The organism is Advenella sp. EE-W14 (assembly GCF_012923605.1).
Classification (GTDB): Bacteria; Pseudomonadota; Gammaproteobacteria; order Burkholderiales; family Burkholderiaceae_B; genus Advenella; species Advenella alkanexedens.
In genome coordinates this window covers 251,141-366,483 of the sequence record NZ_JAAVNG010000008.1, presented here as the reverse complement: position 1 = coordinate 366,483, position 115,343 = coordinate 251,141, and the positions used below count along the sequence as shown (strand labels likewise).

Sequence of the window (115,343 nt, the reverse complement as noted above, 5' to 3'; positions counted from 1 at the left end):
CATCCAACCTGCTCACCCACACGCGCCCAGTTAATGACCGGGGTTGATAACCACTTGGCGGGAATGGGTGCCATGGGTGAATACCGCACCCCTGAAATGGACAACTATCCCGGAAGCTATATTGGCTCCCTGAACGAAAAAACCAATACGATTGCCGAAGCCCTGAAGGAAAATGGTTACTTCACTTTCATCACCGGCAAATGGCACTTGGGCGCCAAACCGGAACAGCTGCCTGAAGCAAGGGGGTTTGATAAATCCTATATCCTGATTAGTGCTGGTGGAAGCCACTGGGATGACTCCAGTCTGGTTGCCATTCATCCTAAAAACAAATTCTCCGAAAACGGCAAAATCATTCCCAGGGATACCGGCGAGTACTCATCCGATCTTTACACCAATAAATTCATTTCTTACATACAGGAAGCCGAGAAGCTGGATAAGCCATTCTTCGGTTTCCTTTCTTTCCAGGCCGCTCACGACCCCTTGCATGCGCCTGCCGATTTCATCAAAAAGTATGAAGGAAAATTCAGTGCCGGTTATGAAAAGCACCGTGAAGAACTGTTTGAGAACATGAAGCGTCTGGGAATTGTACCCAAAACCAGCGTGATGTCTCCGGCTGCCCCGATGCAAAAACGCTGGGATGAGCTCAGCCCCGATGAAAAGAAATATCAAGAACGTCTGATGGAAGTGTATGCCGCCATGGTTGACAATATTGATATGAATATTGGCAAAGTGGTTGCCGAACTGAAAAAATCAGGAGCCTATGACAGCACAATGATCTTTTATTTCCATGATAATGGCCCCTCTCCTTCCTACATGGATTTCTATCCAGGCAATGCGGACGGAAAATGGATTGCACAGGAGTTTGATACGTCTTACGAAAACCTCGGTGCCCCCAAATCCTATGCCGGCGTAGGGCCTGGATGGGCAGCAGCCAGCTCGGCACCGTTCAAGCTGTTCAAATTCTTCATGACCGAAGGCGGCACATTATCACCCATGATTGTCAAAGGCCCTGCCGTCAGCAAGCCCGGCTCCATTAATGACGCTTTTCTGGGCGTTGAAGATATTTACCCCACCATTCTGGAACTGGCCAACGCCGAGCGTAGCGAAACACGTAATGGCATCCCGCTGGCCCCATTAAAAGGGGTGTCCTTTGCCAATGTCCTGCAAGGAAAAGCCGACTCTGCCCGACCTGACAACTTTGAGCGTGGCGAAGAGCTGTTCAACAATAAGGTTTATCGTATGGGCAAATGGAAGTTAAGCTGGTTGCCCAAACCTTTTGGTGAAGAGCGCTGGCAACTTTTTGATATGGATAATGACCGCACGGAAACCCGTGACCTGGCCAGTCAGCATCCTGAAATTGTTGAGGAAATGGTGAAAAAGTATGAGGTTTGGGCCAAAGAACATAACGTTCTTAACTGGGATTCCGAGTTCCTGGCCCAAGGTCTTTTCAATTATTTTGATTGGAGAAAAGGCCTGCCAACACAAATCATCATTAAAGACTAAACAGTAATCATCAGGGATACCCGTCATGAAACGAAAATATTTACCCGGCACATCCATGCTTGTCCTAACCTTGCTGATCAGTGCAGGCAGTCATTTCTGTCAAACGGCTCAGGCTACGCCCAAACACGTGCAAATCGGAGATGGAGTGAATGGTCCTCGTGGAATGGTTTGGATTGACAGTGGACAGTTTCTGATGGGCAGTGACAGTGACAAGTCACAACCCAATGAACGTCCTGCCCATCTGGTATCCCTGGATGGATTCTGGATAGACCAGCATCATGTCACCAATGATGATTTTGAGAAGTTTGTTGCCGAAACGGGTTACATCACGACGGCAGAAAAAAAACCGGACTGGGAAACCATCAGCGTCCAATTGCCTGAAGGCACCCCTCGTCCGAATGATTCCGTTTTAGTTCCCGGAGGCCTGGTTTTTATTTCAACCGAAAAACCGGTATCACTGGCTGATTACTCTCAATGGTGGCGATATGCCCCTGGTGCAAACTGGCGGCAACCCAACGGACCGGGTTCAAATATCAAAGACAAGGGAAACCATCCTGTTGTACAGGTTTCGTATGAAGATGCCATCAACTATGCCAAATGGGCCAAAAAACGATTACCGACAGAGGCGGAATGGGAATATGCCGCCCGAGGCGGACTGGATCAGGCCACATATGCCTGGGGAGATATCCTCAAGCCTGACAATAAGGCAATGGCCCACACCTGGGATGAAGCCAGTTCAGCCTTTCCTGTGCAGTCAGCCAAGGTTTTACCAGGCACATTGCCCGTTAAAAGTTTTGAGGCCAACGATTACAAGCTGTATGACATGGCCGGCAATGCCTGGCAATGGGTCGCCGACTGGTATCGTCCCGATTCCTTTGTGATACAGGCCAAAAACCCGTCAAATCATAATCCCCAAGGACCAGAGGCTTCCTTGGACCCAAGCAGGGTCAGGCCGGATGCGCCCACCCGGGTTATCCGTGGCGGTTCCTTTTTATGCAGTGAAACATATTGCGAAGGATACCGTGTTAGCGCAAGACAGGGACAAGACCCGTACAGCAGCTCGGCCAACGTGGGGTTCAGGCTGGCCATGAGCATGGAGGAATGGGAAAAACTGACAAAAGATTAAACCTTGTCCATTTTCCGGATGAAATAAAATGGACAATAAAAAATAAACCCCGCTACTCAAAAAACAGGGGGTTTATCAGTAATCTGACCTGTTAATTAAAACAGGTTTATTTTTCATGCCTGGATTTGAGCTGTTAATTCATCCAGGAATTGATCCATCGTTGCGTACGGGCACCAGTTGCAAAACGGTTCCATTGCTCTTCGGGACGATTGAAGGCTTTGGTGAATTCATCACACATGTCCCGGTTCTCACTCATTTGCGCAACCGCCTGCATGGTTTCCTGGCGGGGCGGTTTCAGGAACAAATTGGTCCAATGGGTGGCACACTCAACGCGATCCCTGCGTTTATCATCCACGATCTGGCAGAAACGCTCGTCAATGACCGACTGCTTGACAATTTCCTCACCCAACACGAAGGCACTATAAGAAGCCATATTGGCCCCCTGCCCCATCAAGGGATCCACCGTGGCATGCGCATCGCCCAGCGCAATGGCAAATTTATCATCACCAAGGCCAATATAGCCTTCACGAACCACGGGTATAACTCCCCCTTGCAATAAATCACGGGAACCATTAGCCAGATCGAACTTGGCCGGATCAATGCGTGCGCTAATGGTTGGGTGATACTTCTCCAGCTTTTTCAACATGGCATCAAGGAAACGACGGGGGTTTTCATCATAATTCAAATGCGCCCATTCCTCTGTGTCACCGCCAGGTATGTTCAGGGTTAGCAATGCATGACCCGCGCCCTGGAAGGTCACGGTAGGCAAATCAATAATCTCACCATTTCCAGGAGAGTTGGACAAGGTCACGTTACGGTGTTCCTCATCGGCAATCCCTGTATAAATACCGGCACAAATTATGCGTTGAGGCGCTGAATGCGGACTGAGTTTTTCATTGCGTGCAAACACATCCCTTAATGTTCCCTTACCCACGCACACCACCACCAGATCCACGCTTTTGGCCAATCCGGCCAGGTCTGCCGCCTGAATGTCTTTGTATTGAATCTTGCCTCCTCGTTCAAGGAAATCATTCATTAGCTGGGGCAAATAAATTCTGTAGTCAACCGCCCGGCTGGGAGAACCCAAATCACCACGAAAATGCAAAGGTTTTTCCCCACCAAAATAATAGGTCTGGCCTGGATAGCCATATGTTTCGTCGCACCAATGGTTCACGCCCAGCTCCTTTTCACGTGCAACGGTAATTGCATGATGGGTGACTGTATTAAGCAATCGCAAACCGGCATATTCTTCCGGTTTACGATCGGTATAAATGGTGACGTTCACATCATGTTGACGCAGATATAAACCAAGATGAAGCCCACCGACACCCGCACCCACAATGGCAATTTTTTTATTCATCTGAATAAACTCCTTTAAATATCAATTAAATTCTTATAATGGAAAAAAGCGATTTTTTATATGAAAAATATATTTGAATCAATATCTTACAAATAAAACACACATCACCATTTCATCTTAAATTGATACCATAAAATATTCAAATGAAATAAAATAGCACACCACATTACTTTAAAGTTATATTGTTTTTTTTAAAATCAAGACTGAAAGTTCAAGACAGAAATAAATGTTTCCTGTTTTTCTCAATCGACTCAGGTGTATCAAAATCCATCACGCACCCCTGATCATCAACAGGAACCCGGGTTAGGTCATTGGTATTGTCCTGCAGGATCTTCCTGGCGCCCCTGTCGCCTCCCAAACTGACAAGATCGTTAAAAAACGTCTTGGCAAACCAGACAGGATGTCCCTGTTGCCCCTGATAATAAGGGGCCGCCAATTTTGCATGAGTCGCAGAAGCCACCATACTGTGCAGGGTTGATACCTGGATAAGTGGCAAATCTGCCGGACTGATGAGCCAGCCGGCATATTGTTCAAGATGGGAGACCGCATAGGAAAGCGAGTCACCCATGCCAGAGGACGAAAACGGCATTTCCAGAAAAGAGATGCCTTCCCGCTTTAAGCAGTCGATATGTTGCCGGGAATGGTTGCTAAGCACCACCCAGACATCAGAGCCCAGAATACGCTGGATTTTTTTTGCCGTATGAAGAAACATAGGCACACCATTCACATCAAACAGACGTTTATCTGTGCCAAAACGAATGGATTTACCGCCAGCCAGAATAATGGCCGCTATTTTTTGAGGTTTCTCCATATGTCTGCCCCGGGCTAAAATACTTTTTCAACATCAATGTTTTTGGCATAAGCAACATCAGAAGACGGTGGCAAATTGACCGCATTTTTCACGGCCAGGATTTCGGCCATCACACTGACGGCAATTTCTGATGGTGTCTTGCTGCCAATATAGACGCCAATTGGTCCGCGCAAACGTGCCAGTGATGCCTCGGTCTGGTCAAAATGCCTGATCATTCTTTCTTTTCGGGCACGACTGTTTTTACGTGACCCGATAGCACCCACATAAAAAGCATCTGTTTCCAAAGCCTGCAATAAGGCCAGATCATCCAGTTTCGGATCATGCGTTAGCGCAACAATGCAGGTACGGGCATCTGGCCTGAACGCATCCACGGCGTCATCAGGCATCAGAGTGGTTAACTTGGCCCGTGGTATGGACCATTGTTTATCTGCATTAAGACGTGGGTCACACACCGTGACATCAAAACCGCAAAACAAAGCCATGGTGGCCAAATACTCGGATAATTGCCCTCCACCGATAATCAGCATACGATATTCAGGACCGAAACAGCTTGACAAAAAACCGCCTTCAAGCCGCAAGGGTGTGGGTGCCGGTGCACGCGACAACACAACGTTACCGTCCTCCTGCCGGACAACCCGATTCATCAGGTTTCCGGCATCCAGTTCCGCCACCAACTCGGCCAAAGCTTTCACATCGGTGTTAAACTCCAGAAAAAGCTCGATGGTTCCGCCACAAGGCAATCCGAACTGGTGTGCCTCGTCGGCGGTTACCCCATATTTGATCAGCTCGGGAGGACCATCCTGAATGCCTGAAGATGATCCAAAACGGAGAATAAGGTCATCTTCCAGACAGCCTCCCGAGACAGAACCGACGGTGGCACCACTTTCTGACAGTGCCATGATAGAACCGATTGGGCGAGGTGAAGAACCCCATGTCCTGACAACCGTCACCAAGACCGCTTTCTGGTCCCGTTGACGCCACTCAAGCAAGGTACGCAAAACCATTACATCAAGATTTTCCATGAGTCCTCCTTATGTTTATTTAGTCACGACATGATAAGTCAAACCTGCCCTCTCAATAAGAAAAAGGGTTTTCGCCTATCAAAAAAACGTCTGAATACCAATCCGGGAAATAGACTGGTTTCTGCTGGAGGAAGCATCGTCAGGTCCAAATAAACCATTGATGCTGGCTCTGGCATCCTTGTTGGTTCTTTGGTAAATCTGCTGCACATAAACCAGCGTGCGTTTTGACAAAGAATACGACAACGTCGAGTTAATTTGATGCGCATGATTTTTATTCAGTTGTGCATTGCCTTTCATATAGTTATAGCTGGCACCTAATGCCCATTTGGGATCAATTTGCCATTTTCCGCCAATTTCGGCCGCATAAACGGAAGCATTATTGGAACGGTTACTGGTTTTGGTAAACAAGGCAATCGCCGTCACTTTTTCAAACTCATAGTGCATACCCACACCCCATGTCCGCACGGGGGTTTGTACCGGTGCCATGGTTGCGTCCACTCCATATTTAACATCCGTATAGGCGGCCCCCATTCCAAAAGGCCCCGATTTATAATTCAGGCCAAAACTGAGCGTCCTGTCTTTAGTCGACCTATTGGGCCCGGAGCCAAAGCCATATAGTGCGCCTGCAGTAAAACCGCCAAAATCTGGTGTTCTATACTTGACAGAATTATGCACTTGTTCTCCGGCTGTCCTGTCCCAATCAGACCCTCCTGTTGCATTAAAGGGGATACCCAACTTTGCAAAAGGACCTTGTCTAAACGTATATAAACCGCCGGCACTGGGCCCCGCCGCATTCCTGGAAATGGTCAGGGAATCCCACATGAAATCGAATTGGTTACCTAATGTCAGGCGGCCATATCGATCACTATCCAAACCTACAATTGCGGTACGGCCAAAAAGACCATGTCCGGGAATGGTTTTGCCTTCATGGATATTAAACTGGCTTTGCAAATCAAAAATGACTTTTGTGCCATCACTTAAATGCTCACTGCCTTTAAATCCAATAAATGAAGGTGTGTAAATACCTGAATCCGTCCTAAAACGCCGGTCATCTCCCTGATTTGAAATATACGATACACCTATATCCAGCAAACCATAAATTTGCACACTATCTTTTTTTTCCGGCTCTGCGTGTGCAATGCCACCTGCCAGGCAACAGGCCAAGCCTGCTGCCACCAACTTCTTCTCCATGCCATCTTCCTTTTTTAATAAATAATAATATTTTTAATTTGAATAAAATCAATCACTTGAATGATTTTGTGCAAAACAGAAGGCAATAGAAAGCCCTCCGTTTTACACGGTATTTTTTTACTTCGTTTGCTTAAATGTCTTTAATTAAGACTTGGCAAGAAAATCACCTATCGTTTCATCAGTATGAAAGACAGGTTTTTCATGATAGTGAGGACCATCATAAATTTCGATCAGCACACTACGTTCGTGTGCAATAGTTGGACCATGCGGATGCCCAACTGGATTCATATAGAATGAACCGGGCTTCAATCTCAAGCCAACGTCAACATATTCATAATCACCCTCAAGGCAATACATGAACTGATTCGAGGCATGCGTATGTTTAACGGGAATACGACCGTCTTTCTGGAACTCCAGCAAGGCAATGCTGGCCCCGGTGTCTGGATTTTTCCATAAGAAATACTGCCGGAAACCATACTCGGGATAATCAATCCACTGTTCAGGATCCAGGTCCCGGGTATTCAACAAAACCTCCAAGGTTTCACAAAGTACTTTATTTTGCTCATGCATAGTAAAACTCCAATGCCGGACGCCCTTCTTTTACCCAGCGGTTATATTCTTCCTTACTGGCAACATTGGCAGGGAACAAGCCAATCAATGAACGGCCACGCTCCAGGTGCCAGGCAACAAACTCTTCGTACATTTCAGCCTCGGCTGCTTCATGGGCCACCTCATCAACCAGATAACGGGGAATCACCACAACTCCATCCCCGTCACCAACGATAATGTCACCCGGATAAACACAGACACCGGCACAACCAATTGGCACATTCCACTCAAGCGGATGCATGCTTAACGGTGTTGCAGGCGCTGCGCTTCTTTGCTGGAACGCGGGCAATCCAATTTTAATGAAGGCCGGAACGTCACGAAATCCGCCATCGGTCACCACCCCTTCCACACCCCGTGTCTTCAGGCGCAAAGCCATCATGTCACCCATTGACGAGGCGCGCGTGTTGCCAAACGCATCAATAACCAACACCGAGCCTTTCGGGCAGATTTCCATTACCCCCCGATGTTTATTGTCATCGCGGGAATAAGCATCCATCGTGTCGATGTCTTCACGTGACGGAATAAACCGTAATGTAAAGGCGGGCCCGATCATTTTGGGCTGCCCGGGTGAGAGCGGATTGATACCCAACATCAATGTATTGCGAAAACCGCGCTTCAGTAAGGCATTGGACAAATTGGCCGTACTGCTTTTCATCAAGGCTGCACGGGTTTCCTCAGAGATTTGAGCAAATTCATTTTGGCTTTTTACGGTATTCTCTGCCAGGTTTTTTGACATCATATATGCTCCTAAATTCGTAATAGAACCTGTCATATGCTATTTACGCAGAGTTTCTTTAACAATGGTATTTCTCAAAATACCCACACCTTCAACTTCCACTTCAACCACATCGCCCTCTTTCATCCAGACTTGGGGATTGCGACGCAAACCGACACCTCCGGGCGTACCGGTTACAATCACGTCACCGGGTTCCAAAGCGGTAAAGGTGGAAATAAAACTGATCAGGGTAGGAATGGAAAACGTCAGCATGTCTGTCGTGGTTCTTTGCATTTCCTCGCCATTCAAACGGGTAACCAGGCTTAAGACGCGATCGGTAGACAGCTCATCCGTTGTCACCAGCCAGGGGCCAAAACCTCCGGTTGCATCGAAGTTCTTGCCAGGTGTCCATTGATTGGTAGCCAATTGCCAATCACGTACGCTGCCATCGTTATAGCAAGAGTAACCGGCAACATGTTCAAAGGCCTGATCTTCGGGAATACGACGACCACCCTTGCCAATCACGATCGCAATCTCACCTTCAAAGTCAAACTGATCCGACTCTGCAGGACAAACCAAGGGGCGATTATGACCCACCTGGGATTCATTCAAGCGCAGGAAAATAACGGGCACCTCGGTATCCGGACGATTGCCCTCGACACGATGAGCAAGATAATTCAGGCCGGCACAAAAAATACGCGGTGCATTCGGAATAACCGGTAAAAATACCACGTCGTCAACATGAAAGTCAGGTTGTGAGTTTTCCACCAGCGCTTCCAGACGGTTCAGCCAGCCACCTTTAATGGCAGACAGAAGATCCGGGCAAGCATTACCCAGACGACGCCCCAAATCATAAACATACTCGCCCTCCACCAACCCGAAAGTTGAGCGATTCTGACTTACAAAAGACATTAATTTCATGACTACTCCACTTATCCTTATTTCTTTAATAAAGCCTAAAAAAATTAACTTAATTTATACCGACGGCATTAATTAATGCGATTGGGCAAATTCAATGGCCCGTTTCAAGGCATAAACAACCAGTTGTGCCCGATAGGCAGCCGAAGCATGCATGTCTGCGTTCAGACCCTCTGCGGACTGAACACATGCATTTATTGCGTTCACACTGAAATCAGATTCAAGCAATTTTTCAAATTCACGCTGGCGAAAGACACAGGGACCGGCCCCATTAATCGCAACACGAATTTTTTTATCCATAGTTTGCGAAACAAAACATCCCGCCATCACATAACCCGACGCCGGATTGGGCATTTTGCAGTAACCTGCTTTCAGCACACGTGGAAAATTCACACGCATCACGAACTCGCCTTTCTCAAGCGCCGTGCTGAACAATCCGGTAAAAAAATCATCCGCATCAATCGTGCGTTTATTGGTAATTACCTTGGCGCCCAAACCCAACACGGCCCCCGGGTAATCGGCGGAAGGGTCATTATTGGAAATGGAGCCACCAATCGTGCCCATATTTCTAACCTGAGGATCTGCAATGCCGCTGGCCAAAAATGCCAGGGCCGGAATGGCCTGTGCAATTTCCTTGTGAGCCGCCACGTCAGCATGCCGGGTCATGGCCCCCACCGACACCATCTTTTCATCAACGGTAATGCCACGCATTTCAGGCAGATCCTGTAAGTCAATCAGCAATGCCGGATTGGCCAGTCTTTGTTTCAGGGTTGGCAACAGCGTCATACCCCCGGAAATGAAGCGGGCTTCAGGATTTTTACTGAAAAGCTCATTGACTTCCTGAACACTTTTCGCACGCACATAATCAAAGTTATACATAGTTATACGTTCCCTGCCGATACGCTACCCTGACACTTCCTGGCACAAGAATGAATGGCATCCACAATCCCCTGGTAACCGGTGCAACGGCACAGATTACCCTCCAGCTCATGACGAATGACCGCCTCGTTGTCAGCACAGCCACGATTCAGGATATCCAGCCCCTGCATGACCATTCCCGGTGTACAGTAACCACACTGTAAGGCATGGTGTTCCTGAAAGGCGGCCTGCAGCGGATGCAGGTTTTCCGGAGTTCCCACCCCTTCAATCGTGATCACTTCTTTTCCATCTGCCATAACGGCAAGCGTGGTACAGGACTTGACACTTCGGCCATCCAAATGCACAGTGCAACAACCGCACTGTGTCGTGTCGCAACCCACATGAGACCCTTTCAGGCCACAATTTTCACGCAGAAAATGAACCAAAAGCGTACGGGGTTCAACCTCGTGTTTCTGCTCAATACCATTAACCATAATGGCGACTGTAGTTTTTGACATATTTTGAATACCTCGGTAAAAATCCTGACCTGAAACACCCTTATCTGGAGCCCAGATAAGCAGCCAGTAAAGCAATTACTAAAACGGTGAAAGCCCAGGTCCATGCCGGCATTTGAATGGATACACCCGATTTGGATGGTGTCGCTTGCGCATACACCGGAGCAGGTACAAAAGCCGGTGTCGCAGCAACCGCCGAACCAGCCGCTGCAACAGCAGTTCCCATTGCCGGTGCTGCCACCTTGGCAGGTTCTGCCACCGCAGGCGCTGGACCCAGCAATTGTTGGCTGAAACGCTCAAAAAACTGTTTGGTCAATTTGGCCGAGGTCGCATCAATCAGGCGTGAACCGATCTGTGCAAGACGCCCGCCTATTTCTGCCTTGGCTTCATATTTCAGCAAAGTCCCCTGATTGGCCGCCTCTTCCAGCGTGACAACCGCACTGCCTTTGGCAAATCCGGCGACGCCCCCATCTCCCTCAAATGCCAGGGTATAGGTTTCAGGTGCTTTCATATCAAGTTGTCTAAGTTTTCCATTAAAACGGGCCTTTACCGGACCAATTTCAATAACCACCCTAACCGCATAAACGCCTGTCTCCACCTCAGTCACTGACTCACAACCAGGGATTGACAACCGAAGCACCTCCGGATTCATCAGGGCAGACCACACCTTTTCCCGAGACACGGGAAGCTGCTGTTCACCATTTAAAATCATGTTTTTGTCTCACAAAAAAATTAAAGGGGCGGCAAAGTTGCCGGACGCTTGGTTTGCCATCTGAATTGATAAACTTCTATTTTTGATGACAGCTCCGCCTTCTCAAATGGATCGTTATTGATCATCTCCCATACTTCCGCTTCATCATGGGCATCAATAACCATCATCCCGCCAATAGATACCCCGTCCTTATTCTGCATGGGCCCACCAAAATGAACCCGGTCATGAAATTGCTTCATATATTCCGCATGCAACGGACGCGTCGCCTTTCTTATTTCTTCCGCTTTGCCATCGGTACGGTCAGTCCTGTATACAATAAACTGCTTCAACATCCTCATTTCCCTTCACATTCCTGATTCAATTTGTTCATTTCAAACTTCATGCTTATGATTCAACCGCTTGCGGTGCTTTTCCTGATGCCTTGCTTTGCTGAATGGCTTCCCAGACTTTCAATGCGGTCAAGGGCATATCGATATGCTTGATGCCATAAACACTTAATGCATCCATCACTGCCGACGCTACCGCCGGAGGCAAGCCAATGGTTCCGGTTTCCGCTCCTCCCTTGACGCCAAGCGGATTGGTTTTTGTGGGTACCGGCCTTAAGCCCACACGGATACGTGGGAAATCCTTTGCCTTAGGCATGGCATAATCAGTAAACGATCCGGTCAGCAGCTGGCCATCTTTGTCATGCACGACTTCTTCCAATAACGCCTGACCCACTGCCTGGGCAATACCGCCAATAATCTGACCCTCAAGAATCAGCGGGTTAATGACATTACCCACATCGTCTATACCGGAAATATCAACCAGCGTGATTGTGCCTATTTCAGGATCAACCTCTACTTCACAGATATAACAGCCATTCGGATAGTTTTGCGGTTGCGCTGTAAAGTACCCCCTTCCCTCAAGGCCTGACCACAGTTCAGCCGGCAATGGCTTGGGTGTTCCCCAGGCATAGGTTGTCTTGGCCACCTTGTCCAACGTGATTTCCTTGTCCAGGGCTGCATGGCGATAAACACCATTCGCAAACTCAAGGCCCTCCTCATCACATTCCAGCAGGATGGCGGCAACCCGCCTTCCCCTTTCGATAATCTGGTTACACGCGGCCAGCAAGGCAGAACCGCCGACCGTCATACTGCGTGATCCGAAACTGCCACGGCCGTTGGCCACTTTATCGGTATCACCCTGAATCAGTCTGATTTTTTCAATAGGCACACCCAGCCATTCATGGACCATCTGGGCGTAACTGGTTTCATGTCCCTGGCCATATGAGAAAGTACCGGCAATAACCGTAAGTCCGCCTGTCGCATCGAAACGCACCTCCATCCTGTCGCTAATCGTGGCTGCCACTTCGATGTACATGGACAAGCCACGTCCGCGCAATAAACCACGTGCCGCACTTTCTTTGCGACGTGCATCAAAACCGTCCCAATCGGCCAGTTTCAGCGCATCATCCATAAGGGCTTCAAATTCACCGCAGTCATAGGTTTCATTAATAGCCGTACGATAAGGCATCTGCGCCGGACTGATCAGGTTACGGCGACGGATTTCAACCCTGTCCATACCCAACTCAGCGGCAGCCAGATCCATCATGCGCTCAACAATCAGGGTGGACTCGGGACGTCCTGCTCCCCGATAAGTGGTTAATGTACGGCTGTGCGTAAACACACCGTTTACTTTGACATGCATGGCCGGAAAGGCGTAAACTCCCGACAACATACGTGACCCCACCAAGGGAGGATGCGCGGTTGAGGGACCTAACTGACATCCCAGGTTGTGGTGGATATCCACCCGAAAACCAAGTACCGTACCATCATTCTTTAGTGCGATTTCAGCATCGGCAACCTGGTCTCGTCCGTTAAAATCGGACAGGAATGACTCGCTGCGATCGGCCACCCACTTAACCGGCCGACCCACGCGTTTGGCGGCCCATAAAACCAGCACTTCCTCGGGATAAAGACCGCCTTTGGTACCAAACCCGCCACCGACATCGCCAGCAACAACATGAACCTGATGAGCGGGAACACGGAAAATATGTTCTGCCAGCAACAAACGGATACGACTCGGGTTGGCGGCCGATGAAGTCAGGTGATAACGCTTGTCCGCTTCATGATATGCACCGATACAGGTACGAGGCTCCAAAGGGTTTCCTGCAAGACGCTGGCTGCGGATACGGCTTTTAACAATACGGTCCGCTTTTTCGAAGGCGGCATTGGTCGCCTGCTCGTCACCCATTTCATGACGGAAGCAAATATTACCCGTTGCCTCTGGCCAGACCAGCGGTGCATTTTCCGCAATCGCTGACTCTACGGTAGGCGCTGCGGACATATTGTCATAAACCACCTGTATGCGCTCAGCGGCATCCATCGCCGCAGGAAGCGTTTCCGCCACAATAAAAGCAACCGGACTGCCAATAGCCAGAACACGCTTTGAGGATAGAGGTGGAAATGGGGTGGGATGATATTTCTTTCCGGTAATGGTGGGCGGAATGCTCACGCACGGAATATGACCCAAGCCATCCTGTTCATAATCTTCTGCTGTCAGGACCGCCAATATTCCCGGCACGTCCAGTGCACCTGAGACATCGATACTGACAATATTGGCATGGGCGACTGTGGAGCGTAAAACATAACCTCTGGCCTGTCTTGGTAAATTGACATCATCCGCAAAGGTCCCCTGTCCGGTTAACAGACGTACATCCTCCACCCTGGGAAGCGGTGCCCCTATTCCCTGGGATACCTTGACCATTGACTCTACTTTCATTTACTTTTCTCCACAAATACCCATGCCGCACACATAATCAACGACTACCAGCATGAAGTCGCATCGTATACATTCTCATCCAGTGAGAATGTCAGCGGAGTGCCCTTGCTGATAATCTTTCCATAACGACCCGCATAGAAAAGCAGGCCCCTGTCCGGATGTTTGGGGCGCTCCATTGTATGAACCCGCCCCACAAACAAGGTATGATCCCCACAGGGATAAACATGCTCCAGGTCTGTTGCGATCTGTACATTGGCACCTGACAGGACGGGTACATTACCAATACGTTCAAATTGCGGGCATTTACCTTCAATGGGTTTACCTGCGAAGTGGTTACTGCACCATTCCTGGTGCTCACTCAAAACACTCACCCCGAAATAGCCCGCACGTTGAATGCGATCATGCATTCTTGCCGTACATGCAACAGAGACAATAATCAGCGGCGGTTCCAGTGAGCCGGACATGAACGCATTGGCGGTCATGCCATGAGGCTCCCCATCCACATCAGTGGAAATAACAACGACACCGGTGGCAAATTCACCCATGGCATTGCGAAACTCACGTGGATTAAAATTGGCGACTCGCTCGGCACGCTGTTTTTCAAGGATTAATTCTGTCATTTGAATCTGCCTCATGTTGGTTGGATTAAAGTCTTGCCTTAACCGTTTTTATTCAAAAAAGTCCCGCGTAGGGTCCATGCCCCACTGGGTCGTATCATCAGCAAAAACATCGTAATACAAAGGCTCGTAATCCTCATTAACGACATCACCATCGGTATAGTGCTCAACACGAAAACCGAATGGATCACGCCAATAATCAAAAATCTGGCTCCCGATCAGATGGCGACCAACACCACAATCCAGGCGATGTCCCTTGGCAACCAGATAGTCATGAGAACCCATGACGGAATCAAGGTCCTGGAATTCAAAAGAGCAATGATGGACACCGGTCACTTGTGCCTGCACGATCAGCATGGAATGATGATCAACAAACTCCGCTCCCTTGTCCATGCGCAGGAATGTACCAATTACCTGACTCTTGTCGCCCGGCACGCACATGTAATCGGAAGCCAACAGACCAAAACGCTCATCGAACCATTTGACTGACTCGGGATGATTGCTGACACGCAATACAAAATGACCGATACGCAAGGCCAGCCCAGGCTCACGCTTTGGACGCAAAGAGGCGTTGTAACGGGTTTTCACATGACCGGCATTGAATGGATTGGGCGGACGATGCGTGATTTCCTCGGCAGGCTCCTGACCCCAGATCGCATCAATTTGCACGTTATCCGGTGTCATCATCCGAACACGCCAGCCACCGCCCGGGTAGTCATCCACTTTGGTCACGGCAGAGGAACCTGGCAACTTGGCAAGTTCATGCAGGTCCTCCATGCTTTCCATACGAATAGCTGCACCAATGAATTTATTTTCATCTCCAAGCAGAGTGACATGCAAAAAGGGTGATGTACCTGCCCCGCGCATAAACAGACTTTTGTCGTCTTTATGTGCTGTTAATAACCCGAAGTCCTGCATAAAAGACTCCATCAGATCCAAATCATTAACTTGGTAAACAACATAGGCAATTTCAGTTCCTAATGGCATATCTCTCTCCTTAAAATAAAAATATTGGTTTAATTATCTGCGTTTGATAACGCTTACATCATCAGGATTGATCAGGTCAGGTACAGTCCATCCGTCAAGATCATATTCACTCATACATGTATCAACGAATGATTTCATCTTATCCAGATCACCTGTTCCTTGCGCATCCCACAAGTTGGCCAGGCGGGTCACATCGTTGGAGCCAAGATAATTGATTTCATACAATTCATGACGGGCACCAAATTCAGTACCAATGGTGTCCCACAGCAGCTTCATAGTCTTGACACGTCCCTCGGCATCCACATCACCCGTACCACGGACATATTTGTCCAGGTAGCCACGAATTTCAGGCGCTTTGAAGTCATTTGCGTGTGAATTCAAGTAGATCAGGCCACTTGCCACGCTGGATTCAATAATATTTTTGATGGCAGGGTAGGCAATTTGCGACAATACACGATAAGACGTTGCAAAACGTGCATCAGGCTGAACCATGCCATTCCATGGCACATTGCTCTTTGCCATGGCATCAGACAAGCCCCACATGGCATTACGCCATGCAATGACTTCTCCAAAACGCGACTGAACACCATGAAAACTGGCGCTACCGGTAATTTCCAGTGCTTTTGCCAACAAACCGCAAATAAAATCAAGTTTAACGGCAAGACGAGTACAACCATGCATAGCAGCACGACTATTAAAGCCGGAGCCGGGTGCAAAATCGTTTGCCAGATCGGCATTACCGTACATAAACACGTCTTCCCATGGAATAAATACATTATCCATGACCAGAATCGCATCGTTTTCATCCAGACGGCTTGACAACGGGTAATCAAATGGGCTGCCTGTCACTGCAGCACGATATTCATTTGAAATACGGGAAATCATTTTCATGCCAGGCGCACCGGTAGGCACCATGAAAATAGGTGTATATTTAGGATCTTTAATCGGAAGCTGGCCAGCATGTGCCACAAAGGTGTAGTGAGTCAGGGCTGAACCGGTCGCCACCACTTTGGCACCACTGACATAAATACCCGCATCGGTTTCTTTTTCAACGTGGATGAAAACATCAGAAGTATCTGCCGTCGGCTTGTTACGGTCAACAGGGGGATTCATGATCGCATGGTTGATATACAAAGTGCGCTGCTGTGCTTTCGAATACCAGCGCAAGGCGTTTTCTTCGAAGCCTTTATAAAAGGCCGAGTTGGCGCCCAAGGTACCCAGGAAAGACCCCTTGTAATCTGGAGAACGTCCCATCCAGCCATAGGCAACACGCTGAATTTCAGCAACCGCATCACGCGCGGCAACCTGTTCTTCTACGGTTTTGGGAGCCAAAAAATAACGATGGGTAAAACCACCCGAGTCATTGGGAGCTGTCAGCAGCTCACGACGTGACTCATCATGCATCGCATCATACATGCGCGCAATCATGCGGGCCGAGTTTCTGAAAGCCGGGTGCTCTGCAATATTTTTAACCCGCTCACCATAAATCCAGACCTCACGACCGTCATCAAGACTTTTCAGGTATTCTTCTCCGGTAAACGGTATGTTTTTTGCATTCGATTTTGCATCTTTCTCTTTTAAATTTGTTTCGACTTTCATGTCATATCTCCATATATTTTAAAATTAAATTAAAATCAATTATTTTCTTGACAAAGCCATGGCCAATATCAATATCAACCCGATTGTCATTGTTGATGCATAAGCCCCAACCTGCATCAGATTCAAGCCGTTTTGAACCAGCATAATCAACAGCGTACCAACTACAACAGCAAATACACGCCCTACACCACCGGCCAGACTGACACCGGCAATAACGCAAGCGGCAATTGACTCAAGCGGTAAGGTCACACCGACGTTCGCCTCCCCTGTACCCAGGCGGGCAGTTAGCAACAAACCGGTCAGGGAAGCAAACACACCACAAATCACAAAGGCCTGGATGATAACCCGTTTAGTGCGAATACCTGAAAGATCAGCAGCACGCTGGTTGCCACCTGTCGCATAAACGTGACGTCCAAAGCGTGACCACTCCAGAAGACCATAAGTAATCAGGATCAGCAGCAAGGCAACCAATGAAGGAATGGGAATACCCATAAACTCACCAAATCCAAATACCTCACCCAAAACATCGGGCAAACCGTAGACAGGCACACCACCACTGATAAACAACGTAATGCCGAACAAAACGGAAGACATGCCCAGGGTCATCATAAAAGGGGGAATTCTCATGACCGCCATGCCAACACCATTGATCAAGCCAAAAACGGCACCCACCGCAAAACCGACCGCACTGCCCGCCGCAATCGCCAGCCAGGGACTGTCAGGCATGGCGGCCATCATGGATGCCATCACCAGTGCAGCGGCCACAGATGTCAATGCCGCAATGGCCCCGACTGATAAGTCAAGTCCGCCCACCACCAGCACAATCAATTGCCCCAAAGAAACAATCAAGAGGTAAACCGATTGCCGGGCAACATTCACCAGGTTATCTGCCGTTGCAAACCCGGGAGCCATGACATAAAAAACCAGTGAGGCAACAATAAACAGAACCGGCAATACCAGCATCTGGCGGTATTTATAAATAAAATTCGCACTCAGTCCCGAGGCGGGCTTCTTTTCTGTAACAGGTACAGTAGTAGTCATTGATGTTGTGTTCATTTGAAGTCTTGCTCAAAAAAAGTTTTCCAGAATGCGATGCTCATCAAATTCATCACGCTTGAATTCGGCGGTAATAGCACCGTTGTTCATGACCAGAATTCGATGGCACAGGCCGAACAACTCTGGCAAATCGGAAGAAATCAGTAAAATTGCCGCCCCTTCCTTGCTTAAATCCGCCAAATAACGATAAATTGATGGCCTTGCTCCCATATCGACACCAACCGTAGGCTCATCAAACACAAACACGGAAATATCCTGTGCCAACCCTTTAGCCAGCATCACTTTTTGCTGATTGCCACCAGAGAAATTACTAATGGGTTCACCCAGTCTTTCTTTTGCAAATTCGACTTTGTCTGACAAATCCTTCAACAGATTGATTTCCTGTTGCGGCTTCAAGACTTTGCCGGCTATTTTTCCCCAGATCAGACCTGATAAAGACATGTTTTCCTTGGCAGGACGACACATCACCAGACCTTCCTGCTTGCGATCTGCCGGGCTATACCACAGACCTGCCTCAATGGCATCGGCAGGATGCCTGAAATTGGTTTTATGATCATCAAAAACAATGTCACCCCCAGTGATTTTTTTCAAACCAAAACAGGCTTGTCCCAATTCACTTTTGCCACACCCGACCAGACCGGCAATGCCAACAATTTCCCCGGCTTTTACATCAAGACTCACATTCTCAATATTGGGCACGCCCAATTCATGCGCCAATGACAAATTGCTTATTTTCAACCGGATCTTGCCCACTTCCGTATTCAATGACGGATAAATGGCATCCAGGGTCCTGCCCGTCATCAACCTGATCAGTTCAGGCTCTGGCGTTGTTGCCGGTACCGTGGCGATCTGTTTACCATCTCTTAATACCGTCACCACATCACCCAGAAGCGGAATTTCATGCATTCTGTGTGTAATGTAGATAATGGCCGTTCCCTGTTTTTTCAGCTTCAAAACCAAATCAAACAAGGAACGTGCATCATGCTCGGACAAAGACGCAGTCGGCTCATCCAGAATAAGGATTTTCGGTTTTTTTCTTAAGGCCTTGCAAATCTCAACCATTTGCTGCTTACCACGCGGCAAAGTGGCGACATAGGCATAAGGATCAAGATCAAAACCCAAGGTGTGGATCAGCTCTTTGGCTGACTCAACTGCCGTCCGCCTGGCCAAAAGACCAATTGAGTCAAGCGGCTCCTCACCCAGCACAATATTCTCCGCAACCGTCAGTTGGGGAATCAGGGAAAACTCCTGAAAAACAGCCCGAATACCTTCTGCACGTGATGCTGCAACGCTTTGAAAAACACCTCGATGGCCTCCGATTTCAAGCTCTCCCTTACTGGGCGGATTGGCACCCGCCAGCATGGAGATAAAGGTTGATTTGCCGGCCCCGTTTTCACCAAATAAAACATGAACCTTACCTGACTCAATATCCATATGGATATTATCCAGAGCGACATGATTGCCATATATCTTGGTAAGTCCCCTGATCGCAAGGACGACCCGGGACTGGCCTTCATGCTGCTCAGGCGCTTTATCCTGGATGTTTTCAAGAACTGCGCTTTGCACTATTGCCTCACTTTCCAAAACTGAAAACAGGTCTGAATCCTGCTGGAGCAAAGGTAATGGACGGATCAAATTGACCAACGGTGGCAGGTGTGTAAACCGTACCGATCGTATCCACCCGTGTCAGTGCCTCGGGGTTGTTACCTTGTTCAAGAATCCGTACTGCCGAATCGATGGTCATTTTTGCAGTCGTTACAATAGGTGCCACACCCGCGGCTTCAATTTCACCTTTTTTCAGGCCTTGATACACACCCGGCGTCATATAAACAGAAACCAGTTTGACCTTATCCAACAGCTTGCGTGCTTTTAGCAATGGCAACGCACCTTCCACCATCACGGCCGTGCCAACGATATAGTCCAGGTCTTTATGGGTTTGCAACATATCTTCCACCAGACGCGCCTGGATTTCCTTACCTACATCACCATATTTGGTTTCGGCAATAACCACTGCGCTGTCCTTGATACCATCCAGAAAACCGGCATTAAACCCTTCCACAAAACCGGCTCCTGCAGGGCCAGGCAACCATCCCACACGCACCTCGGGAGTTCCTTTGGGATGTTTTTTGGCCAGGTACTCACCGGCACGGAAACCCTCGTCACGCGGGTTCGTCAGGACACGGGCAGCCACGTCGGTTGAGTTGGAGCCATTAAAGGCATCGATGACAACAATATTTTTGTCCTTGAGCGTTTTCAGCATATTGCCGACACCTTCGGCATCAATGGAAACCATGACAACCGCCTTGGCACCACCGGCAACACAATTCTCAATCTGGGAAATCTGATTGTTCAGCTGGGTATAACCGCCTGCATCCAGCACCTGGACGCTGACACCCAGCCTTTTTGCCTCTTCAACAACCCCGTAATTGGCTGCCAGCCAGAATGGGTCTTTCATGTGCGGAAAGGACACACAGATAGGCCACTTCTGGCTGGCCTTTTGCTGCCCCTGATACTCTACCTTGACTACGTTTCCATCAGCACCCACCTGATTGACCTCAATAGGAAACCAATCGGCTGCATGAACAACCGAACCGCTTAATGCAATTGATGCCGTTGCAACAAATTTTAAAAATAAATTAGATGTCATCCTCTTATTCCTTTAGGTTTAAATTTTTATTTACATTAAAAATTTATTTAATGTTCAGACTTTATTTATTTGGTTATTTCTTTATTTGAAAAAATAATAAGACCATGTCCCTATAAGATCAAATGAAATTAAATTGGCTTGAGTATTCCATTTTGGTTATACTAGTCGAATAAATCTTAAAAAAGAGGAGCATCTCATGTCTCGTACCGACTGGTATTTACGCGCAAACTTACGTTTCAAGCATCTTCAACTGTTAATTTATCTGGATGAAATGAGGAGCGTGAGTAGAGTGGCATCCGCATTGGCATTGACTCAGCCGGCGATTTCAAAAATGTTGTCATCAATGGAAACGGGTCTGGGAATTAAAATTTTCAACCGCACGTCTTCCGGGCTCGAGCCTACCCAACACGGCCTGTGCCTGATACAAAGCGCCAAAGATATTCTTTACAAACTGGAGGCAACCCGGTTACAACTTAGGGAAATCACTGAGGGACCAATGATACAAATATCAATGGGTGTCATGCCCATTGCGGCCCTTGCCTTTGCGCCCACACTGCTAACCGCCCTGGATCAAAGCCCCATTGACTTTTCCGTCACCGTACGTGAAAGCACCTTAGGCACACTGTTACCGCAGTTGAAAACAGAACAATTAAAATATATTGCCGGGGTTATTCCTAATAAACCATTGCCGGCCGACCTCTGCTCGGAGGTTTTTTATGAGGATTCTTTTGTCATAGCCGTCAGGAAAGGCCATCCATTGGCCAACCAACCCGATCTGGATTGGAAACACCTTAGCAACTTCCCCATGATTCTCCCCACCCGTGATGCCATCACGCGGGAAATTATTGTAGACACCCTCTTAAGCTACAATATTCCCATCCCCAACCAAATTGTCGAGTCATTATCAACGCTCACCAATGTAGGCATGCTTAAATCATCCGACGCCTTTGGCACCATCCCCATGGAAATGGCCACTTTTTTTAAAAAATTGGGCGTGCTGGAAATATTGCCGCTGACCATCACCGATATCGTCAGGAAAGTAGGACTCATCTGGCATATCAATCACGAGACGACACCAGAGCATGAAATGGTCATGAAAATCTTTCGGGATGGTTACGCCCAATCCACAAAAGACACCGGCAATACACCCATTACGGAAACACCTTTTTACGTATAGAGATAATGTGCTGGGCCATCATTTCAACAGCCGCCGTCCGGTCTGCTGAAGCGATGGTTTCATACAAAGCCTCCAGCTCATGGATATTCGGGTTTTCAGCCCCCGGTGTATGGGTCCTGAACCACAGCCTCATGGAGCGATCAAGCAATTGACCGGCAAAATTGGCCAGCAGCTCATTATTGGCCGCTTCATAAAGTGTCTGGTGAAAAAGACGGTCTACTTCCATACTGCCCTGGTGATCATTGTTTTGTGCACACTGGCGCCCGATCTGTACGATTTTCTTCAGTTTATCCAGGAGCTCGGGGGTCATTCTTTGCATGGCCTCGCCCGTCAGGTATGGCTCTACCAGCAGACGGGAATCAATCAGGCTCAAGAAACTATCAATGGTTTCCGCCTTGATCAATATGCCTTTACGCGGCAAAATAGCCACCAGTCCTTCCCTGTCCAGACGATGAATAGCCTGGTGAATGGGACTGCGACCAATCGAAAGAAGCGTGCACAATTGCGCAACATTGATCTGATCCCCCGGTTTCAACTCGTTTTCCAGGATCATTTTTTTAATGGCAATATACGCTTTTTCCGCAAGCGGCAACGATAAACTTTCAGGGCCATCGCCCTTCTTAGGTTGAATCATGAGTTTATAGGTGTAGAGGATAAATTAATTATGCATGACAGGATGGTCATGAGTGCCTGAATGTTCAAAGGCAATCGTTTTTTATAATCGCCCAACAAAAAAGCAGGCAGAAAATCTGCCCGCCACATTACCCTATGCACAAAAACAAGGGAAAACACAAGGCACCAGGTACTTATTCGATTCTAACATTCGCGTCATTAATGACCTGCTTGTATTTTAAAGCTTCTTTGGTCATAAAATCAGCAAAACCGGCTGCATCGGTGGGTTTTGCCTGCATGCCCTGCTGTTCAAGTATTGCCTGTACATCAGGGTGAGCTAAAGCAGTAGTAAACAACCGGTTTAACTGCTCAATTCTTTCATCACTGACACTGGATTTGGCCAGTAAACCCAACCATGTTTCCGAGGTAAAGTCCGGATAGCCCTGTTCGGCAAAGGTGGGAACATCAGGCATCCTGGGATGACGCTCCGTACCCGATACCGCCAATGCTTTCAGTTTACCCGCCTCAAGATGGGGCGCAATGGCACCCACATCCCCCAATGTGGAATGGACCTCTGAGCTTAATACCGCCAATGTTGCCGGTGCAGCTCCTTTATAGGGAACATGAAGCAGATCAAGACCAACCTGGTGGTTGAACAGTTCATAGCCCAGGTGACCTGAAGAGCCGGTTCCGAATGATGAATACGTGCCTTTATTATCTTCTTTTTTCGCCCACTCGATGAACTCTGTCAAATTGGATACGGGTACATCATTGGATACCACCAGCACATGCGGATTGGATGCCAGACGGGTAATCTGGCGAAAATCCTTATTGATATCATATGGCAGTTTCTGCATCAAACTGGGCGTAATCACAAAACTGGCCGCTATCAGCAAAACCGAATTATCATCATCGGCTTTATTCAATAGTGCCTGCGCACCAATAACCGTATTTCCGCCTGGTCGATTTTCAATAATCACATTTTGCGAGGTATCTTTTTCTATCACCTTGCCAATCGACCGGATAATTGAATCAGAAGGTCCCCCGGCAGCATAAGGAACCACTATATTCAAAGGCTTGCTTGTATCGGCCTGGGCCAGCCCGGCATATGAACCCAGCAGCAGACCAAGTCCCAATAACATTTTTTTCATAATATCTCCTGTAGAAAAAAAAGGCCGCACCAAGTGACAGCCTTTTCCTTATTGCTTTTAGTTATTGATTATTTTTTAGCCAATCTTGCCTGGCCTTGGATTTCAACCAGAATTTCTGGTTTTGCCAAGCCTTTCACTTCGATCAGAGCACATGCGGGGAAGTCGCCACTGAAAAATTCACGACGGGCTTTCCATACACCTTGATTCTCTTTGATATCGGTAACAAAAATGGTCATTGTCACGACGTCATCAATCGTGCCACCCGCAGCTTCACACAGATCTTTCATTTTTTGAAAAATAACTTTGGCCTGCTCGTAACCATCTTTACCAATAATGGTTTCGCCATCGTTAGCGCGGGAAGTAAAACCAGATAAATACAGAGTGTCTTCTACTTTCAGACAGTTTGACCACAGACCTGGAGCAGCTTCAGCAACATTGGGGCTTGTGATACGAACGCGATGTGATTGTGACATGTTTCTTCCTTTGATGATGATTTTATTTAATAACAGTGATATATCACTGTCATGAATAATAGGTGACCATTGATGCGATGTCAAGCACATATTCTTATTTAGTTATGTTTGTTGTTGTTTATATTCCTGGTTTTCATGCATCATGCCTGTAGGGCCCGATATCATGAAAAGGAATTAATCATGATCAGTACATGGAATACCGGTAGAGGACTTTTTTTTTCAGCTGAAAAATGATATAAATATACTGTATAAATAAACAGTATATTATGAGTACTTTTCAAAATTTCGTGCCAATCAGGCATAACTCATTGTTTATAAAGAAAATCAGCAGCAAAACACCTGCCGGCTTTCCTTCGCCCGCTCAAGACATGGCCGTTAACCGGATTGACCTTAACGATATTCTCATCCAACACCCCGAAGCCACTTATTTCATGCAGGTCAAGGGCAACAGCATGATCGGTGCGGGCATCGATGACGGTGACCGCTTGATTGTGGACCGTTCCATCACGCCCCGTCATAACCATATCGTGATTGCCGACATTGACGGCGAAGTCACGGTTAAACGGCTGTACAAAAAAAACGGCCTGCTAAAGCTTGAAGCAGAAAACGCCGCATACGCGGATATTGTTCCCCTGCCCGGCCAGCAATGGTCGGTGTGGGGCGTGGTTACTTACATCATCAAAGCGGCATCATGACGGCGTTTGCCTTAATCGATGGCAATTGCTTTTACTGTTCCTGCGAGCGGGTTTTTAATCCTTCGCTCAAGGGCAAACCACTTATCGTCCTGTCAAACAACGATGGTTGCGCCATTTCACGCACGGATGAAGCCAAGGCCATGGGCATTGCCATGGGCGCCCCCTGGTTTCAAATCAAACACCTCGAATCGCGCGGGCTGGTAGGGCTGTCGGCCAATTTCCCGCTTTATGGCGACATGAGCGAGCGCATGATGCGCATCATTGGCCGGTTCGCTCCTGTACAGGAAGTGTATTCCATTGATGAGTGTTTTCTGGATTTATCCGGCATGACCCAAGACCTGACCCAATATGGGCAACAAATAAGACACCAGGTATTCCGTGATAGCGGCATACCCACCTGCGTGGGCATTGGCCCCACCAAAACACTGGCAAAACTGGCTAACCATATGGCCAAGAAGCAAAAACAATGGAATGGGGTCTGCGACTTAACCGCCCTGACCCGCCAGGATCTTGCGCAGGCCATGCACAGCATTAAAGTGACTGAGGTTTGGGGAGTAGGCAAAAAAATCAGCCGGCAACTGAATGAGCTGGGTATTGTGACTGCCCTGGATCTGGCCAGGTTAAACCCGGAAACCGCACGCAGAAAATTCAGTATTCTGCTTGGAAAAACCATCCAGGAACTGCGCGGCACACCCAGAATCGCTTTTGAAACCGATATGGAACCCAAAAAGCAAATCATTTCATCACGCTCTTTCGGCTTTCCGGTAACCGGCATGTCACAGCTGGCAGAGGCCATTTCCGCCTTCACGACCATCGCCTGCAGAAAACTACGCCAGCAAGGTTCTATGGCGGGCGGCATCAGCGTGTTCATTCGCACCAGTCTGTTTCGCCCTGGCAGGCAGTACAGCGCCAGTCATTTGGTGTATTTGAACTCACCGTCTTCAGACACCATTGCCCATACAAAAGCGGCCTTATCGGCCTTGCAAAAAATATTCAGACCAGGATTCAATTATGCCAAGGCAGGCGTCATGCTGTTCGATATTGAAGATAGCCTGATCATTCAGCAAGCACTTTTTCCTGTTGAGCCTGAGCATGAAAAAAGGGAAAAGTTAATGAGCATGCTTGACGCCATCAACCGCCAATTTGGCAAAGATACCCTGAAAATCGCCGCCACCGGCCTTCATCCCAACGACAACTGGTTTATGCGACAAGAAAGAAAAACCCAAGGCTATACCACTAACTGGAATGAATTGATGGTGGTGCGGGCTTAGCGGTGGAATGCGCGAATGGCGGTGACGAGGGTGCGTGGGCACAAACAGCCAGCCAGCCAGCCATAAATAAAAAAACAAAACTGCCGGAAACCCAATTAATTTAAGTAATATATATTACCATTAACATATTAATAATTAATTATTACTGCGCCTGTACAACGTGCAGCATCGTTGGGTTAGTTGGATGTTTTTTGAATGACTGGTAAAGGGCATAGGCTTACTGGCCTTGGTGCAGCATTTATTGCTGCGGCTATTGCAAAAATAGCCGGACTGGACGTGTTTTTGCAAACAGTCTGTGCGCTCGTGGCTGCCGTTTCCACTTCCTTGCCCGACTGGATAGAAATCCCCTATTATCGCAAAGGGGTCCGAACCGGTTCGCTCATCAAGCACCGCACCTACACCCATTGGCCCTGGATTTGGGTGGGTTTAATGTATTGGGGATTTTCTATCAAAGAGATTGAAGGAGCCGCCATGATTGGCGCAGCAACCGGTGCATTGAGCCATATTCTGGCCGATGCCCCCAATCCCATGGGCATTCCCTGGATTCATCCATTGCAACGAATTCGATTGGGGAAAAAAGGCTGGTGGCGCTCGGGTAAAAACGAAACAGTGCTGGTAAGTTTATTCACGGTTTTTGGTGTGAGCATTTGGGTACAGGTGAACCCTGATAATGTCTTTGCCCAAGGATTAACACAACTGACCCAGGAAAGCGTCAGACAAATCAGCGTGGTTTTACAACCCCTGGTTCAAAATTTCATCACTTACTTAAGCAGCAACGTTATTTTTTGATACGATGGGGTCAGAGCGAAAAATCAGATTCACGTTCCCACGCTGGAGCATGGGAACGAGTTATAATTGATGAACTGTTATATGTTGTAAGACTTTAGGGTAAAGTTCGACCCTCGTTCCCATGCTCTGCGTGGGAATGCATACCGAACTGCCGTAAGGATTTAGGGTAAGGTTTTTTTTCGTATAGGCCTTTATATAGGCCTCAACCCAACTGGCATAAAAAAAGGACTTCCCGTTTTCACGTAAGTCCTTGATTTAATTGGTCGGAACGGAAGGATTCGAACCTTCGACCCCTTGCACCCCATGCAAGTGCGCTACCAGGCTGCGCTACGCCCCGACGTTTTACTTATTTGCCTGTTCACACAAAGCTGTGTAAGTAAGACTTGAACTATAGCACATACCCAATACAAAATGCAAGCCCCTGACTTTTATTTTTTTAACTATATTTTCCATTTTCAAGCATTATTACTTGACAATTTACTGTCATGAACATTTTCTGCAATGTTCCATGCGCTTAAAACAGCACTGATCATTTCATAAGCAATTGACAAAAATTCCCTGTCAGATCAAGACTTAAGCGAGTTGCTAATTTCTTATACGCAAGGTTATCCACAGTTAAAGTGGATAAAAAAATACCCACAACCCCATTAAAAAAATATTTTTTTCATGCACTAATAAAAAAACACATAATTTTTAGTTTTTTTAAAAATCTTGAAGTCTTCAGAAAAACCTCTTTTTTGTATGAAAAAACACACACCCATGGTTTTTACTTAATCTGCATCAACAATACCATAGTAATTTACTCAAGTAACCATGAAGTGATTATGGTTCCAGCCCTTGCGGAAACCAGGCGTATCTATAATGAAATCCAGGTGCAATACTTTCCCTGTACCGCCCGGTACATTGCACCTGCCATCCTCTTATTCACGCTTACTTATTTACTTTATTTCAACTATCATGACCCAAGACGCTTCTTTACCCATGTTTGACCCACATGTTTACCCATTCGATGCACGTGGTGTCTCCAAACGCTTTCGCCATGCGGCTATTTTTGGTGCCTTGTCTGCCCTGCAACCCGGTGAGACAATGCGTTTTTGCAATGATCACGATCCCTTGCCCTTATTGGCGCAAATCGAGGCGCATTTTGGTAACCAGGTTGCCATTGCCTACGTTGCCCGTGAACCCGGCCAGATCGTGATTGATTTCCAGATACAAGGTTAACTTTTCAATCACTCATGACAACATCCACCCAGGAAAACCGCTACCCCACCGCCTTAACCATTGAAGACTTCAAAAGCAAGCTGGCTGCAGTCAGGCAAAAAATTGCCGCTGCCTGCCATCGCGCTGGTCGGGATGCTAATACTGTGCGCCTGTTACCCGTTAGCAAAACGGTAGACAAGGCACGCATTCAGCTGGCCTATGAGGCAGGATGCCGTTTTCTGGGTGAAAACAAGGTGCAAGAAGCTTTTGACAAATGGCAGTCCCTGCCAGAGCTGGCTGACTTGCAATGGTCGGTGATTGGCCACCTGCAAACCAACAAGGCCAAATTTGTAGCCAAGTTCGCGGCAGAATTCCAGGCACTGGATAGCCTCAGGCTTGCCCAGGCTCTTGAGCGCAGATTACAGGCCGAAGGCCGCTCATTAAATGTGTTTGTACAGGTCAATACCTCGGGTGAAGCCAGCAAATATGGTCTTCCTCCTGAAGAAACCGCTTCTTTCATTCAATCCCTGGCGAATTTTGATTGCCTGAAAGTCAAAGGATTCATGACACTTGCCTGCCTGTCAGACAATGAGCAGCGGGTACGCGGCTGCTTCCGCCTGCTACGCGATCTGCGTGACCGCTTGCAGCAAGACGCGCCGGCCAATGTACAGTTGCACGAACTCTCCATGGGCATGTCAGGCGATTATGAAATGGCGGTGGAAGAAGGTGCCACCGTGGTGCGGGTTGGTCAGGCCATTTTTGGCGCACGTGCCCTACCCGACAGTTATTATTGGCCCTCACAGCCATAAAGTGTCTTCCACTTTCTCCTGGCACGACAAATAGAACGTTTTGTTTGTGGAAAACACCAAATACGGGTATAACGGGAAGAAAGCGCTTTCAGGAGACCGTCATGCCACTGGATATGCCTTACACAGCGTCCGCAGAAGCATCAGATAATGACCTGGTTTTTCAAATTATTGCAGGCAATACGCCTGCCTTTGAGATCCTCGTACGACGGTATAACCCGCGCCTGTTCCGAGTTGCACGCGGTATCCTGAAGTAGGATGCCGATGCCGAAGATGCCCTGCGTTATACATGATATCGGTATGATCTACGGCAATACCGGGCACCTTCAAGTCTGTAAATGATTATTCGGGCACCATATCCTGAATGGGAATCATGTAAATAGTGCTAACCAATTTACCATCACGGTCATAGGCCAGAAATGGCCCTGCAGACAAGGTGGCAGGATCAACAAACAACTGCCCCAGGCCGGGAATAAAATCAGGCAGTTTCACCAGGGAACTGACAGCTTTATAAGGTGCCTCGGGCGGAGATTTTGCAACAGCCTCACTGACATCATGCGCCTGAACCGCAAAAGAAGATCCCGGTGAAAGCGTCCCCACCAGCAAAGGTAAAATTATCTTATTCATGGCTTTTCTCCTGTTCAATAGCCAAATATCCCCATTGTTTGGGAATATCCAGCCATTAGATGCGAAAATAAGCACCTGCGTTTCATCAAATACTGTTTTAAGAGATTGAATAATCCAATTGAAAGCGTGGGATTAATAACTGAAGTATCAAACAATACAATCCACCCCTACACCGTGAGCAATAAACACAAAAATCCAACACACTTAATCTATTGATATCACAGTGTTTTTCTGATTAAATATTTCAGTGGAATTCAGAATGATGCAATCGCATGCCTGGCCTGTACAATGAAACGCACTTAAAAGGTCAAACTGCCTGCATCACATCGGCACCCTTTTAAATAGTTGTAAACTCAAAAAAGGAAGTACCATGCAAAAAACATACCATTTTGATCCCAAAATCATCAAGCAATTCATGCTCACATCAGCTATTGCTTTTGGCCTTTACGCTGGCATGCAAAATGTAGTGCACGCCCAGGTACAACCACAAACCTACAATCAGTCAGTCCAATATATCACGGGTGGGTTTGGCAATAGCGAACAAAACGAGATCAAGGCACACTCCAACCTTTACAATGTGCACTTAACTTTTGCCGACCAACAAGGCGCCTATCTAAGCGCCGTACAGGTTGTTATTACCAACCAGCACAACCAGACCGTCTTTGAGGCCAGTAATACCGGCCCGCTGCTTTATGTCAAGTTACCCGATGGCACATATAACCTGAAAGCAACTTACAACAACCAAACCCAAAGCAGTACTTTCAGGCTTCAAGGAAATGCCCAGATGAACAATGTCATGCGTTGGGCTGCGGGTAACTAAGCCATCAAATGCCAATATCCGGTACGCTGGAAAGTGCCTATAGCAGGCCAGCAACCTGTTCTTTCCTGCAGACATCCTGCCCAACCAGGCAGGATGTTTTATTTTCATGGCTTTTGTATGACGGCCCAGACAGAACAGTATAAAATTGAACCTTTAAAGTTGACTCCACCATAGAGGTATTATTAATGGCAAATCTGGCAAAAATAACCTGCATTGAAGACCTCAGACGCATTGCCAAACTCAAAGTCCCAAAAATGTTTTACGATTACTGCGATTCAGGTTCCTGGACAGAATCCACCTATCGCAGCAATGAAAGCGATTTCCAAAAGATCAAATTCCGCCAGCGCGTTGCCGTGAATATGGAAGGCCGCAGCCTGAAAACCAAAATGATTGGCATTGATACCGCCATGCCCGTAGCCATCGCCCCCACCGGTTTAACCGGCATGCAGCGCGCTGATGGTGAGATCCTGGCAGCCAAGGCGGCAGAACGCTTCGGCATTCCTTTCACGCTGTCCACCATGAGCATTTGCTCTATTGAAGACGTGGCTGCCCATACATCCGCCCCCTTCTGGTTCCAACTGTATGTCATGCGTGACAAAGACTATATCGAACGCCTGATTGATCGCGCCAAAGCCGCCAATTGCTCTGCCTTAATGCTCACACTGGATCTGCAGGTACTGGGCCAACGCCACAAGGATATCAAGAACGGGCTATCCACCCCCCCCAAACCCACCCTGGTAAATTTAATGAATCTGGCCCTTAAACCAGAGTGGTGCTGGCATATGTTGAAAACCAAACGCCGTACGTTTGGCAATATTGTGGGACATGCCAAAGGGGTGGGCGATATGTCTTCATTGGCCTCCTGGACAGCCGAACAGTTTGACCCAAGCCTAAGCTGGGACGATGTGGAATGGATTAAAAAGAAATGGGGTGGCAAACTGATTATCAAAGGCATCATGGACAAGGAAGATGCCTTGCATGCGGCCGATTGTGGTGCCGACTCTATCGTGGTGTCCAATCATGGCGGCCGCCAGCTCGATGGTGCGCCGTCTACTATTACCGTCCTGCCCGATATCGTTGAAGCCCTTAACAACCATAGTGGTCAAACCGAAGTCTGGCTCGATGGTGGCATCCGCTCGGGACAAGATGTCTTGCGTGCCATTGCACTGGGCGCCAAAGGCACATTAATCGGCCGCTCTTTCCTGTACGGACTGGGTGCCTATGGTCTTGATGGCGTGACCCGCTCGCTGGAAATTATTGCCAATGAACTGGATATCAGCATGGCGTTTTGTGGTCATACCAATATCAATCATGTCAACAAAGATATTCTGATTATGAACCGCTAAACAGCAGGTTTTTTTGTCTGTATTCTGTCTTTAATACAAAAAGCCGCCAAAAATATGGCGGCTTTTTTTCAAAACATGCAAAGCTGTTTATGCAAAACGATGTTTTACACACTTAGACACGATCTTTAAGCAAGTGGTTGAACATACCAACAATGTCATTCAATTCAGCGCGCAAAGACTGAAGCTCTGGACCTGAAAGACGAACAGCGGCATCCTGGTCATGCGGGATATCACGTGCATCCCCCAGACGATTGCGCGCCCCATTGATGGTAAAACCCTGTTCATACAGCAAATCGCGGATTTTGCGAATTAACAGCACTTCGTGGTGCTGGTAATAACGACGGTTACCGCGTCTTTTAACAGGATTCAATTGGGTGAACTCTTGTTCCCAATAGCGTAAAACATGTGGTTTTACCAAGCATAATTCGGATACTTCACCAATGGTGAAATAACGTTTTGCCGGAATGGGCGGCAAGATGGTCGAAGTGGTATTGGCTTTTTGATTCATCGCTTGATTGTAAACCCAAATGATTTTTTATGGAATACACCTTAATCCTGAAGTGCATATTCAGCATTGGGATCATAGGCATCCCCCTGCTCGACAATCGCTTTAAGCTTTTGACTGGCATGAAAAGTCACGACACGACGGGCCGCAATCGGAATAACCTCACCGGTTTTCGGGTTGCGACCGGGACGGGCCGGTTTGTCGCGAACCTGAAAATTGCCAAAACCGGACAATTTCACCGGCTCACCTTTTGCCAGGGATTCGCGAATCTCTTCAAAAAAAGTATCCACAATGTCTTTGGCTTCACGCTTGTTCAGACCAACACGATCAAATAACATTTCGGCCAATTCGGCCTTGGTAAGTGTAGTATTTTCTTCTGCCATTTCAATATTGCCTTAGCGTTGACGCACATTGTGTGCATTGACCAAAACATTCAGAACAGATGCCATGCATTGTTCAACACGCACTTCTTCCAATGTTGCCTGCGGATCCTGAAGCACAAAACGGAAAGCCAGACTGCGCTCGCCAGACTCGGATTTTACATCACGCCAGACATCAAATAAAGAAACTTCCTTAATAATATCAAGTTCTTGCAAATCTTTTTGATGTAAGGCAAGTGTATCCAGAATTGCCTGGACAGGTAAATCAACCGGTGCCCAGATCGCCAGATCCCGAATAACCAGGGGTTGACGTGACAGGTTATTGACTTCAGGCAAGCCAACATGCGAAAGTGCATCGACCGCCACTTCAAAAACCACGGGTGCATGTGCAAGCTCGTTATCTTGAACCCACTGAGGATGCAATTCACCCATGAAACCAATCTGCTTGCCATCCAGTAAAATGGCAGCACTACGGCCAGGATGCAAGGCAGGGTGTGGCTGTGCCACAAATCTTAGCAATTCCGCTTTTTTACCAAACAGATTTTCAATATCATTTTTAACGTCGAAGAAATCCACCTGGCGAACCGGCTCTGCCCACTGCTCGGGAACGGCAGGCCCCCAGGCTGCGCCAGCCAGGTGCAAAGGCTGGCTGATATTGGCCACTGTCAGATCACCGTCTTTGACGGCTGCATTGCGACTGAACACACGTCCCAGTTCAAACACCCGAACACGCGTTTGTTTATGCTTGGCATTATGACAGATATTGGCAATCAAACCACCAATCAGGCCGGAACGCATAACGGCCAGCTGGCTGGCAATCGGGTTCAGCAGTTTAATGGGATGTTGATTACCCATGTAATTGCTTTCCCAGGCTGTTTCCACAAAACTGAAATTCACCACTTCCTGATAGTCAAGAGCGGCCATGACATAACGCATGTCATGCTCACTACGCCGGGTTTCATTGCTTGGCAGCATGGCAGCCAGTGCTTTGGGAGGATTGTCAGGAATCCGCTCGAAGCCATAAATACGGGCAACTTCTTCAATCAGGTCTTCTTCGATTTCTATATCGAAACGGTAGGAAGGCGGGGTTACCGTAAACACCTCACCATCAAAAGTGTGAGGCAGTTGCAGTTGCGTAAAGATTTTTTCAATTTCCGCGGTCTCTACCGGGATACCAAGAATCTTACGGCAACGGGCAACCCGCATGGAAACCGGGTTACGCTGTGGCAGATTGATGATCTGGTCATCGATCGGTGCAGCCTGACCACCGCAAATATCCAGGATCAGGCGAGAGATATACTCGAGGTGCTCAACCACGTTCTGGAAATCCACGCCACGCTCAAAACGGTGACTGGCCTCGGAGCTGAATTTAAAGCGACGGCTGCGACCGGCAATGGCTTCCGGGAACCAAAAAGCGCTTTCAACGAAAATATCCGTTGTTTCCAGACTCACCGCAGTGGCATCGCCACCCATGATGCCGGCCAGGCTTTCAATCGTGTCACCGGCGGCAATAATACCTACCTGTTCATCCAACTCAACGGTCTGACCGTTCAGCAGCTTCAGGAATTCCCCTTTTTTGGCCCAGCGAACCACCAGATCCTCATTGATTTTATTGAAATCAAAAACGTGAGTGGGACGGCCCAATTCAAGCATGACGTAGTTGGAAATATCCACCAGTGCAGACACGGAACGCTGTCCTGCCCTTTCAAGGCGGGATTTCATCCAGGCCGGCGTAGGCGCTTTGGCATTGACGCCTTTAATGATACGACCGGCAAAACGCCCGCATAAATCGGGGGCTTGCACATCAACCGCGAGTTTGTCATTAATGGACACCTCAACGGGTGAATAATCAAACGCCTTGAGGGGTGCACCGGTCAGTGCAGCAACCTCACGGGCAATACCATGCAAGGAAAGACAATCGGCACGGTTAGGGGTTAACTTGATTTCAAAAACCGTGTCATCCAGATCCAGAGCCTGACGAATATCCTGGCCAACCACCGCGGACTCTTCCAGTTCCAGCAAGCCGGCATGATCCTGGGAAAGACCCAGTTCCCGTGCGGAACACAACATGCCAAAAGACATTTCACCACGCAGCTTGCCTTTGCTGATCTTGAAATTGCCCGGTAGCACAGCCCCGATTTTAGCCAAGGGCACTTTAATACCTTTGGCGGCATTCGGTGCGCCACAAACAATCTGCAACAGTTCACCAGAACCGTCATCAACCTGGCAGATACGCAGTTTATCTGCGTTGGGATGAGGGGCGATTTCAACAATCTGGGCTACCACCACGCCCGAAAATGGCGGGGCAACCGGTGCGGTATCTTCAATCTCTAGACCAGCCATCGTCAGGCGATGGGACAATTCTTCGGTGTTAATGGCCGGATTAACCAATGATCTAAGCCAGGATTCTGGAAATAACATAATAATTCAATTCTTTGCAATGAATGGGATGACTGCCTGAACTGCAGGCCAACTTAGCGGTTGAACTGGCGCAGGAAGCGCAGATCACCTTCATAAAACTGGCGCAGGTCGTTAACACCGTAACGCAGCATGGTAAGGCGCTCGATGCCCGAGCCAAAAGCGAAGCCAATATATTTTTCGGGATCCAGTCCGTAGTTTTTCACCACGGTAGGATGCACCTGTCCCGAGCCGGAAATTTCCAGCCAGCGCCCTTGATTGGGGCCGGACGTAAACATCATGTCAATTTCGGCAGAAGGTTCTGTGAATGGAAAGAATGAAGGACGGAAACGCACGCACAAGTCTTCAGTTTCAAAAAACGCACGCAGGAAATTGGTGTATACCCCTTTCAGGTCGGCAAAAGAAATATCTTCGGCAATCCACAACCCTTCTACCTGATGGAACATGGGAGAGTGTGTGGCGTCACTATCAACACGATAGGTACGGCCCGGGGCAATCACTTTAATGGGGGGGTTATGCATGCGGGCATAACGCACCTGCATGGGACTGGTATGTGTGCGCAACAGCAAAGGCAGGCCATCTGCATCGTTCATATCGACGTAGAAGGTATCTTGCATCGAACGCGCCGGATGGTTCTCGGGGTTGTTCAAGGCGGTAAAGTTGGTCCAGTCATTTTCAATTTCAGGACCATCGGCCACGTCAAAACCAATGGAACGGAAAATTTCCTCAATACGCTGCCAGGTCTGGATAACGGGGTGAATGCCCCCTTTGGAACGTCCTCGACCAGGCAGACTGACATCAATGGTTTCAGCGGCAAGACGTTTATTTAATTCGGCCCTGGCAAATTCATCACGGCGCTCGTTCAGCAAGGATTCTATTTGTTGCTTGGCCTGGTTGATACGGGCACCTTCTGCTCGCTTTTGATCAGGCGCCAACTGTGCCAGACCTTTCATCAGGCCGGTAATTACACCGTTTTTACCTAAAAATTTAGCTTTCTCATTTTCCAGGGCGGCTGCATCGGCAGCTTCTGCGAATTTTTCCTGGGCTTGGCTTATAAGTTCATCGAGCGACTGTGTCATGAAATTACCATTCGTTAAAAAAACAAACGGGACCCATAGTGAGCCCCGCCTGTTGGGTACAGCAATTAATTTACAACTGTTGGATCTTAGGCTTCCAGGGCTGCTTTAGCTTGATTAACGACAGCGGCAAAACCTGCTTTGTCGTTAACTGCCATATCGGCCAGAACTTTACGATCCAATTCGATTGCCGCTTTTTTAAGGCCAGCAATAAAGACACTGTATGTAACGCCATGTTCACGAACAGCAGCATTGATACGAGTAATCCAGAGTGCACGGAATGTGCGTTTTTTGTTGCGACGGTCACGGTAAGCATATTGACCGGCTTTCATCACTGCCTGTTTGGCAATGCGGAATACATTACCGCGGCGGCCACGATAGCCTTTAGCTGCAGCAATAACTTTTTTGTGACGAGCACGTGCGGTAACACCGCGTTTTACGCGAGGCATATTATTCTCCTATCAAGCGAAAGGCATCATTGCCTTGACTGAAGCCACGTCTGAATCGTGAACTGCAGCAGAACCACGCAACTGGCGTTTATTCTTGGTTGTTTTTTTGGTCAGGATGTGACGTTTGAACGCCTGACCACGCTTGATAGATCCGCTGGCGCGAACCTTAAAGCGCTTGGCAGCGCCTTTTTTGGTTTTCATTTTTGGCATGATATAACCCAATAATGCTGATTAAAGGTGCCCAGCCAAATGCCGGAACTTGCAAAACCCTAATCAATTCTCATGCAAGACTTCGTTCGAATTTACCCTGAAAATAATGGACAAACAAAAGCCAACATACCTTGCAAGGTTACTGTTGACCTTTTAAACCGGCAAAAAACCCGTTTAAAACCGGTTGTAAAACCCGAAAAAAGATGGTTTCAGGCCGATTTGTGTATGCCACCCACAAGGCAAACCTAAGAGGTTGCAGGAAACCATTGATTATACGATGATTTTTGTTTTATTGTCTAATATAAATGGAAAATTAATCCGATTGTGTAGGCAAAATATCCACGCAAGCATCTTTACCGGGTTTTATGTCTTCTTTATCGCTTGTTTCACATACCGGCCCAGTCACGGCCACACGCACCCGAACGACAGGACAAACAATGACTTTGCGCTGTTAATCCATTTGCTGGCGATAGCTGATGGCTTCCGAAAGCGAGACCATATCAATTTCATCTTTGCCAGCCATGTCGGCAATGGTACGGGCCACCCGCAAAACCCGATGCATAACCCTGACAGACCAGCCAAATCGCTGGCATGCCTGCTGGATAAGCTGGCTGCAGGCACTATCCAACAGGCAGTATCGGCCAATATCGGCTGCATCGAGGTGTGCATTAAGCTTGCCTTGCCGGTCTTGCTGGGCATGCCGACAATGTGCCACACGCTTCTTCACAACCACCGAAGGCTCGGCAGCCTGTGCCGTATCCCAATTTCCCCGAAAAGGATGCACCGTAATTTGCATATCAATCCGGTCCAGCAAGGGGCCCGACAATTTACCTTGGTAGCGATTGATTTTTTCAGGGGTGCACACGCAAGGTTTGCTGGCATGCCCAAGATACCCGCAGGGACAGGGATTCATGGCAGAGATTAATTGAAATTGTGCCGGATACACGACCGAACAGCTGGACCGGGTAATACAAATCTCTCCTTTTTCCATTGGCTCACGCAAGGACTCCAGGGCTTTTCTGTCAAATTCGGGCAATTCATCCAGGAACAGAACCCCATGGTGAGCCATACTGATTTCCCCTGGCTTTGGCTGTGCCCCGCCCCCTATCAGGGAAACCATGGAAGCCGAGTGATGCGGTGCCCTGAACGGCCTTTGCATGGACATGTGCACTTCACGCTGCGACAGACTTTGCACCGCTGTCACCTCAAGCAACTGCTCACTGGACAGGGGCGGCAATAACCCGGGCAAGCGTTGCGCCAGCATGCTTTTACCCACCCCCGGTGAACCCGACATAAGCAAACCGTGACCACCCGAGGCGGCAATTTCCAAAGCGCGACAGGCCATTGCCTGACCCTTGACATCGGACAAACAAGGATAATCCTCTGTTTCTTTACAGGACATTTCTCGGGCTATTTCATACTCGGGATGGGCGTCTCCAGCCAAAAAATCAGCCACCTCTTTCAAGGTTTTGGCGCCCAATACGTTCAGCCCCTGAATATGCGCCGCGACCGCAGCATTTTCTTTGGGCAAGACAAGAACCGCATCCTTGATTTTTTGCCGATACACCGACAGGCCGATCACCAAAGGAGCCGCAACCGGCATTAAAGTGCCGGTTAATGAAAGCTCACCCGCGAAAACCGTTCTGGACAACCTGTCTGCCGCCTGCTCGGGAGGCATGATAATTTGCCCGCTGGCCAGCAAGACACCCAGGGCAATTGGCAAGTCGAACCTGCCCGAATCCTTGGGCAAATCTGCCGGTGACAAATTGGCGGTCAGGCGACCTGCCGGAAACTGATAACCGCAATTGCTTAACGCCGAACGCACACGCTCACGACTTTCTTTTACACCAGTACCTGGCAACCCCACAATATTGAAAGCGGGCAAACCCGGTGCAACATGAACCTCTACCCGCACCTCTGGCGCATGCATGCCCGCAATCGCACAGCTTTTTAGTACCGCCAATGTCATAAACACTCCCGCAACAGCCCTGTATTATGCGGGCGAAAGCCATTAAAAAAGGCCTGATGAGGCCTTTTTGTCTATCGTTGAAAGCACGATGATTATTTTTTTTCTTCAAGTGCCTTGACCTGGGCTTCAAGGGTGTCGATGCGCTCACGCAATTTGTCAACCATGGCCACCTGGATATCGAACTCTTCACGAGTCACCAGATCCAGTTTGGAGAAACCTTGAGACATAAATGCCCTTACATTCTTCTCAATATCGGCAGCGGGACTTTTGGCAATAAGTTCCTGCATGTTTTTTTGAAACTCTTCGAAAATTTGATTACCGCTTTTCATGGGGCACCCCTGAGTAAAAATATATATTTATAGTGAGATGAATCATTATAGATAATATGGATAAGAATAAACCGGCTCAGTTTAATAAGCCCTCATTTTTTTCAGATAAAGCAACAGCAGATTGAAAAAAAACGGGCATTCGCAGCTGAAATGCCCGTTTTGATCAATCATATTAAGCCATTTACTGAGCAGGCTTGACTTCTTCCTGGACGGCATCAGCGGCTGTGCTATCTGTAGAAGATGTTTCCACGATACTGGAAACTTCCTCTTTCACTGACTCAGCTGCTTCAGTGGTCGCATTACTCACAGACTCCACCACATTTTCGGTAAGGGTCTCGGCTTTTCCTTCAGCACTTACCGCTTCTTCCTTGACGCTCTCAACCACGCCCTCAGTGGTGGCTGCCGCTTTTTCTTCCGTACCTGTTGTAGCTTCCTTGACTGATTCAATCACGCTTTCAGTCGCTGCCTTGGCCTTCTCTTCAGCACTAGCTGCGGCTTCTTTCACAGACTCCACTACGCTCTCGGCAGTTGCCTTGGCTTCCTCTTTGGCAACTTGGGCTGCGTCAGACAAGCCTTGAGCCGTTGCCGCTGCATCTTTTTTCAGGTTTTCAGTGGCAGTATTAACGGTTTCAACCACGCTCTCAGTGGTTTCCTTAACCGCATCCACAGCCTGCTGCCCTGCTTCCTGGACGGTTTCCACAGCAATATTCGTAGCCTCTGTCGCTTTGGTGGCAACCTGATCACCCCCTGTTTTTGTTTCCTGATCGCACCCGGCCAGTACAAATGCCGAAGAAACGACCGCCAGCATACTTAATTTGGACAAAGAATATTTCATACATGCTCCTAAAAAAAAGAAATATTTAACAGTATCGACCAACACACAAGAAAAAACAATGATTCACCTCTATGTCATTTCATTTTGTGATGTTTTTTTTATCGCTTTGACCATTCTTGACAGACTCAATCGCAATTTAAGATTTTTGCACCATGATGGATCACGTTTTGCACCAAAAAGAAACTTGACGGACATATTTTACACATGATTTTTTGGCACGGTTTTTGCTTAATCACTATTGAACCGATATTTCTCATTTCGAAATATTAAATTTTCACCCGCAATGGAGACTACCGTGAAATTGCTAACTGCCATTATTAAACCTTTCAAGCTGGATGAAGTCCGAACCGCCCTGGCCGAGATCGGCATACAAGGCATGACCATCACCGAAGTAAAAGGCTTTGGACGCCAGAAAGGTCATACCGAACTGTACCGTGGTGCGGAATATATTATTGATTTTCTGCCCAAAATCAAGCTTGAAGCCGCCATTGCCGATGCCATGGTCGAACAGGCTATCGAAACCATTTGCCAGGCTGGCACGACAGGAAAAATCGGAGATGGCAAGATTTTCATCACCGATCTAGAACAGGTTGTCCGCATTCGTACCGGTGAGGCTGGCGAGGCCGCACTTTGAATTAAATTTCATCAATAAAAATAATGATTTATACAAAACCACACTCATTATTTGACTTTAAAGGATTTCATCATGGATAAAGCCGATCTCGTCTGGGTCAGCATTTCTACAATACTGGTTCTGTTAATGGTCGTTCCTGGACTGGCCATGTTTTATGGCGGACTGGTACGCAGTAAAAACATTCTGTCTATCATGAGCCAGGTCCTGGTCACCTTCGCTCTTGTCATTATCCTCTGGTTTGTCTATGGCTATTCATTGGCCTTCACCGATGGCAATGCGTTTTTTGGTGGCCTGGGTCGACTGTTTTTCTCTGGAATGTATGACATCGGTAACGATACCTACGCCATGAATGGCAGTATTCCCGAGCTGACCTTTGCCTCCTTTCAGGCCACTTTTGCCGGCATTACCTGCGCACTGATTATTGGTGGATTTGCCGAACGCATCAAATTTTCCGCCGTCCTGATTTTCATGGCCATATGGATGACATTTTCTTATGTACCGGTTGCCCACATGATTTGGTCATCGACCGGCCTGCTGTCTGGCGCAGCACTGGACTTTGCCGGTGGTACCGTCGTGCATATCAACGCTGGTGTGGCTGCCCTGGTTGCCGCCTATATGGTTGGCCCACGCCTGGGTTACGGTAAAGAGCCCATGCAACCCCATAACCTGACCATGACCATGACTGGTGCTGCTTTGTTATGGGTGGGTTGGTTCGGTTTCAATGCAGGCTCTGCCCTGGGTGCCAACACACAAGCTGCCCTTGCATTCTTCAACACCTTGCTGGCCACCTCTGCTGCCGTCATCGCCTGGGTACTGCTTGAGTGGAAAACCAAAGGAAACCCCTCTTTGCTGGGTGCGGCATCAGGCGCTGTCGCCGGTCTGGTCGGTATTACCCCCGCCGCTGGCCTGGTCGGTCCCGTTGGTGCCCTGATTATCGGTTTCATCACCAGCGCTTTCTGTTTGTGGGGTGTTAATGGTCTGAAACGTGCCCTGCGTGTCGATGACTCTCTGGATGTGTTTGGCATCCACGGTGTCGGAGGTATTATTGGCGGATTGCTGACCGGTATTTTCAATGCAAAACCCTTCGGTGGCCCTGGTCTTGACACTGTCAGCGAAGTTCCTTACCAAGTATGGCTCCAGCTTGAAGGCATGCTGATCACAGCAATATGGTGTGCGGTGGTTACCTTCGTCGCCCTGAAAATTGCAGGCTTCTTTACCCGCGGCATCCGGGCTGAAAAAGACTCCGAACGCCAAGGCCTGGATATCAGCTACCATGGAGAACAAGGCTATCACCTCTAATCGCAGATAAGCTCTGCTTGCACTCGCGCCATTCATATAAAAATGAGTGGCGTTTTTTTTGAGTTTGATTAATCATTTTTATTGAGTTTGATTAATCACAAAAACTTATTCCCCACATTTTGAAAGCAGACCGTTTATTGATATGGATCAAGAAAGATATTCAAATAAAAGGCAATATACATAAATTGATTGAAATCATTAAAGATGCATATAAAATACATCTTATTGATATCGCCTTAAATTTTAAAGCATGACACAAAACCTTGACCCCCTTCTCATTAAAAATCGCAAGTTGCTTCCTATCGTTCAAGGGGGCATGGGTGTTGGCATTTCAGCCAACAAACTAGCCAGTGCAGTAGCCCGCGAAAATGCCATCGGCACCATTGCCAGCATCGATTTACGTCACCTGCACCCCGATCTTTTAGCGAAATCCAAAGAAATCCCCGTACAAGAAAACTACGACAAACTCAATCGCATTGCCCTTGATCGCGAAATCAAGGCCGCCAAGGCCCAAAGCAATGGCCAAGGCATGATTGCCGTCAACGTCATGAAAGCGGTATCCGACTACTCGGCTCTAATTACACAAGCCTGCGAGTCCGGTGCCGACGCCATTGTCATGGGTGCCGGTCTGCCACTTGAATTACCCGATCTGGCTGCCGATCACCCCAACGTTGCCCTGTTCCCCATCCTGTCAGAATCGCGCGGCATCAACATTGTGCTCAAGCGCTGGATGAAAAAAAACCGCCTGCCCGATGCCATCATTATCGAGCATCCCAATCATGCCGGCGGCCACCTGGGCTCTCCCAGCATGACAGACCTCAACAATGACCGTTTCAGTTTCAGAAGGGTTCTTGAAGAAACGTCGCAGGTTTTCAAACAACTGGGGCTTGAAAACGAAAAAATTCCACTTATTCTTGCTGGCGGCATGGCCAACTTCAAGAAAATCCAAACCGCCCTTAAAGACTGGGGCGCCAACGCGGTTCAGATTGGCACCGCTTTTGCCGTTACCCAGGAAGGCGATGCCCATATCAACTTCAAGAAAACGCTTTCCGAAGCCAAGGAAGAAGATATTGTGGAATTCATGTCCGTCGCCGGCCTGCCTGCCCGTGGCGTTCTGACCCCTTTCCTGAAAAAATACCTGAATAACGAACAAAAACTGCAGGCCAATGCCAAGGCCGATCCTCGCCGTTGCGTACAAAGCATGAACTGCCTTAGTGTGTGCGGGCTACGCGATGGCATCAGTAAAATTGGTCAGTTCTGCATCGACCAACGCCTTTCCGATGCCTTCAATGGTGATGTCCGCAAAGGCCTGTTTTTCCGCAGCAAAGATCCACTCCCCTTTGGCGACCAGATCCGCACCGTTTATGAAACCATTCAGTATTTCCTGACCGGAAAAAAACCGGTCATGCCAGGCTAAACCTGTTTATCTAACCGGCACAGACCGGCCCTTCCTTCCTCAGTGTTCAAAATTTAGACCGGTTTAAAACCGGTCTTTTTTTTCACACTTAGATCTCAAGGGCAGCCAGGTCTATGTATTCGGCGTGATTAAGTGCCGTGGCAATTTTGCTTCTCAAGGCATTGGTATGAGAGGTGCGCACTATTTTTTTTACGTCAAGCAATTGCTGCGGGTGCATGGAAAACTCGGTCAGGCCCAAACCCAACAATAACCGCGTGTAACGGGATTCACCCGCCATTTCACCACATACCGCCACTGCTTTACCGGCACGCTCTCCGGCCTGTATGGTTTGGGAAATCAAACGCAAAACAGCCGGGTGCATGGGATCGTATAAATCCGAGACTTCGTTATCAACCCGATCAATAGCCAGCGTATACTGGATCAGGTCATTGGTTCCGATAGAAACAAAATCAAGATGCTTCAGGAATGGTTCTATGGCAATCGCAATGGCCGGTATTTCAACCATGGCACCCAATTCAATGTCGTCTGCGTACGCATACCCCTCTTCGACAAGCTGGTTTTTGGCAAATTCAATCGCCTGCTTGACCGAATGCAACTCATGCATATGAGACAGCATGGGAATCAGGATCCTTAATTTCCCATGCACCGAAGCCCTAAGCAAAGCTCTTAATTGTGTCTGGAACATTTCGGGACGTGACAGACAATATCTGACAGCCCGTAACCCCAAGGCCGGATTGGCGGCAACGGTGGCTTCACCATCGAGGGTTTTGTCTGAACCGATATCCAATGTTCGGATGGTAACAGGCTTGCCCTGCATGGTTTTCAGAACATACGAATAGGCTTCGTATTGCTCTTCTTCATCGGGTAAGGTTTCCCGGCCCATAAACAGGAACTCACTACGAAACAGTCCAATCCCATCCGCCCCAAGATTCATGACCTCATCGGCCTCGTGTGGCAATTCGATATTCGCCTCAAGCTTGATCTTTTTACCATCAAGGGTAATGGCTGGCTCATCCTTGTGTACAATCAACTCGGCACGTTCCCGTATATACGCATCCTGTTTTTGCTGGTATTCGGCCAGGATAGGTTCGGACGGATTGACAATAACGATACCGGCTTCACCATCGACAATCAACATGTCTTTATCACGCACCAGACTGCGAATATTGCCCAAGCCAACCACGGCAGGGACATTCATGCTGCGGGCAACAATGGCCGTATGTGAGGTTGCCCCGCCCAGATCGGTCACGAAAGCGGCAAAACGGGCCCCACGCAATTTCAGCATGTCAGCAGGAGAAATGTCATGGGCCACAACAATGGATGAATTAATATCCAGATCTGGCGACATATCGGGCAACAGGGATGATCCCATCCCTGATAAAACCCGCAACACCCTTTCAATAACCTGATTGACATCGGCGGCACGCTCACGAATATATTCATCTTCCATGAGCGAAAATTGATCCGCCAGCAATTGGCCCTGGGTACTTAACGCCCATTCGGCATTGTACTGGCGACTGGCAATGATTTCGCGGGTTTGTTCTGACAGCATGGGATCGGAAACCAGCAAGCTGTGAACATTTAGCAAAGGGGTCAGTTCTTTGGGCGCATCGGGCGGCAGATTTTTAATAATATGCTGCAGATCGTTGTAAACCGTTTCAAGCGCAGCATCAAGACGGGCACATTCCTGCGGGATATCATCAGTGGCAATGCGGTAGTGTGCGACTTCCAGGGTGGCTGCACCCATAATAATCGCACGACCAATGGCAAACCCTCGGGCCACACCCTTTCCACGCATGAGCATCACAGCGGTTGAAGGGGCGATATCCTTTGATTCTCTCATATGCAGGCCCAATCTTTATGTTTACTCTGGCTCACCAAATTTACCATTGAACAAGGCCTCGAGTTGCTGTAATGCTTCGGCAGCATCATCACCCGTTGCCTCGAGTGTAACGGGCGTACCCTTACCGGCCGCCAGCATCATGACACCCATAATGCTTTTGGCATTGACGCGCTGCGCTGCACGACTGATAAATATTTCGCTGCTGAAAGAACTGGCCAGCTGCGTTAATTTTGCGGCAGCTCTGGCATGCAATCCCAACTTGTTGCTAATAATAATTTCTACTGAAGCCATAATTCATTCTATACGTTAATAACCGGAATTCATTGACCTTTGACAAGATCAATACATTTCATGCCCTTTTTGCCACCCTCAAAAACCGCTTCGCATAATTCTTCCAACGGTTTCTCACGATAACGAATGGCATTCAGAATCATGCAGGCATTGGTGCCCGAAAGAATATGCGCCTGAATACCGGCATTTTGTAAACGCTGTACCGCCCTTGCTCCAATATTGGCGGGTGTTGCACCACCCAAATCCGCCAAAGCCAATACCGTATGGTTTTGACCGGCCTGGTTTCTTAACTGCTCTGTAATTTCCACAACTTTTTGCTCAGGATCCACATCGGGTTCTATATCAAAGAACACAAAGTTTTCCAGATCACCATAGACATGGGTTGCACAATCGTGCAGGGCAGATGCCAAAGGCACATGGGCAATTATTGCTATCACAGTCATAAGCAACCTTAGGCAGATAAAACCGCTTTTTCAAGCGCTTGGGCGAAGTGCGCCGCCACGTCGAAACCGGTTTGCTCGGTAATCTCAACAAAACAGGTTGGGCTGGTTACATTAATTTCGGTTACGTAATCACCAATAACGTCCAATCCTACCAGTAACAAGCCTCTTTGCCGTAATACAGGCGCAATCGCCTGTGCAATTTGCAGATCGCGATCAGTGAGTTTTTGTGCTACTCCACGCCCGCCTGCCGCCAGGTTGCCCCTTGTCTCACCGGCCAGTGGAATACGTGCGAGCGCATAAGGAATGGGTGCACCATCAATAAGCAGAATACGCTTGTCACCATTGGTAATTTCCGGAATGAAGCGCTGCGCCATGATAGTACGGTTCCCTTCCTGAGTCAGCAACTCGAGAATCGCATTTAAATTTGCTTCATTCTGGAGCACCCGGAAAACACCACTACCCCCCATGCCGTCAAGCGGCTTGACAACGATATCCTGGTGCTGGGCGTGAAACTGCCTGATTCGTGACATATCACGGGTTACCAGGGTAGGCGCGGTAAATGCTGAAAACTCGGTAATCGACAATTTTTCAGGATGATTACGGATGGCCGCCCCGGAATTGAATACTTTAGCCCCTTGATGCTCGGCATATTCCAGCAGATGCGTTGAATAGACGTACTCCATGTCAAATGGAGGGTCTTTGCGCATTATGGTTGCGTCAAAATGCACCAATGGGAATTCATGACCTTCAGAAGTATAGGTCCACCACGCATTACCATGCAAATTGGCATTTTCTTCAATCTGAATGGTACGTGAGCGGACAAAAACCCGACCGGTTTCGATAAACAGGTCCCCCTGAAGGGCAACACTGATCGAATGACCGCGTTTTATCAAAGCACGCATCATGGCGACCGATGTGTCTTTATATGCTTTTAACAAGGGCAATGGGTCTATGATGAATAATACGTGCATTGTTATACTTCCAAAGAAACTCCCGCCGGTTAAAGCGGGATATATTGAGTCATAAAAACTGAATGACCAGGTTTATTCGGTCTTGCCGCCTGCCGCTTTTTTGCGCGGCGCAAGCACCATTACCATTTGACGTCCTTCGAGCTTGGGCATGGCCTCGACCTGGACCGTATCGCCCAGATCTTCCCGAATTCGTTCTAACACGCGCATACCCAGTTCCTGGTGTGCCATTTCACGTCCACGGAAACGAAGTGTTACCTTGGCTTTGTCACCATCGTCGATAAAACGACGCAGGTTACGAAGCTTGACCTGATAGTCACCTTCATCGGTGGCAGGACGGAACTTGACTTCCTTGACCTGAATCACTTTTTGCTTGGCCTTGGCTTCTTGCTGACGCTTTTGCTCCTGGTATTTAAATTTACCGTAATCCATCAAGCGACAAACAGGAGGCGACGCATTAGGCGCGATCTCGACGAGATCGACGTCTGCCTGCTCAGCCATGCGAATGGCTTCAAGTGTTTTCACAACGCCTAACTGCTCTCCTTCGAGGCCAATCAGACGAACTTCAGGAATGCGTATTTCAGCATTTATGCGATGGGATTTTTCGGTTGCGATGTTAACAACTCCTTAAAAAGATAATAAATTACGCCTTGACATCTTGACGTAAAGCCACGTCAGTGCGAAGACGCGCGACGAAATCATCGACAGATAGTACACCCAAATCAAGGTTGCCACGACCACGAACGGCCACAGCGCCATTTTCCTGTTCTTTTTCACCGACAACCAGGATGTAGGGTACTTTCTGCATACTGTTTTCCCTGATTTTACGAGTGATCTTCTCATTTCGCAAATCAGCGGAAGCACGGAAGCCTTCCTTGGTCAGGATAGCCACGACCTTGTTGGCATAATCGGAAAATACTTCCGAGATGGGGCATACCACTACCTGCTCGGGGGCCAGCCATGGTGGCAAGGCACCCGCATAGTTTTCAATCAACATGCCAATGAAGCGCTCAAGGGAGCCCAGAATGGCCCGGTGCACCATGACAGGCGCACGACGCTGGTCGGAAGCATCGACATATTCAGCCCCCAAACGTACCGGCATGGAAAAGTCCACCTGAACGGTACCACACTGCCAGTGACGGCCAATGGCATCTTTCAGGGTATATTCAATTTTAGGGCCATAAAAAGCGCCTTCTCCGGGAGAAATTTCAAATTCGCAACCAGAACGACGCAGGCTTTCCATGAGAGCTTCTTCAGCCTTGTCCCAGATGGCATCATCCCCAATACGCTTTTCAGGGCGGGTAGCCACTTTATACAGGACATCGGTAAAGCCAAAGTCACGATAAACTTTTTGCAACAGGGCCGTAAAGTTGGCGCATTCATCTTGCAACTGGTCTTCAGTACAGAAAATGTGACCATCGTCCTGGGTAAAGCCACGTACACGCATCATGCCATGCAGGGAGCCTGAAGGCTCGTTACGGTGACACTGACCAAACTCACCATAGCGGATGGGCAACTCACGGTATGAATGCAAGCCTGAATTGTAAATTTGGACATGACCGGGACAGTTCATTGGTTTAAGCCCATAAACCCGATTTTCGGATTCAGTGGTGAACATGTTTTCTTTGTAGTTATCCCAGTGTCCGGTTTTTTTCCACAGGGACAAGTCCAGAATTTGGGGTGCCTTGACTTCCTGGTAGCCGTTCTCAATGTAAACATTGCGCATATACTGCTCGACCTGCTGCCAGATTCTCCAGCCTTTGGGGTGCCAGAAAACAAGACCTGGGCCCTCATCCTGAAAATGGAACAGATCCAGCTCTTTACCCAGCTTGCGATGGTCCCGCTTCTCGGCTTCTTCAAGCATGTGCAAATACTGGGCCTGCTCTTCTTTGGTGGCCCAGGCGGTACCGTAAATACGCTGGAGCATTTCATTGTTGCTATTGCCACGCCAATAGGCACCGGCCACTTTCATCAGCTTGAAAACTTTCAGTTTGCCGGTTGAAGGCACGTGTGGGCCGCGACACAAATCGATGAAGTCGCCTTCACGATACAGACTGATAGGCTCATTGGACGGAATGGAGGCAATGATTTCAGCCTTGTAATGCTCGCCCTGCTCTTTGAAAAAGGCCACTGCATCATCACGCAGCCACTCTTCACGGGTGACCACCTCATCTTTTTTGGCCAGTTCCTGCATTTTCTTTTCAATTTTCTGCAGGTCTTCGGGCGTAAAAGCACGCTTGTAAGAGAAGTCGTAGTAAAAGCCGTTATCAATCACGGGACCAATGGTAACCTGTGCATCGGGAAAGAGCGATTTTACGGCATAAGCCAGCAAATGGGCGGTAGAGTGACGGATAAGATCCAGGCCTTCAGGATCTTTGGCAGTTACGATGGACAGTTTTGCATCTTGTGTAATGACATAACTGGTATCTACCAGCTTGGCTGGTTCAGACCCTACCGCCACCTTGCCCGCCAAGGCAGCTTTACCCAGGCTGGGCGCGATAGTCGTAGCTACTTCACCTACGCTGACCGGATCGGTGAATTGGCGCTGGGAACCATCTGGTAAAGTAATCTGAATCATTTAAATGCCCTAATAAAAAATAAAAACGCGACTAGTGTATAGTCGCGCTAAGGATGAGACTGCTGAAAAAATTCACAATATGAAACTCTCACGATCGCGACTAGAAATTTTAGGTTTCCATTCTCGTAGTTCGTGCAGTTAAGGATCTCATTTATTTCAGTCTCTACCAAATACAATAATTAATTGATTCTAACATTTTCTGTGTTTTGGCATAATAAAAGCCGTGTTTGCATGGAAAAAACATCCTCAAATGTTGTAAAACAGACCAAACTCCGTCATTTTCACCTATTCCAATTATTGACAGGCCTGGCAAGCCATAGACACCCCGTGCGTTTATCCGCATATCCGGACAGGTTACAAAATAACGTATATGACAAAACTGTTAAACCATTACAGCACTAATCTGGGTTACAATTTAACCCATTGTTTATCCTCAATATTTAGACTCATGCAACCCTTCAAATCCATTCGCCTTGGTTTCTGCCTTGCTTTTTTTTGCCTGTTAAGCGCTTGCTCAAGTTTGAATACAGGTAACAATGGAATGAGTCACCTTCAAATTACACAAGATACGCGTGGCGTCGCACTTACTTCTCGCGACAGTGATTTGTTTATGCCCGGCTCAGCCACTCTTTCCTCCAATGCACCCCCCTATTTGAACAAAGTGGCTGAATTGCTTAAAGAACGCCCTCATCGCAAAGTACTGATCGACAGCATTTCTGAAAATGCAGGCTCAAGCGAGCTGAATCAGGAACTGCAGGAAGTACGCTCTTTAACACTCATGAAAGCGCTAACCGACCGCGGCATCGACAAGAGCCGTCTGGCCTACACTCCCCCCAATGCCTATGGCAGCCAAACGGGAACGAATAGTGACAATCAATACAAAACCAAAATCATCATTCTGGGCGAAAGCACCAGTGAAATGAATGTCAGCACTATTGAACGTTTCTTTGATGACCTTTACAAGTTTGGCAATAATATTTTCAATTAATCCAGCCTGGCCTGGATCCCATTAACCCATTTAATCTTCACTTTCAAGTATGGCTAAACCAATTATTTCAAATACCATTCTGGCCATTGTGGCAACAGGTGTGCTTTTTTTCATTGGAAAATCCGTTTATGACGTTTTTACCCGCGCCCACGTCAAAGGCATGGAAAACAGCCCAATGCAAAACAGCACCCAGTCCGGCCCTACTGTCTCAGGCACCATCCAGCCGCCTGAATTAACGCAGCCGGTGCCGACAGAAAACCCGACCACTTTACCCGCTGAATCCAGTAAAGACCCTTTAAACCAAAACCAAGCAGCCGAAGCCAACGTGCAGGAGCCCGGGGTTAACGTCACTGCCCCAGAATCACAAATCCCCACCATAGACACACCACCCGTTGCCGAGCCCGAGGCAATACCCGAAACGACTGAAGAGCCCCACGCACTTAAACTCAACCCGGATCTCAAACAGGCTATCCCACCCGTTCCACTGGCCCCCCCCAGTCCTTTTCCCACACCGGCTGCACCAGCCTCTAGTGAACAACTGTTTGAAGCCACGGACAGCCTACAAGACAATACATCAGGGGCAGCCATTAACAACAGTTTCCCTGCACCGCTAAGCAATTTCCCTGCACCAGGCGCCGCACCGGCAATCACCCCCGAACCGCCTCCTTTCGAGATCGATGAAGGATCACCCTTTAACAATTTCCCAGCCCCCATCAATAGCGGCAATCCCAACCCGGGCAATATCAATACGGTCAACCCCGAGTTTGATCAACTGCAAAACCTGCGTCAACAAAAAGAACGCCTTCGCAACGACCTGGGTTTTTAAACCATCAAATCCGCAGGCAATAAAAAATCCAGATTTTCATCTGGATTTTTTATTTCTAGCCAACATTAAAATTTGAGTATTTCAATACTTTAATGCTTTACCGGACTGTCAACACTGGACGGTGTTTTACCTGCCGCCAGTGCCTCTTGAGCCAGTTTGGCAATTTCCGCTTCTGACAATGGTGTTGGCAAACGCTCCAGGGCAACCTCAAGAACACGATCAATCCAACGCACAGGAATAATTTCCAGCTGATTTTTCACGTTGTCTGGAATCTCAGACAAGTCCTTGACGTTTTCCTCGGGAATAATGACCGTTTTGATACCACCACGATGAGCCGCCAGCAGTTTTTCTTTCAGCCCACCGATGGCCAGCACCTCACCTCGCAAGGTGATTTCACCGGTCATGGCAACATCCGCCCGCACTGGAATGCCTGACAAGGCAGATACCAAAGCGGTCGTAATGGCAATACCCGCAGAAGGACCATCTTTAGGCGTTGCGCCTTCGGGAACATGGATATGAATATCTTTTTTCTCGAAGATGCTATCGGCAAAACCCAGCCTGTGGGCACGCGACCTTACCACCGTGCGCGCAGCCTGCATGGACTCTTTCATGACATCACCCAAAGAACCGGTATGCTGGATAAGCCCTTTACCAGTCACAGCAGCAACCTCGATCGTCAAGAGATCACCACCCACTTCCGTCCAGGCCAAACCAGTTACCTGGCCAACCTGGTTTTCTTTCTCGGCCATACCAAAGAGGTATTTACGCACACCCAGATACTGCCCAAGGTTTTCATTAGTCACAACAATAACGGGCGCAGTCGCTTTGCTGGCAGCCGTTTTGGACGTAGACTTGGCACCCATAAGGATTGCCTTGATGACTTTTCGGCAGATTTTGCCCAGCTCACGTTCCAGTGCCCGCACACCCGCTTCACGTGTGTAATAGCGAACAATATCACGTACCGCACTTTCCTCAATCTTAAGCTCACCCTCTTTGACGCCATTGTTTTTCATTAACTTTGGAATCAGGTGATCAAGGGCAATATGTACTTTTTCATCTTCGGTATAACCTGACAGATGAATCACTTCCATACGGTCCAGCAAAGCGGCAGGGATATTCAGGGAGTTGCTGGTAGCCACAAACATGACATCAGACAAATCGTAGTCAACTTCAACGTAATGATCCTGGAACGTATGATTTTGTTCTGGATCAAGTACCTCGAGCAGGGCAGAAGATGGATCACCACGGAAATCCATACCCAGTTTATCGATTTCATCTAACAGGAACAGCGGGTTGCGAACACCCACCTTGCTCATGTTTTGCAGAATCTTGCCCGGCATTGCGCCGATATAGGTACGACGGTGACCCCGGATTTCAGCCTCATCACGAACACCACCCAAAGCCATACGAACATACTTGCGATTGGTGGCACGTGCAATAGACTGACCCAGCGAGGTTTTACCCACGCCCGGAGGGCCTACCAGACAAAGGATTGGTGCCTTGACTTTATCAACGCGTTGCTGCACCGCCAGGTATTCAATAATGCGCTCTTTAACCTTTTCCAGACCATTATGATCATCATTCAGAATCTTTTCGGCATTTTCAAGCGAAGTATTGATGCGGCTTTTTTTCTTCCAGGGCAAGCCAATCAGGGTATCAATATAGTTTCTGACAACTGTTGCCTCAGCGGACATCGGAGACATCAGCTTCAGTTTTTTAAGCTCGGCATCAGCTTTGGCTCGTGCCTCTTTGGGCATTTGAGCAGCTTCAATTTTCTTTTCAAGCTCCTCAAGATCAGCACCTTCCTCGCCTTCGCCCAACTCTTTCTGGATGGCTTTTACCTGCTCATTCAGATAGTAGTCGCGCTGGCTTTTTTCCATTTGCTTCTTGACGCGACCACGAATGCGCCTTTCGACCTGGAGAATATCAATCTCGGCTTCTATCTGGCTTAGCAGCGCTTCAAGGCGCCCCGTCACATCAAGCTCGTTAAGCAAGCTCTGTTTCTGCTCCAGCTTTAAAGGCAAGTGGGCGGCAATGGTATCGGCCAGGCGATCGGTTTCTTCTATGCTATTTAATGAAGAAAGGATTTCCTGGGGTATTTTTTTATTGAGTTTGACATATTGGTCAAACTGGGACACCACGGTACGACGCAAAGCTTCAAGTTCGGCACTGCCCTCACTGGATGGAACAATAGGCATTACCTTACCGATAAAATTGGATTCCGTATCCCGGATTTCCTCAACGTGCGCACGCTGAAGCCCTTCCACCAGCACCTTGACAGTACCATCGGGAAGTTTCAACATTTGCAAGATAGTGGCAATACTGCCAATTTCATAAATATCTTCAGGCGCTGGTTCATCTTTGTTGGCCGTTTTTTGAGCAACCAGCATGATTTGCTTACCAGCCTCCATGGCAGCCTCTAGGGCACGAATGGAACGGGGTCGACCTACAAACAAAGGAATAACCATGTGGGGAAAAACCACCACGTCACGCAAAGGCAACAACGGCAACTCTATTGATTCTGCAGGCAAAATTTGACTCGCAGACATAAGCAATTTCCTTGAAAACAATCTGTTATAAATAATAATGATAGGAATATGGAGGCCAAACCGAAAAATTCAAGGCTTGTCTCCATATACTAGCAAAATGTTGTTTATGCTGCTGCGTTTTTTAAATTACGGGTTTTAGTGTCTGAAGCAGACGCTTTCCCTGACTCGGCATCATCACTGAAAATCAGCAACGGAGTACCAGTACCATTGACGGCGGCCTCATCAAGTACAACTTTAATAACATTCTTGCGGGATGGAAGGTCAAACATGGTTGACATGAGCGCAGCCTCAAGGATAGAGCGAAGGCCACGAGCACCTGTTTTACGTTTCAGGGCCTTTTTGGCAATGGCAACCAATGCCTGGGGACGAATTTCCAACTCTACATCTTCCATTGCAAACAGTTTCTGGAACTGCTTTACCAATGCATTTTTGGGTTCGGTCAGAATTCTGACCAAGGCCTCTTCATTCAACTCTTCCAGGGTTGCCACCACCGGCAAGCGACCAACCAGCTCGGGAATCAAACCGAACTTGATGATATCTTCGGGCTCGACCGTGGCAAAGACCTCTCCAACGCCTTTTTCTGATTTTGACTGAACCTGGGCACCAAAACCAATGCCTGATTTTTCGGTTCGGTTTTGAATAACTTTTTCGAGTCCATCGAAGGCACCGCCCACAATGAACAGAATATTGGTGGTATCAATCTGGACGAAATCCTGGTTGGGATGCTTGCGTCCACCCTGAGGAGGTACCGAAGCAACCGTTCCTTCAATGAGTTTGAGCAACGCCTGCTGCACACCCTCTCCGGACACATCACGCGTGATGGACGGATTATCGGATTTACGCGATATTTTATCTATTTCATCGATATACACAATCGCACGCTGTGCTTTTTCAACATCATAATTGCAGTTTTGCAGCAATTTCTGAACGATGTTTTCAACGTCTTCACCCACATATCCGGCTTCGGTAAGCGTGGTGGCATCGGCCATGACAAAGGGGACATCCAGCTGACGGGCAAGCGTTTGAGCCAGCAGGGTTTTACCTGAACCGGTAGGCCCAATGAGCAAAATATTACTCTTGGACAACTCAACCTCTTCGTCTTTGTTCAGTTCACCATGACGGATGCGTTTGTAATGGTTGTAAACAGCCACTGCCAAACTGCGTTTGGGCTGATCTTGCCCAATAACGTACTGATCCAGGAATGACTTAATCTGCGCAGGGGTTGGCAATTCTGTCTTGATTGCCTCGCGAGCATCTTCATGCGCACTATCCCGAATAATCTCATTGCACAGTTCAATACATTCATCACAAATAAAAATCGAACCGGGCCCTGAAATTAACTTGCGAACGTCATCCTGACTTTTATTGCAAAAAGAGCAATGCAAAACTTTGCCATCGGAAGAACTGTTTTTATCTGCCATATTATGTATGTATATCTCGCAAAAAAGGCCGACCGTATAAAAGGTCGGCCATTAAGGTTACCTTTAAGGATAGTATAGCAAAACTATACTCCTGCAGCCCTTGTGGTAAGTACTTTATCAATTAAACCGTAAGCCTGTGCATCTTCGGGTGCCATGTAATTATCACGCTCGGTGTGCTCACGGATTCTCTCGATGGGCTGGCCGGTATTGCTGGACAGAATCTCGTTCAGGCGGTCACGCAAACTGAGAATCTCGCGTGCCTGGATTTCGATATCGGTTGCCTGACCCTGCGCACCCCCTAAAGGCTGGTGAATCATGATGCGCGAGTTGGGCAGGCTGTAACGCTTGCCCTTGGCACCGGAACTTAACAAAAAAGCCCCCATACTGGCAGCCATACCCGTACACAAGGTAGAGACATCGGGTTTGACGAATTGCATTGTGTCGTAAATGGCCAATCCGGCATAAACACCGCCACCTGGCGAGTTAATGTACAGGGAGATATCCTTGTCAGGATTTTCCGACTCAAGAAATAGCAATTGTGCAACCACAAGATTGGCCGATTGATCATTAACCTGCCCCACGAGGAAGACAACGCGTTCCTTCAGAAGACGGGAATAAATATCATATGATCTTTCACCACGACCAGACTGTTCTATAACCATGGGGATATAGCCAAGGCCGGTCGGCGTCACCGACTCGCCCCCATGCATGGACGCATAAAAATCGGTAAAACGGTGCATCATTACATTGTTCCCATTAAGTCATCAAAAGCGACGGCTTCTTCAGCCACTTTAGCCAAAGACAAAACATGATCAACCACGTTGTCTTCAAGAACAACGGCTTCGATTTCAGCGCGACGCTGGCGATCAGACAGGTAATAGCTGATAACCTGCTCGGGTTTTTCATAGTTTTGAGAAAACTCTTCGATGCGGGCGCGAACCTGCTCAGGAGTGACCTGCAACTTGGCCTGTTCAACCAATTCACCCACCAACAAGCCCAGACGTACGCGACGCTCGGATTCTGGCTGGAATGTTTCAGCAGGAATTGGCATTTGATCTGCATTAGGCACACCGCGTTGCTTCAGTTCTTCGCGGGCAGCAGCAATGCGTGCCTGAACATCGTTTTCAACCAAGGCTTTGGGAATATCGAAGGTAGCGGCATTAGCCAGGGCATCCATCACGCTGCTTTTGGTGCGGCCTTGGATACGGTTTTTGACTTCACGCTCGATATTGTTGCGAATTTCCTCAAGCAGTTTTTCGGTGCTGCCTTCAGCCTGACCCAGTGATTTGGCGAACTCTTCGTTGACTTCAGGCAATACAGGCTCAGCCACTTCTTTAACCGTGATCGTGAATTCAGCAGTTTTGCCAGCAACTTCCTTGCCTGCGTAATCTTCTGGGAAAGACAGCGGGAAAGTTTTGCTTTCGCCCGCTTTCAGGCCGGTTGCAGCCTCTTCAAATTCTGGCAACATGCGACCCTGACCCAGCAGGAAGGGGAAGTTTTCAGCCTTGCCACCTTCAAATTCAACACCATCAATGGTGCCAACGAAATCCAGGGTAACGCGGTCATCTTTTTGAGCGGCACGGTCTTCACGGGCTTCGTAAGTGGCACGCTGTTTACGCAGGATATCAACGGTACGGTTGATTTCCTCATCACCCACTTCAGCGGTATAACGCACCACTTCCAGTGTGGAAAGATCGGGCAGGGAAACCTCAGGATAGACTTCAAATTTGGCTACAAAACCAACCTGACCTTCTTCAACACCTTCTGTTTTAGGCTCAATGGAAGGCATACCGGCAACACGCAAATTGGCTTCCTTGATGATTTTGTCAAATTCCTGACCGACTTTTTGATTAATGACATCGTAGCGGATACCAGGGCCGTGACTGCGTTCTATGACAGAAATAGGCGCCTTGCCTGGACGGAAACCCTGCACTTTAGCAGTACGGGCCACACGTTGCAGCTGCGTTTTAACGTCCTTTTCGATATCATCCAAAGCGATGATTAGATTTACCTGGCGCTCAAGGCCTTCAAGAGTTTCTACCGTTGCCTGCATTTATAAACCTTTTATATTGCGGAAAAATTAATAGTATAACCAGTCATTTTACCCAAAAAAGCGGATGACCATCATTTTTTTACGTTTAATTTGTCAAAAATACTCAAAATGCAACGCCCGTACCCACACCAACGGCTACGCCACCGTTCCCGCCCACGGCCCCCACCCCGTATACACAGGCAGATAAAGTTAAAGAAATCGCAAGGATTAGTATAATATTCCGTTTCATTGTTGCACCCCGGGCATTAAATCAATACACTTTAATATGTACTTAAAATTATTAAGCCAATATTTACACGTACATATTTTATTATTTTTCAAGGGGTATGAACTCATGACTGATTTTGATCAACAAAACACTTCCACAGCAACACCCGATCAAACTCAAGAATTCCGCAAACCACGCTTTTCAAACGGAAGTTTCGTGATTGGCCTGATTGTGTTCGGTCTGTTTACCGCACTCATTACCTGGTCCGTCAGTTTTATCGCCATGTTCTTTGGCGCCCTTGGCTCAATCATTTCCATTGCAACCCGCCTTTTCGACCACCAACACTGTCGCTTTACTTCCATCCCGGAAAACAACAAGGCTATCGAAGATGAAAACTGGGCCTATTTTGCAATCAGGGCTGTTTTTGGCACCATTTTTGGTACCACTGCTTACGTGATTGTCATTCAAAGCACTTCAGGCGATCTACACTGGTCAGCCGTGGCAACCGTTGCCGCCTTTGCCGGTTTAGTGTTTGACAAAGTTCTGTTCAAGCAATAACTTCTCTACCCAAGTACTTATTTGGGCAGTACCGCACACCTAAACAAGGCCTCATTTTATATGAGACCTTGTTTTTTTTTGGCTTCTGAATACCCAGGCAAATGCCTGTCCTAATCCCACCCATACCAACGGGCTTTTGCCAAACTCACAAACTTTTCTTCAATTCCTCCATAGACCCATACACCTTGTTCATGGACTCAAACTCTTCCTTGGTGCAGGGATAAGTCTGCTCAGACACGGCAGTATCCATACCATCCTGCCCCTCAGCCACAGCCGTCGTTTTATTACACATATAACGGGTGACACTTGAACCCGGCTCAGAGATCCCGTCCTGTATGGCACAACCGGCCAATAACACGCCAATGGCAAGCAATCCTGTTTTTTTCATTTCCAACCTTCTCAAGTAAATAACTTAGTTACTTCTGTACAAATCATTGATTTTCTTGCTCGCTTCTTTCTCTTTCAGCTCTTCTTCGGTCGGCAATACGGCATCGTTAATTATAGGCTCACTCCAGGTACCACGCACAAAATATCTGGCGGTCAATGAGCGTTGCAAGGGCGCCTGCAATAACCACTGGGAAAGAAAAGCCCCCACACCCACCACCGGATTCACAATCACCCCTGTCAAAATGGCAGCGCCACTGATATCAAGATTAGGCACCACCACCGCCTGAAAATCAAGCGTTTCAGTGTTTATATTGGTATCACCGGACGCCACAATAGCCACGGCCGGACCACTCAGCCAAAAATCGGAAACCTGCACTTCCCCCTGCTTCATATTCAAGCTGGCCCTGGCCATATCAAAACTGACGCCATCCTTGAAGGAATTACCCAAGGTACTGCCAAACTCCGGAATCCGGCTAATCGATTGCAATGCCAGCAACTCCAATGCCTTGGCCACTTTCGAGTCAATACTCAGCAATCTGCCTTCCGTGACACGACTCTCAAGACTAAGGTCAATCTGGTTCAAATCCAGATCGCTGATATCAGGCCATTTCAACACACCATTTACATATCCTTTACCACCGGCAACCACTGTCTTTTCCAACAGAACAGAAAGCAACCGCCCCAAGTCCAGAAAGTTCAGATTCAGCTTAAGATCCAGCCCCGTACTGTTCTTTTCGGTTTTAAGCGCACCGGTAGCATACAAAGAGCCACCAACATTGTTAATGGCCAAATTGTCAATCTGCCAATTATCCTGCCGGTTTTTTTTACGCCCTTTCAGCTTAAGTGAGCCCAACTCTTTATCAAATATCAGAAATCGTTTGGCACTAATATCCAGTCTTGGCAAATCAAGTCGTTTGGAGGCATTGCCATTTTTCTGATCCTTGTCGTCTTCCTTATCCCCAGACTCTGAATTCAAGGCCAGATGATCAAAACGGGCAGCCACAAAATCCTCATGCGCCACTTTGCCAGGCACCCAATCAATATCGCCAGTTACCGCTTCGGCATCAATACGAAACCCCCATGCGGAGGATTTAGGATTTTTTATACCCGACACCCTGGCCTGAGCAATAGTTTGTGACAGATAACGCAAAGAAGCGGTATCCAGCTGCAAGGCACTGACATCGGGAAATACCCGTGATGACTTGCCGACGGTTTTGCCAGAATCAAACTCATCCACAATATCCAGCCATTGCTGGACATCAACAACAGCAGGCCGGGCGGATATTTTCAAACCCTGCGCCGGCATTATTGGCTCAGCCAGTACACCTACGCCCCCTTTATAAAAAAAAGCACCGTTCCTGGATTGAACATCGCGTTCAAATATCGCCCTGACAGTACCCTGTCCCAGATCCAGCTCAAGCACCCTGGCATTATCGTTATTTTTATAGGCAGCACTCAACCAGCGGGCCCGTAACGGTTTTGATGCTGCAGCAGATTTACCCACTTCACCCGGGAAATCCAGGGCAAGGCCCTGCAGGGAAGAATCAACCTGCACATTGACCTTTCCACCTGCCAGAAAATCAAACTTGGCCTCATAATTGGCCTGCCCCTTGATCCGTTCCATACCCTTGGCCGACAACACTTCCCTGAGCCCCTCACCGGTAAACATCCCTTTCATGTTCAAGGAGTTACCTGAAGAACCGATATGGCCTTCCAGGGTCACAGGCCCGCCCAACATGTTCCCTACCAGTTTTTGCGCCACCAACTCGGTTTCATCAAACCGCAAGGAACCATTCATTTTTCTTAACCAGGGATAGTCTGGCTCAAACTGAAAGTCAGCATCCTGAATATGAATGGTGCCGCTTACCTTGGCATTATTCGCATCATTCACCGGGATAAACAGACGCAACGGAATCTGCCAGGTGCCGGTTGCACTGGCTGTATCCAGCGCGTTTTTGATGAGATACCCCAAAGGCGTGATCCGTGTAAACGCCAGGAAATTTTCAGCTGGCGCCACTGAGTTGGCCTGCAACGCCACCTTGGTATCTTTTTCAATACTGGAGACCAATCCGGAAAAATCATTCAGATCAATTTTTTTATCTTCCTGAATCAAAAAATAGGCCTGCCCGGATTGCAGGGCAATCTTGTCGCGCCGGAAGTCAAACCTGCCGTTTTCCGAATAAACAATCGGCCATTTTCGCCCTTTTATTTCATCCTGGTGATAATCAAGAGCCATATTTTTATAGTCTCCCTTTACCTGAAAATCACCGGATTGCGGGCGAAGCCCAAAAGGAAAATGATCAACAACCCCTTTCAACGTAAAAGGCGCATTCTCAAGTTGGCCGTCCTTAAAAGCATGAGTTAACCAGCCCAGGGCATCATCATCAATAACATTGGGTAAATAACGATACAAATGAGGCAATTTCAATGAATGAAGATCACCTTGCAGATCTACAATGCCATTATCCGAATTGGGATCAAAATACCAATTGCCACTGACATTGATATCTATATCGTCATTTTTAATGATTCCCTGCTGTATGCTAACCCACGGAAACTGTTGTTCATCGCGCTGAAAGCGACCCGTTATATTGACCTGCTCAAGCCCGACCGGTTCATTAAAGGACGTTTTGTCATCGTAGAAAAACTGGCTGGCCCTAAAAGAAAATACCCAGGGCGTGAGCACGGCCAACTCTTCATGGGGTACCTGCTCTGCACTCTCGACACTTGCACGCCGCCTGATTTCCGCCTGAATATTGCTGAAGCTGGTATCCAGCTTTAACTGTAACAAACCGGAAGCAACAATAAAAGCATGCTTTCTTAAATGGTCCTCAAGCCTGAAATCCCTCGCTTCGGCATCCAGTGAAATTTTACCGATTTTATTCTGGCTCACTTCCAGGACAAGCGCAGCATGATTGAGATAACCTGAACGAAGCTGCTCGGGAATGTTTAACCATGGCGCAAGATCAAGCAAAGACAGGCCGTTTAATTTTGCGTTGACTTCACCGCTCCATTGCAATTGCCCTTGCGCCCCCGAAACCTGCTGCAAGGTCGCCTCAAGGGCGAACGTATCACCCAAATGTTCAGGCAAACGGGCAGACAATGAAACATCAAGTTCATCATGCACGGGCTTTATATCCAGATAAACTCCCGACAACACCAAAGGCTGAGCCTGCCGCTGTTCATCAACCCAGATCAGATCAGCATCGTTCAGACGAAGCGAAGACAGGGATGCCAGCCATCCTGCCAGCAGGGACGACTCGCCTTTGTCCATCACACTCTCGGGTACGCTGGCTTTATCCTGTCCAAGCAGCTTTTGCCCCAGCAGGTGTATGCTTCCATCGGCATCCCGGCGTATATTCAGGGCGGCGTTATGAATACTGATTTCAGATAAAAAAGGACGCATGCGCAACAGGTTCAACCAGTTCACGCCCGCCGAAACCGATTTAATCTTCAAGTATTCATTTTTCTCATTGTTTTCAATCGTGACGTCTTGCAATTGCAAGACCGGGCTGTCTTCCCAGGCAAGCGACAATTGATCCACCCGCACATCCATATCCAGCGTTTTGCTGATATATGTCTGAATTTGAGGCAGCCATTGATGCAGGTTTGGAACAAGAAAATACCTTACCCCCAATGACAAGGCAGCAAGCAGAATCAAAAAACCAATAAAAAAGACTAAACAATAGCGTAAAATTTTCCTGGCAACGCTCACTGGGGCGGCTCACATCTTGATGGTTACAGTCCAGTGTATTATATCCAATACTGCATTGCCTCAGGCCACAGAAACAGTCGTTAGACATAACCTTACATTTTTTGAGAAAGCATGATGCCAACCAATAGTCTAACCCGCGCCCTTGAATGGTCCGGTTACCTGCAACGTAAAATCAGCACAAATGAACAACTGAAAACCGAACTGAGCCAGGACATTTTGCACCCCATCACACCGGACATCATCAAGCAATGGTTTACACAGACCAGTGGCCAGCCCGTGCATCAACCCATCGCCACCGAACAATGCAAGCACCTGTTACGCAAACTCAGGAATCGGGTATTCTGCGCCCTGATGGTAAGGGATATCAATGGCCAGGCCTGTTTTGAAGAAGTCACCCAAAGCATGAGTTTTCTGGCCGACCTGGCCGTGCAGCAGGCTTATTTAAGCATCATGCAGGATCTGGTGCAGATCCATGGCGAGCCCATCAACCCCGAAACCGGCAAACCCATGGAAATGATCATTCTGGGCATGGGCAAACTGGGCGGCAAAGAATTGAATGTTTCTTCCGATATCGACCTGATCATGCTGTATGCCCAGGAAGGTGAAACCACGGGTCGTCGTCCCCTGAGCCACCATGAGTTCTATGGCCGTCTGACCCAACGCATGATGCCCGTCCTGTCTGAAATAAATGCCGATGGCCATGTTTTCCGTACCGATCTGCGGTTGCGCCCCGACGGGGATGGCGGCCCACTGGCCTGGAGCCTTGACGCGCTGGAAAACTACTTGATTACCCAGGGACGGGAATGGGAACGATATGCCTGGCTGAAGGCTAGAGTTATTCCCGTCAAATATTTTAAGCAGAGCTCATCCAAAGAAGACATTGCCCAGTTGAAAAGCCTGCGCACACCATTTGTTTACCGCAAGTATTTTGATTTTGATGCCCTTGCTTCATTACGTCAGCTACGCGAACGCATTCGTCAGGACTGGCAACGCAAAGCCCTTAACCGCAATGGCGTGGACAGCATTCACAACATCAAACTGGGTGAAGGCGGTATTCGTGAAATTGAATTTACCGTTCAGCTAGCACAGCTCATTCGTGGCGGTCGAATGCCATCCCTGCAACTCAGGGGCCTGTTACCAGCCCTTCATGCCGAAATCGGCATAGGGCTCATTACCAAGGAAGAAGGCCTGCTGCTGGAAAATGCCTATCGCTTCCTGCGGCGCGTGGAGCACATGCTGCAATATCGTGAAGATGAGCAAACGCACCTGTTGCCGGCCGACCCCGAACGGTTTGCCGCCCTGGCCAAGGCAATGAATATGGAAGAACAAGCCTTCCGGTCACAACTGAACGAGCACCGACGAGTGGTATCCCGGGCATTTCGAAACGCATTCCGTATCGCTGGCATGGGTGAAGAATCAGCGTCCGGCCCCCATTACAACCACCTTTCCGACACGTCTGATAGTACCGACCTGCCTGAACTGGTTCAACAGTTTTTTGCACCGGAAATCCATGAGTATATTGAAAACCGTATCAAGGCATTGCTCAACAGCAGCCGTATTCGCACCCTTTCCGGCTCAAGCCGTACGCGACTGAAAAAACTCTTGCCCCAATTATTGGAAACCGCAGCCAAAAGCGATAACCCGCAACTGACCTGCGGGAATCTGTTTGACCTGATTGAAGCGATTGCCCAGCGCAGTGCCTATCTTGCTTTGCTGGCCGAATATCCGGAAACACTGGCCCGGGTTGCCCGCATCATGTCCTCAAGCCACTGGGCGGCCGGTTACCTGATCCGCAACCCGATTTTGCTGGATGGGCTGATCGACTGGCAAACCCTCATGCAAAACGTGGATTTTTCTCATATCGCCACGCAACTCAGTAAAGACCTGGACGCCTGCGTACTGCAAGATGGGCAACCTGACGTTGAACAACAAATGAACATCATGCGGGATGTCCAGAAACAAGTCAGTTTTCAGTTGCTGGCCCAGGATCTGTCTGGTGGCCTATCGGTTGAAAAACTGGCTGACCACTTGTCAGCCCTGGCAGATCTGCTGCTGGAAGAAAGCATCAAACGCATTTGGCCCGCTGTCAAACCCAAGCCCGAACAAACCTCGGAACCCGTACCCGACTACCCGCGTTTTGCCGTGATCGCCTATGGCAAACTGGGGGGCAAAGAGCTGGGTTATGCCTCAGACCTGGATTTGGTACTGCTTTTTGATGATCCGGCCGATTACGCCCTTGAAGTTTATGCAAAACTGGGGCGACGCCTGAGCACCTGGCTTTCCAGCATGACCTCCTCAGGCCGAATGTATGAAATTGACTTGCGCCTGCGTCCGGATGGCGATGCCGGCCTGCTGGCCATCTCGGTGGATACCTTTGAAAAATACCAGCTTGAACATGCCTGGCCCTGGGAACACCAGGCTCTGACACGCGCCCGCTTCTGTGCTGGCGACAAGGCCATCGGCAAGCGTTTTGAACGGATCCGCCGCCAGATTCTGCTCAAAGAAAGGGACCGGGAACAGCTCCGGCAGGACATTATCGACATGCGCGCCAAAATGCGGGCCGGCCATCCCAATAATTCGGGCATGTTTGATGTTAAACATGACCATGGCGGCATGGTTGATATTGAATTCATCACTCAATATCTGGTGCTGGCCTACTCACATCAATACCCCCGGCTATTGGATAACCTTGGCAATATTGCTTTGCTTAAAATCGCTGCGGAAGGCGGCTTTATTCCCGAGGATCTGGCCAACGAAGTGGCTGATGCCTATCGCACTTTGCGCAAAACACAGCATGCAGTCAGACTACGCGGCCAGGAAAAGGCACGCGTAGATAATCATTTGCTGCTGAACGAACGCCAGGCAGTGAACAGATTATGGGAAATCGTCTTTCCCGGTACCCGGGAGCAGGAAGGCAATCCCTCATAATAAGCCAAAGCCCTGAATTCAGGACAAAAATATTCTAAAATGAACCTTTGCAATATTTTTGTCCTACTCTGCCATGGTTACCGTCACCGATATTAAAAGACCTGTCCTGGAATTACCCAAAGGCCACCGTAAAGTGCTACTGCACTCCTGTTGCGCACCCTGCTCTGGCGAAGTCATGGAGGCAATGCTCGCATCGGGTATTGATTACACGATTTTCTTCTATAACCCGAATATCCATCCGGTCAAGGAGTATGAAATCCGCAAGGAAGAAAACATTCGCTTTGCCAAGTTGCATAACGTACCGTTTATCGATGTCGATTATGATGTCGACAACTGGTTTGAGCGTGTCAAGGGGCTTGAAAATGAACCCGAACGTGGCGAACGCTGTACTGCCTGTTTCGACATGCGCTTTGAGCGTACCGCGCTGTATGCACACGAACACGGGTTTGACACGATTACCAGCTCACTGGGCATTTCCCGCTGGAAAGACATGAACCAGATCAACGGCTGTGGTGAGCGCGCGGCTGCCCGTTACCCCGAACTGGTTTACTGGACCTACAACTGGCGCAAAGGTGGCGGTTCGGCCCGCATGATTGAAATCAGCAAGCGCGAAGAATTCTACCAGCAGGAATATTGTGGCTGCGTCTATTCCCTAAGAGACACTAACCGGCACCGACAAAGTCAGGGGCGTGAGCGGATTAAAATCGGTGTCAATTATTATCGCAACGAAAACAAAAGTTAAGTCCATCACACGCGCCAAATAAAAGGCCTCGTTCCCAAGAACGTGGCCTTTCACTTTATGCGCCGATCCTGGCGACTGACCTACCCCTACTGAACCGGTGCAATAACGGGCGCCGCTACTGCCGCCGCACTGGCACCTGCCGTGCCTTGCGAAGCAGGTGAAGTGATGAAACCCAGCTTTTTCAAGCCCGACCCTTTGGCCATTGCCATGATTCTGGCCAGCTGCTCATAACGCGTATTGGCATCGGCACGAATCCTGATTTCCGGCTGAGGCACCTCTTTGGCCTGGGAAATGAACATCTCACGCAAACTCGCCTCGGGAATGGGTGATTCATTCCAGAAAATGCCACCTTGTGCATCGATCGCCAAATCAATTGACTTGGGATCTTCTGTAACGGGCGTACTGCTTACCTGTGGCACATCAATTTTGATGGAGTGTGCCAGCAAAGGCGCAGTAATAATAAAAATAACCAACAAAACCAGCATCACATCAATGAGCGGAACCATATTGATTTCCGACACCATATGATTGGCGTTGTTTTTCTGGTCGAAGCTTCCAAATGCCATTATTTACCCCATCACTTTACTAGTGTGTACCATTGCTACGCAAGGCACGGACTTTGCCGGAAGACACCTCCACCTGCTGCCCGGTTGTGACAAAGGCGAACAAGTCATAGGCAAAACCATCCAATGAAGCCAGCACCACCCGATTGCGACGCACAAAAGCGTTGTAAGCGAGCACTGCAGGAATAGCCACAGCCAGCCCCAGGCCAGTCATGATCAGCGCCTCTCCAACCGGTCCGGCAATTTTATTAATGGATATGCCATCAGACATACCAATATTGACCAGAGCATGATAAACCCCCCAAACCGTCCCAAATAATCCTACAAAAGGCGCTGTTGAACCCACCGAACCCAGAATGGTGAGTCCGTTTTCCAGATGAGCGGTTTCTTCATCAATGACTTTACGCATGGTACGGGTAACAAAGTCGGCATTTGACCCCACCTCAGACAAATTGGTCACCCCATATTTTGCGTGATGCTCACGGGCATGCAAGGCCTGGTTAGCCAGGCGTGAAAACGGGTCCGTCGCCCCAAATTTATGCAAGTCCTTATCCACCTGCTCCAGTGAAGAAGCATTCCAGAAGCGTGATAAAAACGCCTTGCTATGACGGCTTGCACGCCAATTAAGCAAACCCTTAACCACGATGAGATACCAGGTCAATAAAGACATGAATACCAGCACGCCAAACAGGGTTTTACCCACGGCATCACTTTGCATCAAAAAACCCAGCATTTGTGAAGTGCCTGCATCGGCGGCAACTGTCGTTGCCGCATTGGCGGCCATATTATTAACAAGTTCCACGGCAGCCCCGGGAACGACTGTGACAGCAGAACCCGCTGCGTCATTGACCGTTGCAGCAGCAACACTACCATTTTCTGATGTATTGGTCACAATTTGTGCAATTGAACCGAATGTTGAAGTCAGCAATGACGAAATCATGCTATTTCCTTTTATTCAAATTTAATTGGAATGTCTGCCAGCGCTTCCCGTGGCACACCATTTTCTGTATGAGGTTTAAATCGTGCCTCGCGCACGGCATTTAAGGCGGCCTTGTTCAAGGCATCATAAGGCGTTCCTTTTAATAGCGATACGCGCTTGGCCACCCCGTTACGGTCAATCAAGACACGCACGACAACCGTTCCCTTTTCGCCCCGCCGTTTGGCGCTCATTGGATAATTGACTTTAGGCCGCACCCTGTAACCCACCTGCCTGACAACAACCGGTGCCGAATCGGCCGACGAAGACCCTGGTTTGACATTGGGATTCCCCTGGGAAACGCCAATGGGTTTGGTGACGGGTGGCGCCTGTTCCGAGACTTTCTGGCTTTTCAACACAGGTTTTGCCTTGGGCTTTTCCTGTTTCACGACTTTCTTGGGCGCAACCTCTTTTTTAACCACTTTGGGTGGTTCCGGTTTAGGTTCTGGCGGCTTGACAGGCATGACAGGCTCGGGGACCGGCTCCGGCTCCGGCTCCGGTTCTGGTTCTGGCTCCGGTTCTGGTTCTGGTTCCGGTTCTGGTTCAACGATTGGCTCTGGCTCTGGCTCAACCACTGGTTCTGGTTCCAGAATAACCTCTTCAGGCTGTTCTTCTTGCAAAGGAATCACATCAGGCATCATCTCCCCTTTAGGAGCCTCAGAAGCCGTTTCCTCAAAAATTGACACAAACACCGGTGCTTCTTCAAATTGCTTATGTGTTGCTGATGCATCCATGGTGGCAATGAATCCTAAAGCGGCAAGAATACCCACAGCAGTAACAGCACCAGCAAGGCGAATAGAAAAAGGTACTGTTGGAATTACATTTGAAGATTTATACATACTGTTTAATTTAAACGCTTGGCTCCTTGTCTCGCCCTGATGAATACGGCCAGGAATCAAAGTTCAGCCCCGCTGACATGACAAAGTCTATGACCAACCCGGTTTTATGTTGTTTCACCCCTCGTGGAGCTATTTGTCACTCATATTGAATAAATAATAATGATTCTCATTATTGAAATCAACTATAATTATTTAAGCAAGTCTCATATAAAGGTGGATATTTTAATAAAATGAACACAAGTATCTGATTTTTATTAAAAAATAAACCTGACTGTTTTTATTTTTTAGCGTTGCTAAAAAACAACCTGTTTCAGCAAACTATTTTAGACAAAAAAATACCGCCTCGCGGCGGTATTTTTATTAGCTGGTAATAAATTACTTAGCTGATACTTCTTTGGCTTGTGGACCTTTAGGGCCATCTGCAACCACGAAAGTAACTTCCTGGTTTTCTTGCAGAGATTTGTAACCTGTACCGATGATGTCGGTGTGGTGTACAAACAGATCTTTACCGCCTGAAGCGGGTTTGATGAAGCCGAAGCCTTTTTCGTTATTAAACCATTTAACGATGCCAGATTCTGTTGACATTTGAATTTCCTTAAAATTACGGTCTGAATAGACCAAACAAACACAAGACCATCAAGGAGTAGACAAAAGCACAACGAAACTGCATGAGCAAAGAATCTAGCAAAAATCAACGAACTTGAAAATCTTATACATCACACTATGACGACTATTCAGACCCCTGTCAACAAAAATTTACCGGGGAATTACCCTGAGTCATTTGCAAATGCATTTCACGTAACAAAAAATGCCTGACAAGCAGTTTTTCATGACAAGCAAAAATACTGCAATATCAGGCATTTACCCATATATATTAAGGATTTAAGGGTTTACTTCCGGCCAAATAAAAACTGGCCATCTTGCATACCCACCAGAATGGTATCTTTTGGACCCAACTCTCCTTCAAGAATTCGTTTTGCAATCGGATTCTCAATGTGTTGTTGAATCGCACGTTTTAAAGGTCGAGCCCCAAAAACCGGATCAAATCCATTCTCGGCAATTAAGGCAAGTGCCTCTTCGGATACTTCCAAGCCCATTTCCTGCTCATGCAATCTTTGTGCAAGACGTTTCAACTGGATATTCGCAATCGAAGCAATATGCTTGCTGCTCAAGGCATGGAACACAACCACTTCATCAATCCGGTTCAGGAATTCAGGACGGAAGGCCTGTTTGACATCCTCCCACACCACTTCTTTGATCGCCTCGTAAGACTGACCCACCATGCTTTGAATATGATGCGAACCAAGGTTGGACGTCATGATGATGACCGTATTGCGAAAATCGACTGTACGGCCCTGACCATCCGTCAGGCGACCATCATCAAGTACTTGCAATAATACGTTGAACACATCCGGATGCGCTTTTTCAACCTCATCAAGCAAAATCACGCTATAAGGTTTACGACGTACCGCTTCTGTCAGATACCCCCCTTCCTCATAGCCAACGTACCCCGGAGGCGCACCAATCAGACGGGCAACCGAATGTTTCTCCATGAATTCACTCATGTCGATCCTGATCATATGCTCATCAGAGTCAAACAGAAAACTGGCCAATGCCTTGGTTAATTCGGTTTTACCCACACCGGTTGGCCCCAGGAACAGGAACGATCCATAAGGTTTGGAAGGATCGGACAAACCGGCCCGTGAACGGCGAATGGCATCAGCCACCAGGGTAACCGCTTCATCCTGACCAACCACCCGTTTGTGCAGCTCATCTTCCATCGCCAGCAATTTTGACCGCTCTCCCTGCATCATTTTGGAAACCGGGATGCCGGTGGCGCGAGAAACCACTTCTGCAATTTCCTCGGCACCCACCTTGGTCCGCAACAATTTGGGCTTTTCAGTCTGCTCTGCACCGGCTTCAGCGGCTTTCAGGCGACCTTCCAGTTCGGGCAATTTGCTGTATTGCAATTCAGCCAGTTTATCAAACTGCCCCTTGCGCTGGAACTCAGCCATTTGCGCACGCAGTTGGTCGATCTCTTCCTTGATCGCTTTAGAACCCTGCACAGCCGCTTTCTCGGCCTTCCAGATTTCCTCGTAATCGTTATACTCGCGCTGAAGCTGCTCCATTTCCTCTTCAATCAATTGCAAGCGACGACGCGAAGCTTCGTCCGTTTCCTTGATGACAGCCTCACGTTCGATTTTCAATTGAATGATACGTCGGTCAAGCCGGTCCATCACTTCAGGCTTGGAGTCGATTTCCATCCGGATACGGGCCGCGGCCTCATCAATCAGGTCAATTGCCTTATCAGGAAGGAAGCGATCGGTAATATAACGGTTGGACAACTCGGCAGCCGCCACAATGGCCGGATCGGTAATATCCACGCCGTGGTGAATTTCATAACGCTCTTGCAAACCACGCAAAATGGCAATGGTCGATTCCACATCAGGCTCATCCACGATCACTTTCTGGAAGCGTCGCTCCAGGGCAGCATCCTTTTCAATATATTTTCGGTATTCATCAAGCGTGGTTGCACCTATGCAATGCAACTCACCCCGTGACAGGGCCGGTTTAAGCATATTGCCAGCATCCATGGCGCCTTCCGCCTTACCGGCGCCCACCATGGTATGGATTTCATCAATAAAAACAATATTATTGCCATCATCCTGGGCCAGCTCTTTCAGGACTGCTTTCAGGCGTTCCTCAAATTCGCCACGAAACTTGGCACCGGCCAGCAAAGCGGCCAGGTCCAGTGAAAGCACGCGCTTGCCACGTAAAGACTCAGGCACCTCATCATTGATAATACGCTGGGCCAGCCCCTCGACAATCGCGGTTTTACCCACACCCGGCTCACCAATCAGCACCGGATTGTTTTTGGTACGGCGTTGCAAGATCTGGATGGCCCGGCGGATTTCATCATCACGGCCAATTACCGGATCCAGTTTGCCCTGACGTGCACGCTCGGTCAGGTCTGTCGTGTATTTTTCCAGGGCCTGACGATGGGATTCGCCTTCCTGATCAGTTAAAGACTCACCACCCCGTACAGCTTCAATCGCCGCCTCAAGGGCTTTTTTCTGCAAACCGGCTTCACGCAAGATTCGGCCTGCCGGCCCATTATCATCAGCCAGGGCAAGCAAAAACAATTCACTGGCAATAAATGCGTCACCACGCTTTGCCGCTTCTTTATCAGTTTTATTCAGCAGACCGTTCAGGTCCCGGCTGATCTGGATATTGGCATCGGCCCCCTGCACTTGCGGAATATCCTTGATGGCCTTGTCAAGCGCCGGCAACACGCGGTTAACCGACACGCCTGCGCGTGCCAGCAAACTGGCCGAGCCACTTTCGGCATCGGCCAGCAAGGCAGACAATACATGAACGGGTTCTATATAAGGGTTGTCATTTCTGGATGCCAGGCTTTGGGCATCTGCCAAAGCCTGCTGGAATTTTGTTGTCAACTTATCAAATCGCATCATTCTTTCCTGTATAAGGTTGAGCGCATCTGCTCGGGTTATCTTTGAATACTGCTTATATAGTGCTGCGCTTGTGAAATTTCAAGATATAAAATTTCATTTTTTGATAACTGTCCCATTCGTTTCAGGCTTGGGCAAGTTTCCACTGACATGGGCAATAATTGATCCTGCCTCCTGCAGGAACGATGCCTCAAAACCAATTCCCCGAATTCCAATGTTAAAATGCCAGTTCAATCCTTCAACAAAACAAGGCAATTGTTATTGTCAATTGTCAATTGTAGTATTTCATTTCTTTTTTTCAATGCCTGTCTTACCGCCAGCCCACCTTCCCCATTTCATTGTGATCGACACCTGTGTCCTGATGTCCAATGTATTGCGACACCTGCTACTTCGCCTGGCACAGGCAGGACATTTTCATCCTGTATGGGCCGAATACATCGGTGTGGAATGGCGACGCAATGCCAGCCGTATCTGGAATGTAACCCCTGAAATACTTGATGTGGAATGGCTGAAAATGCAACAGCAATTCCCACTCGCCAATATGGGCGATGTCAGCGCCTATGAGACAGGCCTTAAACGCAGTGACAAAAAAGACTGGCATGTGATTGCCGCGGCACGTGCCATCCAGCAAAAACACCCGGAAAGCACCACCTGTATCTTAACCCGCAACATCAAGGACTTTCATCGGGCAGAAATCCGGAATCTTGGGCTGTACCTGTATGACCCGGACCAATTTTTGGTGATGTGCTGGGAAAATCATCAGGCACACATGCAAGCCCTGCTTGAACTTATTCCAGCAGATGCCCTGAAAATAGGCCGGCAAGCCGAACCTTTGGAAACCGTACTCAAACGCGAGCGGCTGTTTCGACTGAACAAACTGACCTTGCAACAGCAAGCACTTCAGTTTGAGCCTGCCCTGTAGCAGTAAAATAGGGCCCAACCGTCACACAAGCAGTGATTTTCAGGATTCTCTTTAGCGTCAGGACTTCACTTCCTTTTTATTTCAAGCACTTTCCAAGAGGGTTAGAATGAGTCGATTTACTCAACTTGAAAGTTTTGTCGCAGTGGCAACATTGGGTACCCTGTCTGCCGCGGCCCGTCAGGCAAACATTGCTCCCGCCATGATGGGACGGCGCATCGATGCCCTGGAGGAAAGACTGGGCGTAAAATTAATCATACGTTCAACCCGAAAATTGTCACTGACACCGGAAGGACATATTTTTCTGGAAGAAGCCCAAAGAATCCTGAAAGACCTGGCCGATACCGAAAGCCTCATTACAGAGGGTAAAGTCAAGGTAAGTGGTCCTTTGCGCATTACGGCTCCGGCCGGATTCGGACGCAAGCACGTTGCTCCGCTTATTCCTGTCTTTTGTGAGCAATATCCCGATGTCAAGGTATCGCTTGACTTGACTGACCGAGTGGTAGACCTGGTTGAAGAGCAATACGATTGTGCCATTCGGATTGGTGATCTTGAGAATTCACAACTGATTGCCATCAGGCTGGCCGAAAATCATCGGGTTGTCGTGGCCGCCCCAGAATACCTGAAAACACACGGCACTCCCCAGCATCCCGATGAACTCCAGCACCATGAGTGTCTTTCATTTGGCTCCCAGGGCAATCAGCATAAAGGGTGGCTATTCAAGGAAAATGACCAGATTATTGCCATTAAGCCCAAAGCACGATTATCCTGTTCTGACGGTTCAGTCTTGCTTGAATGGACATTAAGCGGCTTTGGACTGTCCTGGCGCTCCATGTGGGAAGTCAGGCGCGAAATTGAAAAAGGGACATTAGTGACCATATTGGATGAATATAATGCACCCGCAAATGGCATTTATGCCATGCTACCCGACAGAAAACATTTACCTCAAAGAACCCGTGGTTTCATCAATTTACTTAAAAACACGTATGCGCAAAAAAAATACTGGAAATAATGTCACCCGGAAATGGTAACATGATACTGAACATGTTTTAAACACAAGCCGCACGATCAAGTTGAGCCCGATTGCACACAAAAAAAGGATTTCATTCTGGTTTTTATTGTAAAAATAAATGAATTGCTTAAGAAAAAAATTGATATATGCCAAACAATAACAATCCAAATACATATAACGACTACAATATGCAGTGCTATCTCAATAGCTTGAGCATAGCAATAAGGAAATGATAGGGATGCTCAAACACCTTTTACTCAATAAAGAATCAATTCATTGTTCAACTTGTATGTTGGGGCACTTGTGTGTCCCAGGAGGATTAACACCCTCTGAAACAAACAGGTTGACCGAACTGATCAAAGAACGCATACGTATTCCCAAAGGAACACTGTTCTTCAAGGTTGGCGATCCTCTTACGGCCATTTACAGCATTCGTTCGGGTTCCATGAAAACACAACTCGAAAACGAAAGCGGGCACGTGCAAATTACCGGCTTTTTTCTGGCCGGAGAATTACTGGGTCTTGACGGATTCAGTGAAGGCACTCATTTATCCAATGCCATTGCCCTTGAGGATACCGAGGTTTGCGTTCTTAAACTTAGCGATCTTGATGTCCTGACCCAGGAAATCCCTGCCCTGCAGCAGCAATTCTGGAAAATTCTCAGTAAGGAAATTTCGCGCTCACACAATCTGGTCCTGTCTTTGGGTGCCATGCGCTCAGAACAACGGGTTGCCTCTTTTTTATTAAATCTCTCAGCTCGTTTCACAAATCTGGGTTATTCACCCAATGAATTCATTTTACGCATGAGTCGGGAAGAAATTGGCAACTATTTGGGTCTGACCCTTGAAACAGTCAGCCGTCTGCTCTCACGCTTTGCCAAAGAAGGCCTGATCCGCATCCATCAACGCCAGGTTCAACTGTTAAGCAAATCAGGGCTGCATGATCTGATCAAAAACGAGCAAAACATCAAGATAAAATAAAAAAGTACGAAGAACTTCGTACTTTTTCATTCTAATCAATTTTAATAATAAACGCTAAAGCTCTTCGTCATTGTCAAACAACCGGTTGTTTCCACGTGTATTGATCATGAACAAGCTTAACAGACTGGAAAAGGCGGCCATGATCCAGAACAGAAAAAAGCCACCGGCATAAACCCACTCGATACTGACCGGGATATAACCAAATATGCTTATATCCGCAGGCTCTACCAACGCAAATACCACACCGCTTAACAAACCTGCCGCCAAAAATGAAGGCCATATAATCCACATTATGGTACGCATATCGTCCCCCGTTTGTTATTTGAGCTCTCTGTTTTCCACCTCTGGATTTGTGCCAAACCGGGGAATATCCTTGCCATCCTTACTGACAAAAAGCCCTTGCTTGACACCTTCCAGTTTAATTTGCTGGTCTACATTCGTAGATAATGCCAGCACTATGGTAATGATGCAACCAATTATTGCCAGCGCCGGTCCTGCCATTAATATCCATGGCCAAGGCTCCTTGTACCAAGGATTAACATCAAGATCATCATCATTGTAGGTAGACATGTAAATTTCCAGCTTAAATTTAGTTAGGAACAAAGAAACTTGTTTTCTCTTCCGCCTTCAGGTCAAGTTCTTCACTTTCCAGCGTTTGGGCTTTCAATTGAAGATCGTACAAACCTGGCTTGACCTCTCCAAGCGGAACCTGGATAACCAGTGGCACCCATTCATTGGCAAAAGGCGCCACTTTAACCACGGCACTATCACTGTCACCGGCACGAACATGGACATTTTCAAGATCCTTGCCTTGAGCGGTAATTTCAAGATCAAGTGGCTCTTCGGTCATGTTGATCAGCTGTATCCGGTAGACGTTTTCAATTAAACCTCCCGGTACTTCACGACCCAATGCGCCACGATCCCTCATGATATCCATCCGCAATGGTGTACGCATGGCCACTGACACCAGGAAAGCAATAATAAAGAATGCCAGCAAGGTCAGATAAACATAAACACGCGGCTTGAACAGACGTTTTCTGGCCTGTTTATTATCAAGGCCCTCAAGCATGCCATTTTCAGACGTATAACGGATAAGACCTTTTGGATAATTCATTTTATCCATGATCTGGTCACAGGCATCAATACAGGCACCACAGCCAATACACATGTATTGCAGACCGTTACGAATATCGATCCCGGTTGGGCAGACCTGTACACAGACCGTACAGTCAATACAGTCCCCAAGACCCATTTCATGATGATCTACCTTACGTGAACGTCCACCACGGGGTTCACCACGAATTTTGTCATAGGTAACCACAAAGGTATCGGAGTCTACCATCACACTCTGGAAGCGTGCATAAGGGCACATGTACTTACAGACTGATTCGCGCAGGAAGCCTGCATTACCCCAAGTTGCCAAGGAGTAGAAAATGATCCAGAACCATTGCCATGGGCCCAGTTCAAAATTGATAAGATCAGAACCCAATTCACGGATGGGCGCAAAATAGCCAATAAACGTGGAACCCGTCCACCAGGCTACGGCGATCCATAATATATGTTTGGTTGCCTTGATGCGGAATTTGCGAAACGACCAAGGCTCTTCGTCAAGGCGAATACGGGCTACCCGATCACCTTCCACCTTGCGTTCTATCCACATGAAAATTTCGGTATAGACTGTTTGCGGACAGGCATATCCACAGAACAGGCGTCCGGCCAGCGCCGTAAACAGGAACAGGCCGTAAGCGGAAATGATAAGTATGACGGCCATATAAAATACATCTTGCGGCCACAATACCATACCAAAAATATAAAACTTGCGGGCCCCCAGATCAAACAGAACGGCCTGACGATCATTCCACTGCAACCATGGCAACCCGTAAAAAATAACCTGGGTAAAAAGAACGAGAATGATCCTCCAGCGCGCAAAGATGCCGGTTACCGATCGAGGGTATATTTTTGCCCTGAATTCCTCAATAACCCTAGTGCTTTCTTCCTCGGTCAATCCTGCTGAACTAGAGACCTGAGCGGGGCGCTGTATTTGCACCGGTTGCCACGCCGGAGCCTGTTCCGAATTTTTGCCTTCGGTACTTTGATCATTACTCATTCTTTCTTCCTTGATTTACTGCTTATTGCGCTGCAGCCTCTTTATTGGAGAGACTCCATACATACGATGTCAACATACGAATCTGATCAGGTGTGAGAAGGTTTTTCTGCGCAGGCATAAGACCTTCACGTCCGTTCAGGATCGTATTAACGATGGCATCTTTGGAACTGCTGTTCAACCAGATGTTATCAGTCAGGTTAGGCGCACCCAAGGCTTTATTGCCTTTGGCATCAGCACCGTGACAGGCCACACAAAACTGATTGAAGGTTACTTGGCCTGCCGGCACCAACGTCGCATCATGTGACAGTCCTGAAAGTGAACGGACATAGTTGGCTACTTCCTCGGCTTTTGCCTGGGGAATTGCCGCTCCCAAAGGAGCCATGATGCCATGACGGCCCTCGGTGATGGTTTGCAGAATGATCTCGGGTTCACCACCATACAACCAGTCGCCATCAGTCAGGTTGGGGTAGTTGGGCTGGCCTTTTGCATCTGATCCATGACATTGTGCACAGTTGTTCAGGAACAACCGTTCACCAATCACGTGAGCCTCAGGGTTTTTAACCAATTCATCAAGAGGCATTGCCGCAAACTTCTCATAGATAGGAGCAATGGTCTTCAGGTACTCGGCACGTTCCTCTTCGACCTGCTTGGCGGCTGTATAACCAACCACACCAGGGTTGGAGCCCAGTGCCGGATACAGAAACATGATACTCAGACCAATGACACACAAGCCAATGTACATAATGACCCACCAACGGGGGATTGGTGTATTCAGCTCACCAATTCCATCCCAGATGTGTCCTGTACTTTCCTCACCTTTGGGAGCGCCATCCAGCCAAGTCCGTTGCGTGAACAACAGCCAAAGACAAAATATGACACCACCCAGTGCAATGATGGAGATCCAGTAACTCCATCCAATGCCCACGAAATCACTCATGATCCATACCCCTTATTACGATTTCCTTGATCTGATCCCTCATCTGGCAATGCGAATGGCAACTTTGCCGCTTCGTCATTATCCTTGACACGGTGCTTTGACCATGCCCACCAGATGATTCCAAAAAACATCAACATTGATATGACGGTGAATACACCATTGATGATAGCCATATCAGTTACCCCCCGGTAGTGACTGCCTGTGTTGCAGGTTGGGCAGTTTCCCTGGCGCGTAACGCGTTGATAAAGCCGACACCAAGACTTTGCAGGTAAGCAATAACAGCATCTTCCTCTGTTTTGCCGGCAAGTTCTTTATTGGCATTGGCAATCTGCTCATCGGTATATGGAACACCCAGCTTGCGCAGCGCATTCATACGAGGAACCAGATCAACGTTGGAAACATCTTTATGTTGCAACCAGCTATATCCTGGCATGTTGGACTCTTTGACCAAAGCGCGTGGATCACGCAAGTGAAGCCTGTGCCAGTCATCGGAGTAACGGCCACCCACACGGGCAAGGTCAGGACCGGTACGTTTTGAACCCCACAGGAAGGGGTGATCGTAAACGGTTTCACCAGCCAGGGAGTAGTGACCGTAGCGCAATACGTCAGACTGCAACATACGCACTTGTTGTGAGTGACAGCCTACACAACCTTCCTTGATATATACATCACGCCCTAGCAATTGCAAGGGAGTGTAAGGTGTTACACCCTCGGCAGCTTGCGTGGTTGAGTGCTGGAAGAATAAGGGAACAATTTGCACCAGTCCGGCAAATGAAATGACCAGGATACTGAGAATAATCATTATTCCAATATTCTTCTCAATGGTTTCATGTGAGAAAAAGCTTTTTGATTTATTAGCCATTAGAGTTCTCCTAATTACACTGTTGCAGGAGCACCAACTGCTGATGCTTGGTGAGAATCTTCAGAAGAACCAACCGGCACTGCAGGATTAACAGGTTTTTGCCCTTTGATGGTGATAATAACGTTGTACAACATGACAATCACACCAGCCAGGAAGCAGGCACCGCCCGTGAAACGAATGATATAAAGCAGATACTTGGATTTAAGCGCCTGCACAAATGCATAAGTCATGGTGCCATCAGGCTCAACAGCACGCCACATCAGGCCTTCCATCACACCGGCAATCCACATTGAAGCGATATACAGAACCACACCAATGGTAGCGATCCAGAAGTGGGCTTCCACCAGGGATTTGCTGGCCATGGAATCACGACCCCACAAACGTGGAATCAAGTAATACAGACTGCCGAAAGTGATCATGGCAACCCAACCCAGTGCACCGGAGTGAACGTGCGCAACGGTCCATTCTGTATAGTGAGACAAAGCGTTCACGGAACGGATGGACATCATTGAACCTTCGAAGGTTGACATACCATAGAAAGACAGTGCCACCACCATGAATTTCAGGATTGGGTCTGTTCTAAGCTTATGCCAGGCACCTGACATGGTCATGATACCGTTGATCATACCGCCCCATGATGGCGCAAGCAGAATCAGGGAGAATGCCATACCCAAACTTTGAGTCCAGTCGGGAAGCGAGGTATACAGCAAGTGGTGAGGGCCGGCCCACATGTAGGTAAAGGCCAATGACCAGAAGTGAACAATTGATAAGCGGTAAGAATACACAGGACGGTTAGCCTGTTTAGGCACAAAGTAATACATCATGCCAAGGAAACTGGTTGTCAGGAAGAAACCAACCGCGTTGTGGCCATACCACCACTGAACCATTGCATCTTGTACACCCGCATAAGCAGAGTAAGACTTGAACCAGCCCCAAGGCATTTCAATATTGTTAAAAATGTGCAGAACGGCAATGGTCAGGATATATGAACCAAAGAACCAGTTTGCCACATAAATATGTTTTACCTTACGCTTGACAATTGTACCGAAGAAAACAATTGCATAAGCAACCCAGACCAATGTGATCAGGATATCAATCGGCCATTCGAGCTCGGCATATTCTTTACTGGATGTAAATCCTGCTGGCAAAGAAATGGCGGCACCGACAATAACCAGCTGCCAGCCCCAAAAAGTGAATGCAGCCAGTTTGTCTGAAAACAAACGGGTTTGACAGGTACGTTGCACGACATAGTATGACGTTGCAAACAAACCACTACCACCAAAAGCAAAAATTACCGCGTTGGTATGTAAGGGACGAAGACGTCCGTAACTTAACCAATCAACCAAATTCAGATTGGGCCAGATAAGTTGTGCGGCGATAAAAACACCGACAAACATCCCCACAATCCCCCAGATCACCGTCATAATGGCGAACTGCCGAACCACCTTGTAATTGAAGGTTTCGGCTTCACTAACAGTTGCGTTTTGAGTACGCATAGACCATCCTCTCTAAAAATTACCACTCTAGTTTTGTGTGATACCGATAAGAATCATGAAACATTTTTACAAATTCTCGGTTTGACTTGAATCAACAAGACATGAACCCAGAACAAATTATGCCCATGTCGACCCGCATTCTACCTGAACTCTTACCAAAACAAACTTTCGTGTTGCAATACAACAAAGCCGGTTATTTGACAGGAGCGTTATTCTGTATGATTTGAGTCATTATCTTGAAGAATGGATTTCCCGTTCTCTTCTGTATCATCAAACTGACCGGAAAACACCGCCCAATACAGTGCAATACCGATACCGATCACAAATAAAAATGAAACTGGAAGCAATAAAAACAAAGATTCCATTTCATTTATCCCTGGACGGCTTTCCCTGCCGCCCAATCAGGGTTAGTGATAACACCCTGAATATGGAATTTTTTATATAAACGCCATGAGTTCCAGGCTACTGCCAAGGAAGATACCAACATGGTAATGGCCGCAACCCATGGTGCCACCAGCCCGAACATGGCCAAAGGCGCCATGAGAATATGCCACGCCAAAGAACCATAGAGATTCTGGTTGGCAGTTTTTCGGGTAAGGTGTAATACGAATTCTTGTTGTTCCGGGGAAAAACTGTGATTATTAAGAAAGATTGCACGAGCGGCAGAAGACGCTGTAGGAACCGCCATGGACAATGCACAGGGGCAACTCATGACGAAAAGCGCAACCAGTACAGGCAAGGCATGTGTCCTGTCGATAAAAAGATACCAGACAATGCCACTGACGATAGCCAGAAATATTTGGGCGATCACAAACACAAAAGCGATTTTATCGGCTTTTGCCGTCATGATGCCTCGTTCCCGTTCAAGTTTGGCTGGCACACCGCCCTCGGAAAAACGGGCCGACTGTTCGGCACAAAATTCCAGATAACGGGCAGTTAGCAAAAATGCCACAAACATGGAGACGGATTCAAAATAAACCTCACCCTGCTGATGGACGGTGGCAATGACGCTGGGAATAAAAGCAGTAAGAATACCTAGTGCGACAGGCCAATCCATGTTGACGCGCATGGAATGAGTGGAAGATTTTCTAAAAACACCTTGCCAGATTGGCCATGCACAATAAAGGAGAACCGGCATGGTTAATGCAAAACTGAGCCAGTTCATAATGATAATGGCCGTATCAAGCATGGCGAGGCTTTCTGTGCCGATGTAATCACCACGAAAATAGCCGGGAAATGCAAACATCATGACCTGCATCATGACCAGCCAGGCAATACCCAAACTTGCCAGCATGTGCCGACGCTTTTGCCGCTCATGATCTGGCAGATTTTTAGGGATGGAGAAAATAGAGACGGCTTTCATAGCGTAGAATGGTACTCATATATTGTCCATATCGTCTTGATAATTATCAAGATAGTTGCAAATTACCGGCAAGCAATCAAAATCACACAACAAAAATCCAGCTTTATATGTGAAAATAGCCGGTTTTATTTTCAATAACCAGCCATTTCCATTATTTTTAAAATTCAGGTTGGTTCAGTCGAATACACCCTGCGACAGATAGCGATCACCCCGATCGCAGACGATATAAACAATTGTAGCATTCTCGGTGCGTTGTGCAACGCGCAAGGCTGCAACCAGCGCACCTGCTGAAGATATGCCACCAAAAATCCCCTCTTCAGCCGCCACGCGACGGGCCATGTTTTCGGCCTCTTCCTGACTAATCAACTCAAAGCAGTCTACCCCTTTGGGGTCATATATTTTGGGCTGATAATCTTCTGACCATTTCCGGATGCCGGGTATGGATGCCCCCGGAGCAGGTTGGGCACCCACAATTTCAATGAAAGGATTTTTTGACTTCAGATAGGAACCCGTACCCATAATGGTACCCGTTGTTCCCATTGCACTCACAAAGTGAGTGATTTGACCGTTGGTTTGCTGCCAGATTTCGGGGCCTGTACCCTCAATGTGCGCCAACGGATTGTCCGGATTGGCAAACTGATCAAGCACCAGCCCCTTACCCTCTGACTGCATGCTTAAGGCCAGATCGCGGGCATACTCCATGCCACCCTGTTCTGCCTTGGTCAAGATAAGCTCTGCCCCATAGGCTTTCATGGAAGCGCGGCGCTCCAGGGAAAGGTTATCTGGCATGATGAGTATCATTTTATAACCACGGATAGCCGCGGCCATTGCCAACGCAATGCCAGTATTGCCACTAGTGGCCTCAATAAGCGTATCACCGGGTTTGATTTGCCCCCTGGCTTCAGCACGCTTGATCATGGACAAGGCAGGACGATCCTTGACCGAGCCGGCCGGATTATTTCCCTCCAGTTTGGCCAAAATAACGTTTCCCTTGGGATCACCCAAAGCACCAGGAAGTCGTTGCAATCGCACCAGCGGCGTATTGCCGATGGTCTGTTCAATAGTAGGATAGGTATTAGTCATAGTAGTGAAATCATATACCATTTTCATTTAACCCTACTATTATTTTTCATTGCCCTTCACATTTTCCCTATGTGGCTTAATTAACTTTGGCTCTGCTGCAGAAAGAGAGCGTTTTTTTCCATTTACATTTATACTCGTGGACCGAACCGGATAAGCCTCACCAGCCACTTGCCCGCCAGATACCTCTGTTATTTCCAAACCCGCCTCGAACAGCCTGTCCGCCCTTTTTTTGCCAATGCCTTTAACCCTGAGTGACAGATCCTGGCGAGACAGGAACGGACCACCCCTTTGTCTCTCCCTGATGATATTTTCTGCCGTTTTTGGCCCGATCCCATTGACGGAAACCAGCTGCTCACGACTGGCTGAATTAAGATCTACCGCATTTGCCGCACCTGACAAAAAAAGTGACAAGAAAAAAAACCATTTCAACCAGCCTGCCTTCGATGTTTTTATTCGCTCCATGAACACCTCTTCATTTGAACATAACAAACATCATCCAATAATCCTTTATAGGCTGGCATCGTTGTGAATAAAAAAAGCCATCCGTACTTATACAGATGGCTTAGCATCATAGAGCAAGAAAAACCAATTGAAAAAATGATTATTTTGTTTTTTGACGCCAGTCTTTCACATAACGGCTGACACCGGTTTCAACATCAAGCATATCTGCAACATACCCGGCCTGTCGCAATGCGGTCAGATCGGCCTGGGTAAAACTTTGATATCGGCCCTTCAAATCATCCGGGAATGGCGTGTAGCGTATCAGGCCTGCCTGCACCAGTTCATCCAGGGATAAAGCCGCTTCACCACGCTCTTCCCTTAAGGTATTCACAACGGCCCTGGCCACATCATTGAAAGGCTGGGCACGCCCCGAACCACAGTTGAAGATTCCGGATTTTTCAGGATGATCAAGGAAATACAGGTTTACCGCCACCACATCTTCCACAGAAATGAAATCGCGACTTTGCTGTCCATCACCATAACCATCCCAGCCACCAAACAGGCGCACATGCCCCTCTTTGAGGAACTGATTCATATTGTGGAAGGCGACCGACGCCATCCTTCCCTTGTGCTGCTCGTGAGGACCATAGACATTAAAATACCTTAAACCCACCGCCTGGGCCGTCAAATTGCTCATGCGGCTTCGCAATACCTGATCAAACAGAAATTTGGAATAACCGTACACATTAAGCGGTGCTTCGTTAGCGATATTTTCAGCATACACCGGCCCTGCCCCATAAACTGCTGCTGATGATGCGTAAATAAAGGGAATTGAACGGGCTTGGGCAAAATTGAATAACTCTAGCGTGACACGATAATTGTTATCCATCATGAAATGACCATCACGTTCGGTCGTATCCGAACAGGCGCCCTGATGAATAATCGCCTTGATACGCCCCAGACTGCCCGTACTGACCAACTTGCGAAAATCATCTTTGTGAAAGTAATCGGCAATCTGGCAATCGCGCAAATTAATGAATTTATCGCCATCGGTAAGGTCATCAACCGCTACAACACGATCAATGCCCTTACGATTCAGGCCCCGCACAATATTACTGCCAATAAAGCCGGCTGCCCCGGTTACTACTATCATAACAATTCCTCCGCACTAACAATTGATGTGCCCAGTTTTCCCACCACTATACTGCCTGCCTTATTGGCCCAATAGATTGCCTGTGGCCAGTCCAGCCCCGCAGCCTTTGCCACAGCCAGGGTTGCCAGGACGGTATCTCCGGCACCTGAAACATCAAACACCTCTTGTGCCCGGGCATCCTCATGAAAACACCCCTGCTCGTTGAACAAGGTCATACCTTGTTCTGAACGGGTGATCAACAAGGCCTCCAGCGCATATTTCTTGCGCAGCAACTGGGCCAGCTCACTTAACTCTTCCTCGGAATGCCAATGCCCTATAGCCTGTTTCATCTCAGAACGATTGGGCGTAACCAGACTGGCATGACGATAGCGAGCATAATCATCACCTTTAGGGTCGACCAACACGGGAATATTGCACTCCACCGCATGAGCAATCATGGCTTCAACATGCGTTAAAGCACCCTTGGCATAATCAGAAAGCACCAGCACATCATGCTGCGCAATGAGCGCCTTGGCTTTTTCATCCAGCATTTGCAAGGCCGAAGCCTGTGGTGGATATTCAAAATCTATCCTGAGCAATTGTTGCTGCCGGCCCAGCACACGCATTTTCAGGGTGGTATGCAAACTTTGATCCTGGATAAGAAAAGGATCAATCCCGGCCTCATCAGCCAGATATTGAATTTTCCCTCCGGCCTCATCGGGACCGATGATTCCCAGCAATGATGCCTTTGCGCCCAGCGCAACAATATTTCTGGCCACGTTTGCCGCACCACCCAGCCGATCTTCACGGCGCGCCACCCGCACCACGGGTACCGGCGCTTCTGGCGAGATACGATCGACCTCGCCAAACCAGTAACGGTCAAGCATGAGATCACCAATCACCAATATTTTTTTCTGTTTAATAATTTCCAGTGGAAATGAATCCATCACATTTCTTCCTGTTTTTTCGGCTGATAAGTTTCCCACATATTACAGCCGGGACATTGCCAGTAAAACGCCCTGGCCTCAAAGCCACAAGAACTGCAACTGTAACGATCCAACCTTTGCGTATGCTTGTGAATCATTTTATGTAAAAGCGACAATTCCATATCTGGCAAAATTCGGTTTGATGCATTGGGCACCTCACCATTGGCAGTGGCTTTCAACTCAACTTCCAGGAGTTTATCCAAACCCAACAGGGAAGGATGCAGACGCAAGGATTCAGAAGCAAAATCCCAAGCCGGGGCTGCCCCTTGCTGCGCTCGCAACTCGCTGAATACAATCTTGAATAGATCCAGGGAAGGATGATTCAGATAATGACGTTTTAATAAATCAAGCCCCGTCTGCGCCTCTTGAGCTGCCTTGTAATTTTCCAGTAAATCGGCTGCAATCAATCCGGCATATTCAGGCGCATTGGCCATTACACCTTCCAGGTATTTTCTTTCAGCCAGACTATCGCCCTGTATTTTCATTAATTTTGCCCTGAGCATGGCAATCCGGACGGCGGCCGCATTGGACTTAAGTTCTCTTTGCTGCTTTAACAAGGCCTGCTCAGCCATTTTCAGCTCTTCATTGATATAGTCTAGATCAGGCTGTTTGGACTGCATGGACTGCTGCGCCAATTCACAATGATAATGAATGAGCTGCGGAATGGGCTCATCCAGAATCCGGTGCAGATGCCGGACGGCCTCAATGGCCTTGGGCCAATCATGCTCGGCCTCGTAAATGCGAATCAGTGCACGACTAGCAGGCACCGCATAATTACTATCAAGCACGGCCTTGTATGCCTGTTCGGCACGGTCAAGCATGCCCGCCTTGAAAAAATCCTGGGCAAGTTCGTGCTGCGCATGATCCCTGTCATTTTTAGGCAGATCGGCCCGTGACAGCAGACTTTGGTGAACCCTGATGGCCCGCTCTATCTCACCACGTCGACGAAACAGGTTTCCAAGGGCGAAATGAAGCTCAATGGTTTCAGTATCAAGTTTTGCCACTTCAACAAAAGCATCAATCGCCTTGTCATGATCTTCATTCAGGAGAAAATTAAGTCCCTTGAAATAAGAATCGGGCAACTGTCGTGTTTCTGACATCATTTGCCGCACATCCACGCGCGCAGCTATCCACCCTAAACCGAACAGAATAGGTATAAGTATCAGCCACCAGGCCTCATAATCCACCAAACTATAACTCCTCTAGACTTTTGTAACCGCGGTCGAATCTGACGTTTTCTCTGACTGGCTTGCCGCTGCGGAATACTTGCTGTCTTTCGTTGAATTCACATCTTTTTTAAGACGGGTAATTTCATTTTTCAGCTGACTGACCTGCCTGGTTTTTTTAATACGAACCAGAATAGCCATCAAATAAGCAAACAAGGCACCCAGGAAAAAGGTAACCAGCAAAACAACAATCAGGGGGATATTATTAACAGCCACATCAGAGAAAAACCTGACCGACACAGGCTCGGTATTTTTCAGGGCGAATAACAAAACCAGTACAAAAATAATCAGGCGCAATGCCCAAATAACATAATTCATAATTCTCTCCTCAATTCCCCAAAACAACACATTGTAATGCTAAATTGCCTTTTAAAATACTGCATATCCGCATTCAATCGTTAAGAATAAAAAAACTCCGAAGCAAAAACTTCGGAGTTTTTTTATTGAACCATGTCAAGCCAGCTTAAAGATTGGCTACCTTAACATTTTCCGATTCAAGATCTTCATGAGCTAAAGATTCTGATTTAAGCTCATTGACAGCTTTGAAGACAGAATCTACACGCTCGCGCAATTCCTTGCCAGCCTTGAAGTGCGGTACCCGTTTACCCGGCACCATCACCTGCTCGCCCGACTTGGGATTACGCCCTACTCGTGGAGCACGTAACGACAGGGAAAAACTGCCAAAACCACGGATTTCAATACGCTGCCCATTTGCCAAGGCATTAGTCAGCGCATCCAACATGGTTTTAACGGCATACTCCGCATCGCGAGCAGCAAGCTGCGGATAGCTTGCTGCCAGTGCTTCAATCAACTCTGATTTAGTCACTGTTTATTCGTCTTTAGCTTGATCAAGTTTAGCCTTCAGCAAGGCACCCAGGTTTGTCGTGCCTGAAGAAGCACTTGAATCTGTCATACGTTGCAGTGCATCTGCTGTTTCAGCATTGTCACGTGCCTTGATAGACAACTGGATTGAACGTGCTTTGCGATCCACATTCAGAATCATGGCTTCGATATTGTCGCCTTCTTTCAGAACCGCTGTTGCATCTTCCACACGACCGGTAGAGATTTCTGATGCACGCAGATAGCCCTCAACATCCAGAGACAATGTAACAACGGCACCTTTAGGCTCAACAGACTTGATAACGCCAGGTACAACCGCACCTTTATCGTTAGAAGAAACGTAGTTGTTGAATGGATCACCTTCCAGCTGTTTGATACCCAAAGAGATACGCTCTTTGTCGGTGTCGATAGCCAGAACAACCGCATCAATCTCGTCGCCTTTCTTGAAGTTGCGAACCGCTTCTTCACCAGAGTCAGTCCAGGACAGGTCAGACAAATGAACCAGACCATCGATACCGCCAGGCAAACCAATGAATACACCAAAGTCTGTGATTGACTTGATGGCACCATGAACTTTGTCGCCACGTTTGAAGTTAATGGCAAATTCTTCCCATGGGTTGGCGCGGCACTGTTTCATGCCCAGTGAAATACGACGACGATCTTCGTCGATCTCAAGAACCATGACTTCAACTTCTTCACCCAGACTGACCACTTTGCGTGGGTCAACGTTTTTGTTTGTCCAGTCCATCTCAGAAACGTGAACCAGACCTTCAATACCGGTTTCAACTTCTACGAAAGCACCGTAGTCAGTCAGGTTGGTGACTTTACCGAAAATGCGTGTGCCTTGTGGGTAACGACGTGCCAGACCCACCCAAGGATCTTCGCCCAACTGTTTGACGCCCAGTGATACACGGCTTTTCTCTTGATCAAACTTCAGAACTTTAGCTTCAACTTCCTGACCAACAGTCAGCACCTCGGATGGATGACGTACACGACGCCATGCCATATCGGTGATATGCAGCAGACCGTCAATACCACCCAAGTCAACGAACGCACCGTAATCGGTAATGTTTTTAACGATACCGGTAACCACTGCACCTTCCTGCAGGGTTTCAAGCAGTTTTTGACGCTCTTCGCCCATGTTCACTTCAAGAACTGAACGACGTGACAGAACAACGTTATTGCGTTTGCGGTCAAGTTTGATGACCTTGAATTCCATTGTTTTGCCTTCATAAGGCGTTGTGTCTTTAACAGGACGCAGGTCTACCAGAGAACCGGGCAAGAAAGCACGGATACCGTTAGTCATGACAGTCAGGCCGCCTTTGACTTTACCAGTAATGGTACCAGTAACCATTTCACCGGACTCAAGCGCTTGTTCCAGGGACAGCCATGCTGACAGACGTTTTGCACGGTCGCGGGACAGAATCGTGTCGCCGTAGCCGTTTTCGAGTGAATCGATGGCGACAGAAACGAAATCACCTTCGTTGACTTCGAGTTCGCCCTGATCGTTCAGGAATTCTTCCAGTGGGATTAAAGACTCAGATTTCAATCCGGCATTAACAACCACAAAATTGTGGTCGATACGTACAACTTCTGCTGAAATCACTTCACCTGATTTCATCTCCTGGTTTTTAACACTTGCAGCAAACAGGTCTGCAAAGCTTTCGCCACCAATAGCGTCTTGTAAAGTTACGGATGTCATTAAACTATATCCAACGGCCCTTCGGGCCTGTAAAAAAAATACACACCAGGAAATACAACTTCCCCGGTGGAGTGAATGATACCTTTCATGCGGGTAAAAATTTGCACCCCTTACATGAAAGCCCTCAATAAGGTAAAACCAACACTGGCTTTACCACCATTACTTACCGCACTGCCAATAAACGCTTATGCGTTTACTTCAGACCAGTAAGCCAATACTTTTGCTACCGATTCCTCTATGGACAACCTTGAGGAATCAAGAATTATTGCGTCTTCGGCTGGTACCAACGGCGCATGACTTCGATTCATATCCCGCTCGTCCCGCGCTTTCAGATCTTCCAACAAGGCCACTAGGTTAGCAGAAATTCCTTTTTCGATCAACTGCTTATAACGTCTTTGTGCCCTTTCATTGACATCTGCAATCAAAAAAATCTTTAATTTTGCATCAGGAAAAATGACAGTTCCCATATCACGGCCGTCAGCAACCAGGCCCGGCGCTTTCCTGAACGCCAGCTGACGCTCAAACAGGGCCTGCCGCAACAAAGGATATGTGGCAATCCGGGAGGCCAGCGCACCCACTTCTTCCCCACGCAAAACATCACTGACATCGTCGTTATCGAGCAACACCTGCTGCCCCTCGAAGCGGACATTGAGGTTGCGCGCCACCTCGGCAATCTCGGCCTCATTGTCAGGCTGAATGTTTTTTCTCAATACCGCCAGTGCACTTAATCGATACAGCATGCCAGAATCAAGCTGATGCCAGCCCAAGGTTTTGGCCACAATCCCGGCCAACGTCCCCTTGCCTGAAGCACTGGGACCATCAATCGCAATAACCGGCGGCAAGCTTGTGTTATTCATGCCTGATTACCTCACAAGTGTCTTATAAACATCAAAATAAGCGGGAAAAGTCTTGGCGACACAATCAGGATCAAGAATACGCAAGCCCACCGGACCAAAAACAGCCAGGGAAAAACACATGGCCATGCGATGATCATCATAAGTTTCGATGTCCGCCGTTTTCCATTCAGATGACAAGGGCGGCACAATCCTTAACCAATCAGGCCCCGATGTTACCGTCGCCCCCACTTTGACCAGCTCTTTGTGCATGGCGTCAATCCGGTCGGTTTCCTTGACCCGCCAACTACCTATATTGCGCAGCATACACGGCCCATCGGCATATAACGCCAATACGGCAGCGGTCATGGCCGCATCGGGGATCAGATTAAAATCCTCATCAAACGCCTTCAATTTTGCACCCTGAGTCAAGTCGGGTCCAGTCACTTCCAGCCAGTTATCGCCAAACTTGATGGTTCCGCCCATGGCCTGAATGGTTTCAGCAAACCGGATGTCCCCCTGAATACTGTTTTCACCCACCCCATTGATACGCACGGGACCTTTGCCCACCAGACCCAAAGCCATAAAATAAGATGCCGAGGAAGCATCCCCTTCAATTTCCACCTGGCCAGGACTTTTATAAACCGCACTGCGGGTAATGGTAAAACGCGACCAGCCCTGTTGCTGCACTACCACACCAAAACGGGCCATCATGTTCAGGGTAATCTGGATGTAAGGCTTTGAAATAAGCTCTCCTTCGACCTCCAGAACAACATCCTGATCCGTTTTTTGGGCTATCAAGGGGGCGACCAGCAACAAAGCCGTCAGAAACTGGCTGGAAACCGACCCCTGGACCTTGACTGCCCCATGAATACTCAGGTTTCCGGATGAAATTTTAAGTGGCGGATAGCCTTCATTCTGCTCGCAGATTATATGGGCCCCCATGGCGCGCAGGGCATCAACAAGGTCACCAATGGGACGCTCATGCATACGGGCCACACCATGCAAACGATAATTGCCACCCGACACGGCCAAGGCCGCCGTTAAGGGACGAAAAGCCGTCCCTGCATTACCTAAAAATATTTCCGCCTGCTTAATGGGGAAGTTACCCACCCCCTCAATGGTAACCGTTTCCTGATCATGCCGCTCTACCGGGACACCCAACACTTCAAGCGCTTTCAACATGACGCTTGTATCATCGGAATCAAGTAACCCCGTGAGCCGCGTTGGGCCGATCGCCAGCGCGGCCAACAAAAGCACCCGATTGGATATACTTTTTGAGCCAGGCAGATTAATCTCACCACTGGCTGTTGATACCGCGCTCAAATCAATAAATGGTGTCCGCATTACTTGTTTTCTCCCCATTTTTTTCGGGCCAAGGAGGCCTGCTCCAGCCATGCATGCAAGCCTTGCGCATCACTGTTTTCTATCATTTGCCGAGTTTTTTCAAGAGCCGGCATAAATTCATCAATTTCCTTCAACATGGCTTCCTTGTTACTGATAAAGATATCCCGCCACATTTCCGGCGATCCGCCCGCAATCCTTGTAAAATCACGAAAACCCGTACCCGCCAGGGCCAAAGCCATCCCTGATGAGTCGGAACGACTTACCAGGGACATATAAAGCGCAGACAGGTAATGCGGAAAATGACTGACCGCAGCAAAGATTCGATCGTGCTCGGTAGCATTGATTTCACGCACCACCGCACCACAGGCCTGCCAGCATTGCCTGACCTGCTTAAGGTCATCGCTGGCGTTCTCGGGCAATGGGGTTAGAATGACATTGCGATTCCAATACAGCAAAGGATCCGCAGCAGCCGGGCCCGACTCATCAGAACCCGCAATAGGATGACCGGGAATGAACTGGCGAATCCGCTCCCCCAGCGATTGACGCGCATCGTTAATGACCTGAACTTTGGTACTGCAGGCATCCGTCACGATTGCGGTCGGCTTGAGCAACGGCCCAATGGTTTCACAAATTCTGCCCAGCACCGAGGCAGGCGTGGAGATCAATATGAAATCTGACTCTTTAGCCGCCTCTTCAAGGGTTGCAATACGATCGATCAAACCCAGCTGCAGCGCCCTCTCGAGGCTGGCCTGGTCTCGACCCACTCCCAGCACGCAGCCCACATGACCGCCATTTTTAAGCGCCTTGGCAAAAGAACCACCTATAAGGCCCACTCCAACCACGCTGACCACGGGTATAAGAAACGAATGTGCCGATACGGCCAACGTGTCATTCACGGACATACTAGATCCTTATTGCAGAGGATAAGATCCGAGAATTTTGAAGAAAGCGGATTTCTTTTCAAGCTCAGCCAGTGCCTTGGCAACATTTTCGTCATCGCGATGGCCCAGGATATCAACATAAAAATAATATTCCCATTGACCGGTACGGGCCGGACGAGACTCAAAACGGGTCATCGAAACACCATTCTGGACAAAAGGACTGAGCAAATCATAAACGGCACCAATCCGGTTTGGCACGGCAAAAATAAGACTTGTCTGATCTTTGCCACTTGGCAGGGCATCCAGATGACCAATGGCCAGAAAACGGGTTTTATTATTGGGATCATCCTGAATGCCGGCCGCCACAATCGGCAGATTCCAGACAAGCGCTGCCGCTTCACCGGCAATAGCAGCAACAGTATCGTCCTGGGCAGCATGCTTTGCCGCCTCTGAGTTGCTGGCCGCCGGCACCCTTTCCAGATTAGGATAATGTTGCTGCAACCAATTATGGCATTGCGCCAATGCCTGCGGATGCCCCATGATGACTTTTACCTTGTCCATGCTTGCACCCTGCGTCATCAGGCAATGCCGAATGGCGATAATACGCTCCCCGTGCACTTTCAGGGTCGTGGACAATAATAAATCCTGTGTCCGGTTAACTGCCCCTTCCGTCGAGTTTTCAACCGGCACCATACCTACATCAGCCTGACCGGCCTCAACGGCACGAAACACTTCATCAAAGGAAGGACACGGCAATTTCTGTATCGCATGTCCATAATACTCGAAGGCCGCCTGTTCGGAAAATGAACCTTTAGGCCCAAGGTAAGCCACTGTCAGACCACGTTCGAGTCCACGACAGGCTGAAATGATTTCAGCCCACACGGCATGCACGGACTCACGGGGAAAAACCCCCCGCTCATTAAGATCCTGCAAACGACGGATGATTTGAGCTTCTCGCTCGGGTTTGAGCACTGGACCATCTGCCTGAAACTCATGCTTTACTTTACCCACATCGATAGCCGCCTGAGCCCGTTGATTCAAAAGATTCAGTATTTCATGATCAATGGCATCTATTCGCTCACGCAGCGGCTTTAGTTTTTCCTGCAGCAGTTTATCCATGTTTGCGTTCAAATTCTTTAAGGTAATCGACAAGGGCCAGCACCCCCTCTATTGGCATCGCATTATAAATGGAAGCCCGCATGCCACCCACGGATTTATGGCCTTTCAGGTTCAACAAGTGCTCTTTTTGTGCCCCTTCAAGGAAAGCCGCATTCAGGCCGTCATCACGCAAGGTAAATGGCACATTCATGCGCGAACGGTATTCAGGCTGAATCGGATTACGATAAAAATCGCTGCTGTCCAGCTGGCTATACAACACTTTAGCCTTGTTGATGTTTTCAGATTCGATCGCAGCCAAACCACCTTTTGCCAGTAACCATTTAAAAACCAACCCTGCAATATAAATGGCATAAGTGGGCGGTGTGTTAAAGCGTGAGCGCTCACGGGCCACGTTGACATAATCAAAGGCACTTGGGCAATAAGGCAAGGCATGACCAAGTAAATCGCGATGCAGAACCACCACCGTTACACCTGCAGGCCCTGCATTTTTTTGCGCACCGGCATAAACCATGCCGGTTTTCCTTATGTCCAGTGGACGTGACAGGAAATGGGATGAGGCATCGACCACCAATGGAACCGACCCGGCTCCCAAGGCATCCATATTGGGCAAAGCACCAATCTCGACCCCACCAATGGTTTCATTGCTGCAAAAATGCAAATATGAGGAATCAGAATTGACTTTCCACTCGTCGAAAGTCGGCACCCATGTCCAGGGCGCGTACTCATGCCCATTGATTTCCCGGGCCTGATGACTTTGCGCGGCAATGCGTACCGTACCGTAGCGGGTAGCCTCTTTGTATGATTTGGCAGACCAGATCCCGGTCAGGACATAATCGGCAGAGTGCGAAACATTTCTGGCAATCAGGTTCATGGGCAAAATTGCATTTTCAGCCGTTGCCCCACCCTGCATAAACATCACCGCGTAATCCTCGGGGATATCCATCAAGGTCCGCAGATCGGCTTCGGCCTCGTCACAAATTTGCGTAAATTCAGGCCCACGATGACTCATTTCCATGACTGACTGACCACTACCGTGCCAATCAAGCATTTCCTCGGCAGCCTGTTGCAAAACCTCACGAGGAAGCTTGGAAGGTCCTGCTGAAAAATTCCAATATTGCTTATTCATACCCGCTTTCACTTATTCATCTGTTGAAGATTGAGAATCGTCCTGCCCGGAAACCTCGCCTGATCCATCTTCGGGTGCACCGGAAGTGGTATCCGAAGCAACCTCATCGCTTTCGCCATCACCATCCACATCACTCTCAACAACCCGACGAACCCCAGACAACAGGCTTCCGTCATCGACGTTAATGAGGGTAACACCCTGTGTGGCCCGACCCATTTCCCTGATTTCAGATACCCGGGTGCGAACCAGGACGCCTCCCGTTGTAATGAGCATAATCTCATCATCGGGCTCAACCAGGACAGCCCCCACCACCTTGCCATTACGGGCACTGGTCTGAATGGCAATCATGCCTTTGGTACCGCGGCCATGGCGGGTATATTCCGTAATGGACGTGCGTTTTCCAAAGCCGTTCTCAGTGGCGGTCAGTACACTTTGCGTTTCATCACCGGCGACCAGCAGGGAAATCACACTTTGCCCGTCTTCCAGACTCATGCCGCGGACACCTCGCGCCGTACGACCCATGGGCCGCACATCATTTTCATCAAAACGAACGGCCTTGCCCGCATCGGAAAACAGCATGATGTCGTGCTCACCATCGGTAAGATCGGCACCGATCAGATGGTCCCCCTCATCGAGGGCCACCGCAATAATACCAGCCTTGCGAGGATTGGAAAAATCGGACAAAGGCGTCTTCTTGACTGTGCCACGCAAGGTTGCCATAAAGACGTAACGGTCTTCAACAAAAGCCTTGACCGGCAGAATAACCGTGATTTTCTCGCCATCCACCAAGGGGAACATATTGACAATAGGACGTCCGCGTGAACCCCGGGTGCCTTGGGGCACTTCCCAGACTTTCAGCCAATAGACGCGACCATGGTCGGAAAAACACAACAGGTAGTCGTGCGTATTGGCAATAAACAACTGATCGATCCAGTCATCTTCTTTCATGGCCGTTGCCTGCTTGCCCCTGCCACCGCGTTTTTGGGCACGGTATTCGGACAGGGGCTGGCTTTTGATATAACCACTATTTGACAGAGTTACAACCATATCGGCAGGTGTAATCAGGTCCTCAGTATCGAGCTCAGTGGCGTTGGCTTCGATGACCGAACGACGCACATCTTTAACATTGGTTGAGAATTCTGTCTTGATGAGTGTCAGTTCATCGGCAATGATGGCAGTAATACGCTCGGGCTTGGAGAGAATATCCAGCAGATCGGAAATGGTTTCCATGATCTCTTTATATTCATTGACGATCTTATCCTGCTCAAGCCCGGTCAGGCGTTGCAGGCGCATGTTCAGAATTTCCTGTGCCTGCACATCGCTTAGGCGATACAAGCCGTCGGCCTGCAGACCGAACACAGCCGCCAGGCCTTCAGGACGATACGCGGCGCTGCCACCCAGAACACCGCCATTATCGGCATCGGCACGGGCCAGCATTTCGCGTACCAGGGAAGAGTCCCAGGTGCGGGCCATCAATTCCTGACGGGCCACCGGTGGCGTGGGCGCAGCCTTAATAATGGCGATAAAATCATCGATATTGGCCAAAGCCACCGCCAGACCTTCCAACACATGACCACGTTCACGGGCTTTACGCAACTGGTACACGGTGCGGCGCGTGACCACCTCACGGCGATGCTGAAGGAAATAATCAACCAACTGTTTAAGATTCAGCAACCGGGGCTGACCTTCCACCAAGGCCACCAGGTTCATGCCGAACGTATCCTGCAACTGGGTATGCTTATACAGGTTATTCAGAACCACCTCGGGCACTTCGCCGCGTTTAAGTTCAATGACCAGACGCATCCCGTCTTTGTCGGACTCATCGCGAATATCAGCAATACCCTCAATTTTTTTCTCGTTCACCAGGTCAGCGATACGTTCTTGCAAGGTCTTTTTATTAACCTGATAGGGCAGTTCGTCAACAATGATGGCCTGACGATTGCCCCTTTCCATATCTTCAAAATGCGTTTTGGCGCGCATGACCACACGCCCACGTCCGGTCCGGTAACCTTCCCTGACTCCTGACATGCCATAAATAATACCGCCAGTAGGGAAGTCGGGGGCTGGAATCAGCTCCATCAACTCATCGATACTGCAGTCCGGATTACGCAGACAAAACAGACACCCGTCAACCACTTCGGACAGGTTATGGGGAGGAATATTGGTGGCCATACCAACCGCAATGCCCGAACTGCCGTTAACCAGCAGATTGGGTAACCGGGAAGGCAACAGGAGCGGCTCTTGTTCACTGCCGTCATAGTTGGGGCCGAAATCAACCGTTTCCTGATCGATGTCGGCCAGCAATTCGTGAGCAATCCTGGCAAGACGGATTTCCGTGTAACGCATGGCCGCGGCACTATCGCCGTCGACAGAGCCAAAGTTACCCTGCCCATCGACCAGCATGTAACGCAGCGAGAAGTCCTGGGCCATACGCACGATGGTATCGTATACCGCCTGATCGCCATGAGGATGATATTTACCGATAACATCACCAACAATACGTGCGGATTTTTTATAAGCCCTGTTCCAGTCATTATTGAGTTCATGCATGGCAAAAAGCACACGCCGGTGAACAGGCTTGAGACCGTCCCTGACATCTGGCAAGGCACGACCGACAATCACACTCATCGCGTAGTCGAGATAACTACGACGCATTTCTTCTTCCAATGAAATTGGAAGCGTCTCCTTGGCAAAGGAATCCATATTACTCACAAATTTTTATCTGGTTGGGCAAAAACACTAAAATGTCTCTACCAATAATGAAAAAGCCAATTTGGGCGAAATGTTGATTCTAACATTTATAGTGCATGGACAAACATCAATCCGTTGGCTTAAAAAGATTTTATTCAGGAGCATCCCCCTTTATTTTCGACCAATTCCTTTAAGTTTTAGGTTTCGAGTTCATCTTTAAATACTTAAAGATTTCAACGTTTTTCACCGCACCTACACATTTTACTGCTTGTTGCTCAAATCCAACAAAATTTGCATATAAACGACAGATTTGAAAAGATCCTTTAAAAATGTTGGGCTTACGCTCTACAAGCCACGGGAAAATCGCGTAAGATCTGTTCAAGAACACGGGAAAATCTAGCTTAACCCTTTGAATGAACTTTCAAGCGTTGCTATACTGACCCTGATTTCCAATCATGCGGCGGGTTTCGCTGCGAGTCATTTTTTAGCTTTCAAGCTCAACGAGGAGAAACATGAATAAGCCCTCTAAATTCGCATTAGCATTCGCCGTGGTTGCTGCCGCAACTTCTGGCGTCGCATCAGCGCAAACTGTCGACAATTGGGTAAACCCATACGGTCTGGTTTGGATGAACGGCACAAATGAACATTGCTGGCGTGACAACTTCTGGACACCTGCAACAGCAGCTCAAGGCTGCGGTGCACCACAAGCACGCGACATCGTTGCCCAGAAAGTAACGCTCAACGCTGACACATTCTTTGATTTTGACAAATCAACCCTGAAACCTGAAGGCCGTAACATTCTGGACCAGGTTGCCCAACAGGCAAAACAACTTAACCTTGAATCAGTTATTGCTGTTGGTTATACCGACTCTATCGGTACTGCACAATACAACCAAGGTCTGTCAGAGCGCCGTGCAGCCACTGTTAAAAACTACCTGATCTCTCAAGGCATTCCTGCCGACCAGATCATCGCTTCCGGCCGCGGTGAAAACGACCCAATCGCTTCCAACGCAACTCGCGAAGGTCGTGCTAAAAACCGTCGCGTAGAAATCGAAATCATCGGTACTCCACGCAACTAAGCGCAGGAAATTTATTTTTTCCTACAGTAAAAAGCCCCCTATTGGGGGCTTTTTACTATCCGCCTTCAGGACAGTCTTTCCTGGCCTATGATAAACTTGAATCCTTACTGTTTACACCCCGATTATTTTCAGGTTTCAAGAATAAGGCCCTATGAATACTCCCACCATCACTTCCGATCCCATCAACGCAGACCCGGCTGAACTGGAAAAATTCAGCGCCCTGGCATCCAAATGGTGGGATCCTACCAGTGAATTCAAACCCTTACACGCCATTAATCCACTCAGGCTCGAATGGATTCAGTCACTGGCTGGCTCCCTGACTGACAAAACAATTATCGATGTAGGCTGTGGCGGTGGCATTCTTTCCGAAAGCATGGCAGCAGCCGGTGCCAAAGTTACCGGTATAGACCTTGCCCAAAAGTCACTGACTGTTGCAAAGTTGCACGGACTGGAATCCGGGATAAAAGTAGAATACCTTAAAGTGGCGGTTGAACAAATCGCCCAGGAACGCACGGCACAATACGATGTGGTCACCTGCATGGAAATGCTTGAGCATGTTCCCGATCCTGCCTCCATCGTCAATGCCTGTGCAAAATTGGTTAAACCCGGTGGTTGGGTGTTTTTCTCCACACTCAACCGAAACATGAAATCTTTCATGTATGCCATCATAGGAGCCGAGTACATTATGAACCTGCTTCCCAAAGGAACGCATAACTATGGCAGCTTCATCAAACCCAGTGAGCTGGTTTCCTGTGCACGTCGTGCGAAGCTTGATTTAATCTGCATGAAAGGACTTGAATACAATCCTTTAACTGCGAAATATAAACTCAGTAACGATACTTCGGTCAATTATTTGATAGCGACTCGTAAATGCGAAGAATAGTTTTCTTTGATTTTGATGGCACGCTGGTTGATAGCGCCCCAGACCTTGCGCATGCAGCTAATTTACAACGCATTCGCAAAGGATTGCCCGCACTGGAATATGCAGCCTTAAGACCTTATGCCTCACAAGGCGCCAGAGGGCTGCTTGGGGCAGCTCTGAACCTGCAACCCGGACACACGGAATACGAAATGGTTCGCCAGCAATTTTTACAAGACTATAAAAACTGCATGACGACCAACAGTCGGCTCTTTACCGGCATTACCGAATTGCTGGACAAGATAGAACAAAACAATATAGGTTGGGGTATTGTCACCAATAAGGCGAAGGATCTATCTTTTCCCCTGTTCGACCATTTCCAGCTAACTACCCGCAGCGTTGCCAATGTATGCGGAGACACCACGCCTTACGCCAAACCACATCCCGCACCTTTACTCCACGCTGCCCAGCTGGCCAACAGCCTGCCCGAACACTGCATTTATGTCGGTGACGATGAACGGGACATCATCGCTGGAAAAGCGGCCAATATGGCCACCATTGCCGTTTCCTATGGATACTGTAACAATACAGACAAGATACATGACTGGCAGGCCGATATGATAGTAGACAAAGTCAATGAGCTGTGGGATGCCATTACTCACCTGATTCAAAAAAATGAGGTTGGAAATGATTAATTCCCGGCATTTGACATCCTTACGATTATTACTGGCGTCTTCCACACTGCTTTCCGGCTGCGTCCTGAATCCTGGCCCCGGCAGCCTGAATGTGGATCCCGATGGAAAGCCCACTTCCATCTTTTTCGGGCGTACGGCACTATCACCCAGCAACTGGGACACAATCACCAAATCCATTAAAGACTCGGACAAAGAGTCATTAGGTGTTGAAGTAAACCGCGTGCACGATGGCAGCCTTAGAATTATTTTGCCGGCCAACAACTCATTTCGCTCTGGCAAAACCAACATCAACCGAAAAATGTTCCCTATTCTGGATAAAATTGTTACAGAACTTAAACAAACCCAGAACCTGCGCATTAAGGTCGTTGGACATACCGACTCTCAAGGAGACGAAATTAACAACCAGGCCCTGTCCGTACAAAGAGCCTCTGCGGTTGCCCATTACTTAATTAAAAAAGGGGTGAAAAGCGTCCGGATTGACATCGAAGGCAGAGGTTCCATCGACCCACTCATGAGCAATGACACCACCTACGGCAGAGCCGTAAACCGCCGCATTGAACTGTATTTGTACGAATTAAGATAGATCCCATATACCGGGGGTTACCTCCCCCAATATTTCATAAGCTTGACCAAAAAAACCACCCTTCATGGGCCTTCAGCCAAAAGAAAAAAATCGCATCCTGAAAATGGAAAAGGGAGCCGAAGCTCCCTTCCAATCCGTTCTGTTGCCAAGTGGATCAGGCTCCTAGCGGCCAAATTAGGCGGCTAATGCGTAACTTTCGTCATTTGCATTTAAGAGTTTTGCTTGATTTACGGTCATCGCCTACCGGCTGCCAGTCTTCCTATCTTTCCCTGTCGAAACCTTGGCGTCCCCATCAACAAGATACTCTATTGCAAATATCCTGTTGGTGGAGACGGCGGGACTCGAACCCGCGTCCAGAAAACCTTCAGTTAACCAGATATACAGCTTGAGTAGAATAATAACACAAAAACAAAATAAATCCACACTCAAAGAAGCACTTTTATTTCAATGCATTACAAACTTTTTTAGTCTTCCAGCAGTTTTTTCCAGCCCTGAACGCCCAATTGCGTGACTTTTTCTATGTTACTGTCAAAAATGACACTGGCATCAGGATATTGCTGTGTCGCCTTGTCCAGACTTGACTCTCTGATCAGATGCAAGATGGGATAGGGTGAGCGGTTGGTATAATTACCGATATCATCGACTTCGGTATCGGCAAACTGATACTCGGGATGAAAACTTGCTATTTGCAACTCTCCCACCAGTTCCAACTCTTCAAGAGTCAGCTCGGCAATATCCAGAAAATCATTAAAACCATAAAAGTCCTCAAACACATACGGCACCACCAACAAACAGGTATCCAGGACTTCAGGATCGGTTTCGATCAGGTTTTCACACTCTTTGACCAAGATCTGCTGCAGCTCTTTCACCGTTTCAGCACCCGTTACAACAATGCGTACCTGATTCTTTACGTAAACACTTTTGGCAAAAGGACACAGGTTCAGGCCAATCACGGCTTTTTCGACCCATTTTTTTGTCTTTTCCAGTATAACCGTTTCTTCTGAAGGCTGAATTGTTAACATAATCTCTTTAACCCGCTTAATTGATAAAGTCCTATTGTATCGCTACTCTTAGCACACCGCTTGCGTACCCTAAAACAATAAAACCAACTCATCATGCCGCACAAGCGTGTAGAATGGAGTGTTTTACAATAATTTCCGGCTCGTTAGCAACATCATGACCTTTGCTTTTATTATTCCCAGTGCGATCAATGACCGTGCCAACACATCCATTGACAATACGATGGAACCAACCGCCCCCTCCGAGCATTCAGCTGAAAGCGCCTATGAACAGCTTCTGGCTACTGTCCGCAGCATTAACGAATCAGCCAAAGGTTCATTGATATCGGTCATTGAACATGGCGCTATCGCCCTGGATGACACGAAAAAAATCGACTTATTAAAACAGATCGACTTTTTGATGGAATACAACAACAACGAAATTATCCAGAAAACAATCGAACAATACGCTGAGCGCATAAAATCTTTCAACCTTACCGAACTAACCTGCTTGATCTGGTTTCTGGAAGTAGCACAACAGCACCAAATTTTCAGCAAGGTAAAACGTTTGTTTTTCATCAGACCAGGCCAGGTTTTTGACCCTGCGGTGCATGCTCTTTCTGCCAACAAACCTGAAGCCAAAAACAAATTCATTTTGCCCAACTCCTATCCCTCACCCTACCTGTCAGGGCAAACCGGGAATATATGCCTGCAGTTCAATACTGACATATGGAGTTTTGAACCTGGCCAGATCCCCTCACTGCTGGAAAGCCTGAAAAAAATGAGGGCATTCATGGAGCAACGCTTCAACGAAGACGGGTACGTAGACCTTGGTCATTGCCTGTATAAATTTATAAATGCCAGCCATATTTTCTATGACCTGGCGCTGGTTACCAAGCCCAACGCCGATTAAAACAACAATTCATCAACCAAACGGCAAACACCAGGCCGCCAGCCAGGCATATGCAAATTGAACACTTGTTTTATTTTGCCATTGCTCAATCTTGAATTCAGGGGACGCCTGGCCGGCGTGGGGTATTGGGCTGTCGTAACCGGCACAACCTCCTGAAGTGCCAATGAGACCCCTTTGGCACGTAACTGTTCAAAGATCAGGTTGGCATAGGCCTGCCATGAGGTTTCCCCATCGGGCACCAAATGGTATATGCCATTCAAAGCGTTACGGTTTGGACCCGGATGCTCATTGAAATAAAACCGTATGGCATGTGCCGTGACATCCGCAATCAAGTCCGCACCGGTTGGCACGCCAATCTGATCACTCACAATGGCCAACTTCTCTTTTTCCCTGGCCAGTTTAATCATTGTTTTGGCAAAATTTCCGCCATGCGTACCATATACCCAGCTGGTACGAAAAATCAAATGCCCACACCCTGAACGCATAATTTCACGTTCGCCTTCCTGTTTGGTATAACCATAATAGTTGACAGGATTGCCCTGCGCCAACTCTGACCGGGCCTGCTCTCCGGTGCCATCAAAAACATAGTCACTAGAATAATGCACCAATAAGCCCTGATGGGCCTTCAAGGCCCCGGCAATAGTCACCGGGGCTCTGGCATTGATCAAAAGTGCCTGCTCACGATCTGACTCAGCCTTGTCAACGGCCGTATAAGCGGCTGCATTAACCACAACATCCGGCTTTAAATATTCAATGGTATTTGCCAGTCCATGAAGGTCTGACAAATCACCACACAGACCATATTCATTATGACGGGACAGGGCAAAGATCTGCCCCAAAGGCTGCAATGCCCGTTGCAATTCCCAGCCAAGCTGGCCATTTTTCCCCAGTAATAGAATTTTCATAATAATTACATTACTCCGGCTTGTTAAACACGCCACCGAAATGACGCTGCAAGAAAAGACTGATGTCATCAACAATGGTAAAGACCACGGGAATAACCAACAAACTTAAAAAGGTCGATGTAATTAAACCACCTATTACGGCAATCGCCATCGGTGAACGAAAACCCGGATCGGCCTCACTAAGCCCAAAAGCCAGCGGCACCATGCCAGCCCCCATGGCCAGGGTTGTCATTAAAATGGGACGCGCCCTTTTATGACAGGCATCCAGCAATGCTTCATAACGCGAAATATGCTTTTCGCGTTCCGCCAAAATCGCATATTCAACCAGTAGAATTGAGTTTTTAGTGGCGATACCCATCAGCATGATAAGACCAATCAAGGACGGCATGGAAAAACTCTTGTCTGCCAGCAACAAGCCCAGGAAAGCGCCCCCCAGCGATAAGGGCAAGGCAGCCAGAATGGTGAAAGGATGCAAGAATTGCTTGAAAAGCAGCACCAGCACAATATAAATGCAAATAATCCCCACTGCGATTGCCAAAGAAAAACTCTCGAACAACTCCCCCATAATTTCCGCATCACCAATGCTGACAATGGAAATACCTGCCGGCAGTTGCTGGATGGAAGGCAACTGCATGACTTTTTTAATGACATCACCCAAGGCCTGGCCGGAAAGCTCAATTTCAAAATTAATATTTCTGGCCCGATCATAACGATTGACCACAACAGGGCCGGCCCCCAGACGAATATCCGCAATCGTACTCAAGGGCACCGATCCCTGTGAGCCAGGCACTTTCAGCTCATTAAGAAAATCGATATCTTCAAGCACCCACTTTTGCAGGCTTACCACAATAGGCACCTGACGCTGGTCAACATTCAACTTGGACAGCGCCACCTCATAATCCCCACTGGTCGCCACCCTCAGGGTATCGGCAATAGCCACGCTGCTTACTCCATATTCGGCCGCCAAATCATATTTGGGATAAATTTCAATTTCGGGGCGTACCAGACTGGCGGTGGATGAAATATTTCCCAATCCGCCAATCGTTCGCAACTCACGACCCACATTCAAAGCCGCCTCCTGCAACACATCGGCATTATCTCCAGACAAGACCAGCACATATTTTTCTCCAGAACCGCCCAGACCAACCTTCACCCTGACCCCGGGTATTTGCAGCAACAGATCCCGGAATTCATTTTCCAGGACCTGTTTTACAGGTCTGTCACCCCGATTTTTCAACAGGATGGTTAAAGTCGCTTTACGCACATCCTGCGTGGTCCCGATGGCAAACATGTCACCCCCGGCCGCCCCACCACCTATGCTGGTATAAATGCCTTCTATATACGGATTGCCGGCCAACAGGGTAAGAGCGTGATTGGCTGCCTCTGTGGTTTCTTCAATTTGGGAGCCAGGTGGCAACTCAAGATAAACCTGAGTCTGGGAAGTATCATCAGCCGGCATGAAACCGGTGGGCAACAAAGGCACAATCATGATTGAGCCAATAAAAAACAAACCCGACAAAATCACGGTTATCCAGCGATGATGCAGGCACTTTTTAACCAGAGACAGATATCCCCGCATCCAGGCCGCATCCTTGTCCTCCCGGACAGCCGGTTTCAGAATATAGGCGCACATCATGGGTGTCAGCATGCGTGCGACCACCAGGGAAGCAAAAACGGCCAAAGAGGCCGTCCAGCCAAATTGCTTGAAAAACTTGCCTGCAATACCACTCATGAATGCCGTTGGCAAGAAAACCGCAATCAATGAAAAAGTGGTCGCCACCACGGCCAACCCAATTTCATCAGCCGCCTCCATCGCTGCCTGATAAGGCGTCTTGCCCATTCTCAGGTGACGCACGATATTTTCCACTTCCACAATCGCATCATCTACCAGAATACCCACCACCAGAGAAAGCGCCAACAGTGTGACCACATTAACGGTAAAGCCCAGGAAATACATCCCGATAAAAGCAGGAATGATTGACATGGGCAAGGCAACGGCTGAAATCAGGGTTGCCCGAACATTTCTAAGGAATAGCCAAACGGCCACCACAGCCAGCAAAGCGCCCTCATACAGCATATGCATGGAGCCATTGTATTCACCCTTCACGGGTGCAACCATGTCAAAAGCCTTTTCAAATTCAATATCGGCATATTTGCCCTGCAGCGTTGTCAACGCTTCAACAACCCCCTGGCCCACCTCGATTTCACCCGCTCCCCGACTGCGTGACACCTCAAAGGCGATCACCGGCCTGCCATCCATGAAAGCGATCGTTTCCGGATCGGCATAAGTATCGGTAATGGTGGCAACATCAGACAAGGTAATGACCTGTCCATTATTCAAGGGAATTTGAATATTACCAAGCTCAGCGGCGGTTTTGACCGCCCCCAGGGTTCGAATGGGCTGATTCTGCTTGCCCAGTTCGGTTTTTCCACCTGACAATTCCTTTTGAATATCCCTGAGCTTTCTGGAGATTTCCGCTGCCGTGGCATCCAGGCCTTGCATCAGAACCGGATCAAGCTCTATTTTGACCTGACGTTCGACGCCCCCCACCCGATTGACTGCGCCAACACCAGGCACCGCCAGCAACGCTTTAGCGACTTCATTGTCCACAAACCAGGACAGATCAGTCTGATCCATCCGGCTGGAGTGAACTGTAAAAGCCAATATGGGTTGGGCTGCCATCTCCAGTTTTGTAACCACAGGTTCACGAATATCGGCCGGCAAATCGTTCCTGATCGCAGAAATGGCACTACGCACATCATCAACCGCTTCCTGGGTGGGTTTTTCAAGATTGAACTGGGCCGTGACAGTCGCCACGCCATCTTCCAAGGTACTGAAAATATGTTTGATACCCTGCACGGTTGCCAGCTTGTCTTCCATCTTGCGGGCAACATCATTTTCAAGCTGCGAAGGCGTAGCCCCCTCAAGCACGGTGGTCACCACAACCGTGGGCAAATCAATATCAGGAAAATTCTGGATTTTCATCTGATGGAATGAAAACAGGCCCATCAAGGTCAACAACACGAAAATCATGCAGGCCGGTAAAGGATTCCTGATTGACCAGGCGGATACGTTCATGATATTTACTGCCCGGCCCTGGCAAAGGCTGCACCGGAAGCTGTAACGGAAGCCATTCCAGGTACTGTATCAGCGGCAACCTGAGCCACACGAACCGTATCACCATCTTCAAGGAAGCGTGCCCCCTTGACCACGATCGTATCACCTGCAACCAAGCCGGAAAGTACTTCCACGCCATCGGGTAAAGACTGGCCGATGCCTATTTTCCGCAATGCAACCCTGTTATTTTCCTCGAGAACAAATACATAATAAAAGCCATCCCGCAACACCAGGGCCTGACGCGGCAATACAATAACTTCACGGGTACCCAGTTTAAAGTCCCCCCTGACAAACATGCCTGCCTTAACCAAGGGACTGGGAACCAGATCCACATACACGATAGCCTGCCGGGTTTGCTCATTCAGAGCGGGCGACTGTTGCCTGACCGTCCCTTCAACAACACCCTCCCCAACATGCAAAATCGCTTTTGTCCCCGTCTCAAGCTCGCTCAAATGGCGGCTCGAGACCGACGCTTCCCATTGCAGCTTATTCTGGACAATCAGATGAAAAAGCTCTTGACCGGGACTATAAACGGCCCCCAAGATGGCAGACTTTGCCGAAACAACCCCATCATAAGGTGCCAGCAACCGGGTATAAGCCAAACGCTGCTCCTGCCCAAGCAATGCAGCCTGGGCCGAGGCCAGTTGAGCCTGATTGATTTTTTCAGCCGCCAGGATTTGATCTGCCTCTTGTTGACTGACCGCGCCACTACCCATGAGACGACGGATACGCTTGGCATTTTGGGTCGCTTGCTCAAGACTGGCCTGAGCCTGGATGATAGCCGCCCTGGTCTGGTCAATTTCCGTCCTGATGATGGTGTCATCAAACTCAGCCAGAAGTTGCCCGGCCTGGACGACATCACCCACATCGGCAAAAACCGCTTTCAGGCGCAAACCAGTGGTTTGCACACTTACACTGGCATCCTGCCATGGGCGAATATTGCCGGTGGCAGACAGGATTCTTTCCATTTCAACAAAATCAACCTGCTGGACAGAAACCGTTAATGCAGGACGGGGCGGCTCGGCAGGACCATTGCTGGCCAATGCCATTGAAGGCCCCAGAAAAAAGAGCAACAATAGGTTCAAAAACACGACAACGGCTCGAACTGGCATGCAATGGCTCAATTATTATCATCCTGCAAGAAGCCGCCTTATTGATGAAGGCTTGCTTCTTGCTTGTGGTTTACTTCATGTTGACCATATCCGCGACAATATTGGCCGCCTCTTTGGCCGCAATATCAATATTGTCCTTGCGTTTTTTCTCATTGGCCAGCTCTTCTTTAAGATTGCCCTCGCCTGCCTGCAAGCCATCATCAAGCCGGAAGCTACCCACATCGGACTCTCCCAGCTCCTTGCGTCTGGCCTCAAAATCCTTACGTTGGGCTTCCATGTTTTCACGTTCTTCAAGACGGGTTTGATAGTTCAGGGAAATGACTTTCTGGTCTGAGAGCTTGCGGGCGTAGTCCAATTCATCCTGCATTAACTTCCAGCTTCCCGATTCGCTAACACGATCTTTGTGCAAACGGGCCAAATTGACAATGGTTGGCTTCAAATCCCCCACAGGTTTGTATGAAGCGGGGTCAATTTCAGTCCAGGGCATGGCATTTTCATAACTGGATTCACCCAGTTCTTTGGCATCAAACACCGTAGGGAAGATGATATCGGGCACAATACCCTTGACCTGCGTTGAACTGCCATTGACACGGAAAAATTTCTGGATGGTCCATTTCAGGGAACCCAGTTCTTCATCCTGGGGACGACGCAAAAATTCGTTCAACCCACGAATGGTTTGCACCGACCCTTTACCCCAGGTAGGATCACCCAGCACCACGCCACGTCCGTAATCTTGCATGGCTCCTGCAAAAATCTCGGATGCCGACGCGGAAATACGGTTAACCAATACTGCCAGAGGCTTATCCCACACCATGTCTGTTTTCATGCTGCGCACATTGGACACCGAGCCTTCGGCAGTGCGCACCTGCACAATCGGGCTCGGCCCTCCGATAAACAATCCACTCAGGTTTGCCGCTTCAGTCAGGGAACCACCGCCATTATTGCGCATATCCAAAACGACGCCATCAACATTGGCCTTGTTCAGTTCCTCCAGAATGGCGCGAACATCACGCGTCACACTTTTAAAGTTCTCTTCCCCGCGGGCACGGGCATCAAAGTCTTCATAGAAGCTGGGGATAGTAATCACAGCCACTTTTCTGGTTTGACCATCATTTTCAACTTCAAGTATTTTATATTTGGCAGCCTGGTCCTCAAGCGTTACCTTTTGACGTACAAGGGTGACGACTTTCGGCTTACCGTCAATACCACCCTCGGCAGGAATGATTTCGATCCTGACTGTACTGCCGCGTTTGCCGCGAATCTTGTTGACGATATCATCAAGACGCCAGTCAATCACGTCCTCCATGGGACCTTTTGCCCCCTGACCGACAGCCACAATGCGATCACCCGGCTGAATCTGTCCGGACTTGTCAGCAGGCCCACCTGGCACCACTTCACGGATTTGGCCATACTCATCACGCTTTTGCAATACAGCGCCAATTCCCTCGACAGACAGGCTTATTTGCACATCAAAGTTCTTGGCTGAAGAAGGGCTGTAATAATTGGTGTGCGGATCGGTACTGCTGGCATACGCATTAATGAACATCTCACTGACATCTTCACTGCTCATGCGTAAAATCTGGTTGCGATTATTAATATAACGCTTCCTTAACGTATCCTTGATTTTTTGATCAGAACTGCCTGCCAGCTTCAATCTTAAATAATCATTCTTGACCCGCTTGCGCCACAAATCATTGATTTCCTCATTGGTCTCAACCCATTTGCTTTTCTTTCGGTCAAGCTCAAAAGACTCGTCAATGGAAAAATCAAAATCCTCTTTCAGGGTGGACAAGGCGTGATCAAAACGCTGTTCAACGCGGTCCTGGTAAATTTCAAAAATATCAAACGGAATTTCCAGGCGGCCATTTAGCAGCATGTCATTCATTTGATCTTTCACAGCTGAAAATTTCTCGATATCGGACTTCAGAAAAAACATTTTTGAAGGATCGAGCATTTTCAGATATTCATCAAAAACCGCGTGGGACATGAAGGTGTCCAACGGTTTTTTATCATATTCGAAACGGGTCAGAATGTTTGAAACAATAATGGCCGCCTTGGCATGCTCGATATCTGGGGAAAGCGCTTGTTTCTGTGGCTTTTTCAGGCTGCCTGAAGTTACCGATTCGGTTTTGCCTGCCGTTGACTCGGCCGATTGCCGGGCCAACACAGGCTGGATGACCTGGGCCTGACCCACTTGATCAACCTTGCTGACGGTTTCGGAGTCGGCATATACACACCCGGAGGTGGCAATGAATGCCAACGCAGCTACTAATACTTTAAACTTCATGCGACATCATCTCTTTTCAGTAAAACCAGGCAATACCTTACTGCTTGGTTTATATATATATTAACAGTCGGTTTTATAAGCAAATTCATGCCTGGACACAAACAACGCTTACCCTTTCATGCGCTACAACCATGTCTATTTGGCCTTCGTGACTTATCACAAGATAAATGACACTGAATTTTAGAAAAAGTTTATTTTATTTGTCTTGCATTACTTTTTCTGAACTGCAATTTTACCTGTTTTACCGCAACCCGCCTGTAATCGAAGAAAAAAACACAAGACTGATATTAGCAGGATATTCATCAAAAGTTACAGGAAAAAAAGCACCTGGCTAATGCAAATGCTTCATACTGCTACAATCCATTGACTTCAGGACAAACAAGAGAGATATTCATGGCCCGCTATTTTCCAAAAAAACCAGCCATTTCCCGCTTTGGCGGCTTACTTTCCTTAATTCCCCTGTTTTTTTGTGCCAGTTTTCCCATACAGGCACAAAATACCGACTTTGCCGCCTGCCTGGACAGACTGCAGCCTGAAGCACAAAAAGCCGGTATTTCCGCCTCCTCTTTCAGACAATTCACTGACAGTATTGTCCCTGACATGAGCATCCTGGAAAAACTGGATTATCAGCCTGAATTCAAGCAACCCATCTGGGACTACCTGGCGGCGCTTGTTGATGAACAACGCATCCAGGAAGGCCTGCAAAATCTTCGTCTTCATAAAAATACCCTGGCCCGCATCCAGGAAAAATACGGGGTTGACCCTGCAACAGTGGTTGCCGTTTGGGGAGTGGAAAGCAACTTTGGCCAAACGTTCGGCAAATACCCACTGGTTCAGGCTTTGGGAACCTTAAGCTGCTATGGACGCCGACAGGCGTTTTTCCAGAAAGAATTCTTTGCTGCACTCAGGATCCTGCAATCTGGCGACATTACCCCCGAGCGCCTGGTTGGATCATGGGCAGGTGCTTTCGGACATACCCAATTCATGCCCACCACATTTGAGCGCCTTGCCGTTGATTTTGATGGTGACGGACACCGCGACCTGATGGACAATACCGAGGATGCCCTGGCCTCTACGGCCAACTACCTGGCCAAGAATGGCTGGCACAGCGGTCAGCCCTGGGGCTTTGAAGTCAAACTGCCCGATAATCTTTCCATTGCCGGTGAAGGCCGCAAAAAGAAACGGACCCTGCAAACCTGGATCAACAAAGGCCTTACCGACGTCAATGGCCAACCGCTAAACAAACTAGCCCCCACTTCCATGCAAGCGGGCCTGCTTACACCCGCAGGGGTCAATGGTCCGGCTTTCCTGGTTTTCAAGAATTTTGACGTTATCTACAGCTATAACGCGGCAGAAAGCTATGCCCTGGCCATTGCCCACCTGTCTGATCGCCTTAAAGGTGAAGGTGCCTTCAAAAAAGCCTGGCCGACTGATGATCTGGGCCTGTCACGTAGCGAACGGATTACCTTGCAAAAAATACTGCTGCAAAAAGGTCATGATATTGGCGAAGTGGATGGCTTGATTGGCAGTAAAACCCGTGAGGCCATCAAAGTCGAACAAACCAGACTGGGCCTGCAAGCCGATGGCCGTGCCGGACAAAAAATCCTGCGCGCGCTGCGGCAAGCCAATTGAACGGCAAGCCACATGATAAAAAACGCAGCCCTTTTCTTACGGCTGTGTTTTTAATTTTTTAGTTTTATTTAGTGTGAATGACTCAGTCCACTTGCTGACTGGCACACACACTTCTTAAAAACGTCTCGCATTTAGCCAATTGCTCCAGAGCAATGTATTCGTTGGCCTTGTGCGCCTGCTCTATGCTTCCTGGCCCACAAATAACCGTTGGAATCCCGGCCTGCTGAAACAGGCCGCCTTCCGTTGCATAAGCCACTTTAGCGATTTCCGTTTCTTTGGTCAGCCCACGCACCAGTTGCATGATGGCTTCTTTTTCAGCCGTTTCCATACCCGGCGCACTGGCCAGCTTAATCAGCTCGATACCGGCATCGGGATTTTCTTTTTTCATTTGCGGCACCAGGACATCATTAATATAAGATTCAATCCGTCCCAGTATTTCAGTGGGTGATTGTGCCGGCAATGTACGGTACTCAAAAAGGAATTCACAATGTGCAGGCACCGTATTGATGGCATTGCCGCCCTGGATGGTACTGGTTTGCCCGGTGGTAAAGGGCACATCAAAATACGCATCAAACGGCCCTTTTCGTTTTATTTCATCGGTTAAGTCACGGAACATGCAGATAATACGCGCGGCATATTCAATGGCATTTGTACCCACTGGGGTTAATGATGAATGCGCGGCACAGCCATGTACGATACATTTGTACGCGCTAATCCCCTTATGCGCCACAACCGGCCGCATGCCTGTCGGCTCACCCACAATACAACCCGCCGGTTTAATGCCCTTTTGCGCCAGTTCCTGCAACATAAGGGGGGCCCCCAGACAACCTATTTCCTCATCAAAGGAAAAAGCCAGATGCAACGGTGCTTTCAGATGGGACTGGGTAAATTCAGGCACCAGTGCCAGGACCGTCCCAATAAACCCCTTCATGTCGCAGGCACCACGCCCGTATAAACGCCCGTCCCGTTCTTGCGCCACAAAAGGCTCACTATTCCAGTCCTGCCCATCGACAGGAACCACGTCGGTATGCCCCGATAACACCAACCCTCCGACAAGGTGTTCCTGATTGGCTGCAGGAATAGTGGCAAACAGGTTGGCCTTTTTGCCATCTGCATTAAACACCAAAAAGCTCTCTACCCCACAATGCGTCAGATATGCCTTAATGTATTCGATCAACTCAAGATTTGAATAACGACTGGTGGTATCGAAGCCAATCAGTTTTTTGGTCCAGTCAAGACTGGTTTGCGGAAATGTAGACATGCTTGTTCAGATATAAGAAAAAAACAATCTTCAAGTGTATCAGCTACACTGTTGTAAAAATGACATCAAAAATACATAAATGCTGGTTTTTTAGGGGCAGCATAAAAAACCGTTGCTTTTTAAAAAAAGAACATGCATAATTACGTTCTTACTTAGATTGATTTAAGTAATTGGCTCTTTAGCTCAGTCGGTTAGAGCGACGGAATCATAATCCGCAGGTCCCCCGTTCGAATCGGGGAAGAGCCACCAAAGAATTTATAATGAAATCAATGAATTAGCCGCTTACTCAAGCGGCTTTTTTATTGCCTGAATCAACACTGTGGCAATTTTGTGTCAACCCACTCGACTGCGACCAAATCTTGCATAGCCCGAGCCCGCCCATCCTTACCCCAGCACCACCTCCACATCATCCCGCTCACTAGCCACCGCCCTGAAAATATCAATCAGACCTTCATAGTTCATCTCACCCAAGGCATCCGCACTGCTGGCATGATCCAACCAGACAATTTTGAAAGGACCTTTGACATCGGTGCTAAGACTGTCATACAGGGCATCCAGATTACGACCAAAGTATGGCGGCAACGCCAACTCAAGCTGCAGCAAATCATAAACTTCATCGATATTGCCAATACGACTTAATTCACAAACCAGAACGGAACGCGCCGCTTTTTTTTTCAAGCGACGCGCCGAGATAAAAGAAGATTTTACTGACATGATGGCACCTTGTGAAATGTCTCGTAGTGATCTACCGTAACGTAACGCTGACGACCATCTGCGCTGAATACCAAACGCTTGGCATTGCGTTTTTTGCCCCAATAATCCAGATCAGCCTCTTTCCAGCTACCTTTGGGCAATCTGCGTTCATAATTACCAAAATGGTCACCCCCCAAGGACTTACCTTTTAAGGCGGGAATATCTGAAAAATAACGCCCCGGGCTCCAACCCTGCTCACGTGCCTGCTGCTTCATCACAAAATAAGCCGGTAATTTTTGGCGGGTATTCAATGTTCGCAAGATTTCGGTCAATTGCGTTTCATTGATTTGACCTGACAAGTGGTTTCTGTTCAACGTCTGAACAACTTCCTCACAGGTGACAATACCCCATTGACCGGCTGATTTTTCAAGCTCGGTAGGTGCTTTGCCCATGGCCAGTACCGGCATTGAAATTGAAAGCAGAAAACCCAACAATAAACGCGTCATGACTTCATCCCGTATTTGCAGGATAATACCCCGCAAGCAATTGACATTCATACTCCGGAGTATTTTACAATTTAAGTATTTACACTTCCATAGCAGAATGGTAATAGTTCATTTTTTTCAATAACTTAACAATAAAATCAAACATACTCAAAGGGTGATCAATGAAACAGCAACCTCTCCCTCACCAATTTTCTCTCTTGAAAAAACGCTGTTTTGCCCCTTTTTTCTGGACCCAGTTCTGTGGCGCGGCCAACGATAACCTTTACAAGTTTGCCATTACAATTTTACTGACCTATCAATGGCAAACTCAATGGTTCCCATCCAGCATGGCTGGTGTCATTATCGGTGGGTTGTTTATTTTTCCTTTCCTGCTGTTTTCTGCCACTAGCGGACAATTAGCAGACCAATATGACAAAATCCGTATTATGCGCAACGTCAAGAATGCAGAGATTGGCATTATGCTATTGGCGACCTTTGGCCTTTATACGCAATCGGTCATCATTCTGCTGGTCTGCATTTTCCTGATGGGTCTGCACTCTACCATTTTTGGGCCCGCCAAATTCGCCTATCTTCCCCAGGTGCTCAACGACAAATCCTTGATGGGCGGCAATGCACTGGTCAGTATGGGCACCTTTGTATCCATTCTATTAGGCAATATTGCCGGAGGAGTCCTGGTGGCCATCCCGGGTTACGGTCACCTTTGGGCTGCATTTGCCTGTCTGCTGCTGGCAGTGGCCGGCAGAATCAGTGCACAATTTATTCCTCCCCTGGAAAAAAAACCGGCTGATAATAAAATAAACTGGAACCCTTTTACCGAAACCCTTAAAAACCTGTCCATCGCCCGAAAAAATCCCATGATTTTCAAAAGCATGCTGCTGATTAGCTGGATGTGGTTTTTCGGTGCGGTCTTTCTTGCTCTTTTCCCGCTCTTTGCCAAAGACATCCTGAAAGGCAATGAACATGTGGCGGCCGTACTACTGGTGCTCTTTTCAGTGGGTGTGGCAACAGGCTCCCTATCCTGTGAGAAACTGGGCCTGAAGCGCTCGCCACTATCGCTGGTTCCCCTGGGCGCTGCGGGAATGAGTCTGTTTACGGTTGACCTATATTTTTCGATGACGGTTCCCGACACGCAAAAATTGCTCTCTGCCGCTGAATTCATTACCCGTCCGGAAAACTGGCGCACCATGTTTGATTTATTCATGTTAAGTGCCTGTGCCGGCGTGTATAGTGTGCCTTTGTATACTTTCATTCAGAAAACAACATTAAAAACGCATACAGCACGCATTATTGGCGCCAACAATATCCTGAACGCCCTTTTCCTGATTGCCAGCGCTCTTCTTACCGGCCTTTTGCTAAGCCTGGATTTTTCTGTGCCTGTCATTTTTCTGATAGCCGGAATTGTTAATATTCTATTTTCTTACGCCCTTTTTTTGACAGAATCCGGCTTCAGGAAAAAACCATCTGAAACCCAGCGAAATTTTTAGTCAAAATTTCACTTGAAATGAGAAGATTCTCACTATAATTTGAGTTATAGTCGTTAATCCTCATTGCGCGTGGGGATAATTGTCATCAGCAATACACAAACATAATTTTAGCTAATAAGGATGCTCATGAAAGCATTTGGTAAATTTTTATTATTACTGGCCGTGGTGCTGGGCATTACATTTTTTGCCTGGAAACTGCTGGAAACTTCTTTATTCAACGATGAAGACGAATTGGCCCCACCTGTCTCGGGGGTAGTTGTTCCTGCCCAAACCACCCAATCCGACCCCCCCCC

At 48.2% G+C, this 115,343-nt stretch carries 107 protein-coding genes, 2 tRNA genes and 1 other RNA gene (1 of these 110 cut by a window edge); 29 read left to right on the top strand and 81 right to left on the bottom strand.

What is annotated here, in order from left to right:
- Together HCX92_RS07305 and HCX92_RS07300 are read left to right on the top strand one after the other, a co-directional pair.
- Positions 1–1,503: the 3' portion of an arylsulfatase gene (locus HCX92_RS07305; protein ID WP_169294264.1), read on the top strand. Its footprint begins 219 nt before the window's first position; the window shows 1,503 of its 1,722 coding nt (coding positions 220–1,722); its start codon lies beyond the left edge, outside the window; the stop codon is at positions 1,501–1,503.
- A 25-nt stretch (positions 1,504–1,528) separates the two neighbouring features.
- Positions 1,529–2,629 (top strand): formylglycine-generating enzyme family protein, encoded by a 1,101-nt coding sequence (locus tag HCX92_RS07300; RefSeq protein ID WP_169294263.1) that lies wholly within the window; start codon positions 1,529–1,531, stop codon positions 2,627–2,629.
- 133 nt (positions 2,630–2,762) lie between these two features.
- Here the strand turns inward: HCX92_RS07300 and styA are convergent, their stop codons facing one another.
- From styA to torT, 18 genes are all read right to left on the bottom strand, one after another.
- Complete coding sequence (styA, locus tag HCX92_RS07295) at positions 2,763–3,989, bottom strand: styrene monooxygenase subunit StyA (protein WP_169294262.1); 1,227 nt, start codon at positions 3,987–3,989, stop codon at positions 2,763–2,765.
- A gap of 211 nt (positions 3,990–4,200) precedes the next feature.
- The gene (locus tag HCX92_RS07290; protein ID WP_169294261.1) at positions 4,201–4,800 is read right to left on the bottom strand and encodes an NTP transferase domain-containing protein; all 600 of its coding nucleotides are present in this window, start codon (positions 4,798–4,800) and stop codon (positions 4,201–4,203) included.
- A gap of 14 nt (positions 4,801–4,814) precedes the next feature.
- Complete coding sequence (locus HCX92_RS07285; protein ID WP_169294260.1) at positions 4,815–5,822, bottom strand: XdhC family protein; 1,008 nt, start codon at positions 5,820–5,822, stop codon at positions 4,815–4,817.
- A gap of 78 nt (positions 5,823–5,900) precedes the next feature.
- The gene (locus tag HCX92_RS07280) at positions 5,901–7,013 is read right to left on the bottom strand and encodes a porin (protein WP_169294259.1); all 1,113 of its coding nucleotides are present in this window, start codon (positions 7,011–7,013) and stop codon (positions 5,901–5,903) included.
- A 144-nt stretch (positions 7,014–7,157) separates the two neighbouring features.
- The gene (locus HCX92_RS07275) at positions 7,158–7,583 is read right to left on the bottom strand and encodes a cupin domain-containing protein (protein ID WP_169294258.1); all 426 of its coding nucleotides are present in this window, start codon (positions 7,581–7,583) and stop codon (positions 7,158–7,160) included.
- Positions 7,576–8,361: a ribonuclease activity regulator RraA gene (locus HCX92_RS07270; RefSeq protein WP_211182303.1), complete on the bottom strand. Its 786-nt coding sequence runs from the start codon at positions 8,359–8,361 to the stop codon at positions 7,576–7,578. Before HCX92_RS07270 ends, HCX92_RS07275 begins: the two co-directional genes overlap by 8 nt.
- Positions 8,362–8,397: 36 nt before the next feature.
- Positions 8,398–9,258, bottom strand: a complete 861-nt coding sequence (locus HCX92_RS07265; protein ID WP_169294257.1) for a fumarylacetoacetate hydrolase family protein — start codon at positions 9,256–9,258, stop codon at positions 8,398–8,400.
- A gap of 72 nt (positions 9,259–9,330) precedes the next feature.
- Positions 9,331–10,134 carry a xanthine dehydrogenase family protein subunit M gene (locus HCX92_RS07260; RefSeq protein ID WP_169294256.1) on the bottom strand — a complete coding sequence of 268 codons (804 nt, stop codon included), beginning with the start codon at positions 10,132–10,134 and terminating at the stop codon, positions 9,331–9,333.
- A 2-nt stretch (positions 10,135–10,136) separates the two neighbouring features.
- Positions 10,137–10,631, bottom strand: a complete 495-nt coding sequence (locus tag HCX92_RS07255; RefSeq protein ID WP_169294255.1) for a (2Fe-2S)-binding protein — start codon at positions 10,629–10,631, stop codon at positions 10,137–10,139.
- A 40-nt stretch (positions 10,632–10,671) separates the two neighbouring features.
- On the bottom strand, positions 10,672–11,340 hold the full coding sequence (locus tag HCX92_RS07250; RefSeq protein ID WP_169294254.1) for a CoxG family protein: 669 nt from the start codon (positions 11,338–11,340) through the stop codon (positions 10,672–10,674).
- 20 nt (positions 11,341–11,360) lie between these two features.
- Positions 11,361–11,672, bottom strand: a complete 312-nt coding sequence (locus HCX92_RS07245; protein ID WP_169294253.1) for a YciI family protein — start codon at positions 11,670–11,672, stop codon at positions 11,361–11,363.
- Between the two features lie 52 nt (positions 11,673–11,724).
- Positions 11,725–14,103 (bottom strand): xanthine dehydrogenase family protein molybdopterin-binding subunit, encoded by a 2,379-nt coding sequence (locus HCX92_RS07240; RefSeq protein WP_169294252.1) that lies wholly within the window; start codon positions 14,101–14,103, stop codon positions 11,725–11,727.
- 44 nt (positions 14,104–14,147) lie between these two features.
- On the bottom strand, positions 14,148–14,723 hold the full coding sequence (locus tag HCX92_RS07235; protein WP_169294251.1) for a flavin reductase family protein: 576 nt from the start codon (positions 14,721–14,723) through the stop codon (positions 14,148–14,150).
- A gap of 48 nt (positions 14,724–14,771) precedes the next feature.
- Positions 14,772–15,707, bottom strand: coding sequence for a VOC family protein (locus HCX92_RS07230; RefSeq protein ID WP_211182302.1), 936 nt, complete (start codon positions 15,705–15,707; stop codon positions 14,772–14,774).
- A 33-nt stretch (positions 15,708–15,740) separates the two neighbouring features.
- Positions 15,741–17,306, bottom strand: coding sequence for a 4-hydroxyphenylacetate 3-hydroxylase N-terminal domain-containing protein (locus HCX92_RS07225; RefSeq protein WP_169294250.1), 1,566 nt, complete (start codon positions 17,304–17,306; stop codon positions 15,741–15,743).
- A 39-nt stretch (positions 17,307–17,345) separates the two neighbouring features.
- Entirely contained in the window at positions 17,346–18,347 is a 1,002-nt protein-coding gene (locus HCX92_RS07220) for an ABC transporter permease (RefSeq protein ID WP_211182301.1), read from the bottom strand.
- A gap of 27 nt (positions 18,348–18,374) precedes the next feature.
- Positions 18,375–19,928 carry a sugar ABC transporter ATP-binding protein gene (locus HCX92_RS07215; RefSeq protein WP_169294248.1) on the bottom strand — a complete coding sequence of 518 codons (1,554 nt, stop codon included), beginning with the start codon at positions 19,926–19,928 and terminating at the stop codon, positions 18,375–18,377.
- Between the two features lie 7 nt (positions 19,929–19,935).
- Entirely contained in the window at positions 19,936–21,009 is a 1,074-nt protein-coding gene (gene torT / locus HCX92_RS07210) for a TMAO reductase system periplasmic protein TorT (RefSeq protein WP_169294247.1), read from the bottom strand.
- Positions 21,010–21,205: 196 nt separating this feature from the next.
- On the opposite strand from torT, the gene HCX92_RS07205 reads away from it, so the two are divergent.
- Entirely contained in the window at positions 21,206–22,186 is a 981-nt protein-coding gene (locus HCX92_RS07205; RefSeq protein WP_169294246.1) for a LysR substrate-binding domain-containing protein, read from the top strand.
- On the opposite strand, the gene HCX92_RS07200 is transcribed toward HCX92_RS07205, so the two are convergent.
- The 3 genes from HCX92_RS07200 to HCX92_RS07190 form a co-directional block, all read right to left on the bottom strand.
- On the bottom strand, positions 22,161–22,820 hold the full coding sequence (locus HCX92_RS07200) for a GntR family transcriptional regulator (protein ID WP_169294245.1): 660 nt from the start codon (positions 22,818–22,820) through the stop codon (positions 22,161–22,163). The genes HCX92_RS07205 and HCX92_RS07200 overlap by 26 nt on opposite strands.
- 172 nt (positions 22,821–22,992) lie before the next feature.
- Positions 22,993–23,949 carry a tripartite tricarboxylate transporter substrate binding protein gene (locus HCX92_RS07195; protein WP_169294244.1) on the bottom strand — a complete coding sequence of 319 codons (957 nt, stop codon included), beginning with the start codon at positions 23,947–23,949 and terminating at the stop codon, positions 22,993–22,995.
- Between the two features lie 68 nt (positions 23,950–24,017).
- Positions 24,018–24,422, bottom strand: coding sequence for a RidA family protein (locus HCX92_RS07190; protein ID WP_169294243.1), 405 nt, complete (start codon positions 24,420–24,422; stop codon positions 24,018–24,020).
- Positions 24,423–24,688: 266 nt separating this feature from the next.
- On the opposite strand from HCX92_RS07190, the gene HCX92_RS07185 reads away from it, so the two are divergent.
- The 3 genes from HCX92_RS07185 (at position 24,689) to HCX92_RS07175 (ending at position 27,177) form a co-directional block, all read left to right on the top strand.
- Positions 24,689–25,117 carry a LexA family transcriptional regulator gene (locus tag HCX92_RS07185; RefSeq protein ID WP_169294242.1) on the top strand — a complete coding sequence of 143 codons (429 nt, stop codon included), beginning with the start codon at positions 24,689–24,691 and terminating at the stop codon, positions 25,115–25,117.
- Positions 25,114–26,388 (top strand): Y-family DNA polymerase, encoded by a 1,275-nt coding sequence (locus HCX92_RS07180; RefSeq protein WP_169294241.1) that lies wholly within the window; start codon positions 25,114–25,116, stop codon positions 26,386–26,388. Before HCX92_RS07185 ends, HCX92_RS07180 begins: the two co-directional genes overlap by 4 nt.
- A gap of 195 nt (positions 26,389–26,583) precedes the next feature.
- On the top strand, positions 26,584–27,177 hold the full coding sequence (locus HCX92_RS07175) for a metal-dependent hydrolase (RefSeq protein WP_169294240.1): 594 nt from the start codon (positions 26,584–26,586) through the stop codon (positions 27,175–27,177).
- Positions 27,178–27,437: 260 nt separating this feature from the next.
- On the opposite strand, the gene HCX92_RS07170 is transcribed toward HCX92_RS07175, so the two are convergent.
- Positions 27,438–27,514, bottom strand: a tRNA-Pro gene (locus HCX92_RS07170).
- Positions 27,515–28,134: 620 nt separating this feature from the next.
- Here HCX92_RS07170 and HCX92_RS07165 point away from each other — a divergent pair.
- Both HCX92_RS07165 and HCX92_RS07160 read left to right on the top strand, forming a co-directional pair.
- Entirely contained in the window at positions 28,135–28,398 is a 264-nt protein-coding gene (locus HCX92_RS07165) for a DUF2249 domain-containing protein (protein ID WP_211182314.1), read from the top strand.
- A gap of 14 nt (positions 28,399–28,412) precedes the next feature.
- Positions 28,413–29,186: a YggS family pyridoxal phosphate-dependent enzyme gene (locus HCX92_RS07160; protein ID WP_169294239.1), complete on the top strand. Its 774-nt coding sequence runs from the start codon at positions 28,413–28,415 to the stop codon at positions 29,184–29,186.
- 339 nt (positions 29,187–29,525) lie between these two features.
- Here HCX92_RS07160 and HCX92_RS07155 read toward each other — a convergent pair whose 3' ends face one another.
- Entirely contained in the window at positions 29,526–29,810 is a 285-nt protein-coding gene (locus tag HCX92_RS07155; RefSeq protein WP_211182300.1) for a hypothetical protein, read from the bottom strand.
- 370 nt (positions 29,811–30,180) lie between these two features.
- Between HCX92_RS07155 and HCX92_RS07150 the strand changes: the two genes are divergently transcribed.
- Together HCX92_RS07150 and HCX92_RS07145 are read left to right on the top strand one after the other, a co-directional pair.
- The gene (locus HCX92_RS07150) at positions 30,181–30,630 is read left to right on the top strand and encodes a carboxypeptidase regulatory-like domain-containing protein (RefSeq protein WP_169294238.1); all 450 of its coding nucleotides are present in this window, start codon (positions 30,181–30,183) and stop codon (positions 30,628–30,630) included.
- 185 nt (positions 30,631–30,815) lie between these two features.
- Complete coding sequence (locus HCX92_RS07145; RefSeq protein ID WP_169294237.1) at positions 30,816–31,976, top strand: alpha-hydroxy acid oxidase; 1,161 nt, start codon at positions 30,816–30,818, stop codon at positions 31,974–31,976.
- Between the two features lie 112 nt (positions 31,977–32,088).
- Here HCX92_RS07145 and HCX92_RS07140 read toward each other — a convergent pair whose 3' ends face one another.
- The 9 genes from HCX92_RS07140 to HCX92_RS07100 all read right to left on the bottom strand — a co-directional run bounded on the left by HCX92_RS07140 (position 32,089) and on the right by HCX92_RS07100 (position 40,147).
- Entirely contained in the window at positions 32,089–32,484 is a 396-nt protein-coding gene (locus HCX92_RS07140; protein ID WP_169294236.1) for a MerR family transcriptional regulator, read from the bottom strand.
- A 41-nt stretch (positions 32,485–32,525) separates the two neighbouring features.
- Complete coding sequence (locus HCX92_RS07135) at positions 32,526–32,864, bottom strand: integration host factor subunit alpha (protein ID WP_169294235.1); 339 nt, start codon at positions 32,862–32,864, stop codon at positions 32,526–32,528.
- Between the two features lie 12 nt (positions 32,865–32,876).
- Positions 32,877–35,282: a phenylalanine--tRNA ligase subunit beta gene (gene pheT / locus HCX92_RS07130; protein ID WP_169294234.1), complete on the bottom strand. Its 2,406-nt coding sequence runs from the start codon at positions 35,280–35,282 to the stop codon at positions 32,877–32,879.
- Positions 35,283–35,335: 53 nt separating this feature from the next.
- Positions 35,336–36,358 (bottom strand): phenylalanine--tRNA ligase subunit alpha, encoded by a 1,023-nt coding sequence (gene pheS / locus HCX92_RS07125; protein WP_169294233.1) that lies wholly within the window; start codon positions 36,356–36,358, stop codon positions 35,336–35,338.
- Positions 36,359–36,444: 86 nt separating this feature from the next.
- Positions 36,445–36,804, bottom strand: coding sequence for a 50S ribosomal protein L20 (rplT, locus tag HCX92_RS07120; protein WP_169294232.1), 360 nt, complete (start codon positions 36,802–36,804; stop codon positions 36,445–36,447).
- A gap of 12 nt (positions 36,805–36,816) precedes the next feature.
- Positions 36,817–37,014 carry a 50S ribosomal protein L35 gene (gene rpmI / locus HCX92_RS07115; protein WP_169294231.1) on the bottom strand — a complete coding sequence of 66 codons (198 nt, stop codon included), beginning with the start codon at positions 37,012–37,014 and terminating at the stop codon, positions 36,817–36,819.
- A 451-nt stretch (positions 37,015–37,465) separates the two neighbouring features.
- Positions 37,466–38,983 (bottom strand): YifB family Mg chelatase-like AAA ATPase, encoded by a 1,518-nt coding sequence (locus HCX92_RS07110; RefSeq protein ID WP_169294230.1) that lies wholly within the window; start codon positions 38,981–38,983, stop codon positions 37,466–37,468.
- A gap of 92 nt (positions 38,984–39,075) precedes the next feature.
- Positions 39,076–39,312, bottom strand: a complete 237-nt coding sequence (locus HCX92_RS07105; RefSeq protein ID WP_169294229.1) for an accessory factor UbiK family protein — start codon at positions 39,310–39,312, stop codon at positions 39,076–39,078.
- 181 nt (positions 39,313–39,493) lie between these two features.
- Positions 39,494–40,147 carry a hypothetical protein gene (locus HCX92_RS07100; protein ID WP_169294228.1) on the bottom strand — a complete coding sequence of 218 codons (654 nt, stop codon included), beginning with the start codon at positions 40,145–40,147 and terminating at the stop codon, positions 39,494–39,496.
- A 295-nt stretch (positions 40,148–40,442) separates the two neighbouring features.
- Between HCX92_RS07100 and HCX92_RS07095 the strand changes: the two genes are divergently transcribed.
- The 3 genes from HCX92_RS07095 to HCX92_RS07085 all read left to right on the top strand — a co-directional run bounded on the left by HCX92_RS07095 (position 40,443) and on the right by HCX92_RS07085 (position 43,497).
- Positions 40,443–40,781 (top strand): P-II family nitrogen regulator, encoded by a 339-nt coding sequence (locus HCX92_RS07095; RefSeq protein WP_169294227.1) that lies wholly within the window; start codon positions 40,443–40,445, stop codon positions 40,779–40,781.
- Between the two features lie 72 nt (positions 40,782–40,853).
- Complete coding sequence (locus HCX92_RS07090) at positions 40,854–42,080, top strand: ammonium transporter (protein WP_169294226.1); 1,227 nt, start codon at positions 40,854–40,856, stop codon at positions 42,078–42,080.
- A gap of 250 nt (positions 42,081–42,330) precedes the next feature.
- Positions 42,331–43,497, top strand: coding sequence for a nitronate monooxygenase family protein (locus tag HCX92_RS07085; RefSeq protein WP_169294225.1), 1,167 nt, complete (start codon positions 42,331–42,333; stop codon positions 43,495–43,497).
- A gap of 88 nt (positions 43,498–43,585) precedes the next feature.
- On the opposite strand, the gene ptsP is transcribed toward HCX92_RS07085, so the two are convergent.
- From ptsP to thrS, 6 genes are all read right to left on the bottom strand, one after another.
- Positions 43,586–45,340 carry a phosphoenolpyruvate--protein phosphotransferase gene (ptsP, locus tag HCX92_RS07080; RefSeq protein ID WP_248290013.1) on the bottom strand — a complete coding sequence of 585 codons (1,755 nt, stop codon included), beginning with the start codon at positions 45,338–45,340 and terminating at the stop codon, positions 43,586–43,588.
- A gap of 21 nt (positions 45,341–45,361) precedes the next feature.
- The gene (locus tag HCX92_RS07075; protein ID WP_169294224.1) at positions 45,362–45,631 is read right to left on the bottom strand and encodes an HPr family phosphocarrier protein; all 270 of its coding nucleotides are present in this window, start codon (positions 45,629–45,631) and stop codon (positions 45,362–45,364) included.
- Between the two features lie 29 nt (positions 45,632–45,660).
- Entirely contained in the window at positions 45,661–46,074 is a 414-nt protein-coding gene (locus HCX92_RS07070; protein WP_169294223.1) for a PTS sugar transporter subunit IIA, read from the bottom strand.
- An 8-nt stretch (positions 46,075–46,082) separates the two neighbouring features.
- Positions 46,083–47,045, bottom strand: a complete 963-nt coding sequence (gene gshB / locus HCX92_RS07065; RefSeq protein WP_169294222.1) for a glutathione synthase — start codon at positions 47,043–47,045, stop codon at positions 46,083–46,085.
- A 72-nt stretch (positions 47,046–47,117) separates the two neighbouring features.
- Positions 47,118–47,657, bottom strand: coding sequence for a translation initiation factor IF-3 (gene infC, locus HCX92_RS07060; RefSeq protein ID WP_169294291.1), 540 nt, complete (start codon positions 47,655–47,657; stop codon positions 47,118–47,120).
- Between the two features lie 28 nt (positions 47,658–47,685).
- On the bottom strand, positions 47,686–49,620 hold the full coding sequence (thrS, locus tag HCX92_RS07055; protein WP_169294221.1) for a threonine--tRNA ligase: 1,935 nt from the start codon (positions 49,618–49,620) through the stop codon (positions 47,686–47,688).
- A 541-nt stretch (positions 49,621–50,161) separates the two neighbouring features.
- On the opposite strand from thrS, the gene HCX92_RS07050 reads away from it, so the two are divergent.
- Positions 50,162–50,608 (top strand): OmpA family protein, encoded by a 447-nt coding sequence (locus HCX92_RS07050; RefSeq protein ID WP_169294220.1) that lies wholly within the window; start codon positions 50,162–50,164, stop codon positions 50,606–50,608.
- A 49-nt stretch (positions 50,609–50,657) separates the two neighbouring features.
- The gene (locus tag HCX92_RS07045) at positions 50,658–51,434 is read left to right on the top strand and encodes a hypothetical protein (protein ID WP_169294219.1); all 777 of its coding nucleotides are present in this window, start codon (positions 50,658–50,660) and stop codon (positions 51,432–51,434) included.
- Positions 51,435–51,523: 89 nt separating this feature from the next.
- On the opposite strand, the gene lon is transcribed toward HCX92_RS07045, so the two are convergent.
- From lon to tig, 4 genes are all read right to left on the bottom strand, one after another.
- Entirely contained in the window at positions 51,524–53,983 is a 2,460-nt protein-coding gene (gene lon / locus HCX92_RS07040; RefSeq protein WP_169294218.1) for an endopeptidase La, read from the bottom strand.
- A gap of 104 nt (positions 53,984–54,087) precedes the next feature.
- Complete coding sequence (gene clpX / locus HCX92_RS07035) at positions 54,088–55,404, bottom strand: ATP-dependent Clp protease ATP-binding subunit ClpX (RefSeq protein ID WP_169294217.1); 1,317 nt, start codon at positions 55,402–55,404, stop codon at positions 54,088–54,090.
- Between the two features lie 83 nt (positions 55,405–55,487).
- Complete coding sequence (clpP, locus tag HCX92_RS07030) at positions 55,488–56,144, bottom strand: ATP-dependent Clp endopeptidase proteolytic subunit ClpP (protein WP_169294290.1); 657 nt, start codon at positions 56,142–56,144, stop codon at positions 55,488–55,490.
- 2 nt (positions 56,145–56,146) lie between these two features.
- Entirely contained in the window at positions 56,147–57,457 is a 1,311-nt protein-coding gene (tig, locus tag HCX92_RS07025) for a trigger factor (protein WP_169294216.1), read from the bottom strand.
- 334 nt (positions 57,458–57,791) lie between these two features.
- Between tig and HCX92_RS07020 the strand changes: the two genes are divergently transcribed.
- Positions 57,792–58,223: a hypothetical protein gene (locus HCX92_RS07020; protein WP_169294215.1), complete on the top strand. Its 432-nt coding sequence runs from the start codon at positions 57,792–57,794 to the stop codon at positions 58,221–58,223.
- Positions 58,224–58,368: 145 nt separating this feature from the next.
- Here the strand turns inward: HCX92_RS07020 and HCX92_RS07015 are convergent, their stop codons facing one another.
- Together HCX92_RS07015 and HCX92_RS15040 are read right to left on the bottom strand one after the other, a co-directional pair.
- Positions 58,369–58,611 (bottom strand): hypothetical protein, encoded by a 243-nt coding sequence (locus HCX92_RS07015; protein ID WP_169294214.1) that lies wholly within the window; start codon positions 58,609–58,611, stop codon positions 58,369–58,371.
- Between the two features lie 24 nt (positions 58,612–58,635).
- Positions 58,636–62,325, bottom strand: a complete 3,690-nt coding sequence (locus HCX92_RS15040; protein ID WP_169294213.1) for an AsmA-like C-terminal region-containing protein — start codon at positions 62,323–62,325, stop codon at positions 58,636–58,638.
- Between the two features lie 114 nt (positions 62,326–62,439).
- Between HCX92_RS15040 and glnE the strand changes: the two genes are divergently transcribed.
- Together glnE and HCX92_RS07000 are read left to right on the top strand one after the other, a co-directional pair.
- Positions 62,440–65,253, top strand: a complete 2,814-nt coding sequence (glnE, locus tag HCX92_RS07005) for a bifunctional [glutamate--ammonia ligase]-adenylyl-L-tyrosine phosphorylase/[glutamate--ammonia-ligase] adenylyltransferase (protein WP_169294289.1) — start codon at positions 62,440–62,442, stop codon at positions 65,251–65,253.
- A 73-nt stretch (positions 65,254–65,326) separates the two neighbouring features.
- Entirely contained in the window at positions 65,327–65,995 is a 669-nt protein-coding gene (locus HCX92_RS07000) for an epoxyqueuosine reductase QueH (protein WP_169294288.1), read from the top strand.
- 86 nt (positions 65,996–66,081) lie between these two features.
- On the opposite strand, the gene HCX92_RS06995 is transcribed toward HCX92_RS07000, so the two are convergent.
- The 5 genes from HCX92_RS06995 to clpB form a co-directional block, all read right to left on the bottom strand.
- Positions 66,082–66,561, bottom strand: coding sequence for a biopolymer transporter ExbD (locus HCX92_RS06995; protein WP_169294212.1), 480 nt, complete (start codon positions 66,559–66,561; stop codon positions 66,082–66,084).
- A gap of 19 nt (positions 66,562–66,580) precedes the next feature.
- Positions 66,581–67,498 carry a MotA/TolQ/ExbB proton channel family protein gene (locus HCX92_RS06990; RefSeq protein ID WP_169294211.1) on the bottom strand — a complete coding sequence of 306 codons (918 nt, stop codon included), beginning with the start codon at positions 67,496–67,498 and terminating at the stop codon, positions 66,581–66,583.
- Between the two features lie 11 nt (positions 67,499–67,509).
- Positions 67,510–68,373 carry an energy transducer TonB gene (locus tag HCX92_RS14770; RefSeq protein ID WP_211182298.1) on the bottom strand — a complete coding sequence of 288 codons (864 nt, stop codon included), beginning with the start codon at positions 68,371–68,373 and terminating at the stop codon, positions 67,510–67,512.
- Positions 68,374–68,748: 375 nt separating this feature from the next.
- Complete coding sequence (locus HCX92_RS06980) at positions 68,749–68,958, bottom strand: cold-shock protein (protein ID WP_169294209.1); 210 nt, start codon at positions 68,956–68,958, stop codon at positions 68,749–68,751.
- Between the two features lie 305 nt (positions 68,959–69,263).
- Positions 69,264–71,843: an ATP-dependent chaperone ClpB gene (gene clpB, locus HCX92_RS06975; RefSeq protein WP_169294287.1), complete on the bottom strand. Its 2,580-nt coding sequence runs from the start codon at positions 71,841–71,843 to the stop codon at positions 69,264–69,266.
- Between the two features lie 301 nt (positions 71,844–72,144).
- On the opposite strand from clpB, the gene HCX92_RS06970 reads away from it, so the two are divergent.
- The 3 genes from HCX92_RS06970 to HCX92_RS06960 all read left to right on the top strand — a co-directional run bounded on the left by HCX92_RS06970 (position 72,145) and on the right by HCX92_RS06960 (position 74,753).
- Entirely contained in the window at positions 72,145–72,765 is a 621-nt protein-coding gene (locus HCX92_RS06970; protein ID WP_169294208.1) for a PIN domain-containing protein, read from the top strand.
- 106 nt (positions 72,766–72,871) lie between these two features.
- Positions 72,872–73,774 carry a LysR family transcriptional regulator gene (locus tag HCX92_RS06965; RefSeq protein ID WP_169294207.1) on the top strand — a complete coding sequence of 301 codons (903 nt, stop codon included), beginning with the start codon at positions 72,872–72,874 and terminating at the stop codon, positions 73,772–73,774.
- Between the two features lie 238 nt (positions 73,775–74,012).
- Complete coding sequence (locus HCX92_RS06960; RefSeq protein ID WP_169294206.1) at positions 74,013–74,753, top strand: helix-turn-helix domain-containing protein; 741 nt, start codon at positions 74,013–74,015, stop codon at positions 74,751–74,753.
- A gap of 54 nt (positions 74,754–74,807) precedes the next feature.
- Here HCX92_RS06960 and HCX92_RS06955 read toward each other — a convergent pair whose 3' ends face one another.
- The 23 genes from HCX92_RS06955 to gyrA all read right to left on the bottom strand — a co-directional run bounded on the left by HCX92_RS06955 (position 74,808) and on the right by gyrA (position 96,937).
- Positions 74,808–75,044 carry a hypothetical protein gene (locus HCX92_RS06955; protein ID WP_248290011.1) on the bottom strand — a complete coding sequence of 79 codons (237 nt, stop codon included), beginning with the start codon at positions 75,042–75,044 and terminating at the stop codon, positions 74,808–74,810.
- Between the two features lie 27 nt (positions 75,045–75,071).
- Entirely contained in the window at positions 75,072–75,323 is a 252-nt protein-coding gene (locus tag HCX92_RS06950) for a FixH family protein (protein ID WP_169294204.1), read from the bottom strand.
- A gap of 19 nt (positions 75,324–75,342) precedes the next feature.
- Positions 75,343–76,860: a cytochrome c oxidase accessory protein CcoG gene (ccoG, locus tag HCX92_RS06945; RefSeq protein WP_169294203.1), complete on the bottom strand. Its 1,518-nt coding sequence runs from the start codon at positions 76,858–76,860 to the stop codon at positions 75,343–75,345.
- Positions 76,861–76,882: 22 nt separating this feature from the next.
- A complete protein-coding gene (gene ccoP, locus HCX92_RS06940) occupies positions 76,883–77,797 on the bottom strand; it encodes a cytochrome-c oxidase, cbb3-type subunit III (RefSeq protein WP_169294202.1) in 915 nt (304 codons plus the stop codon).
- Positions 77,794–77,970 carry a CcoQ/FixQ family Cbb3-type cytochrome c oxidase assembly chaperone gene (locus HCX92_RS06935; RefSeq protein ID WP_169294201.1) on the bottom strand — a complete coding sequence of 59 codons (177 nt, stop codon included), beginning with the start codon at positions 77,968–77,970 and terminating at the stop codon, positions 77,794–77,796. The genes ccoP and HCX92_RS06935 overlap by 4 nt, the downstream gene beginning before the upstream one ends.
- A 5-nt stretch (positions 77,971–77,975) precedes the next feature.
- A complete protein-coding gene (gene ccoO, locus HCX92_RS06930) occupies positions 77,976–78,659 on the bottom strand; it encodes a cytochrome-c oxidase, cbb3-type subunit II (RefSeq protein WP_169294200.1) in 684 nt (227 codons plus the stop codon).
- A 14-nt stretch (positions 78,660–78,673) separates the two neighbouring features.
- On the bottom strand, positions 78,674–80,155 hold the full coding sequence (gene ccoN / locus HCX92_RS06925; protein WP_169294199.1) for a cytochrome-c oxidase, cbb3-type subunit I: 1,482 nt from the start codon (positions 80,153–80,155) through the stop codon (positions 78,674–78,676).
- A 209-nt stretch (positions 80,156–80,364) separates the two neighbouring features.
- The gene (gene ccoS / locus HCX92_RS06920; RefSeq protein WP_169294198.1) at positions 80,365–80,520 is read right to left on the bottom strand and encodes a cbb3-type cytochrome oxidase assembly protein CcoS; all 156 of its coding nucleotides are present in this window, start codon (positions 80,518–80,520) and stop codon (positions 80,365–80,367) included.
- Between the two features lie 5 nt (positions 80,521–80,525).
- Positions 80,526–81,518: a hypothetical protein gene (locus HCX92_RS06915; protein WP_169294197.1), complete on the bottom strand. Its 993-nt coding sequence runs from the start codon at positions 81,516–81,518 to the stop codon at positions 80,526–80,528.
- A gap of 174 nt (positions 81,519–81,692) precedes the next feature.
- Entirely contained in the window at positions 81,693–82,601 is a 909-nt protein-coding gene (gene cysM / locus HCX92_RS06910) for a cysteine synthase CysM (RefSeq protein WP_169294196.1), read from the bottom strand.
- A gap of 39 nt (positions 82,602–82,640) precedes the next feature.
- The gene (locus HCX92_RS06905) at positions 82,641–83,063 is read right to left on the bottom strand and encodes a helix-hairpin-helix domain-containing protein (protein WP_169294195.1); all 423 of its coding nucleotides are present in this window, start codon (positions 83,061–83,063) and stop codon (positions 82,641–82,643) included.
- A gap of 139 nt (positions 83,064–83,202) precedes the next feature.
- Positions 83,203–84,195 (bottom strand): ADP-glyceromanno-heptose 6-epimerase, encoded by a 993-nt coding sequence (gene rfaD, locus HCX92_RS06900; protein WP_169294194.1) that lies wholly within the window; start codon positions 84,193–84,195, stop codon positions 83,203–83,205.
- Positions 84,192–85,121, bottom strand: coding sequence for a D-glycero-beta-D-manno-heptose-7-phosphate kinase (rfaE1, locus tag HCX92_RS06895; RefSeq protein ID WP_169294193.1), 930 nt, complete (start codon positions 85,119–85,121; stop codon positions 84,192–84,194). The genes rfaD and rfaE1 overlap by 4 nt, the downstream gene beginning before the upstream one ends.
- Positions 85,121–86,347: a lipopolysaccharide assembly protein LapB gene (gene lapB, locus HCX92_RS06890; RefSeq protein ID WP_169294286.1), complete on the bottom strand. Its 1,227-nt coding sequence runs from the start codon at positions 86,345–86,347 to the stop codon at positions 85,121–85,123. Before lapB ends, rfaE1 begins: the two co-directional genes overlap by 1 nt.
- 15 nt (positions 86,348–86,362) lie before the next feature.
- Positions 86,363–86,704, bottom strand: coding sequence for a lipopolysaccharide assembly LapA domain-containing protein (locus HCX92_RS06885; protein WP_169294192.1), 342 nt, complete (start codon positions 86,702–86,704; stop codon positions 86,363–86,365).
- Positions 86,705–86,849: 145 nt separating this feature from the next.
- Positions 86,850–87,212, bottom strand: a complete 363-nt coding sequence (locus HCX92_RS06880) for an integration host factor subunit beta (RefSeq protein ID WP_169294191.1) — start codon at positions 87,210–87,212, stop codon at positions 86,850–86,852.
- 3 nt (positions 87,213–87,215) lie between these two features.
- The gene (rpsA, locus tag HCX92_RS06875) at positions 87,216–88,928 is read right to left on the bottom strand and encodes a 30S ribosomal protein S1 (RefSeq protein ID WP_169294190.1); all 1,713 of its coding nucleotides are present in this window, start codon (positions 88,926–88,928) and stop codon (positions 87,216–87,218) included.
- 185 nt (positions 88,929–89,113) lie between these two features.
- Positions 89,114–89,785, bottom strand: coding sequence for a (d)CMP kinase (gene cmk / locus HCX92_RS06870; protein ID WP_169294189.1), 672 nt, complete (start codon positions 89,783–89,785; stop codon positions 89,114–89,116).
- Between the two features lie 6 nt (positions 89,786–89,791).
- Positions 89,792–91,108: a 3-phosphoshikimate 1-carboxyvinyltransferase gene (aroA, locus tag HCX92_RS06865; protein ID WP_169294188.1), complete on the bottom strand. Its 1,317-nt coding sequence runs from the start codon at positions 91,106–91,108 to the stop codon at positions 89,792–89,794.
- On the bottom strand, positions 91,108–92,010 hold the full coding sequence (locus HCX92_RS06860) for a prephenate dehydrogenase/arogenate dehydrogenase family protein (protein WP_169294187.1): 903 nt from the start codon (positions 92,008–92,010) through the stop codon (positions 91,108–91,110). Before HCX92_RS06860 ends, aroA begins: the two co-directional genes overlap by 1 nt.
- 9 nt (positions 92,011–92,019) lie before the next feature.
- On the bottom strand, positions 92,020–93,108 hold the full coding sequence (gene pheA / locus HCX92_RS06855) for a prephenate dehydratase (protein WP_169294186.1): 1,089 nt from the start codon (positions 93,106–93,108) through the stop codon (positions 92,020–92,022).
- The gene (gene serC, locus HCX92_RS06850) at positions 93,101–94,234 is read right to left on the bottom strand and encodes a 3-phosphoserine/phosphohydroxythreonine transaminase (RefSeq protein WP_169294185.1); all 1,134 of its coding nucleotides are present in this window, start codon (positions 94,232–94,234) and stop codon (positions 93,101–93,103) included. Before serC ends, pheA begins: the two co-directional genes overlap by 8 nt.
- A 12-nt stretch (positions 94,235–94,246) precedes the next feature.
- The gene (gene gyrA / locus HCX92_RS06845; RefSeq protein ID WP_169294285.1) at positions 94,247–96,937 is read right to left on the bottom strand and encodes a DNA gyrase subunit A; all 2,691 of its coding nucleotides are present in this window, start codon (positions 96,935–96,937) and stop codon (positions 94,247–94,249) included.
- A 500-nt stretch (positions 96,938–97,437) separates the two neighbouring features.
- Here gyrA and ompA point away from each other — a divergent pair, with 500 nt between their 5' ends.
- The 4 genes from ompA (at position 97,438) to HCX92_RS06825 (ending at position 100,141) form a co-directional block, all read left to right on the top strand.
- Positions 97,438–98,004, top strand: a complete 567-nt coding sequence (gene ompA, locus HCX92_RS06840; RefSeq protein ID WP_169294184.1) for an outer membrane protein OmpA — start codon at positions 97,438–97,440, stop codon at positions 98,002–98,004.
- A gap of 151 nt (positions 98,005–98,155) precedes the next feature.
- Complete coding sequence (gene ubiG, locus HCX92_RS06835) at positions 98,156–98,887, top strand: bifunctional 2-polyprenyl-6-hydroxyphenol methylase/3-demethylubiquinol 3-O-methyltransferase UbiG (RefSeq protein WP_169294183.1); 732 nt, start codon at positions 98,156–98,158, stop codon at positions 98,885–98,887.
- Entirely contained in the window at positions 98,875–99,558 is a 684-nt protein-coding gene (locus HCX92_RS06830; RefSeq protein ID WP_169294182.1) for an HAD-IA family hydrolase, read from the top strand. Before ubiG ends, HCX92_RS06830 begins: the two co-directional genes overlap by 13 nt.
- On the top strand, positions 99,551–100,141 hold the full coding sequence (locus tag HCX92_RS06825) for an OmpA family protein (RefSeq protein ID WP_169294181.1): 591 nt from the start codon (positions 99,551–99,553) through the stop codon (positions 100,139–100,141). The genes HCX92_RS06830 and HCX92_RS06825 overlap by 8 nt, the downstream gene beginning before the upstream one ends.
- 105 nt (positions 100,142–100,246) lie before the next feature.
- On the opposite strand, the gene ssrA is transcribed toward HCX92_RS06825, so the two are convergent.
- Positions 100,247–100,577, bottom strand: a transfer-messenger RNA (tmRNA) gene (ssrA, locus tag HCX92_RS06820).
- A gap of 28 nt (positions 100,578–100,605) precedes the next feature.
- A complete protein-coding gene (locus HCX92_RS06815; RefSeq protein ID WP_169294180.1) occupies positions 100,606–101,163 on the bottom strand; it encodes a DUF1415 domain-containing protein in 558 nt (185 codons plus the stop codon).
- A 154-nt stretch (positions 101,164–101,317) separates the two neighbouring features.
- On the opposite strand from HCX92_RS06815, the gene HCX92_RS06810 reads away from it, so the two are divergent.
- Positions 101,318–102,052 carry a hypothetical protein gene (locus HCX92_RS06810; RefSeq protein WP_169294179.1) on the top strand — a complete coding sequence of 245 codons (735 nt, stop codon included), beginning with the start codon at positions 101,318–101,320 and terminating at the stop codon, positions 102,050–102,052.
- Here the strand turns inward: HCX92_RS06810 and rfbD are convergent.
- The 4 genes from rfbD to HCX92_RS06790 all read right to left on the bottom strand — a co-directional run bounded on the left by rfbD (position 102,049) and on the right by HCX92_RS06790 (position 109,474).
- The gene (gene rfbD / locus HCX92_RS06805) at positions 102,049–102,957 is read right to left on the bottom strand and encodes a dTDP-4-dehydrorhamnose reductase (RefSeq protein WP_169294178.1); all 909 of its coding nucleotides are present in this window, start codon (positions 102,955–102,957) and stop codon (positions 102,049–102,051) included. The genes HCX92_RS06810 and rfbD overlap by 4 nt on opposite strands.
- 10 nt (positions 102,958–102,967) lie before the next feature.
- A complete protein-coding gene (locus HCX92_RS06800) occupies positions 102,968–106,036 on the bottom strand; it encodes an efflux RND transporter permease subunit (RefSeq protein ID WP_169294177.1) in 3,069 nt (1,022 codons plus the stop codon).
- A 5-nt stretch (positions 106,037–106,041) separates the two neighbouring features.
- Positions 106,042–107,187 (bottom strand): efflux RND transporter periplasmic adaptor subunit, encoded by a 1,146-nt coding sequence (locus tag HCX92_RS06795; protein ID WP_211182296.1) that lies wholly within the window; start codon positions 107,185–107,187, stop codon positions 106,042–106,044.
- A gap of 70 nt (positions 107,188–107,257) precedes the next feature.
- Complete coding sequence (locus HCX92_RS06790; RefSeq protein WP_169294175.1) at positions 107,258–109,474, bottom strand: carboxy terminal-processing peptidase; 2,217 nt, start codon at positions 109,472–109,474, stop codon at positions 107,258–107,260.
- A 393-nt stretch (positions 109,475–109,867) separates the two neighbouring features.
- On the opposite strand from HCX92_RS06790, the gene HCX92_RS06785 reads away from it, so the two are divergent.
- Positions 109,868–111,106 (top strand): lytic murein transglycosylase, encoded by a 1,239-nt coding sequence (locus HCX92_RS06785; protein WP_169294174.1) that lies wholly within the window; start codon positions 109,868–109,870, stop codon positions 111,104–111,106.
- A gap of 82 nt (positions 111,107–111,188) precedes the next feature.
- Here HCX92_RS06785 and argE read toward each other — a convergent pair whose 3' ends face one another.
- Positions 111,189–112,367: an acetylornithine deacetylase gene (gene argE / locus HCX92_RS06780; protein ID WP_169294173.1), complete on the bottom strand. Its 1,179-nt coding sequence runs from the start codon at positions 112,365–112,367 to the stop codon at positions 111,189–111,191.
- A 172-nt stretch (positions 112,368–112,539) separates the two neighbouring features.
- Between argE and HCX92_RS06775 the strand changes: the two genes are divergently transcribed.
- Positions 112,540–112,616 (top strand) — tRNA-Met (locus HCX92_RS06775).
- A 135-nt stretch (positions 112,617–112,751) separates the two neighbouring features.
- Here HCX92_RS06775 and HCX92_RS06770 read toward each other — a convergent pair.
- Together HCX92_RS06770 and HCX92_RS06765 are read right to left on the bottom strand one after the other, a co-directional pair.
- The gene (locus HCX92_RS06770) at positions 112,752–113,081 is read right to left on the bottom strand and encodes a barstar family protein (RefSeq protein ID WP_169294172.1); all 330 of its coding nucleotides are present in this window, start codon (positions 113,079–113,081) and stop codon (positions 112,752–112,754) included.
- Positions 113,072–113,617 carry a ribonuclease domain-containing protein gene (locus HCX92_RS06765; RefSeq protein ID WP_246587180.1) on the bottom strand — a complete coding sequence of 182 codons (546 nt, stop codon included), beginning with the start codon at positions 113,615–113,617 and terminating at the stop codon, positions 113,072–113,074. Before HCX92_RS06765 ends, HCX92_RS06770 begins: the two co-directional genes overlap by 10 nt.
- Before the next feature lie 110 nt (positions 113,618–113,727).
- Here HCX92_RS06765 and HCX92_RS06760 point away from each other — a divergent pair, with 110 nt between their 5' ends.
- Positions 113,728–115,050, top strand: coding sequence for an MFS transporter (locus HCX92_RS06760; protein WP_169294171.1), 1,323 nt, complete (start codon positions 113,728–113,730; stop codon positions 115,048–115,050).
- The last annotated feature ends 293 nt before the right edge of the window (positions 115,051–115,343 follow it).

What these genes read in the sequence shown, in the direction of transcription:
- HCX92_RS07110 (WP_169294230.1), bottom strand. Translation starts at nt 38,983, where the DNA reads ATGACATTGGCGGTACTAAAAAGCTGTGCGATTGCGGGCATGCATGCG.
- HCX92_RS07200 (WP_169294245.1), bottom strand. Translation starts at nt 22,820, where the DNA reads ATGATTCAACCTAAGAAGGGCGATGGCCCTGAAAGTTTATCGTTGCCG.
- HCX92_RS06990 (WP_169294211.1), bottom strand. Translation starts at nt 67,498, where the DNA reads ATGATTTCGTCATTGCTGACTTCAACATTCGGTTCAATTGCACAAATT.
- HCX92_RS06955 (WP_248290011.1), bottom strand. Translation starts at nt 75,044, where the DNA reads ATGTGGATTATATGGCCTTCATTTTTGGCGGCAGGTTTGTTAAGCGGT.
- ccoG (WP_169294203.1), bottom strand. Translation starts at nt 76,860, where the DNA reads ATGAGTAATGATCAAAGTACCGAAGGCAAAAATTCGGAACAGGCTCCG.
- HCX92_RS06935 (WP_169294201.1), bottom strand. Translation starts at nt 77,970, where the DNA reads ATGGCTATCATCAATGGTGTATTCACCGTCATATCAATGTTGATGTTT.
- HCX92_RS07235 (WP_169294251.1), bottom strand. Translation starts at nt 14,723, where the DNA reads ATGACAGAATTAATCCTTGAAAAACAGCGTGCCGAGCGAGTCGCCAAT.
- ptsP (WP_248290013.1), bottom strand. Translation starts at nt 45,340, where the DNA reads ATGAGAGAATCAAAGGATATCGCCCCTTCAACCGCTGTGATGCTCATG.
- HCX92_RS07255 (WP_169294255.1), bottom strand. Translation starts at nt 10,631, where the DNA reads ATGTCAAAAACTACAGTCGCCATTATGGTTAATGGTATTGAGCAGAAA.
- glnE (WP_169294289.1), top strand. Translation starts at nt 62,440, where the DNA reads ATGCCAACCAATAGTCTAACCCGCGCCCTTGAATGGTCCGGTTACCTG.
- rfaE1 (WP_169294193.1), bottom strand. Translation starts at nt 85,121, where the DNA reads ATGGATTCATTTCCACTGGAAATTATTAAACAGAAAAAAATATTGGTG.
- ccoS (WP_169294198.1), bottom strand. Translation starts at nt 80,520, where the DNA reads ATGGAATCTTTGTTTTTATTGCTTCCAGTTTCATTTTTATTTGTGATC.
- HCX92_RS06810 (WP_169294179.1), top strand. Translation starts at nt 101,318, where the DNA reads ATGACCTTTGCTTTTATTATTCCCAGTGCGATCAATGACCGTGCCAAC.
- gshB (WP_169294222.1), bottom strand. Translation starts at nt 47,045, where the DNA reads ATGCACGTATTATTCATCATAGACCCATTGCCCTTGTTAAAAGCATAT.
- HCX92_RS06785 (WP_169294174.1), top strand. Translation starts at nt 109,868, where the DNA reads ATGGCCCGCTATTTTCCAAAAAAACCAGCCATTTCCCGCTTTGGCGGC.
- HCX92_RS07240 (WP_169294252.1), bottom strand. Translation starts at nt 14,103, where the DNA reads ATGAAAGTAGAGTCAATGGTCAAGGTATCCCAGGGAATAGGGGCACCG.
- lon (WP_169294218.1), bottom strand. Translation starts at nt 53,983, where the DNA reads ATGTCTGCGAGTCAAATTTTGCCTGCAGAATCAATAGAGTTGCCGTTG.
- HCX92_RS07000 (WP_169294288.1), top strand. Translation starts at nt 65,327, where the DNA reads ATGGTTACCGTCACCGATATTAAAAGACCTGTCCTGGAATTACCCAAA.
- HCX92_RS07075 (WP_169294224.1), bottom strand. Translation starts at nt 45,631, where the DNA reads ATGGCTTCAGTAGAAATTATTATTAGCAACAAGTTGGGATTGCATGCC.
- HCX92_RS06960 (WP_169294206.1), top strand. Translation starts at nt 74,013, where the DNA reads ATGCTCAAACACCTTTTACTCAATAAAGAATCAATTCATTGTTCAACT.
- HCX92_RS06770 (WP_169294172.1), bottom strand. Translation starts at nt 113,081, where the DNA reads ATGTCAGTAAAATCTTCTTTTATCTCGGCGCGTCGCTTGAAAAAAAAA.
- pheS (WP_169294233.1), bottom strand. Translation starts at nt 36,358, where the DNA reads ATGACACAGTCGCTCGATGAACTTATAAGCCAAGCCCAGGAAAAATTC.
- ubiG (WP_169294183.1), top strand. Translation starts at nt 98,156, where the DNA reads ATGAATACTCCCACCATCACTTCCGATCCCATCAACGCAGACCCGGCT.
- HCX92_RS06815 (WP_169294180.1), bottom strand. Translation starts at nt 101,163, where the DNA reads ATGTTAACAATTCAGCCTTCAGAAGAAACGGTTATACTGGAAAAGACA.
- HCX92_RS07270 (WP_211182303.1), bottom strand. Translation starts at nt 8,361, where the DNA reads ATGATGTCAAAAAACCTGGCAGAGAATACCGTAAAAAGCCAAAATGAA.
- HCX92_RS07280 (WP_169294259.1), bottom strand. Translation starts at nt 7,013, where the DNA reads ATGGAGAAGAAGTTGGTGGCAGCAGGCTTGGCCTGTTGCCTGGCAGGT.
- cmk (WP_169294189.1), bottom strand. Translation starts at nt 89,785, where the DNA reads ATGAATAACACAAGCTTGCCGCCGGTTATTGCGATTGATGGTCCCAGT.
- HCX92_RS07150 (WP_169294238.1), top strand. Translation starts at nt 30,181, where the DNA reads ATGCAAAAAACATACCATTTTGATCCCAAAATCATCAAGCAATTCATG.
- thrS (WP_169294221.1), bottom strand. Translation starts at nt 49,620, where the DNA reads ATGATTCAGATTACTTTACCAGATGGTTCCCAGCGCCAATTCACCGAT.
- pheT (WP_169294234.1), bottom strand. Translation starts at nt 35,282, where the DNA reads ATGTTATTTCCAGAATCCTGGCTTAGATCATTGGTTAATCCGGCCATT.
- gyrA (WP_169294285.1), bottom strand. Translation starts at nt 96,937, where the DNA reads ATGGATTCCTTTGCCAAGGAGACGCTTCCAATTTCATTGGAAGAAGAA.
- HCX92_RS07015 (WP_169294214.1), bottom strand. Translation starts at nt 58,611, where the DNA reads ATGAAAAAAACAGGATTGCTTGCCATTGGCGTGTTATTGGCCGGTTGT.
- HCX92_RS06860 (WP_169294187.1), bottom strand. Translation starts at nt 92,010, where the DNA reads ATGTCCGTGAATGACACGTTGGCCGTATCGGCACATTCGTTTCTTATA.
- HCX92_RS07300 (WP_169294263.1), top strand. Translation starts at nt 1,529, where the DNA reads ATGAAACGAAAATATTTACCCGGCACATCCATGCTTGTCCTAACCTTG.
- HCX92_RS06790 (WP_169294175.1), bottom strand. Translation starts at nt 109,474, where the DNA reads ATGAAGTTTAAAGTATTAGTAGCTGCGTTGGCATTCATTGCCACCTCC.
- HCX92_RS07290 (WP_169294261.1), bottom strand. Translation starts at nt 4,800, where the DNA reads ATGGAGAAACCTCAAAAAATAGCGGCCATTATTCTGGCTGGCGGTAAA.
- HCX92_RS07145 (WP_169294237.1), top strand. Translation starts at nt 30,816, where the DNA reads ATGGCAAATCTGGCAAAAATAACCTGCATTGAAGACCTCAGACGCATT.
- HCX92_RS07045 (WP_169294219.1), top strand. Translation starts at nt 50,658, where the DNA reads ATGGCTAAACCAATTATTTCAAATACCATTCTGGCCATTGTGGCAACA.
- styA (WP_169294262.1), bottom strand. Translation starts at nt 3,989, where the DNA reads ATGAATAAAAAAATTGCCATTGTGGGTGCGGGTGTCGGTGGGCTTCAT.
- HCX92_RS07140 (WP_169294236.1), bottom strand. Translation starts at nt 32,484, where the DNA reads ATGAATCAAAAAGCCAATACCACTTCGACCATCTTGCCGCCCATTCCG.
- HCX92_RS07245 (WP_169294253.1), bottom strand. Translation starts at nt 11,672, where the DNA reads ATGTTGAAGCAGTTTATTGTATACAGGACTGACCGTACCGATGGCAAA.
- HCX92_RS06965 (WP_169294207.1), top strand. Translation starts at nt 72,872, where the DNA reads ATGAGTCGATTTACTCAACTTGAAAGTTTTGTCGCAGTGGCAACATTG.
- rpsA (WP_169294190.1), bottom strand. Translation starts at nt 88,928, where the DNA reads ATGACATCCGTAACTTTACAAGACGCTATTGGTGGCGAAAGCTTTGCA.
- HCX92_RS14770 (WP_211182298.1), bottom strand. Translation starts at nt 68,373, where the DNA reads ATGTATAAATCTTCAAATGTAATTCCAACAGTACCTTTTTCTATTCGC.
- HCX92_RS06950 (WP_169294204.1), bottom strand. Translation starts at nt 75,323, where the DNA reads ATGTCTACCTACAATGATGATGATCTTGATGTTAATCCTTGGTACAAG.
- HCX92_RS07230 (WP_211182302.1), bottom strand. Translation starts at nt 15,707, where the DNA reads ATGCCATTAGGAACTGAAATTGCCTATGTTGTTTACCAAGTTAATGAT.
- HCX92_RS07275 (WP_169294258.1), bottom strand. Translation starts at nt 7,583, where the DNA reads ATGCATGAGCAAAATAAAGTACTTTGTGAAACCTTGGAGGTTTTGTTG.
- HCX92_RS06765 (WP_246587180.1), bottom strand. Translation starts at nt 113,617, where the DNA reads ATGAATGTCAATTGCTTGCGGGGTATTATCCTGCAAATACGGGATGAA.
- HCX92_RS07185 (WP_169294242.1), top strand. Translation starts at nt 24,689, where the DNA reads ATGAGTACTTTTCAAAATTTCGTGCCAATCAGGCATAACTCATTGTTT.
- HCX92_RS06970 (WP_169294208.1), top strand. Translation starts at nt 72,145, where the DNA reads ATGCCTGTCTTACCGCCAGCCCACCTTCCCCATTTCATTGTGATCGAC.
- rplT (WP_169294232.1), bottom strand. Translation starts at nt 36,804, where the DNA reads ATGCCTCGCGTAAAACGCGGTGTTACCGCACGTGCTCGTCACAAAAAA.
- HCX92_RS07135 (WP_169294235.1), bottom strand. Translation starts at nt 32,864, where the DNA reads ATGGCAGAAGAAAATACTACACTTACCAAGGCCGAATTGGCCGAAATG.
- HCX92_RS07155 (WP_211182300.1), bottom strand. Translation starts at nt 29,810, where the DNA reads ATGAATAAGATAATTTTACCTTTGCTGGTGGGGACGCTTTCACCGGGA.
- ccoO (WP_169294200.1), bottom strand. Translation starts at nt 78,659, where the DNA reads ATGGCTAATAAATCAAAAAGCTTTTTCTCACATGAAACCATTGAGAAG.
- HCX92_RS06995 (WP_169294212.1), bottom strand. Translation starts at nt 66,561, where the DNA reads ATGGCATTTGGAAGCTTCGACCAGAAAAACAACGCCAATCATATGGTG.
- HCX92_RS07020 (WP_169294215.1), top strand. Translation starts at nt 57,792, where the DNA reads ATGACTGATTTTGATCAACAAAACACTTCCACAGCAACACCCGATCAA.
- HCX92_RS07195 (WP_169294244.1), bottom strand. Translation starts at nt 23,949, where the DNA reads ATGAAAAAAATGTTATTGGGACTTGGTCTGCTGCTGGGTTCATATGCC.
- ccoP (WP_169294202.1), bottom strand. Translation starts at nt 77,797, where the DNA reads ATGAGTGATTTCGTGGGCATTGGATGGAGTTACTGGATCTCCATCATT.
- HCX92_RS07190 (WP_169294243.1), bottom strand. Translation starts at nt 24,422, where the DNA reads ATGTCACAATCACATCGCGTTCGTATCACAAGCCCCAATGTTGCTGAA.
- HCX92_RS06800 (WP_169294177.1), bottom strand. Translation starts at nt 106,036, where the DNA reads ATGAACGTATCCGCCTGGTCAATCAGGAATCCTTTACCGGCCTGCATG.
- HCX92_RS07205 (WP_169294246.1), top strand. Translation starts at nt 21,206, where the DNA reads ATGTCTCGTACCGACTGGTATTTACGCGCAAACTTACGTTTCAAGCAT.
- ccoN (WP_169294199.1), bottom strand. Translation starts at nt 80,155, where the DNA reads ATGCGTACTCAAAACGCAACTGTTAGTGAAGCCGAAACCTTCAATTAC.
- HCX92_RS07175 (WP_169294240.1), top strand. Translation starts at nt 26,584, where the DNA reads ATGACTGGTAAAGGGCATAGGCTTACTGGCCTTGGTGCAGCATTTATT.
- HCX92_RS07225 (WP_169294250.1), bottom strand. Translation starts at nt 17,306, where the DNA reads ATGAAAGTCGAAACAAATTTAAAAGAGAAAGATGCAAAATCGAATGCA.
- HCX92_RS07285 (WP_169294260.1), bottom strand. Translation starts at nt 5,822, where the DNA reads ATGGAAAATCTTGATGTAATGGTTTTGCGTACCTTGCTTGAGTGGCGT.
- clpP (WP_169294290.1), bottom strand. Translation starts at nt 56,144, where the DNA reads ATGCACCGTTTTACCGATTTTTATGCGTCCATGCATGGGGGCGAGTCG.
- HCX92_RS07100 (WP_169294228.1), bottom strand. Translation starts at nt 40,147, where the DNA reads ATGAAATATTCTTTGTCCAAATTAAGTATGCTGGCGGTCGTTTCTTCG.
- rpmI (WP_169294231.1), bottom strand. Translation starts at nt 37,014, where the DNA reads ATGCCAAAAATGAAAACCAAAAAAGGCGCTGCCAAGCGCTTTAAGGTT.
- clpX (WP_169294217.1), bottom strand. Translation starts at nt 55,404, where the DNA reads ATGGCAGATAAAAACAGTTCTTCCGATGGCAAAGTTTTGCATTGCTCT.
- HCX92_RS07220 (WP_211182301.1), bottom strand. Translation starts at nt 18,347, where the DNA reads ATGACTACTACTGTACCTGTTACAGAAAAGAAGCCCGCCTCGGGACTG.
- aroA (WP_169294188.1), bottom strand. Translation starts at nt 91,108, where the DNA reads ATGCGGACACCATTTATTGATTTGAGCGCGGTATCAACAGCCAGTGGT.
- HCX92_RS06825 (WP_169294181.1), top strand. Translation starts at nt 99,551, where the DNA reads ATGATTAATTCCCGGCATTTGACATCCTTACGATTATTACTGGCGTCT.
- HCX92_RS07165 (WP_211182314.1), top strand. Translation starts at nt 28,135, where the DNA reads ATGACCCAAGACGCTTCTTTACCCATGTTTGACCCACATGTTTACCCA.
- HCX92_RS07265 (WP_169294257.1), bottom strand. Translation starts at nt 9,258, where the DNA reads ATGAAATTAATGTCTTTTGTAAGTCAGAATCGCTCAACTTTCGGGTTG.
- ompA (WP_169294184.1), top strand. Translation starts at nt 97,438, where the DNA reads ATGAATAAGCCCTCTAAATTCGCATTAGCATTCGCCGTGGTTGCTGCC.
- HCX92_RS06795 (WP_211182296.1), bottom strand. Translation starts at nt 107,187, where the DNA reads ATGCCAGTTCGAGCCGTTGTCGTGTTTTTGAACCTATTGTTGCTCTTT.
- HCX92_RS07250 (WP_169294254.1), bottom strand. Translation starts at nt 11,340, where the DNA reads ATGATTTTAAATGGTGAACAGCAGCTTCCCGTGTCTCGGGAAAAGGTG.
- HCX92_RS06980 (WP_169294209.1), bottom strand. Translation starts at nt 68,958, where the DNA reads ATGTCAACAGAATCTGGCATCGTTAAATGGTTTAATAACGAAAAAGGC.
- tig (WP_169294216.1), bottom strand. Translation starts at nt 57,457, where the DNA reads ATGCAGGCAACGGTAGAAACTCTTGAAGGCCTTGAGCGCCAGGTAAAT.
- rfbD (WP_169294178.1), bottom strand. Translation starts at nt 102,957, where the DNA reads ATGAAAATTCTATTACTGGGGAAAAATGGCCAGCTTGGCTGGGAATTG.
- HCX92_RS06885 (WP_169294192.1), bottom strand. Translation starts at nt 86,704, where the DNA reads ATGAATTATGTTATTTGGGCATTGCGCCTGATTATTTTTGTACTGGTT.
- HCX92_RS07090 (WP_169294226.1), top strand. Translation starts at nt 40,854, where the DNA reads ATGGATAAAGCCGATCTCGTCTGGGTCAGCATTTCTACAATACTGGTT.
- HCX92_RS06830 (WP_169294182.1), top strand. Translation starts at nt 98,875, where the DNA reads ATGCGAAGAATAGTTTTCTTTGATTTTGATGGCACGCTGGTTGATAGC.
- torT (WP_169294247.1), bottom strand. Translation starts at nt 21,009, where the DNA reads ATGACATCTAATTTATTTTTAAAATTTGTTGCAACGGCATCAATTGCA.
- pheA (WP_169294186.1), bottom strand. Translation starts at nt 93,108, where the DNA reads ATGGATAAACTGCTGCAGGAAAAACTAAAGCCGCTGCGTGAGCGAATA.
- HCX92_RS07160 (WP_169294239.1), top strand. Translation starts at nt 28,413, where the DNA reads ATGACAACATCCACCCAGGAAAACCGCTACCCCACCGCCTTAACCATT.
- argE (WP_169294173.1), bottom strand. Translation starts at nt 112,367, where the DNA reads ATGTCTACATTTCCGCAAACCAGTCTTGACTGGACCAAAAAACTGATT.
- HCX92_RS07105 (WP_169294229.1), bottom strand. Translation starts at nt 39,312, where the DNA reads ATGAAAAGCGGTAATCAAATTTTCGAAGAGTTTCAAAAAAACATGCAG.
- clpB (WP_169294287.1), bottom strand. Translation starts at nt 71,843, where the DNA reads ATGCGATTTGATAAGTTGACAACAAAATTCCAGCAGGCTTTGGCAGAT.
- serC (WP_169294185.1), bottom strand. Translation starts at nt 94,234, where the DNA reads ATGAATAAGCAATATTGGAATTTTTCAGCAGGACCTTCCAAGCTTCCT.
- HCX92_RS06915 (WP_169294197.1), bottom strand. Translation starts at nt 81,518, where the DNA reads ATGAAAGCCGTCTCTATTTTCTCCATCCCTAAAAATCTGCCAGATCAT.
- HCX92_RS07260 (WP_169294256.1), bottom strand. Translation starts at nt 10,134, where the DNA reads ATGTATAACTTTGATTATGTGCGTGCGAAAAGTGTTCAGGAAGTCAAT.
- HCX92_RS07070 (WP_169294223.1), bottom strand. Translation starts at nt 46,074, where the DNA reads ATGACTGTGATAGCAATAATTGCCCATGTGCCTTTGGCATCTGCCCTG.
- cysM (WP_169294196.1), bottom strand. Translation starts at nt 82,601, where the DNA reads ATGACTAATACCTATCCTACTATTGAACAGACCATCGGCAATACGCCG.
- HCX92_RS06905 (WP_169294195.1), bottom strand. Translation starts at nt 83,063, where the DNA reads ATGGAGCGAATAAAAACATCGAAGGCAGGCTGGTTGAAATGGTTTTTT.
- HCX92_RS07180 (WP_169294241.1), top strand. Translation starts at nt 25,114, where the DNA reads ATGACGGCGTTTGCCTTAATCGATGGCAATTGCTTTTACTGTTCCTGC.
- rfaD (WP_169294194.1), bottom strand. Translation starts at nt 84,195, where the DNA reads ATGATAGTAGTAACCGGGGCAGCCGGCTTTATTGGCAGTAATATTGTG.
- HCX92_RS07085 (WP_169294225.1), top strand. Translation starts at nt 42,331, where the DNA reads ATGACACAAAACCTTGACCCCCTTCTCATTAAAAATCGCAAGTTGCTT.
- HCX92_RS06760 (WP_169294171.1), top strand. Translation starts at nt 113,728, where the DNA reads ATGAAACAGCAACCTCTCCCTCACCAATTTTCTCTCTTGAAAAAACGC.
- HCX92_RS07050 (WP_169294220.1), top strand. Translation starts at nt 50,162, where the DNA reads ATGAGTCACCTTCAAATTACACAAGATACGCGTGGCGTCGCACTTACT.